Origin of the sequence: Pseudomonas sp. R-28-1W-6 (assembly GCF_009799925.1) — a bacterium.
GTDB lineage: Bacteria > Pseudomonadota > Gammaproteobacteria > Pseudomonadales > Pseudomonadaceae > Aquipseudomonas.
The window spans coordinates 336,905-450,626 of record NZ_WELK01000001.1; the positions used below are offsets into that span (position 1 = coordinate 336,905).

Annotated in this window: 103 protein-coding genes and 1 riboswitch (2 of these 104 cut by a window edge); of the genes, 65 read left to right on the forward strand and 38 right to left on the reverse strand. The window is 66.2% G+C overall.

Annotation, left to right across the window (positions count from 1 at the left end):
• Nucleotides 1-1,226, reverse strand: the 5' portion of a protein-coding gene (gene oadA, locus F3I62_RS01490) for a sodium-extruding oxaloacetate decarboxylase subunit alpha (RefSeq protein WP_160487922.1). It extends 583 nt beyond the left edge of the window; the window shows 1,226 of its 1,809 coding nt (coding positions 1-1,226); its start codon is at nt 1,224-1,226; its stop codon lies off the left edge, out of view.
• Nucleotides 1,227-1,237: 11 nt separating this feature from the next.
• Nucleotides 1,238-2,653, reverse strand: a complete 1,416-nt coding sequence (locus tag F3I62_RS01495; RefSeq protein ID WP_160487923.1) for an acetyl-CoA carboxylase biotin carboxylase subunit — start codon at nt 2,651-2,653, stop codon at nt 1,238-1,240.
• A gap of 188 nt (nt 2,654-2,841) precedes the next feature.
• Here F3I62_RS01495 and F3I62_RS01500 point away from each other — a divergent pair, with 188 nt between their 5' ends.
• From F3I62_RS01500 to F3I62_RS01570, 15 genes are all read left to right on the forward strand, one after another.
• Nucleotides 2,842-3,819 carry a LysR family transcriptional regulator gene (locus F3I62_RS01500; RefSeq protein WP_160487924.1) on the forward strand — a complete coding sequence of 326 codons (978 nt, stop codon included), beginning with the start codon at nt 2,842-2,844 and terminating at the stop codon, nt 3,817-3,819.
• Nucleotides 3,820-3,892: 73 nt separating this feature from the next.
• On the forward strand, nt 3,893-4,573 hold the full coding sequence (locus F3I62_RS01505) for a GntR family transcriptional regulator (protein ID WP_160487925.1): 681 nt from the start codon (nt 3,893-3,895) through the stop codon (nt 4,571-4,573).
• A gap of 129 nt (nt 4,574-4,702) precedes the next feature.
• Nucleotides 4,703-5,641, forward strand: coding sequence for a 4-hydroxyproline epimerase (locus F3I62_RS01510; RefSeq protein WP_160487926.1), 939 nt, complete (start codon nt 4,703-4,705; stop codon nt 5,639-5,641).
• Nucleotides 5,638-6,750, forward strand: coding sequence for an FAD-dependent oxidoreductase (locus F3I62_RS01515; RefSeq protein WP_160487927.1), 1,113 nt, complete (start codon nt 5,638-5,640; stop codon nt 6,748-6,750). Before F3I62_RS01510 ends, F3I62_RS01515 begins: the two co-directional genes overlap by 4 nt.
• A complete protein-coding gene (locus F3I62_RS01520) occupies nt 6,743-6,976 on the forward strand; it encodes a 2Fe-2S iron-sulfur cluster-binding protein (RefSeq protein WP_160487928.1) in 234 nt (77 codons plus the stop codon). The genes F3I62_RS01515 and F3I62_RS01520 overlap by 8 nt, the downstream gene beginning before the upstream one ends.
• Entirely contained in the window at nt 6,976-8,220 is a 1,245-nt protein-coding gene (locus F3I62_RS01525; protein WP_160487929.1) for an FAD/NAD(P)-binding oxidoreductase, read from the forward strand. The genes F3I62_RS01520 and F3I62_RS01525 overlap by 1 nt, the downstream gene beginning before the upstream one ends.
• Nucleotides 8,221-8,310: 90 nt before the next feature.
• Nucleotides 8,311-9,105 (forward strand): AraC family transcriptional regulator, encoded by a 795-nt coding sequence (locus tag F3I62_RS01530; RefSeq protein ID WP_178122482.1) that lies wholly within the window; start codon nt 8,311-8,313, stop codon nt 9,103-9,105.
• A 304-nt stretch (nt 9,106-9,409) separates the two neighbouring features.
• Nucleotides 9,410-10,174, forward strand: a complete 765-nt coding sequence (locus F3I62_RS01535; protein WP_372240074.1) for a transporter substrate-binding domain-containing protein — start codon at nt 9,410-9,412, stop codon at nt 10,172-10,174.
• A gap of 32 nt (nt 10,175-10,206) precedes the next feature.
• Nucleotides 10,207-11,949, forward strand: coding sequence for an aconitase X (locus tag F3I62_RS01540; RefSeq protein WP_160487931.1), 1,743 nt, complete (start codon nt 10,207-10,209; stop codon nt 11,947-11,949).
• Nucleotides 11,950-11,969: 20 nt separating this feature from the next.
• Nucleotides 11,970-12,635 carry an amino acid ABC transporter permease gene (locus tag F3I62_RS01545; RefSeq protein WP_160487932.1) on the forward strand — a complete coding sequence of 222 codons (666 nt, stop codon included), beginning with the start codon at nt 11,970-11,972 and terminating at the stop codon, nt 12,633-12,635.
• Between the two features lie 12 nt (nt 12,636-12,647).
• Nucleotides 12,648-13,298, forward strand: coding sequence for an amino acid ABC transporter permease (locus F3I62_RS01550; RefSeq protein WP_160487933.1), 651 nt, complete (start codon nt 12,648-12,650; stop codon nt 13,296-13,298).
• A complete protein-coding gene (locus tag F3I62_RS01555) occupies nt 13,291-14,013 on the forward strand; it encodes an amino acid ABC transporter ATP-binding protein (protein ID WP_160487934.1) in 723 nt (240 codons plus the stop codon). The genes F3I62_RS01550 and F3I62_RS01555 overlap by 8 nt, the downstream gene beginning before the upstream one ends.
• Nucleotides 14,014-14,065: 52 nt before the next feature.
• Nucleotides 14,066-15,103: a proline racemase family protein gene (locus F3I62_RS01560; RefSeq protein ID WP_160487935.1), complete on the forward strand. Its 1,038-nt coding sequence runs from the start codon at nt 14,066-14,068 to the stop codon at nt 15,101-15,103.
• Between the two features lie 140 nt (nt 15,104-15,243).
• Nucleotides 15,244-16,191 (forward strand): dihydrodipicolinate synthase family protein, encoded by a 948-nt coding sequence (locus F3I62_RS01565; RefSeq protein ID WP_160487936.1) that lies wholly within the window; start codon nt 15,244-15,246, stop codon nt 16,189-16,191.
• A 139-nt stretch (nt 16,192-16,330) separates the two neighbouring features.
• The gene (locus tag F3I62_RS01570; RefSeq protein WP_160487937.1) at nt 16,331-17,914 is read left to right on the forward strand and encodes an aldehyde dehydrogenase (NADP(+)); all 1,584 of its coding nucleotides are present in this window, start codon (nt 16,331-16,333) and stop codon (nt 17,912-17,914) included.
• 201 nt (nt 17,915-18,115) lie between these two features.
• Here the strand turns inward: F3I62_RS01570 and F3I62_RS01575 are convergent, their stop codons facing one another.
• From F3I62_RS01575 to hexR, 3 genes are all read right to left on the reverse strand, one after another.
• Entirely contained in the window at nt 18,116-19,123 is a 1,008-nt protein-coding gene (locus F3I62_RS01575) for an Ldh family oxidoreductase (protein ID WP_160487938.1), read from the reverse strand.
• Between the two features lie 116 nt (nt 19,124-19,239).
• Nucleotides 19,240-19,440 carry a PA3496 family putative envelope integrity protein gene (locus F3I62_RS01580; protein WP_160487939.1) on the reverse strand — a complete coding sequence of 67 codons (201 nt, stop codon included), beginning with the start codon at nt 19,438-19,440 and terminating at the stop codon, nt 19,240-19,242.
• 128 nt (nt 19,441-19,568) lie between these two features.
• On the reverse strand, nt 19,569-20,435 hold the full coding sequence (gene hexR, locus F3I62_RS01585; RefSeq protein WP_160077585.1) for a transcriptional regulator HexR: 867 nt from the start codon (nt 20,433-20,435) through the stop codon (nt 19,569-19,571).
• A gap of 110 nt (nt 20,436-20,545) precedes the next feature.
• Here hexR and zwf point away from each other — a divergent pair, with 110 nt between their 5' ends.
• From zwf to F3I62_RS01630, 9 genes are all read left to right on the forward strand, one after another.
• On the forward strand, nt 20,546-21,973 hold the full coding sequence (gene zwf, locus F3I62_RS01590; protein ID WP_218572713.1) for a glucose-6-phosphate dehydrogenase: 1,428 nt from the start codon (nt 20,546-20,548) through the stop codon (nt 21,971-21,973).
• 280 nt (nt 21,974-22,253) lie between these two features.
• Nucleotides 22,254-22,772 carry an Hcp family type VI secretion system effector gene (locus F3I62_RS01595; protein ID WP_160077581.1) on the forward strand — a complete coding sequence of 173 codons (519 nt, stop codon included), beginning with the start codon at nt 22,254-22,256 and terminating at the stop codon, nt 22,770-22,772.
• Between the two features lie 200 nt (nt 22,773-22,972).
• On the forward strand, nt 22,973-25,342 hold the full coding sequence (tssI, locus tag F3I62_RS01600; RefSeq protein ID WP_160487941.1) for a type VI secretion system tip protein TssI/VgrG: 2,370 nt from the start codon (nt 22,973-22,975) through the stop codon (nt 25,340-25,342).
• Between the two features lie 19 nt (nt 25,343-25,361).
• Nucleotides 25,362-27,581, forward strand: a complete 2,220-nt coding sequence (locus F3I62_RS01605) for a phospholipase D-like domain-containing protein (RefSeq protein ID WP_160487942.1) — start codon at nt 25,362-25,364, stop codon at nt 27,579-27,581.
• 52 nt (nt 27,582-27,633) lie between these two features.
• Nucleotides 27,634-28,464 carry a tetratricopeptide repeat protein gene (locus F3I62_RS01610; protein ID WP_160487943.1) on the forward strand — a complete coding sequence of 277 codons (831 nt, stop codon included), beginning with the start codon at nt 27,634-27,636 and terminating at the stop codon, nt 28,462-28,464.
• A 102-nt stretch (nt 28,465-28,566) separates the two neighbouring features.
• The gene (locus tag F3I62_RS01615; RefSeq protein ID WP_160487944.1) at nt 28,567-29,397 is read left to right on the forward strand and encodes a tetratricopeptide repeat protein; all 831 of its coding nucleotides are present in this window, start codon (nt 28,567-28,569) and stop codon (nt 29,395-29,397) included.
• A 31-nt stretch (nt 29,398-29,428) separates the two neighbouring features.
• Nucleotides 29,429-29,638 carry a hypothetical protein gene (locus F3I62_RS01620; protein WP_160487945.1) on the forward strand — a complete coding sequence of 70 codons (210 nt, stop codon included), beginning with the start codon at nt 29,429-29,431 and terminating at the stop codon, nt 29,636-29,638.
• A gap of 75 nt (nt 29,639-29,713) precedes the next feature.
• Nucleotides 29,714-31,042, forward strand: coding sequence for a tRNA 5-hydroxyuridine modification protein YegQ (gene yegQ, locus F3I62_RS01625; RefSeq protein ID WP_160487946.1), 1,329 nt, complete (start codon nt 29,714-29,716; stop codon nt 31,040-31,042).
• A 92-nt stretch (nt 31,043-31,134) separates the two neighbouring features.
• A riboswitch (glycine riboswitch) is annotated at nt 31,135-31,223 on the forward strand.
• A gap of 118 nt (nt 31,224-31,341) precedes the next feature.
• Nucleotides 31,342-31,962 carry a trimeric intracellular cation channel family protein gene (locus tag F3I62_RS01630; RefSeq protein ID WP_160487947.1) on the forward strand — a complete coding sequence of 207 codons (621 nt, stop codon included), beginning with the start codon at nt 31,342-31,344 and terminating at the stop codon, nt 31,960-31,962.
• 6 nt (nt 31,963-31,968) lie between these two features.
• Here F3I62_RS01630 and F3I62_RS01635 read toward each other — a convergent pair whose 3' ends face one another.
• Nucleotides 31,969-34,848, reverse strand: coding sequence for a bifunctional diguanylate cyclase/phosphodiesterase (locus F3I62_RS01635; protein WP_160487948.1), 2,880 nt, complete (start codon nt 34,846-34,848; stop codon nt 31,969-31,971).
• Nucleotides 34,849-35,033: 185 nt separating this feature from the next.
• On the opposite strand from F3I62_RS01635, the gene uvrD reads away from it, so the two are divergent.
• Nucleotides 35,034-37,244, forward strand: a complete 2,211-nt coding sequence (gene uvrD / locus F3I62_RS01640) for a DNA helicase II (RefSeq protein WP_160487949.1) — start codon at nt 35,034-35,036, stop codon at nt 37,242-37,244.
• 150 nt (nt 37,245-37,394) lie between these two features.
• A complete protein-coding gene (locus F3I62_RS01645) occupies nt 37,395-37,970 on the forward strand; it encodes a TetR/AcrR family transcriptional regulator (protein WP_160487950.1) in 576 nt (191 codons plus the stop codon).
• A gap of 110 nt (nt 37,971-38,080) precedes the next feature.
• Here F3I62_RS01645 and F3I62_RS01650 read toward each other — a convergent pair whose 3' ends face one another.
• Entirely contained in the window at nt 38,081-38,713 is a 633-nt protein-coding gene (locus F3I62_RS01650) for an FMN-binding negative transcriptional regulator (RefSeq protein ID WP_160487951.1), read from the reverse strand.
• 160 nt (nt 38,714-38,873) lie between these two features.
• Here F3I62_RS01650 and F3I62_RS01655 point away from each other — a divergent pair, with 160 nt between their 5' ends.
• From F3I62_RS01655 to F3I62_RS01670, 4 genes are all read left to right on the forward strand, one after another.
• Nucleotides 38,874-39,713 (forward strand): Tim44 domain-containing protein, encoded by an 840-nt coding sequence (locus F3I62_RS01655; RefSeq protein WP_160487952.1) that lies wholly within the window; start codon nt 38,874-38,876, stop codon nt 39,711-39,713.
• 129 nt (nt 39,714-39,842) lie between these two features.
• A complete protein-coding gene (locus F3I62_RS01660; RefSeq protein WP_160487953.1) occupies nt 39,843-40,211 on the forward strand; it encodes a VOC family protein in 369 nt (122 codons plus the stop codon).
• An 11-nt stretch (nt 40,212-40,222) separates the two neighbouring features.
• The gene (locus F3I62_RS01665; RefSeq protein WP_160487954.1) at nt 40,223-40,657 is read left to right on the forward strand and encodes a 3'-5' exoribonuclease; all 435 of its coding nucleotides are present in this window, start codon (nt 40,223-40,225) and stop codon (nt 40,655-40,657) included.
• Nucleotides 40,658-40,797: 140 nt separating this feature from the next.
• Nucleotides 40,798-42,801 (forward strand): PhoX family phosphatase, encoded by a 2,004-nt coding sequence (locus tag F3I62_RS01670; protein ID WP_160487955.1) that lies wholly within the window; start codon nt 40,798-40,800, stop codon nt 42,799-42,801.
• A gap of 248 nt (nt 42,802-43,049) precedes the next feature.
• Here the strand turns inward: F3I62_RS01670 and F3I62_RS01675 are convergent, their stop codons facing one another.
• Complete coding sequence (locus tag F3I62_RS01675) at nt 43,050-43,514, reverse strand: aminoacyl-tRNA deacylase (protein ID WP_160487956.1); 465 nt, start codon at nt 43,512-43,514, stop codon at nt 43,050-43,052.
• A 145-nt stretch (nt 43,515-43,659) separates the two neighbouring features.
• Between F3I62_RS01675 and F3I62_RS01680 the strand changes: the two genes are divergently transcribed.
• On the forward strand, nt 43,660-44,067 hold the full coding sequence (locus F3I62_RS01680; protein WP_160487957.1) for an SMI1/KNR4 family protein: 408 nt from the start codon (nt 43,660-43,662) through the stop codon (nt 44,065-44,067).
• 131 nt (nt 44,068-44,198) lie between these two features.
• Here the strand turns inward: F3I62_RS01680 and F3I62_RS01685 are convergent, their stop codons facing one another.
• The 4 genes from F3I62_RS01685 to F3I62_RS01700 all read right to left on the reverse strand — a co-directional run bounded on the left by F3I62_RS01685 (nt 44,199) and on the right by F3I62_RS01700 (nt 48,130).
• Nucleotides 44,199-44,891: a sensor histidine kinase KdpD gene (locus F3I62_RS01685; protein WP_160487958.1), complete on the reverse strand. Its 693-nt coding sequence runs from the start codon at nt 44,889-44,891 to the stop codon at nt 44,199-44,201.
• Nucleotides 44,888-46,492: a tetratricopeptide repeat-containing response regulator gene (locus F3I62_RS01690; RefSeq protein WP_160487959.1), complete on the reverse strand. Its 1,605-nt coding sequence runs from the start codon at nt 46,490-46,492 to the stop codon at nt 44,888-44,890. The genes F3I62_RS01685 and F3I62_RS01690 overlap by 4 nt, the downstream gene beginning before the upstream one ends.
• 57 nt (nt 46,493-46,549) lie before the next feature.
• Nucleotides 46,550-47,212: a GntR family transcriptional regulator gene (locus F3I62_RS01695; RefSeq protein ID WP_160487960.1), complete on the reverse strand. Its 663-nt coding sequence runs from the start codon at nt 47,210-47,212 to the stop codon at nt 46,550-46,552.
• 147 nt (nt 47,213-47,359) lie between these two features.
• Nucleotides 47,360-48,130 carry an SDR family NAD(P)-dependent oxidoreductase gene (locus F3I62_RS01700; protein WP_160487961.1) on the reverse strand — a complete coding sequence of 257 codons (771 nt, stop codon included), beginning with the start codon at nt 48,128-48,130 and terminating at the stop codon, nt 47,360-47,362.
• Nucleotides 48,131-48,252: 122 nt separating this feature from the next.
• Between F3I62_RS01700 and F3I62_RS01705 the strand changes: the two genes are divergently transcribed.
• From F3I62_RS01705 to F3I62_RS01720, 4 genes are all read left to right on the forward strand, one after another.
• On the forward strand, nt 48,253-49,644 hold the full coding sequence (locus F3I62_RS01705; RefSeq protein ID WP_160487962.1) for an aspartate aminotransferase family protein: 1,392 nt from the start codon (nt 48,253-48,255) through the stop codon (nt 49,642-49,644).
• A 157-nt stretch (nt 49,645-49,801) separates the two neighbouring features.
• The gene (locus tag F3I62_RS01710; protein ID WP_160487963.1) at nt 49,802-51,169 is read left to right on the forward strand and encodes a glutamine synthetase family protein; all 1,368 of its coding nucleotides are present in this window, start codon (nt 49,802-49,804) and stop codon (nt 51,167-51,169) included.
• Nucleotides 51,170-51,272: 103 nt separating this feature from the next.
• Complete coding sequence (locus F3I62_RS01715; RefSeq protein WP_160487964.1) at nt 51,273-52,031, forward strand: SDR family NAD(P)-dependent oxidoreductase; 759 nt, start codon at nt 51,273-51,275, stop codon at nt 52,029-52,031.
• Nucleotides 52,032-52,551: 520 nt separating this feature from the next.
• Complete coding sequence (locus F3I62_RS01720) at nt 52,552-53,028, forward strand: acyl-CoA thioesterase (protein WP_160487965.1); 477 nt, start codon at nt 52,552-52,554, stop codon at nt 53,026-53,028.
• Between the two features lie 54 nt (nt 53,029-53,082).
• Here F3I62_RS01720 and F3I62_RS01725 read toward each other — a convergent pair whose 3' ends face one another.
• On the reverse strand, nt 53,083-54,345 hold the full coding sequence (locus F3I62_RS01725) for a hypothetical protein (protein WP_160487966.1): 1,263 nt from the start codon (nt 54,343-54,345) through the stop codon (nt 53,083-53,085).
• A gap of 121 nt (nt 54,346-54,466) precedes the next feature.
• Between F3I62_RS01725 and F3I62_RS01730 the strand changes: the two genes are divergently transcribed.
• Nucleotides 54,467-54,874: a DUF3301 domain-containing protein gene (locus tag F3I62_RS01730; RefSeq protein ID WP_160487967.1), complete on the forward strand. Its 408-nt coding sequence runs from the start codon at nt 54,467-54,469 to the stop codon at nt 54,872-54,874.
• Nucleotides 54,875-54,881: 7 nt separating this feature from the next.
• Here the strand turns inward: F3I62_RS01730 and F3I62_RS01735 are convergent, their stop codons facing one another.
• From F3I62_RS01735 to F3I62_RS01745, 3 genes are read right to left on the reverse strand one after another with little or no spacing between them, the layout of a single operon-like run.
• Nucleotides 54,882-55,235: a hypothetical protein gene (locus F3I62_RS01735; RefSeq protein ID WP_160487968.1), complete on the reverse strand. Its 354-nt coding sequence runs from the start codon at nt 55,233-55,235 to the stop codon at nt 54,882-54,884.
• A gap of 1 nt (nt 55,236) precedes the next feature.
• Nucleotides 55,237-56,118, reverse strand: a complete 882-nt coding sequence (locus tag F3I62_RS01740; protein ID WP_160487969.1) for an alpha/beta fold hydrolase — start codon at nt 56,116-56,118, stop codon at nt 55,237-55,239.
• A gap of 54 nt (nt 56,119-56,172) precedes the next feature.
• On the reverse strand, nt 56,173-56,973 hold the full coding sequence (locus tag F3I62_RS01745; protein WP_160487970.1) for an alpha/beta fold hydrolase: 801 nt from the start codon (nt 56,971-56,973) through the stop codon (nt 56,173-56,175).
• Between the two features lie 173 nt (nt 56,974-57,146).
• Between F3I62_RS01745 and F3I62_RS01750 the strand changes: the two genes are divergently transcribed.
• A complete protein-coding gene (locus tag F3I62_RS01750; RefSeq protein ID WP_160487971.1) occupies nt 57,147-57,767 on the forward strand; it encodes a TetR/AcrR family transcriptional regulator in 621 nt (206 codons plus the stop codon).
• Here F3I62_RS01750 and F3I62_RS01755 read toward each other — a convergent pair.
• Both F3I62_RS01755 and F3I62_RS01760 read right to left on the reverse strand, forming a co-directional pair.
• Entirely contained in the window at nt 57,764-59,125 is a 1,362-nt protein-coding gene (locus F3I62_RS01755; RefSeq protein ID WP_160487972.1) for a DUF1329 domain-containing protein, read from the reverse strand. The genes F3I62_RS01750 and F3I62_RS01755 overlap by 4 nt on opposite strands.
• Nucleotides 59,126-59,142: 17 nt before the next feature.
• Complete coding sequence (locus F3I62_RS01760; RefSeq protein ID WP_160487973.1) at nt 59,143-60,906, reverse strand: DUF1302 domain-containing protein; 1,764 nt, start codon at nt 60,904-60,906, stop codon at nt 59,143-59,145.
• A 228-nt stretch (nt 60,907-61,134) separates the two neighbouring features.
• On the opposite strand from F3I62_RS01760, the gene F3I62_RS01765 reads away from it, so the two are divergent.
• Both F3I62_RS01765 and F3I62_RS01770 read left to right on the forward strand, forming a co-directional pair.
• Entirely contained in the window at nt 61,135-61,971 is an 837-nt protein-coding gene (locus F3I62_RS01765) for a plasmid partitioning protein (RefSeq protein WP_160487974.1), read from the forward strand.
• Between the two features lie 195 nt (nt 61,972-62,166).
• Complete coding sequence (locus tag F3I62_RS01770) at nt 62,167-63,018, forward strand: plasmid partitioning protein (RefSeq protein WP_178122483.1); 852 nt, start codon at nt 62,167-62,169, stop codon at nt 63,016-63,018.
• Between the two features lie 18 nt (nt 63,019-63,036).
• Here F3I62_RS01770 and F3I62_RS01775 read toward each other — a convergent pair whose 3' ends face one another.
• The gene (locus F3I62_RS01775; RefSeq protein ID WP_160487975.1) at nt 63,037-64,005 is read right to left on the reverse strand and encodes a GTP-binding protein; all 969 of its coding nucleotides are present in this window, start codon (nt 64,003-64,005) and stop codon (nt 63,037-63,039) included.
• Between the two features lie 73 nt (nt 64,006-64,078).
• Between F3I62_RS01775 and F3I62_RS01780 the strand changes: the two genes are divergently transcribed.
• Complete coding sequence (locus F3I62_RS01780) at nt 64,079-64,432, forward strand: NADH:ubiquinone oxidoreductase (protein WP_160487976.1); 354 nt, start codon at nt 64,079-64,081, stop codon at nt 64,430-64,432.
• A gap of 7 nt (nt 64,433-64,439) precedes the next feature.
• Here F3I62_RS01780 and zigA read toward each other — a convergent pair whose 3' ends face one another.
• Nucleotides 64,440-65,645 carry a zinc metallochaperone GTPase ZigA gene (zigA, locus tag F3I62_RS01785; protein ID WP_160487977.1) on the reverse strand — a complete coding sequence of 402 codons (1,206 nt, stop codon included), beginning with the start codon at nt 65,643-65,645 and terminating at the stop codon, nt 64,440-64,442.
• A 180-nt stretch (nt 65,646-65,825) separates the two neighbouring features.
• On the opposite strand from zigA, the gene folE2 reads away from it, so the two are divergent.
• Complete coding sequence (gene folE2, locus F3I62_RS01790; protein ID WP_160487978.1) at nt 65,826-66,716, forward strand: GTP cyclohydrolase FolE2; 891 nt, start codon at nt 65,826-65,828, stop codon at nt 66,714-66,716.
• A gap of 67 nt (nt 66,717-66,783) precedes the next feature.
• Nucleotides 66,784-67,017: a hypothetical protein gene (locus F3I62_RS01795; protein WP_160487979.1), complete on the forward strand. Its 234-nt coding sequence runs from the start codon at nt 66,784-66,786 to the stop codon at nt 67,015-67,017.
• A 26-nt stretch (nt 67,018-67,043) separates the two neighbouring features.
• Here F3I62_RS01795 and F3I62_RS01800 read toward each other — a convergent pair whose 3' ends face one another.
• From F3I62_RS01800 to cfaB, 3 genes are all read right to left on the reverse strand, one after another.
• On the reverse strand, nt 67,044-68,993 hold the full coding sequence (locus F3I62_RS01800) for a DUF2207 domain-containing protein (RefSeq protein WP_160487980.1): 1,950 nt from the start codon (nt 68,991-68,993) through the stop codon (nt 67,044-67,046).
• Between the two features lies 1 nt (nt 68,994).
• Nucleotides 68,995-69,561: a LemA family protein gene (locus F3I62_RS01805; protein ID WP_160487981.1), complete on the reverse strand. Its 567-nt coding sequence runs from the start codon at nt 69,559-69,561 to the stop codon at nt 68,995-68,997.
• Between the two features lie 114 nt (nt 69,562-69,675).
• Nucleotides 69,676-70,860 carry a C17 cyclopropane fatty acid synthase CfaB gene (gene cfaB, locus F3I62_RS01810; RefSeq protein ID WP_160487982.1) on the reverse strand — a complete coding sequence of 395 codons (1,185 nt, stop codon included), beginning with the start codon at nt 70,858-70,860 and terminating at the stop codon, nt 69,676-69,678.
• Nucleotides 70,861-71,413: 553 nt separating this feature from the next.
• Here cfaB and tssA point away from each other — a divergent pair.
• The 23 genes from tssA to F3I62_RS01925 are packed head-to-tail and all read left to right on the forward strand — an operon-like array spanning nt 71,414 to nt 100,022.
• A complete protein-coding gene (tssA, locus tag F3I62_RS01815; protein WP_160487983.1) occupies nt 71,414-72,979 on the forward strand; it encodes a type VI secretion system protein TssA in 1,566 nt (521 codons plus the stop codon).
• A gap of 44 nt (nt 72,980-73,023) precedes the next feature.
• Entirely contained in the window at nt 73,024-73,521 is a 498-nt protein-coding gene (gene tssB / locus F3I62_RS01820) for a type VI secretion system contractile sheath small subunit (protein WP_160487984.1), read from the forward strand.
• 23 nt (nt 73,522-73,544) lie between these two features.
• The gene (gene tssC / locus F3I62_RS01825; protein WP_160487985.1) at nt 73,545-75,020 is read left to right on the forward strand and encodes a type VI secretion system contractile sheath large subunit; all 1,476 of its coding nucleotides are present in this window, start codon (nt 73,545-73,547) and stop codon (nt 75,018-75,020) included.
• A gap of 6 nt (nt 75,021-75,026) precedes the next feature.
• Nucleotides 75,027-75,431, forward strand: coding sequence for a type VI secretion system baseplate subunit TssE (gene tssE, locus F3I62_RS01830; RefSeq protein WP_160487986.1), 405 nt, complete (start codon nt 75,027-75,029; stop codon nt 75,429-75,431).
• A 24-nt stretch (nt 75,432-75,455) separates the two neighbouring features.
• Entirely contained in the window at nt 75,456-75,974 is a 519-nt protein-coding gene (locus F3I62_RS01835) for a PAAR domain-containing protein (RefSeq protein ID WP_160487987.1), read from the forward strand.
• Nucleotides 75,967-76,884, forward strand: a complete 918-nt coding sequence (locus F3I62_RS01840) for a hypothetical protein (protein ID WP_160487988.1) — start codon at nt 75,967-75,969, stop codon at nt 76,882-76,884. The genes F3I62_RS01835 and F3I62_RS01840 overlap by 8 nt, the downstream gene beginning before the upstream one ends.
• Nucleotides 76,881-77,315, forward strand: a complete 435-nt coding sequence (locus tag F3I62_RS01845; RefSeq protein WP_160487989.1) for a hypothetical protein — start codon at nt 76,881-76,883, stop codon at nt 77,313-77,315. Before F3I62_RS01840 ends, F3I62_RS01845 begins: the two co-directional genes overlap by 4 nt.
• 31 nt (nt 77,316-77,346) lie before the next feature.
• On the forward strand, nt 77,347-79,137 hold the full coding sequence (gene tssF, locus F3I62_RS01850; RefSeq protein ID WP_160487990.1) for a type VI secretion system baseplate subunit TssF: 1,791 nt from the start codon (nt 77,347-77,349) through the stop codon (nt 79,135-79,137).
• Entirely contained in the window at nt 79,101-80,108 is a 1,008-nt protein-coding gene (gene tssG / locus F3I62_RS01855; RefSeq protein WP_160487991.1) for a type VI secretion system baseplate subunit TssG, read from the forward strand. The genes tssF and tssG overlap by 37 nt, the downstream gene beginning before the upstream one ends.
• A gap of 11 nt (nt 80,109-80,119) precedes the next feature.
• Nucleotides 80,120-82,729: a type VI secretion system ATPase TssH gene (tssH, locus tag F3I62_RS01860; RefSeq protein WP_160487992.1), complete on the forward strand. Its 2,610-nt coding sequence runs from the start codon at nt 80,120-80,122 to the stop codon at nt 82,727-82,729.
• 34 nt (nt 82,730-82,763) lie between these two features.
• Entirely contained in the window at nt 82,764-84,275 is a 1,512-nt protein-coding gene (locus tag F3I62_RS01865) for a sigma 54-interacting transcriptional regulator (protein WP_160488417.1), read from the forward strand.
• A gap of 52 nt (nt 84,276-84,327) precedes the next feature.
• On the forward strand, nt 84,328-84,465 hold the full coding sequence (locus F3I62_RS01870) for a type VI secretion protein (RefSeq protein WP_160487993.1): 138 nt from the start codon (nt 84,328-84,330) through the stop codon (nt 84,463-84,465).
• 18 nt (nt 84,466-84,483) lie between these two features.
• The gene (tagH, locus tag F3I62_RS01875) at nt 84,484-85,725 is read left to right on the forward strand and encodes a type VI secretion system-associated FHA domain protein TagH (protein ID WP_160487994.1); all 1,242 of its coding nucleotides are present in this window, start codon (nt 84,484-84,486) and stop codon (nt 85,723-85,725) included.
• A gap of 17 nt (nt 85,726-85,742) precedes the next feature.
• Nucleotides 85,743-86,222, forward strand: coding sequence for a type VI secretion system lipoprotein TssJ (gene tssJ, locus F3I62_RS01880; protein WP_160487995.1), 480 nt, complete (start codon nt 85,743-85,745; stop codon nt 86,220-86,222).
• A gap of 4 nt (nt 86,223-86,226) precedes the next feature.
• A complete protein-coding gene (tssK, locus tag F3I62_RS01885; RefSeq protein WP_160487996.1) occupies nt 86,227-87,558 on the forward strand; it encodes a type VI secretion system baseplate subunit TssK in 1,332 nt (443 codons plus the stop codon).
• A 2-nt stretch (nt 87,559-87,560) separates the two neighbouring features.
• Entirely contained in the window at nt 87,561-88,424 is an 864-nt protein-coding gene (gene icmH / locus F3I62_RS01890; protein ID WP_160487997.1) for a type IVB secretion system protein IcmH/DotU, read from the forward strand.
• Nucleotides 88,425-88,430: 6 nt separating this feature from the next.
• Nucleotides 88,431-91,952 carry a type VI secretion system membrane subunit TssM gene (gene tssM / locus F3I62_RS01895; protein WP_160487998.1) on the forward strand — a complete coding sequence of 1,174 codons (3,522 nt, stop codon included), beginning with the start codon at nt 88,431-88,433 and terminating at the stop codon, nt 91,950-91,952.
• A complete protein-coding gene (locus F3I62_RS01900; RefSeq protein ID WP_160487999.1) occupies nt 91,952-92,683 on the forward strand; it encodes a PP2C family serine/threonine-protein phosphatase in 732 nt (243 codons plus the stop codon). The genes tssM and F3I62_RS01900 overlap by 1 nt, the downstream gene beginning before the upstream one ends.
• An 8-nt stretch (nt 92,684-92,691) precedes the next feature.
• Complete coding sequence (locus F3I62_RS01905; RefSeq protein WP_160488418.1) at nt 92,692-93,660, forward strand: serine/threonine-protein kinase; 969 nt, start codon at nt 92,692-92,694, stop codon at nt 93,658-93,660.
• 14 nt (nt 93,661-93,674) lie between these two features.
• On the forward strand, nt 93,675-95,717 hold the full coding sequence (tssI, locus tag F3I62_RS01910; RefSeq protein WP_160488000.1) for a type VI secretion system tip protein TssI/VgrG: 2,043 nt from the start codon (nt 93,675-93,677) through the stop codon (nt 95,715-95,717).
• An 11-nt stretch (nt 95,718-95,728) separates the two neighbouring features.
• On the forward strand, nt 95,729-96,706 hold the full coding sequence (locus tag F3I62_RS01915; RefSeq protein ID WP_160488001.1) for a sel1 repeat family protein: 978 nt from the start codon (nt 95,729-95,731) through the stop codon (nt 96,704-96,706).
• A gap of 15 nt (nt 96,707-96,721) precedes the next feature.
• Nucleotides 96,722-99,643, forward strand: a complete 2,922-nt coding sequence (locus F3I62_RS01920) for a hypothetical protein (RefSeq protein ID WP_160488002.1) — start codon at nt 96,722-96,724, stop codon at nt 99,641-99,643.
• Between the two features lies 1 nt (nt 99,644).
• Entirely contained in the window at nt 99,645-100,022 is a 378-nt protein-coding gene (locus F3I62_RS01925; RefSeq protein WP_160488003.1) for a hypothetical protein, read from the forward strand.
• A 21-nt stretch (nt 100,023-100,043) separates the two neighbouring features.
• On the opposite strand, the gene glmS is transcribed toward F3I62_RS01925, so the two are convergent.
• The 15 genes from glmS to rsmG form a co-directional block, all read right to left on the reverse strand.
• Nucleotides 100,044-101,894 carry a glutamine--fructose-6-phosphate transaminase (isomerizing) gene (gene glmS, locus F3I62_RS01930; RefSeq protein WP_160488004.1) on the reverse strand — a complete coding sequence of 617 codons (1,851 nt, stop codon included), beginning with the start codon at nt 101,892-101,894 and terminating at the stop codon, nt 100,044-100,046.
• Between the two features lie 10 nt (nt 101,895-101,904).
• Nucleotides 101,905-102,678: a DeoR/GlpR family DNA-binding transcription regulator gene (locus F3I62_RS01935; RefSeq protein ID WP_160488005.1), complete on the reverse strand. Its 774-nt coding sequence runs from the start codon at nt 102,676-102,678 to the stop codon at nt 101,905-101,907.
• A 166-nt stretch (nt 102,679-102,844) separates the two neighbouring features.
• Nucleotides 102,845-104,203, reverse strand: a complete 1,359-nt coding sequence (glmU, locus tag F3I62_RS01940) for a bifunctional UDP-N-acetylglucosamine diphosphorylase/glucosamine-1-phosphate N-acetyltransferase GlmU (RefSeq protein ID WP_160488006.1) — start codon at nt 104,201-104,203, stop codon at nt 102,845-102,847.
• A gap of 131 nt (nt 104,204-104,334) precedes the next feature.
• Nucleotides 104,335-104,760: a F0F1 ATP synthase subunit epsilon gene (locus F3I62_RS01945; protein WP_160077439.1), complete on the reverse strand. Its 426-nt coding sequence runs from the start codon at nt 104,758-104,760 to the stop codon at nt 104,335-104,337.
• A 40-nt stretch (nt 104,761-104,800) separates the two neighbouring features.
• The gene (gene atpD / locus F3I62_RS01950) at nt 104,801-106,177 is read right to left on the reverse strand and encodes a F0F1 ATP synthase subunit beta (protein ID WP_160488007.1); all 1,377 of its coding nucleotides are present in this window, start codon (nt 106,175-106,177) and stop codon (nt 104,801-104,803) included.
• 31 nt (nt 106,178-106,208) lie between these two features.
• Entirely contained in the window at nt 106,209-107,069 is an 861-nt protein-coding gene (gene atpG, locus F3I62_RS01955; RefSeq protein ID WP_160077435.1) for a F0F1 ATP synthase subunit gamma, read from the reverse strand.
• A gap of 50 nt (nt 107,070-107,119) precedes the next feature.
• On the reverse strand, nt 107,120-108,664 hold the full coding sequence (gene atpA / locus F3I62_RS01960; RefSeq protein ID WP_160488008.1) for a F0F1 ATP synthase subunit alpha: 1,545 nt from the start codon (nt 108,662-108,664) through the stop codon (nt 107,120-107,122).
• Between the two features lie 21 nt (nt 108,665-108,685).
• Nucleotides 108,686-109,222 (reverse strand): F0F1 ATP synthase subunit delta, encoded by a 537-nt coding sequence (locus F3I62_RS01965; RefSeq protein ID WP_160488009.1) that lies wholly within the window; start codon nt 109,220-109,222, stop codon nt 108,686-108,688.
• Between the two features lie 12 nt (nt 109,223-109,234).
• Nucleotides 109,235-109,705 carry a F0F1 ATP synthase subunit B gene (locus tag F3I62_RS01970; RefSeq protein WP_160077429.1) on the reverse strand — a complete coding sequence of 157 codons (471 nt, stop codon included), beginning with the start codon at nt 109,703-109,705 and terminating at the stop codon, nt 109,235-109,237.
• Between the two features lie 54 nt (nt 109,706-109,759).
• The gene (gene atpE, locus F3I62_RS01975; protein WP_003097235.1) at nt 109,760-110,017 is read right to left on the reverse strand and encodes a F0F1 ATP synthase subunit C; all 258 of its coding nucleotides are present in this window, start codon (nt 110,015-110,017) and stop codon (nt 109,760-109,762) included.
• Between the two features lie 91 nt (nt 110,018-110,108).
• Nucleotides 110,109-110,978, reverse strand: a complete 870-nt coding sequence (gene atpB / locus F3I62_RS01980; protein WP_160077427.1) for a F0F1 ATP synthase subunit A — start codon at nt 110,976-110,978, stop codon at nt 110,109-110,111.
• A gap of 16 nt (nt 110,979-110,994) precedes the next feature.
• On the reverse strand, nt 110,995-111,402 hold the full coding sequence (locus tag F3I62_RS01985; RefSeq protein WP_160077425.1) for a F0F1 ATP synthase subunit I: 408 nt from the start codon (nt 111,400-111,402) through the stop codon (nt 110,995-110,997).
• A 158-nt stretch (nt 111,403-111,560) separates the two neighbouring features.
• Entirely contained in the window at nt 111,561-112,433 is an 873-nt protein-coding gene (locus F3I62_RS01990) for a ParB/RepB/Spo0J family partition protein (protein WP_160488010.1), read from the reverse strand.
• An 8-nt stretch (nt 112,434-112,441) separates the two neighbouring features.
• Nucleotides 112,442-113,230 carry a ParA family protein gene (locus F3I62_RS01995; protein WP_160488011.1) on the reverse strand — a complete coding sequence of 263 codons (789 nt, stop codon included), beginning with the start codon at nt 113,228-113,230 and terminating at the stop codon, nt 112,442-112,444.
• A 13-nt stretch (nt 113,231-113,243) separates the two neighbouring features.
• Nucleotides 113,244-113,722 carry the 3' portion of a 16S rRNA (guanine(527)-N(7))-methyltransferase RsmG gene (rsmG, locus tag F3I62_RS02000; protein WP_160488012.1) on the reverse strand. The gene runs 169 nt beyond the window's last position, so 479 of the gene's 648 nt are visible here — the last part of the coding sequence; its start codon lies beyond the right edge, outside the window — the gene reads right to left on this strand; the stop codon is at nt 113,244-113,246.

Genomic DNA, 113,722 nt, shown 5'->3' on the forward strand with positions numbered 1-113,722 from the left:
GCCAGCTCCGGCTTGATCAGGTCGGCCGGGCGCACGTCGATCACGTCCTCGCTGCCGATGGCCTGGAAGCGCAGGTGTTCGTTGATCTTGCCCGGCGCCTTGCCGTAGCGGCCCTGCAGGTACAGCTTCACTTCGTTGGTGATGGTCTTGTAGCGCTCGCCGGCCAGCACGTTGAACACCGCCTGGGTGCCGACGATCTGCGAGGTCGGGGTGACCAGCGGCGGGAAACCGAGGTCTTCGCGCACCCGTGGGATCTCGGCGAACACTTCGTTGATGCGGTGCAGCGCGCCCTGCTCCTTCAGCTGGTTGGCCAGGTTGGACATCATCCCGCCCGGCACCTGGTTGACCTGCACGCGGGTGTCCACGGCGGTGAACTCGCTCTCGAACTGGTGGTACTTCTTGCGCACGGCGTAGAAGTACAGGCCGATTTCCTGCAGCAGGGCCAGGTCCAGGCCGGTGTCGTACTCGCTGCCCTTGAGCGCGGCGACCATCGACTCGGTGCCCGGGTGGCTGGTGCCCCAGGCGAAGCTGGAGATGGCGGTGTCGATATGGTCGGCGCCGGCCTCGATCGCCTTGAGCTGGCACATGGCGCCCAGGCCGGCGGTATCGTGGCTGTGCACGAACACCGGCAGGTCGATCTCGGCCTTCAGCGCCTTGACCAGTTCGGCCGCGGCGTAGGGAGTCAGCAGCCCGGCCATGTCCTTGATCGCGATGGAGTCGATGCCCATGGCCTGCATGGCCTTGGCCTGCTCGACGTAGGCAGCCACGGTGTGCACCGGGCTGGTGGTGTAGCTCAGGGTGCCCTGGGCATGCTTGCCGGCGGCCTTCACCGCCTCGATGGCCACGCGCAGGTTACGCACGTCGTTCATCGCGTCGAAGATGCGGAACACGTCGATGCCGTTGACCGCCGCCTTGGCCACGAAGGCGCGCACCACGTCGTCGCTGTAGTGGCGGTAGCCGAGCAGGTTCTGCCCGCGCAGGAGCATCTGCAGGCGGGTGTTGGGCAGCGCGGCCTTGAGCTTGCGCAGGCGCTCCCAGGGGTCTTCCTTGAGGAAGCGCACGCAGGCGTCGAAGGTCGCGCCGCCCCAGACTTCCAGGGACCAGTAGCCGACCTGGTCGAGCTTGTCGCAGATCGGCAGCATGTCTTCGGTGCGCATCCGCGTGGCGATGATCGACTGGTGGGCGTCGCGCAGGATGGTGTCGGTAACGGTGATCTTTTTAGTCATGGCTCAATTCCTCACAGGCCGGCGTGGGCGGCGATGGCGGCAGCGATGGCCAGGGCCAGCTCGTCCGGTTTGCGCTTGATCGAATAGTTGGTCAGTTCCGGGTGGGCTTCGACGAAGCTGGTGTTGAACTGGCCGCTGCGAAACTCCGGGTTGCGCAGAATTTCCTGATAGTAGGCGGCGGTGGTCTTCACCCCCTGCAGGCGCATGTCGTCCAGGGCGCGCAGGCCGCGGTCCATCGCCTCTTCCCAGGTCAGTGCCCAGACGATCAGCTTCAGGCACATGGAATCGTAGTAGGGCGGAATGGTGTAGCCGGTGTAGATCGCCGTGTCGGTGCGCACACCGGGGCCGCCGGGGGCGTAGTAGCGGGTGATCTTGCCGAAGCTGGGCAGGAAATTGTTCTTCGGGTCCTCGGCGTTGATGCGGAACTGCAGGGCGAAGCCGCGGTACTGGATGTCTTCCTGCTTGACCGACAGTTCCAGGCCGGAGGCGATGCGGATCTGCTCGCGGACGATGTCGATGCCGGTGATTTCCTCGGTGATGGTGTGTTCCACCTGCACCCGGGTGTTCATCTCCATGAAGTACACCTCGCCCTCGGCGAGCAGGAACTCCACGGTGCCGGCGTTCTCGTAGCCCACCGCCTTGGCCGCGCGCACGGCCAGGTCGCCGATATAGGCGCGCTGCTCGGGGGTCAGCTGCGGGCTGGGGGCGATCTCGATGAGCTTCTGGTTACGGCGCTGGATCGAGCAGTCGCGCTCGTACAGGTGCACGGTGTTGCCGAAGCTGTCGGCGAGGATCTGTGCCTCGATGTGCTTGGGGTTGACGATGCACTTCTCGAGGAACACCTCGGCGCGGCCGAAGGCCTTGGTCGCCTCGGAGATCACCCGCGGGTAGGCCTGCTCCAGCTCGTCGCGGCTGTTGCAGCGGCGGATGCCGCGGCCGCCGCCGCCGTTGGTGGCCTTGAGCATCACCGGGTAGCCGATGCGGTCGCCTTCGCGCAGGGCCTCGGCAAGGTCGGCGACGTTGCCCTCGGTGCCCGGGGTGCAGGGCACGCCGGCGGCGATCATGCTGCGCCGCGCCTCGGTCTTGTCGCCCATGCGGCGAATGACCTCTGCGCTGGGGCCGATAAATTTGATCCCGCGCTCGGCGCAGATCTCGGCCAGCTCGGCATTCTCCGAGAGGAAGCCATAGCCGGGGTGCAGGGCGTCGCAGCCGGTTTCCACGGCCAGGTTCACCAGCTTGCGCGGGTTGAGGTAGCCGGCCAGCGGGTCGTCGCCGATGCTGTGGGCCTCGTCGGCGCGCTTGACGTGCAACGCCATGCGATCCGCCTCGGAGTAGACGGCCACCGAGCGGATGCCCATCTCGGCGCAAGCGCGCACGATACGGACGGCAATCTCGCCGCGGTTGGCGATGAGGATCTTCTTGATCACGAGCCTGGTTCCTCGATCACGTGAACAAACGGCCGCAGCAGGGCGGTCGACGGGTGACCGCAGGGCGTGTAGCGGTCTTGCATTTACCCTACGCCGCCGCGGTGATTAACCAAAATCAATATTTGTTGGGTTAGTCATTAGCAAAGACTTATAGTTGAGCACATCAACCCTTTCGGCGAGTCTTCATAATGCGTAAGTCATTGATGCGCATGACCTTTCGTCAGCTGCAGATTTTTCGCGCGGTGTGCGAAAGCCGCTCCTACAGCCGCGCCGCGGAAGAAATGGCCCTCACCCAGCCGGCCGTGAGCCTGCAGATTCGCCAGCTGGAAGAGCTGATCGACCAGCCGCTGTTCGACTACGTGGCCAAGAAGCTCTACCTGACCCCCGCCGCCGAGGCGCTGCTGAAGGCCAGCGAGGACATCTTCGGCCGCCTGGAGAGCCTCGACATGCAGCTCTCCGACCTGCAGGGCTCGCTGCAGGGCCAGCTCAGCCTGGCGGTGGAGTCCAGCGCCAAGTACCTGGTGCCGCACCTGTTCGCCGCCTTCCGCGCCCAGCACCCGGAAGTCAGCCTGCAACTGGTGGTGGTCAACCATGCCCTGGCGGTCAGGCGCCTGTCGGCGAGCCGCGACGACCTGCTGATCATGTCCCAGGTGCCCAGCGAGCTGGCGCTGGATTTCTTCCCGTTCTTCAACAATCCGATCGTCGCCGTGGCGCCGCCGACGCACCCGCTGTGCTCGCTGGAACGCCTGCGCCTGAGCGATCTTTGCGGCTTCCCGCTGCTGGTGCGCGAAGTCGGTTCGGGCACGCGCAAGGCCTGCGAGGAATACTGCCACCAGAAGCGCGCGCACTTCGCCCAGGTCATCGAGATCGGCTCCAGCGAATCCCAGGTCGAAGCGGTGATCGCCGGCCTCGGCCTGGCCCTGCTGCCGCGCCACGCGGTGCGCCTGGAGCTGGCCGCCGGGCTGCTGCGCGAGCTGCCGGTGGAGGAGCTGCCACTGCTGCGCAGCTGGTGCGTGGTGCACGGCCGCGGCAAGCGCCTGTCGCCGGTGGCCCAGGCCTTCCTCGACTTCATCCGCGCCGAGCGGCTGCAGATCAACCAACTGGCCGAACGCTTCAACCAGCCCGGCCCGGCGCCCGCCGGCCAGCGCAACGAAGACGAGCGGTAGCCGCCGCGCTAACCGAAGCCAAGAGAACTTCGTATATTATATTCGCAAGACCTCAGCCATCAGGTATCGCCCCGTGCCTCTACCCACCTTCAGTGCGCCCAATCTGGGTCTCGCACCATCGGCTTCGGAAACCATCGCCAAGCACCTGCGCGAGGCGATCATCTCGGGGCACTTCGCCGAGGACGAGCCGATTCGCCAGGATGACATCGCGCGGCTGTTCAACGTCAGCAAGATCCCCGTGCGCGAGGCGCTCAAGCGCCTGGAAGCCGAAGGTCTGGTGCTGTTCCAACGCAACAAGGGCGCGGTGGTCACGCGCATCTCGGAACCCGAGCTGGCGCAGATGTTCGAGGTGCGCGTGCTGCTCGAGGTGCAGGCCATCCGCCTGGCCGTGCCGAACATGACCGAGGCCACCTTCACCCAGGCGGAAAGCATCTGCCAGGCGTTCCTCGGCGAGCTGGACGTTGGCCGCTGGGCCGAACTGAACTGGCAACTGCATACCTGCCTGTACGAGCCGGCCCAGCGGCCGTTCCTGGTCAGCCTGATCCGCTCCATCCACGACAAGCTGGAGCGTTACCTGCGCATGCAGATGAGCCTGTCGGAAGGCAAGGAGCGCGCCGACCACGAGCACCGCGACATCATCGCGGCGTGCCGCGCCGGGGATGCCGACCTCGCCGCGCAACTGATCGAGGCGCACATCAACGGCGTCTGCCAGACCCTCTACGCCCAGCTGCCCGGGTACAAGCAGACCACCTGAACCGGGCGTTCGCGGCGGCACCCGCCACTGTGCCGATTTCGTCAGAGGGCCGGCCGAAATCCATCAAGCCGGGCGGGGCCGCGCAGGGTCACCCTTGCAGGCACCTTCCCTGCCCGTGGGGCCTGCCCAATGCAACGTATCCGCGTCCTCGACTCGCACACCGGCGGTGAACCGACCCGCCTGGTCCTCGACGGCTTCCCCGATCTGGGCCATGGCAGCATGGCCGAGCGCCGCCAGCTGCTGGCCGAGCGCTTCGACCAGTGGCGCACCGCCAGCGTGCTGGAACCACGCGGCAGCGATGTGCTGGTCGGCGCCCTGCTGTGCGAACCGGTCGCGCCGAGCGCCTGTGCCGGAGTGATCTTCTTCAACAACAGCGGCTACCTCGGCATGTGCGGCCACGGCACCATCGGCCTGGTGGCGTCCCTGGCCCACCTCGGGCGCATCGGCCCGGGCGTGCACCGGATCGAGACGCCGGTCGGCACGGTCGAGGCGACCCTGCACGAGGACCGTTCGGTCAGCGTGCGCAACGTCCCCGCCTATCGCCTGCACAAGGACCTGAGCCTGGAGGTGCCGGGCTATGGCCCGGTCCGCGGCGATGTCGCCTGGGGCGGCAACTGGTTCTTCCTGATCGCCGAACACGGCCTGCGGGTTGCCGGCGACAACCTCGACGCGCTCATGGCCTATAGCTGCGCGGTGCAGCAGGCCCTGGAACAACAGGGCATCCGCGGCGACGACGGCGGCCTGATCGACCATGTCGAGCTGTTCGCCAGCGATGAGCAGGCCGACAGCCGCAGCTACGTGCTGTGCCCGGGCAAGGCCTACGACCGCTCCCCCTGCGGCACCGGCACCAGCGCCAAGCTTGCCTGCCTGGCGGCCGACGGCAAGCTGCAGCCGGGGCAAGTCTGGCGCCAGGCCAGTGTGATCGGCAGCCAGTTCGAAGCCAGCTTCCAGTGGGCGGCCGATCCCGCGCAGATCATCCCGACCATTCGCGGCCGCGCCTACCTCAGCGCCGAAGCCGACCTGCTGATCGAGGAAGAGGATCCGTTCGCCTGGGGCATTCGCCTGTGAGCGATCCGCGCAGCGCCGACATCATCGTCATCGGTGCCGGCATCGTCGGTGCCGCCTGCGCCCATGAGCTGGCCCGCCGCGGCCTGCGCGTGCTGGTGCTGGACGCCGGCCTGCGCGCCGCCACGGCCGCCGGCATGGGCCACCTGATCGTGCTGGACGACAACCCGGCGGAACTGGCGCTCAGCCAGTACTCGGTGCAGCGCTGGCGCGACTGGGCCCGCGCGATGCCCGAGGACTGCGCCTACCGGCAGAACGGCACCCTGTGGCTGGCCGCCAATGCCGAGGAAATGGCCGTGGCCGAAGCCAAGTTCGGCGTCCTGCGCGAGCACGGCCTGGCCTGCGAGCTGCTCGGCGCCCGGGCCCTGGCCGACTGCGAACCCGAGCTGCGCGCCGGCCTGCATGGCGGCCTCAAGGTCACCGGCGACGGCATCCTGTATGCCCCCAACGCCGCCCGCTGGCTGCTGCAACAGGCCAATATCAGCCTGCGCCCGGCCCAGGTGGTGGAAGTCGCGGGCAACCGCGTGCGCCTGGCCGACGGCCAGTGGCTGGCTGCCGACGCCGTCATCCTGGCCAACGGCGTGCACGCCACCGGCCTGTGCCCGGAGCTGCCGATCGAGCCGAAGAAGGGCCACCTGCTGATCACCGACCGCTACCCCGGCCTGATCAGCCATACCCTGGTCGAGCTGGGCTACGTTACCAGCGCGCACAACAGCAGCGGCCCCTCGACCGCCGCCAATATCCAGCCGCGCCCGACCGGCCAGCTGTTCATCGGCGCCTCGCGGCAGTTCGGTACCAGCGACCCCGAGGTCGAGCCCTGGATGCTGGCCAAGATGCTGCAGCGCGCCGTCGACTACATGCCGGGCCTGGCCCGGCTCAACGGCATCCGCAGCTGGACTGGCTTCCGCGCGGCCAGCCCGGACGGCCTGCCCCTGCTCGGCGAACACCCGCACCAGCCCGGCCTGTGGCTGGCCGTCGGCCACGAAGGGCTCGGCGTCACCACCGCCCCCGGCAGCGCCGACCTGCTGGTCGCGCAGCTGTTCGGCGAACAGCCGCCGCTGCCCGTCGCCCCCTATCTGCCCCAGCGCTTTCTCGGAGACGCGCATGCCTGAACTCAGTCTCGACGGCCGCCCGCTGCGCGTGGCCGAAGGCACCACGGTAGCCGCCGCCCTGGCGCTCGGCGCCGACGGCTGCAGCCGCACCTCGGTCAGCGGCCAGCGCCGCGCGCCCTTCTGCGGCATGGGCATCTGCCAGGAATGCCGGGTGAGCATCGACGGCCAGCGCCGCCTGGCCTGCCAGACGCTGTGCCGCGACGGCATGCAGGTGGAGACGCACTGATGCATGTCGACCTGCTGATCATCGGCGCCGGACCCGCCGGCATGGCCGCGGCCCTGGCCGCCGCCCCCAGCGGCGCGCGCATCGCCGTACTCGACGACAACCCGGCCGCCGGCGGGCAAATCTGGCGCGACAGCCCGCAGGCGCAGCTGCCGCCGCTGGCCCGCCAGTACCGTCAGCGCCTGGCTGCCCAGGCCAATATCGAGCTGCTGCCGGGCTGCCGCGTGGTCGCCCTGGCCGGCCCCCAGGCGCTGCTGGTCGAAGACCCGGAGCAGGGCCGGGTCATCCACTACCAGAAACTGATCCTGTGCACCGGCGCCCGCGAGCTGCTGCTGCCCTTCCCCGGCTGGACCCTGCCCGGCGTCACCGGCGCCGGCGGCCTGCAGGCGCTGATCAAGGGCGGCCTGCCGGTGGCGGGGGAACGCATCGTCATCGCCGGCAGCGGCCCGCTGCTGCTGGCCAGCGCCGCCACCGCCAGGCACAACGGCGCCCGGGTGCTGCACATCGCCGAGCAAGCCAGCTGGTCCGCCGTGGCCGGCTTTGCCGCGCAACTGCCGCGCTGGCCGCACAAGTTGCTGCAGTCGTTCGGCCTGTTCCACCCCGGCTACCGGGCGGGCAGCCACGTGGTCGAGGCGCTCGGCGACGAGCGCCTGGAGGCGGTGCGCCTGAGCATCGGCGGGCGACTCCGGGAAGTCGCCTGCGAGCGCCTGGCCTGCGGCTTCGGCCTGGTTCCCAACCTGCAGCTGGGCCAGGCCCTGGGCTGCCGCATCGACGAGGGCGCCATCGCCGTCGACGCCTGGCAGTCCACCAGCCTGGCCGGGGTCTACGCCGCCGGCGAGAGCACCGGCTTCGGCGGCAGCGAGAAGGCCCTGGCCGAAGGCGCCATCGCCGGCCACGCGGCGGTAGGCGAACACCAGGCGGCGCAGCGCCTGTGGTCGCAGCGGGCGCGCTGGCACGGCTTCGCCCGCGCACTGCACGGCGCCTTCGCCCTCGGCGATGAGGTGAAACAGCTGGCCCGGCCGGACACCCTGGTCTGTCGCTGCGAGGATGTCAGCTACGCAAGCCTCAGCCAGCAGCAGGACTGGGGCCGCGCCAAGCTGAGCAGCCGCTGCGGCATGGGCGCCTGCCAGGGCCGGGTGTGCGGTGCGGCCACCCAGGTGCTGTTCGGCTGGCCGGCACCGGCGCCGCGCCCGCCCTTCAGCCCGGCGCGCATCGACACCCTGCTGCAGCTGCAGCAGCCCGACTGAAGCGCCGCCCGGCCCGCGCCGCGGGCCGGGCGTCTACCAATCCGGCGGACGGCACCTTATCCTCGGGGCACCTCTGGAGCCCTCTCGCGCATGTCCACGCCCGCCGCCCCATCGCCCCTCGCCGCCCTGCTGCCGCCCGCACCCGCCGACCTGCAAGGCCTGATCGCCAGCCTGCTGCCGGTGGCGCCGCTGTTCGACGCTCTGCCCGGGGTGGTGTTCTTCATCAAGGACGAGGCGGCGCGCTACGTCATGCTCAACCAGACCCTGGTGCAGCGCCTGGGCTACCGGAACAAGGCCGAGCTGCTCGGGCGGCGCGCCGAGGAAGTGTTCCCGGACCGTTTCGGCACCCTGTATACGGCCCAGGATCACCAGGTCCTGGCCTCCGGCACCCAGCTCGAGGACCAGCTGGAGCTGCACCTCTACCCCGGCCGCCAGGCCGGCTGGTGCCTGACCCACAAGCTGGCGCTGCGCGATGCCCAGGGCCGCATCATCGGCATGGCCGGGGTGTCCTGCGACCTGCCCAGCGCCCACTCCAACCACCCGGCCTACCGCAAGGTGGCGGCGGTCGATGCGCATATCCGCCAGCATTACGCCCAGCCCATCAGCCTCGGCGAGCTGACCGCGATCGCCGGCCTGTCGGTGGCCCAGCTGGAGCGGCACTGCAAGCGCATCTTCCAGCTCAGCCCGCGGCAGATGATCCACAAGGCCCGCCTGGGCGCGGCCACCCAGCTGCTGGGCCAGGACCTGCCGATCACCGAAATCGCCCTGCGCTGCGGCTACACCGACCACAGCGCCTTCAGCCGCCAGTTCAAGGCCCACACCGGCCTGTCACCCAGCCAGTACCGCGACTCGCTCGGCACGCACGCACAGCCCACTGCTCCATAACGAGACACGCCGCTCCTTTATGTAACACGGGGGCGTAACCGTACGGCACATTTCGTGACCATACGGTCTCAATCGCGCACTCCCGCCGCCATGAAAAACCCGCCAGACCCCGGTTTCAGGCCGCTGCAGCCCGACTATGCTCCATTGGGGAAGCTGGCATGCCCCCTGCATATTAAATATCGTATACGAAATCTTCGGAATTCGATCCGATCCAGCACCTGCCCAACCGAACGACAGAAGAGAGATATCCATGAAATCCAAGCTTCTTTCCGTAGCAGTCTGCACCCTTCTCGGCTCCACCCTGATGAGCAACGCCCACGCCGACAAACTCGATGACATCATCGGCTCCGGCAAGCTGCGCTGCGCCGTGACCCTGGACTTCCCGCCCATGGGCCTGCGCGATGAAAACAACGAGCCCGCCGGCTTCGACGTGGACTACTGCCACGACCTGGCCAAGGTCCTCGGGGTCGAAGCCGAGGTGGTCGAGACGCCCTTCCCCGACCGCATCCCGGCGCTGATCTCCGGGCGCGCCGACATCATCGTCGCCTCCACCTCCGACACCCTGGAGCGCGCCAAGACCGTCGGCATGACCGTCCCCTACTTCGCCTTCCAGATGGTCGTGCTGACCCGCGAGGACGCCGGCATCAACAGCTACGCCGACCTCAAGGGCAAGAATCTCGGCAACACCAGCGGCACCTATGAGGCCATCGCCCTGGAGAAAGACGTGAAGGCCTGGGGCGAAGGCAGCTTCCGCGCCTACCAGTCGCAGAACGACACCATCCTGGCCGTGGCCCAGGGCCACATCGAGGCCACCGTGGTGACCAACACCGTAGCCGCCGCCACCCTCAAGTCGGGCAAGTACAAGGGCCTGAAGGTCGCCGGCGATGCGCCCTACGTCGTCGACTACGTGTCCCTGGCCGCCAAGCGCAGCGAGTACGGCCTGCTCAACTACCTCAACCTGTTCGTCAACCAGCAGGTGCGCAGCGGCCGCTACCAGGAACTGTGGCTGAAGTGGGTGGGCAAGGACATCGCCCCGGCCAACCTGACCGTCCCCGGCGTGTACTACTGATCACGCCCCCGCCCAACCCTGGAGACATCTGCATGTCTGAAGTCCAGATCAGCGGCCGCAGCCTGGTGCACGGCAGGGGCCAGGGCCCCTGGCTCTGCGCCGATGTGGGCCTGAGCTTCTGGGGCGGGATCGACCCGCTCAGCGGCGAGGTGATCGATCGTCACCACCCGCTGAGCGGTCAATCGGTGGCCGGGCGCGTCCTGGCCATCCCCAGCGGACGCGGCTCCTGCACCGGCAGCAGCGTCATGCTGGAACTGATCCTCAATGGTCATGCCCCGGCAGCCCTGGTGCTGGCCGAGGCCGACGAGATCCTCAGCCTCGGCGTACTGGTCGCCGAGCTCATTTTCCAGCGTTCGCTGCCGGTGCTGTGCATCGGCCACGAGCGCTTCGCCGAACTGCCGCGCAGCGGCTTCGCCCGCCTCGACGGCGAGCACCTGCAGCTGTTCGCCCAGGCGCCGCAGACGGCCTGGCAGGCCGACGGCGCACGCGCCGTGGCGCCGGCCGCCAGGGTCAGACTCAGCGCCGTCGACCAGGCCCTGCTGGCCGGCGAACACGGCAAGGCCGCCCAGGTCGCCATGCAGCTGCTGCTGCGCATGGCCGAACTGCAGGGCGCCGACGCACTGATGGACATCAGCCAGGCGCACATCGACGGCTGCATCTACACCGGCGAGGCCTGCCTGCGCTTTGCCCGCCAGCTGCTCGACTGGGGCGCCCGCGTGCGGGTGCCGACCACCCTCAATGCCATCTCGGTCGACCAGCGCCGCTGGCGCGCCCTGGGCATCGACCCGGCCTTCGGCGAGCCGGCCAGTGCCCTGGGCGATACCTACATGGCCATGGGCGCGGCGCTCAGCTACACCTGCGCGCCCTACCTGCTGGACAGCGCCCCGCAGCGCGGCGAGCAGATCGCCTGGGCCGAATCCAATGCAGTGGTCTACGCCAACAGCGTGCTCGGCGCGCGGACCCTGAAATACCCGGACTTCCTCGATATCTGCATCGCCCTGACCGGCCGCGCGCCGCATATCGGCAGCCACCTCGACGCCGGCCGCCTGGCCACCCTGCGCATCGATGTGCCGGCCCTGGACGGCGCCGACGATGCCTTCTGGCCGCTGCTCGGCTACCACGTCGGCCTGCTCTGCAGCAGCTCCATCCCGGTGATCTGCGGCCTGGAGCAGAGCGGCGCCGGCAGCGACGAGCTGAAGGCCTTCGGCGCCGCCTTCGCCACGACCTCGGCGGCACCGATGTTCCATATCGCCGGCATCACCCCGGAAGCGGCCGATGCCGCCAGCGCCCTGGGTGGCAAGGCGCCGCTGCGCCACCTGCGGGTCAGCCAGGCCGACCTGCTGGGCAGCTGGCACGAGCTGAACAACGCCAGCGAGCCCGCGGTGGAGCTGGTCGCCCTGGGCAACCCGCACTTTTCCTTCAGCGAATGCGCGCGCCTGGCCGAGCTCTGCCGCGGCCGCCACAAGCACGCGCAGACCGCCGTGGTGCTGACCTGTGGCCGCAGCATCTATGCTCAGGCCGAAGCCGCCGGGCATGTCGCCAGCCTCGAGGCCTTCGGCGTGCAGCTGGTCACCGACACCTGCTGGTGCATGCTCGACGAGCCCGTCGTGCCACGCCAGGCCCGGCGCCTGATGACCAACTCGGGCAAGTACGCCCACTACGCCCCCGGCCTGGTCGGCCGTCAGGTGCACTTCGGCAGCCTTGCCGCGTGCGTCGACGCCGCCTGCACGGGCAGCAACCCCCTCCACGTTCCGGCCTGGCTCGGTCGCCACTGACTCAAGGGAGCCACAGCACGATGTTCGACTACACCTTTCACTGGCACACGGCGCTCAAGGCGCTACCGGACATGCTCAACGGCGCCTGGGTGACCCTGGAGACCGCCGCCCTGTCGATGATCTTCGGCGTCCTCATCGCCCTGCTGCTGACGGTCATGCGGCAGATGAAAAACCCGCTGCTGCGCCACTTCGCCAACACCTGGGTATCGATCGCGCGCAACACGCCGTCGCTGTTCCAGATCTACATCCTCTACTTCGGCCTCGGCACCTTCGGCCTGCATGTCAGTTCCTGGATCGCCCTGCTGGCGGGCATCACCTTCAACAATGCCGGCTACCTGGCGGAGAACTTCCGCGGCGGCCTCAAGGCGGTACCCGACACGCAGATGCGTGCCGCGCGCTCGCTGGGCATGAGCGCGTTTCAGGCCTACCGCATGATCATCGTGCCGCAGCTGCTGCGCATCGTCTTCCACCCCCTGTCCAACCAGATGGTCTGGGCGGTGCTGATGACCTCGCTGGGGGTGATCGTCGGCCTCAACAACGACCTCACCGGCGTGACCCAGGACTACAACGTGAAGACCTTCCGCACCTTCGAGTACTTCGCCATGGCGGCGGTGCTCTATTACCTCATCGCCAAGACCATCGTGCTGGCTGCACGCCTGATGGCCTGGCGCCTGTTCCGCTACTAAGGGAGGCCAGACATGTTGACCACCAGCCTCACCTCCAACGACCTGCTGTTCATGCTCAACGGTGCCTGGGTAACGCTGCAGCTGACCGCTGCCGCCATGCTCATCGGCACCCTGGCCGGCGTCGTCTTCGGCCTGGTGCGCGCCTCCGCGCCGCGCCTCAGCCTGCCGCTGGCCTGGCTGCTGGACGTGTTCCGCAGCGTGCCGCTGCTGATCCAGTTCGTCCTGTTCAACTCGATGAAGAGCATCGCCGGGCTCGACATCAGCGCCTTCACCGTCGGCTGCGTGGTGCTGGGCGTCTACTGCGCCGCCTTCTGCACCGAGATCGTGCGCAGCGGCATCCTGGCGGTGTCGCCCAACGTACGCCGCGCCGCCCGCTCGCTGGGCATGAACTACTGGCAGGACCTGCGCTACATCGTGCTGCCGCTCGCCACCCGCGTGGCCTTCCCCGGCTGGCTGAACCTGGTGCTGTCGGTGATGAAGGATACGGCGCTGGTCATGTGGATCGGCATCATCGAGCTGCTGCGTGCCTCGCAGACCGTGGTTACGCGCATTCAGGAGCCGCTGCTGGTGCTGTGCATCGCCGGCCTCATCTATTACGTCATGAGCCTGGTCGTGGCCCGCCTCGGCAGCCGGCTGGAAAAAAGGTGGCAGGAAAATGATTGAGATCGACAACGTCCATAAATCCTTCGGCAAGCTCGAAGTCATCAAGGGTGTCAGCCTGACCGTGAACAAGGGCGAGGTGGTGTCGATCATCGGCGGCTCCGGTTCCGGCAAGTCGACCCTGCTGATGTGCATCAACGGCCTGGAACCGATCCAGAAGGGCAGCATCCGCGTCGACGGCACCGAGGTGCACGCGCCGGGTACCGACCTGAACAAGCTGCGGCAGAAGATCGGCATCGTGTTCCAGCAGTGGAACGCCTTCCCCCACCTGACCGTGCTGGAGAACGTCATGCTGGCGCCGCGCAAGGTGCTCGGCAAAAGCAAGGAAGAGGCCGAGGCCCTGGCGGTCAAGCAGCTCACCCACGTCGGCCTGGGCGACAAGCTCAAGGTGTTCCCCAGCAAGCTCTCCGGCGGCCAGCAGCAGCGCATGGCGATCGCCCGCGCCCTGGCCATGAGCCCGGACTACATGCTGTTCGACGAGGCCACCAGCGCCCTCGACCCGCAGCTGGTGGGCGAGGTGCTGGACACCATGCGCCTGCTCGCCGAGGAAGGCATGACCATGATCCTGGTGACCCACGAGATCCGCTTCGCCCGTGACGTGTCCGACCGCGTGGCGTTCTTCCGCAACGGCCTGGTGCACGAAATTGGCTCGCCCGACCAGGTCATCGGCAACCCGCAGAAGCCGGAGACCGCGGACTTCCTCAAGTCGGTGCTCTGATAGCCCCTCGCCCTTCGCCAGAGGGGCGGGAAAAACCAAACAGGAGAGCGTGATGCGTTCGAGCAAGGTCATCCATGTGGTCAGCTGCCACGCCGAAGGCGAGGTCGGCGACGTCATCGTCGGCGGCGTCGCCCCGCCGCCGGGCGCCACCGTCTGGGAGCAGTCGCGCTGGATCGCCCGCGACCAGGTGCTGCGCAACTTCGTGCTGAACGAGCCGCGCGGCGGCGTGTTCCGCCACGTCAACCTGCTGGTGCCGGCCAAGGACCCGCGGGCGCAGATGGCCTGGATCATCATGGAACCGGCAGACACCCCGCCGATGTCCGGCTCCAACTCGCTGTGCGTGTCCACCGTGCTGCTCGACAGCGGCATCCTGCCGATGACCGAGCCGCAGACCCGCCTGGTGCTGGAGGCCCCCGGCGGGCTGATCGAGGCCGTGGCCGAGTGCCGGGACGGCAAGGTGCAGCGGGTCGAGGTGAAGAACGTGCCGTCCTTCGCCGACCGCCTGGACGCCATGATCGAGGTCGAGGGCCTCGGCAGCCTCAAGGTCGACACCGCCTACGGCGGCGACAGTTTCGTCATAGCCGATGCCCACAGCCTGGGCTTCGCCCTGAGCGCCGACGAGGCCGCCGACCTGGCCGCCACGGGCCTGAAGATCACCCGTGCGGCCAACGAGCAGCTGGGCTTCGTCCACCCGCTCAACCGCGACTGGGATCACATCTCCTTCTGCCAGATCGCCGCCCCGCTGGAACGCGTCGACGGCGTGCTGAGCGCCGCCAACGCGGTGGTGATCCGCCCCGGCAAGATCGACCGCTCGCCCTGCGGCACCGGCTGTTCGGCACGCATGGCGGTGATGCAGGCGCGCGGCCAGCTGCAGGTGGGCGAACGCTTCGTCGGGCGCTCGATCATCGGCTCCGAGTTCCACTGCCGCATCGACAGCCTGACCGAGGTTGCCGGGCGCCCGGCCATCGTCCCCTGCCTGTCCGGCCGGGCCTGGATCACCGGCACCCACCAGCACCTGCTCGACCCCGACGATCCCTGGCCGCAGGGCTACCGCCTCTCGGATACCTGGCCGGTCGAGCCGAAGCCGTAACAGCTGTTTTCACGATTTGCCAACCGCCGCCTCGCCGGCGCGATCAACCGGGCCTAGGCCCAACCCATGGAAACAAGGGGTTATAACGACCCTTTATTTTCGTATACGAAATACTTTGACTCTGCCCAGGAGGCAACAGCATGAACAGCAACATCTTCACCGGCACCATTCCCGCCCTGATGACCCCCTGCACCGCCGAGCGCAAGCCGGACTTCGACGCCCTGGTGCGCAAGGGCCGCGAGCTGATCCAGGCCGGCATGAGTGCCGTGGTCTACTGCGGCTCCATGGGCGACTGGCCGTTGCTCAGCGAGGCCGAACGCCAGGAAGGGGTGGCGCGCCTGGTCGCCGCCGGCGTCCCGACCATCGTCGGCACCGGCGCGGTGAATAGCCGCGAAGCCGTGTCCCACGCCGCCCACGCCGCCAAGGTCGGCGCCCATGGCCTGATGGTCATCCCGCGCGTGTTGTCCCGTGGCGCTTCGCCAGCCGCCCAGGAAGCGCACTTCGCCGCCATTCTCGAAGCGGCGCCGAAGCTGCCGGCGGTGATCTACAACAGCCCGTACTACGGCTTTGCCACCCGCGCCGAGCTGTTCTTCAAGCTGCGTCGCCAGTACCCCAACCTGATCGGTTTCAAGGAATTCGGCGGCGCCGCCGACATGCGCTACGCCGCCGAGCACATCACCTCGCAGGATGACCAGGTGATTCTCATGGCCGGCGTCGATACCCAGGTGATGCATGGCTTCGTCAATTGCGGTGCGACCGGCGCCATCACCGGCATCGGCAACGCCCTGCCGCGCGAAGTGCTGCAACTGGTCGAACTGAGCAAGCAGGCCGCCAAGGGCGACGCCGTCGCCCGCCGCCGCGCCCTGGAGCTGTCCGAGGCCCTCAACGTGCTGTCGTCCTTCGACGAAGGCTGCGACCTGGTCCTCTACTACAAGTACCTGATGGTGCTCAACGGCGACCAGGAATACAGCCTGCACTTCAACGCAACCGATGTGCTCAGCGACGCCCAACGCAACTACGCCGAGACCCAGTACAAGCTGTTCCGCCAGTGGTATGCCAACTGGTCGGCCGAACAGGACCTCGCCTGATCGCCGCACTTCGGCCGGATGCTCCAGCGCATCCGGCCGATCCGGCATGCCATAGCCAGGTTTATCGGCAGCTTGCCGAGTTCACCCGAACAGGCAGGGCCTTTCCCTACCTGCTCACAGGCCCCCACAGGAGCTGACAATGCCCGCCACCACCGGCCACAACTTCATCGCCGGCGGCCGCAGCGCCGCCGGCGACATCATCCTGCAGAGCCTCGACGCCACGACCGGCGAGGCCCTGCCCTACAGCTTCCACCAGGCCACCGAGGCCGAGGTGGACGCCGCCGCCCGCGCCGCCGCAGCGGCCTACCCGGCCTACCGCAGCCTGAGCGCGGTGCGCCGTGCCGAATTCCTCGAAGCCATCGCCACCGAGATCGATGCCCTGGGTGACGACTTCGTCGCCATCGTCTGCCGCGAAACCGCCCTGCCGGCTGCCCGCATCCAGGGTGAGCGCGGCCGCACCAGCGGGCAGATGCGCCTGTTCGCCCAGGTGCTGCGCCGCGGCGATTTCCATGGCGCGCGCATCGACCGCGCGCAGCCCGACCGCAGCCCGCTGCCGCGCCCGGACCTGCGCCAGTGCCAACTGGGCGTCGGCCCGGTAGCGGTGTTCGGCGCCAGCAACTTCCCCCTGGCGTTTTCCACGGCCGGCGGCGATACCGCCGCCGCGCTCGCCGCCGGCTGCCCGGTGGTGTTCAAGGCGCACAGCGGGCACATGGCCACCGCCGAACGGGTGGCGCAGGCCATCGTCAGGGCGGCGCAACAGACCGGCATGCCGGCCGGGGTGTTCAACATGGTCTACGGCGGCGGGGTCGGCGAATGGCTGGTCAAACACCCGGCGATCCAGGCCGTGGGGTTCACCGGCTCGCTCAAGGGCGGCCGCGCGCTGTGCGACATGGCCGCCGCGCGCCCGCAGCCGATCCCGGTGTTCGCCGAGATGAGCAGCATCAACCCGGTGCTGGTGCTGCCGGCGGCCCTGGCCGCGCGCGGCGAGCAGATCGCCCGCGAGCTGGCCGACTCGGTGGTGCAGGGCTGCGGCCAGTTCTGCACCAACCCGGGCCTGGTCATCGGCATCGCCTCGCCCGCGTTCAGCCTGTTCAGCGCCAACCTGATCGCCGAGATCGGTCGGCGCCCGGCGCAGACCATGCTCAACAGCGGCACCCTGCACAGCTACGCCAAGGGCGTGGCCGCGCTGCACGCCCACCCCGGCGTGCGCCACCTGGCCGGGCAGCCACAGGAAGGGCGCCAGGCCCTGCCGCAGCTGTTCCAGGCCGATGTACGGCTGCTGCTGGAGCACGACGAACTGCTCCAGGAAGAGGTATTCGGCCCGACCACGGTGCTGGTTGAAGTGGCCGACCAGGCCGAGCTATTGAAAGCCCTGGGCGCCCTGGGCGGTCAGCTGACCGCCAGCCTGATCGCCGAGGCCGCCGACCTGGAGCAGGCCGCCCCCCTGGTGGCGCTGCTCGAACACAAGGCCGGGCGCCTGCTGCTCAACGGCTACCCCACCGGGGTGGAGGTGTGCGACGCCATGGTCCACGGCGGCCCCTATCCGGCCACGTCGGATGCCCGCGGCACCTCGGTCGGCAGCCTCGCCATCGAACGCTTCCTGCGTCCGCTGTGCTACCAGAACTACCCGGACGCCCTGCTCCCGGACGCCCTGAAAAACGCCAACCCGCTGGGCATTGCCCGCCTGGTGGACGGTAAAAGCACGCGGGAGCCGCTGCTCTGATTCGTGTCGGCACGGATCGGTAGCTTCCGCACCCTTTGCCCCGGCCTTGCGCCGGGGTTTTTTATGCTGGTTGCCCGCCCGGTGTGGCAGGGGGCATGGGGGGGGGGGGGTTGGCGCTGAACGAAGCGAAGCCCAACGGCCCGGGTCCGGATCGTTGGGCTTCGTCGCGGTGCGCCTCAAACCAACCTGGCGGCGCCGCGGCTAAGCCAGCAACGCCAGCAGGTCCGCATGCAGCGCCTGCGGGATCTCCACCCCCTCAACCAGGCTGCGCGCCCGCGCCTCGTAGCGCCGCTGCGACGGCAGGCGCGCGCCCTGCCCCTGGATCGCCTCGAACAGCGCCTCGGCACGCAGCAGGTGCTGGCCGGCATCGCCGCCGAGGAAGCGCTGCGGATCGAAGGCGATGATCAGTTCGCCATGGAACGGCAGGCCCTTGCTGCCGGCATCGTAGGCCAGCGATTCGGCACTGGTCAGGTCGCCGATCAGCGGGCCGGCGATCAGCTCGACCATGGCCGACAAGGCCGAGCCCTTGTGCCCGCCGAAGGTCAGCATGGCACCGTGCTCCAGCACTTCGTTGGCATCGGTGCAGGGCCGCCCCTCGGCATCCACCCCCCAGCCCTCGGGCAGGGCCTGGCCGGCACGGCGATGCAGCTCGATGTCGCCGCGGGCGATGGCGCTGGTGGCGAAATCGAAGATAAACGGCTGGCCACCGGGACGCGGCCAGCCAAAGGCGATCGGGTTGGTGCCGAACAGCGGACGCTTGCCCCCGGCCGGCGCCACGTAGGCCTGGGTCGGGTTGCAGGCCAGGCCCACCAGGCCCTGCTCGGCCAGGCTTTCCAGCTCGACCCACAAGGCGGAGAAATGCACGCAGCGGTTGATCGCCAGGGCGGCGATGCCATTGGCCCGGGCCTTCTCGCACAGCACCGGCAGGCCGGCCAGGAAGGCCAATTGCGAGAAGCCGCCGTTGGCCTCGACGCGCACCACGGCGGGCGCCTGGTCGATGACCTGCGGCTCGGCATCGGCGACCACCTTGCCGGCCTTGAGCGTGGCCACGATACCCAGCAGGCGGTACAGGCCGTGGGAGGCGCAACCGTCACGCTGGCCGGCAACCACCGTGGCGCTGATGGCCTCGACAAACCCTTCGCTGAAGCCATGTTTACGCAGGATGGCCTGCGCCAGTTCGCGCGCTTGCGCCAATGTCAGTCGGATCATGCTCGGCTCCCGTGATATCCACCGACTACAGTGGCCTGCGGGAGCCCTCCAGGCTTGATCGCTTTGCCATGTGCCCATGCCGAATTCGGCACAACCCGAACCCGGCCGCGCAGCGCTCAGTGAAAATGGCGGGCGACCTGCGGCGTCATCAGGCCGCCCATGGCGCCCAGCTCGGGAAAGTCGCTGACTTCCCGGTTCAGCCGGCGCTGCTCGGAATAATCCTCGATGGCCCGGCGAAAGCGCATGCGGCGCAGGTCTTCCTGCTGGCGGCGGGTGCGGCTGGCGGACTGTTGCTGGTCAGCGTGATGACGGGACATGGCACGACTCCAGTGCGGATGCGGGGAGCATCAGCATGCAGCGCAGCCATGACGGTTTGCCGACAAGGCGGTGAAGATCGGGTGACGCCCGCCCCCAGGAGCCTGCCGGCTTGGGCTGGGCGCCCCGCTCAATCCTCGGCGGCGCGCACCGACTTGGGCGACAGACGCAGGCTGCGCAGGCTGCGCTTGACGCTCTTCAGGTGGTTGACCAGGTCCGGGCCGCGAGCCATGGCCACGCCCATGGCCAGCACGTCGATCACCACCAGGTGGGCGATGCGCGAGGTCAGCGGGGTGTAGATCTCGGTGTCTTCCTGCACGTCGATGGCCAGGTTGACCGTGGCCAGGTCGGCCAGCGGGGTCTGGCTGGGGCACAGGGTGATCAGCGTGGCGCCGGACTCGCGCACCAGGTTGGCGGTGATCAGCAGGTCCTTGGAGCGCCCGGACTGGGAGATGCAGATGGCCACGTCGGTGGGCTTCAGGGTCACCGCGCTCATCGCCTGCATGTGCGGGTCCGAGTAGGCGGCGGCCGTCAGCAGCAGGCGGAAGAACTTGTGCTGGGCATCGGCGGCCACCGCACCGGAGGCGCCGAAGCCGTAGAACTCGATGCGCTGGGCATGGGCGATGGCGTTGATGGCCTTCTGCAGGGCCTGGGTATCCAGGCGCTCGCGCACCTCCATCAGGGTGTGCAGGGTGGTGTCGAAGATCTTCAGGCTGAAGTCGGTGACCGAATCGTCTTCCTGGATCGCGAACTGGCCGAAGCTGGCCCCCGCCGCCAGGCTCTGCGCCAGGCGCAGCTTGAGGTCCTGGAAGCCGGTGCAGCCGATGGCGCGGCAGAAGCGCACGATGGTCGGCTCGCTGATGCCGACCTCGTGGGCCAGGTCGGCCATGGAGCTGTGCATCACCGCCGAAGGGTCCTGCAGGACGTAGTCGGCAACCTTGAGTTCGGACTTGCGAAGCAGATGGCGGGACTGGGCGATGTGTTGCAACAGATTCACGGGCGGGACTCGGGTTATGATCAGGCTGTAGTGATCTTGTAGTTATACTACATGAGCGACTGCCCCGCACAGGCAAACCCGGAGTCATCCTGTTGAACACCCCCTGCGACATGCTGGTTTTTGGCGGTACTGGCGACCTGGCCCTGCACAAGCTGCTGCCCGCCCTCTACCACCTGCACCGCGACGGCCGCCTGGCCGCCGACATGCGCATCCTCGCGGTGGCCCGCAACGTGCTGAGCCGCGGCGACTACCAGGCCCTGGCCGAGCGCCGCTGCCGCGCCCAGGTGGCGCGCAGCGACTTCGACAACGCCACCTGGGCCAGCTTCGCCGAACGCCTCGACTACCTGGCCATGGATGCCTCGCAGAGCGCCGAATTCGGCCGCCTGGGCAAGTTCCTCGGCGCCGGTACCTGCCAGCGCGGGCGCATCTACTACCTGGCCACCGCCCCCGACCTGTTCGAGTCGATCGCCGAGAACCTGGCCATCGCCCGCCTGGCCGGCGAGCACACGCGCATCGTCCTGGAAAAGCCCATCGGCCACTCGCTGGAATCGGCCCGCGAGATCAACGCGGCGATCGGCGCGGCGTTCAGCGAGGCCCAGGTGTTCCGCATCGACCACTACCTGGGCAAGGAAACGGTGCAGAACCTGATGGCCCTGCGCTTCGCCAACGCCCTGTTCGAGCCGATCTGGCGCGCCGGGCACATCGACCACGTGCAGATCAGCGTCAACGAGACCCTCGGCGTGGAGAACCGCGGCGCCTACTACGACCATGCCGGCGCCATGCGCGACATGCTGCAGAACCACCTGCTGCAGCTGCTCTGCCTGGTGGCCATGGAGGCGCCGGTGCGCTTCGACGCCGAGGCGGTGCGCAACGAGAAGGTGAAGATCCTCGAGGCGCTGAAACCGATCAGCGGCCTGGACGTGCAGGACAAGACCGTGCGCGGCCAGTACGCCGCCGGGAAGATCGGCGGGCAGGAAGTGCCGGCCTACTATTTCGAGAAACAGGTCGACAACGACAGCGATACCGAGACCTTCGTCGCCATCCAGGCCGAGATCGACAACTGGCGCTGGGCCGGCGTGCCGTTCTACCTGCGCACCGGCAAGCGCATGGCCCGCAAATGCTCGGAGATCGTCATCCAGTTCAAGCCGGTGCCGCACCGTCTGTTCGAAGCCAGCCAGGCCAACCGCCTGGTGATCCGCCTGCAGCCGGAGGAGCGCATCAGCCTGCAGCTGATGGGCAAGAGCCCGGGCAAGGGCATGCGCCTGACGCCCATGGAGCTGGACCTCAACCTGGCCCGGGTATTCCCGCAGAAACGCCGCTGGGACGCCTACGAGCGCCTGCTGCTGGACGTGATCGAGGGCGACTCGACGCTGTTCATGCGCCGGGACGAAGTGGAAGCCGCCTGGGCCTGGGTCGACCCGATCCTCGAAGGCTGGCTGGAGTACTACCAGAGCCCGCGCCCCTACCCGGCCGGCAGCGACGGCCCGGAACAGGCGCAGAGCCTGCTGGAACTGCAGGGCCGCTCCTGGCAGGACTGACTGCGCCAGTTGTTGCGCAGCCCGACCACCACCAGCGCCCACCGAACACCCCGCAGCCCCTGCCCGCCACGGCCCCTGCCCGCCTGCGCAGGTTTCTGCGCAGCCCTGCGCAAGGCCTTGCGCAGCTTTCTGTGCGCCAATTGGCAGGCGTGTTTTCCCTCCGCCATAGAGAAAACGCAACCATCTGTTTTTGAATGACTTTTTATTACTGGCACAGCTCTTGAACTGAACCTGGCTCCCGGACCAGACAAGGTCCATGACCCAGGCAAGGAGAGCACTCATGCCAACACCCGCGTATATGACCCTCGAAGGCACCAAACAAGGTCTGATCACCGCTGGCACCTTCACCGAGGATTCGGTCGGCAACATTTTCCAGGAAGGTCATGAAGACCAGGTGCTGGTACAGGCCTTCAACCACCAGGTGATCATCCCGCGTGACCCACAGTCCGGCCAACCGACCGGCCAGCGCGTGCACAAGCCGCTGATGATCACCAAGGTGTTCGACAAGTCCTCGCCGCTGATCTTCAACTCGCTGACCTCCGGCGAGCGCCTGAACAAGTGCCGCATCGAGTGGTACCGCACCTCCGCCACCGGCACCCAGGAGCACTACTACACCATCGAACTGGAAGACGCGGTGATCGTCGACGTGCAGTCGCGCATGCCCAACTGCCAGGACCCAGGCATGGCCCACTTCACCCACCTGGAAGACGTCTACTTCACCTACCGCAAGATCGTCTGGACCCACGAAGTCTCCGGCACTTCCGGCTCCGACGACTGGCGTTCGCCGATCTCCGCCTAAGGCAGTGCCCCGCTCGGGTGAAGCCCGAGTCCCCTCTCCCATTTATGGGAGAGGGCTGGGGAGAGGGGCATTTTGCCCCCCGCGTCACGGCACGCCCGTGGCGCATCCCGGACAATGCACAGGCCTGCAGGAACGCAGACCGCACTACCCGCATCGGCCAGGTCTCCTGGCCGATGCCATTTCGGCAGAAGGAACAACGGATGTTCGCCCCAGCCAACCAGACCCATTTCAGCCTGAGCATCGAAGGCGTCGCGCACGACCTGCAGGTGCTCGAATTCAAGGGCTTCGAGGCCCTCAGCCAGCCCTTCGTCTTCACCCTGGAACTGGTCAGCGAACAGCCCGACCTCGACCTCGAAGGCCTGCTGCATCAGCGCGCCTTTCTCGCCCTGTCCAGCCAGGGCAATGGCATCCACGCCTACATCCACCAGGCGGGCCGTGGCGAATCCGGCAAGCGCCTGACCCGCTACCAGCTGGTCCTGCGCCCGCAGCTGGCCTACCTGGCGCACCGCACGAACCAGCGCATCTTCCAGCAGCTCAGCGTGGCCGAGATCATCGCCAGCATTCTGCAGGAGCATGGCATCGTGCAGGGCGCCTACCAGTTCCAGCTCGGCGCCAGCTACCCCAAGCGCGACTACTGCGTGCAGTACGACGAGAGCGACCTGCACTTCGTCCAGCGCCTGTGCGAAGAGGAAGGCATCCACTACCACTTCCAGCACAGCCCAGACGGCCATGTACTGGTCTTCGCCGACGACCAGACCGCCTTCCCGCGCCTGGCCCCGGTGGCCTACCAGCAGGACTCCGGCCTGGTCGCCGACGTGCCGGTGATCAAGCGCTTCGGCCTGCGCCTGGCCACCCGCACCAGCCGCGTCACCCGCCGCGACTACGACTTCGAGAAGCCACGCCTGCAATTGGAGGCCGCGCATAAAGGCGAGGCCAAGCCGGACCTGGAAGACTACGACTACCCCGGCCGCTTCACCGACCGCAGCCGCGGCAAACACCTGTCCCAACGCGCCCTGGAACGCCACCGCAGCGACTACCAGCTGGCCGAAGGCAGCAGCGACCAGCCCCGGCTGCTCAGCGGCCACTTCCTCGAACTGACCGCCCATCCGCGCGCCGACTGGAACCAGCTGTGGCTGCTCAATGAAATCCACCACGAAGGCAAGCAGCCGCAGGTGCTGGAGGAATCCGTCACCGACTTTCTCGGCGAAGCCCGAGCCGCCCTCAGCCCGGCTGCCGACAGCTTCCAGCAGGGCTACCGCAACCGCTTCAGCGCCACCCCCTGGGACATCCCCTACCGCCCGCCGCTGAACCACCCCAAGCCACGCATCCTCGGCAGCCAGAGCGCCGTGGTCACCGGCCCCAAGGGCGAGGAAATCCACTGCGACCAGTACGGCCGGGTCAAGGTGCAGTTCCACTGGGACCGCGAGGGCCAGGCCGACGACAAGACCAGCTGCTGGCTGCGCGTCTCCAGCAGCTGGGCCGGCGACCGCTACGGCGGCATCGCCATCCCGCGGGTCGGCATGGAAGTGCTGGTCACCTTCCTCGAAGGCGACCCCGACCAGCCCCTGCTCACCGGCTGCCTGTACCACGCCGAGCACGTGGTGCCCTACGACCTGCCGGCACACAAGACCCGCACGGTGTTCAAGACCCTCAGCTCGCCCGGTGGCGGCGGCTACAACGAACTGCGCATCGAAGACCGCAAGGGCCAGGAACAGATCTACCTGCACGCGCAGAAGGACTGGGACGAAAACGTCGAAAACGACCAGAAGATCCGCATCGGCCACGAGCGCCACGACACGGTCGAAGCCAACAGCTACACCGAGCTGAAAGCCGAGGAACACCGCACCACCCACGCCGACCGCAAGGTGGAAATCCGCGCCAACGACCACCTCACCGTGGCCAACAACCAGCACGTGAAGATCGGCACCGGCCAGTTCGTCGAAGCCGGCACCGAAATCCACCTCAACGCTGGCCTGAAGATCGTCCTCGAAGCCGGCAGCGAACTGACCCTCAAGGCCGGCGGCAGCTTCGTCAAGCTGGATGCCGGCGGCATCACCCTCAGCGGCGCGACGGTGAAGATCAACTCCGGGGGTTCCCCGGGGGCGGGCAGCGGCAACACCAGCATGCTGCCGATGATTCCGCTGCCAGCGGCAGCCGACAAGGCCGGCCAGCTTCTCAAGCAGGCGCTCTCGCAACCCGCCCCGGACGTCATCCACAAACTGAGCCTGCTGATCAGCCCGCTGCCGGGACACCGGGGCTACAAGGACGAGCCCTATACCCTGTATGCCGATGGGCGACAGATCCAGGAAGGACTGACCGGCAAGGACGGCCTGCTGGTCTTCGACCACCTTCCCGGTACTCGCCAGTACTCGGTCGAACTGGTCAACGGCCATCGCTTTGACGTCGATGTCAGTGAAGAGCCGGAAGAGACCGCCGTACCGCTGGCAGAAAACCTGGCCCGCCGCGGCTACCGCGACTATCAGGCCCAAGTCGAACAACTGCAGCCGCTGCAATCGGCAGAAGACTATCGCCTCGCCTCCTGGAACCCCACGGGCGAAACCAAGGCGTGAGTGCACGCAAGGAAGCAACATGACCACGGACTACAGCTCTCAGGCCCTGAAGCTCAATATCAAGCAGTACAAAGACGGCAACACGACCATGGACTGGTTCGCGCGCAAGGCACTCTACCCGCCACGCGCCGGCATCGAGATCACGCCATTGATCAATGGCGAGGCCGCCTTCGGCGCGGTGCATGACGCCATCCAGTGCGCCCAGAAGAGTGTCGAGATCATTTGCTGGGGCTTCGACCCGGCCATGCGCTTCAGACCTGAAGGTGATCGCATCGGCGAACTGTTGGATCTGCGCGGACGCTTTGGCGTCAAAAGCCGGGTGCTGATCTGGAAGAACCCGCTGGCCAACATCATGGAAAACACCGTAATCGGTGATGGCCTGATGGGCTCGGGAGGTACTGCCGCCGGCTCTGGGGTTACAGCCGGAAGGCCGGCCAAGCAACCGGAGGAAATAACCCGACTGCAGATGCAGCGCCAGCACAACCAGGCCACCATCGAACGCCTCCAGGCAACGCTGGAGAGCTCTCGGCAACGCCGCCTACGGGGTGAGCTGCCCAGCTACGACTCCGCCATGGAGCGCGATACCCAGGGGCGCATTGCGCAGCTGGAAGGAGAAAACCGGGCCATCGACAAACGCATCGAAGAAGTTACCGATGCCACCACCGGCTATGGCGGCATGTCCGGCTCAGGCGGCCCCAAACTCGACCCGCAGGACCAGGAATTCACCCGCAACTGGTTCCGCCGCGTGCACAAAGGCTGGATGCAGAACGTCGAATTCCGCACCCGCGACTTCAGCTTCGTCAAAGGCCTGATGCCGATCTTCGGCGGCGACACCTTTCGCCTGGAGTCGGACCGCTTCAGCATCCTCACCCGCCTGCTGTCGGGTGAAGCCCCCGATCTCAACTACAAGCAGATCCTGGCCCTGACCTTCTTCGCCAGCCACCACCAGAAGATGGTGCTGGTGGACTACGAAGACCCGGCCACCGCTGTCGGTTTCGTCATGGGCCACAACATGCACCGCAACTACTGGGATACCAGTGCCCACCTGTTCGACGACCGTGCAGCTCGACGCACTCCCGGCTTCGGCCCCTGGCAGGACATTTCCACAAAAGTTCGCGGGCCGTTGCTGCATGATCTGAACGACAACTTCAGCAGTGCCTGGGACAGGGAAACCTTCTGGATCAAACGCTGGTTCACCGACGGCCTCAAGGAGCAGCGCAAGGCCATCCTCCCAGATGTGTTCACACCGCATGGTTCAAACATTGCGCAGGTCATCCGCACCCAGCCGCAAGAGAATGACGAGACTTCGATTCTCGAGGCCTATCACAAGGCCATCGGCAACGCGCGCAACTACATCTACATGGAAAACCAGTACTTCCGCTATCCAGAGTTCGCCCAGCAGTTGCGCACGCTGGCAGCCGCCTACAAGGAGCGCGGACGCAAGGATGACCTCTACCTGTTCGTGACCACCAACAACCCCAACGGCGGTTTCTACTCCAGCTCCACCTACAGCATGATGCAGGAACTCGGTCAGGAGCAGCTGATGCCCCAGGCCCAGCGCGACCTGGCCGAAAAACTGATACGCAAACGCCGGCGCCTGGCCGCCATCAAAGCCGACACCAGCGGCCGCTCCGATGAACAGGCGCGTATTCCTCAATTGGAGCGCGAGATCGCCGAGCTGGAAGCCCAGGGCATCACTCCCGAAGTGGAGGAGCGTCTGGGCGGATTGAAAGAAACCGACATCCCCGAACTGGCCAAACCGAAAGAGGGCGAAGACGAGGATGCCAAACCCTATGAGCTCGAGGAGCTTCCGGGTCTGAAAGTCGTCATCGGTACTCTTACCGCCTGCTCACCGGAGCCGGGAAGCCGATTGCCGCAAGGCCAGCAGGTACGCTTTCGCGATATCTATATCCACTCCAAGCTACTGGTGGTGGACGACGTATTCAGCCTGGTCAGCTCCGCCAATATCAATGCCCGCAGCATGCATACCGACTCGGAACTTGGCGTGTGCTCGCCTGATCCCAAGCTGGCCAGGCATTTTCGCGAAGAGCTTTGGAGGCTGCATGCGAAGAAAACGCCCGATGACCCTTCCGGTCACTGTGACGCCGCCACGAACTTCTCGATATGGACCGAAGTAATGAATGAGAACTGGAGAAATAAAAACCGACGCATACCTCTTATGGCTCATTTAACCCGCTTCTGGGATGTGGAGACGCCCTATGCGACTGCGGCTGACTAGAACGCTAACGACTTTTTTCTTCATCCTTGTTGCCATACATGGAGTACCGGCCATGGCCTATCCCACATTTACCTGTGCCTACGAAAAGGACCATAACCCCCCACTGGATGCCGAAGCCGACACCTGGTTTCAGGAAGCCAGGAGCCTTGAAAAAGAGCTGCGCGACTGGCCTCGCGTCGTCGAGCTCTATGAAAAGGCCATTGCCAAGGATCACTGGAAGGCCATGCACAACCTGGCTCGTCTATACCGCACCGGCTGGCCGGGCCGACCCGGGGTGAAGAAGGACACTCAAAAAATGCTCGACCTCTATGAGCGGATGGTTGAACTCAAAGTACCGCTCGGCTACTACAACTGGGCCGTCGCAGCCGAACGCGGTAAAGGCATGCTGCGCGACGAACGCATGGCCAGTTCCTATATGTTCCAGGCAGCGCAGCTGGGCAGTCCGCAGGCTCAGGTCGCACTAGGTAATTACTTCGCCTTTTCTCTGCCGCGGGAGAAACAGGACGATCCGATGGCTGAGCAGTATTTCCAATGTGCGGGCGCCCAAGACAATACGGCGGCACTCCTGGAGGCAGCTGCTTTCTACAACACGGCGAAAGCAAATTATCCACGCGCATTGTTCTACTACCAACGCGCTGCCTCTCTGGGAAGCCCCGAAGGATTCATGCGCCTAAACTGGGTGTTCGATCCAGAGTCTGAACCGGGCTTCACATTGGGCTACAAACCCGACAAGCAGCTCGCCGAGCTCTACAAGGCGCACATGTATCAAGTACGCGATAACCCGGAGCTGCGCTTCCCCAAGCTGGCCAAGGAGCACCCTCTGCCTCCTCATCCTGAGCAAGGTCTTGATGCCGAACATCCGGATCGCCGCTTCGCGCTTTGACCCGTTTCTGGGATGTTGGGACGCCCTATGCAACTGCCGCCGATTAAGGCCCTGATACGAGGCCTTTCCTTTCTTTTACTGTCTCTGGGTGGAGTGCCTGCCATGGCTTATCCGGCATTCACCTGTACCCACGAGAAAGACCATAACCCGCCGCTGGATGCAGAAGCCGATGCCTGGTTTCAGGAAGCCAGAAGCCTCGAAAAAGAGCTGCACGACTGGCCCCGCGTCGTCGAGCTCTATGACAAAGCCAGCGCCAAGAATCACTGGAAGGCCATGCACAACCTGGCGCGCCTCTACCGTACCGGCTGGCCAGGCCGCCCCGGGGTGGAGAAAGACACCCAGAAAATGCTCGACCTCTACGAACGCATGGTCGAACTCAAAGTGCCGCTGGGCTACTACAACTGGGCCGTCGCTGCCGAACGCGGTAAAGGCATGCTGCGCGACGAACGCATGGCCAGTTCCTATATGTTCCAGGCAGCGCAGTTGGGCAGTCCGCAGGCCCAAGCGGCACTTGGCAACTACTTCGCTTTTTCATTGCCTCGTGAAAAACAGGATTATCAGGTGGCTGAGACGTATTTCCGCTGTGCGGGAGCTCAAAACAACCCAGAAGCGTTGATCGAGACCGCCGCCTTCTACAAGATCGCTAGAGATAACAAACCACGCGCTTTGTTCTACTACCAGCGTGCAGCGTCATTCGGTGACACCTCCGCGATCAGCACATTGAGCAGCGCGTTCAACCCAGACAGTTCTCCGGGCTTCACCCTTGGCTACAAAGCCAACAATGAACTGCACGAGTTCTACGAAAGGCTCTATGCACAAGTACGCGACAACCCGGATCTGCGCTTCCCCGATCTGGCCAAGGAGCACCCTCTGCCTCCTCACCCTGAACAGGGCCTCGATGCCGAGCACCCGGATCGCCGCTTCGCACTTTGATCCCCCTCAAACCCTCCAAGGAATGGAACCCATGAAAAGCCCCCTTCTCATCGCAACACTGGTGGCATTGGCCCTCTCAGCCCTGTGCTTCCTGCTGGGCGGTGCCGGCGTAGCGGGCGCCGTTACCGGCGGCGGGCAGGTCGGTGGTGCTGTCGGCGGGCTGTTCTTCCTCGCCAAGGTGCTGCTGGGTTTGGCCCTGGTGCTCGGGGCGCTCTGGCTGGTGCGCTCGCCGTCACGCTGAAAACTGCCCTGGATCAAGATCCAGCCCAGCGGCGTCGGGCATCATCTGCGCCCCGTTTTCGACGCAAGCGCCGCCATGATCCCGCTCCACGCCCCCGAACTGCTCTGCCCCGCCGGCACCCTCAAGGCCATGCGCTATGCCTTCGCCTATGGCGCCGATGCGGTGTATGCCGGCCAGCCGCGCTACAGCCTGCGCGTGCGCAACAACGAGTTCGACCACGCCAACCTGGCCATCGGCATCAACGAGGCCCACGCCCAGGGCAAGCAGTTCTACGTGGTGGTCAATATCGCGCCGCACAACGCCAAGCTGAAGACCTTCCTCAAGGATCTCGAGCCGGTGGTGGCGATGGGGCCGGATGCGCTGATCATGTCCGATCCGGGGCTGATCATGCTGGCGCGCGAACATTTCCCGCAGATGCCGATCCACCTGTCGGTGCAGGCCAACGCGGTGAACTGGGCCAGTGTGGAGTTCTGGCGCCGCCAGGGGCTCTCGCGGGTGATCCTGTCGCGCGAGCTGTCGCTGGAGGAGATCGGCGAGATCCGCCAGCAGGTGCCCGGCATGGAGCTGGAAGTGTTCGTCCACGGCGCCCTGTGCATGGCCTATTCCGGGCGCTGCCTGCTGTCCGGCTACATCAACAGGCGCGACCCCAACCAGGGCAGTTGCACCAATGCCTGCCGCTGGCAGTACCAGGCCCACGAGGGCGAGCAGAACGAGCTGGGCGAGATCGTGCGCAGCTGCGGCGCCCAGGCGGCGCCGACCCTCGGTGCCGGGCCGAGTACCGAACAAGTGTTCCTGCTGGAAGACAGCAGCCGACCCGGCGAGCTGATGGAGGCCTTCGAGGACGAGCACGGCACCTACATCATGAACTCCAAGGACCTGCGCGCCGTGCAGCACGTCGAGCGCCTGGTGCAGCTGGGCGTGCATTCGCTGAAGATCGAGGGCCGCACCAAGAGCCACTACTACGTGGCGCGCACCGCCCAGGTGTATCGCCAGGCGATCGACGACGCCGTGGCCGGGCGGCCATTCGACCGCAGCCTGATGGACGACCTGGAGTCGCTGGCCAATCGCGGCTACACCGAGGGCTTCCTGCGCCGCCACGTGCATGACGAGTACCAGAACTACCAGCGCGGCAACTCGTTCTCCGAGCGCCAGCAGTTCGTCGGCGAGCTGACCGGCGAGCGCCGCGGCACGCTGGCCGAGGTCAAGGTGAAGAACCGCTTCGCCGTCGGCGACCGCCTGGAGCTGATGACCCCTCGGGGCAACTTCGGCTTCACCCTGGAGAGCCTGGAGAAAGCCAATGGCGAGGCGGTGGGCGTGGCGCCCGGCGACGGCCACATCCTCTACCTGCCGCTGCCGGCGCAGATCGACCCGCGCTATGCCCTGCTGATGCGCCATCTCGACTGAGCCGGGGCGGTTCGCGGCTGAAGCCGCTCCCGCGCGGACGGCATGGCTGGCCAAAGGTCTGAGGGGACAAGCGCCGGCGCAGCCCCTATAATCCGCGCCCCGCAGGAGAGTGGGGGCCCCGGGCCCTCCGCCGAAGGCGCAAACTCCCATAATCGCTCAGGCTCAGAACTGCGGATTCCATACCAGCCGACTGGAGAGCGGTTGCCCAGGCAACCCACCGAAGGGGCAAGCGGCCCGGCGCCGCACAAACTCTCAGGTACACAGGACAGGGGGAGAGGCGCCTGACGCAGGAATTCTGTGTGCTGACCTATGCCTATCTGATTGCCATTACCGCCGAAGCCATGTCCGGAGCGCTCGCCGCCGGGCGCCGCAACATGGACCTGTTCGGCGTCAGCCTGATCGCCTTCATCACCGCCCTGGGCGGCGGCACCGTGCGCGACATGCTGCTCGGCAACTTCCCGGTGAGCTGGACGCAACACCCCGCCTACATCTACCTGACCGTATGCGCCGGCCTGTCGACCATGCTGGTCGCGCGCTTCATGCATCACCTGCACCGGCTGTTCCTGCTGCTCGACGCCATGGGCCTGATCGCCTTCACGGTGATCGGCTGCAACGTCGCCCTGCGCCTGGGTTATTCGCTGCCGGTGGTGGTGATGGCCGGGATCATCACCGGCATCTTCGGCGGCATCCTGCGCGACATCCTGTGCAACCGCACGCCGATGGTGCTGCGCAAGGAGCTGTACGCCAGCGTCTCGCTGCTGGTCGCCCTGCTCTACCTGGGCCTGCGCCACCTCGGCGTGGCCGAGGACCTCAACCTGCTGGCATCCTTCGTCTTCGGCCTCAGCGTGCGCCTGGCGGCGATCCGCTGGTCCTGGTCGCTGCCGGTGTTCTCCTACAGCGAGGAGCGCTGGGACAACTGACCCGGTTCAGCAGATCGCCGCATGGGCGCGCAGCAGCTCGGCGAACTGCTCGGCCGGCAGCGGCGGGCTGATCAGGAAGCCCTGGATCTCGTCGCAGCGCTGGGCCTTGAGGAAATCCATCTGCGCCTGGGTTTCCACGCCCTCGGCGACCACCTTGAGCTCCAGGCCGTGGGCCATGGCGATGATCGCCCGGGTGATCGCCGCATCCTCGCCACCGATCGACAGGTCACGGACGAAGGTCTGGTCGATCTTCACGTAGTCCACCGGGAAGCGCTTGAGGTAGCTGAGCGAGGAATAGCCGGTGCCGAAGTCGTCGATCGCCAGCTTGACGCCGAAATCACGCAGCTGCTGGAAGGTGGTGATGACGTTCTCGACGTTGTCCAGCAGGTGGCTCTCGGTCAGCTCCAGCTCCAGCAGGCGCGGCGGCAGGCCGGTCTCGTCCAGCACCTGATGCACCAGGCCGACCAGGTTGCCCTGGCGCAGCTGATGCACCGACAGGTTGACCGACACGCGCAGGTCAGCCAGCCCCTGGCGCTGCCACTCACGGGCCTGCAGGCAGGCCTGGCGCAGGACGAACTCGCCGATCGGCGCGATCAACCCGGTCTCCTCGGCCAGCGGAATGAAGTCGCTCGGCGGCACCAGGCCCAGCTCCGGGTGGCGCCAGCGCACCAGCGCCTCGGCGGCATTCAGGCTGTCGTCGGCCAGGCACAGCTTGGGCTGGTAGAACACCTCCAGCTGGCCGTCGCTGATCGCCTTGCGCAGCTGGTTCTCCAGTTGCAGGCGCTCCAGGGTGCAGGCCTGCAGGTTGTCGGTGTAGAACTGGAAGGTGTTGCCGCCCAGGTGCTTGGCATGCTGCACGGCCATGTTGGCCTGGCTGATCAGCGCGGAGATTTCCCGCGCGTTGTCCGGCAGCAGGCTGATGCCGATGGAGGCGCTGAGCACCAGCTCGTGGCCGCCGACATCCATCGGCGTGCGCAACTTGCTGAGCAGGCGGCTGGCGGTGCGCGCCAGGGTCGACAGGCTGCCGAAATCGTCGAGCAGGATGGCGAATTCGTCGCCGGACAGCCGCGCGATGGTGTTGGCCTCCGACGCGGCCTGGGTCAGGCGCCGCGCCATCTGCCGCAGCAGCTGGTCGGCCACCTCATGGCCGAGGCTGTCGTTGAGCAGCTTGAAGCGGTCCAGGTCGATATGCAGCATGGCCAGGCTGCGCCCGCTCTGCCGCGCGCACTCGCCGGCCTCGTGCAGGCGCTCGCGAAACAGCGTGCGGTTGGCCAGGCCGGTCAGCTCGTCGTAATGCGACAGGTAGCGCAGGCGCTCCTCGGTCTGCCGGCGCGCCGACAGGTCGGAGAAGAAGCCGACGATATGGCTGACCTGGCCGCGCGCGTCGCGCACCACGTTGAGCTGCAGCCACTGCGGGTACAACTCGCCATTCTTGCGCGTCTCGATCAGCTCGCCGCGCCAGCAGCCGTGCAGCTCCAGCTCCTGGCGGATCAGCTGGTACTGGCGGCGCGCGTCGCGGCTGCTGATCAGGGTCGCCACGCTGCGCCCGAGCACCTCGTCCTTGCGGTAGCCGGTGACCTGGCTGAACGCCTGGTTGACCGACAGCAGCAGGTAGTCGGCATCGAGGATGACGATGCCCTCGCTGGTCGCCTCGAACACCGTGGCGGCCAGGCGCTGCTGCTCGTCGCGCTGGCGGCGCCCGGTTATGTCGCGGCGGGTGCCGAGCATGCGCAGCACCTGGCCCTGCGCGTCGCGCTCCACCGCCCGGCCGCGGTCCTCGACCCAGCGCCAGCGGCCGTCGGCGTGGCGCACGCGGTATTCCACGCAGTAACCGTCGGTGCGGCCCTTGAGGTGCTCGACCAGGGCGCGGCGCAGCAGCGGCAGGTCGTCCGGATGCAGGCGCGGCTTGAGGTGGCTGAGCACGCCCTTCACCTGCTCCTGGCTGATGCCGAAGATGCTTTCCAGGTGGCTGTGGTGCACCTGGTCGGTCTGCAGGTCCCAGTCCCACAGGCCCAGCTCGCTGGCCTCCAGGGCCAGGGCCAGGCGCGCCTCGCTCTTGCCCAGGGCATGGCTGGCATCGTCCAGCTCCAGGGTGCGCTGGGCCACGCGGATTTCCAGCTCGCCATGGGCCTGGCGCAGCTCGCGCTCGGCGCGGCGGCGCTGCTCCACTTCGCGGGCCAGCTCCTGGTTGAGCCCCTCGGCGCTTTCCCGCGCCTGTTCCAGGCCGCTGATCAGGGCCTGGTTCTGGAAGCGCTGCAGCAGGCTGCGCTGGACCAGGCGATTGACCTGCCAGGCCACCACGCACAGGCTCAGCAACAACAGCAGGCCCAGCGCGCCCCAGGCCTGCAGCCTCGGTTGCGCACTCAGCAGGGTGTAGGCGATGAACGGCAGCAGGCACGGCAGGGCGAAGACCAGGAAGGCCGATCGGCTGACGGCATAGGCGACGCTGGCGAACAGGATGGCCGCGGCGATCAGGCCGTAGACCAGCGCCTGCAGCAGGAAGCGGTCGCCCGGCACCAGCACCACCGCGGCAAACGCCAGGGTCAGGCCGGACAGCCCGGCACCGAGCAGGAACATCTGCCGCCACTGCGGGCTGGCCTGGCGCGCAGGCGCGGCGTTATTGAAGGAGGCCATCTGGATCAGGCGCAACACCGCCAGCAGCACCACCCAGACCAGCCAGCCGGCCAGCAGCAGGCTCTGCTCGCCGCCCCACAGCAGGCCGGCACAGACCAGCGCGTTGAGCAGCATGAACAGGGTGGGCACCTGGGAGCCCTGATAGAGCAGGCGCGTCTGTTCGGCCGCTATTTCACTGGCGAACTGCTGGCGAATGGCGCGCGCATCATCGAACGACAGGGATGCCGTCGATCCTGTTACGGGGGTGGTCATAGGCGATTTTCTTGTAATGGTTTGCCCGACTTTTCCCGAGCATACCCGAGCTAGAGCGTCTGCCAAAGCCTTTTGCGGGCTTGGCAGAAGCGCGCACCGACAAATGGCGCACAGCTGTTCACTGACTGATCGGTTCAATTCGGTCACGGTTTGCCGCCCCCTGCCCCGGCCCGTAGAATGCCGCGATGCACAATGATCCCGCCCGTCTCGACCCAGAACTTCTCCTCGCTTCCCTCAACGATGCGCAGTGCCAGGCCGTGGCCGCCCCGCTCGGCCGCCAGCTGGTGCTGGCCGGCGCCGGCTCCGGCAAGACCCGCGTGCTGGTGCACCGCATCGCCTGGCTGATCCAGATCGTGGGCGCCTCTCCCTACAGCATCCTGTCGGTGACCTTCACCAACAAGGCCGCGGCCGAGATGCGCCAGCGCATCGAGCAGATGCTCGGCCTCAACCCCAACGGCATGTGGGTCGGCACCTTCCACGGCCTGGCCCACCGCATCCTGCGCGCCCACTGGCAGGAAGCCGGGCTGGCAGAAAACTTCCAGATCCTCGACTCCGACGACCAGCAGCGCCTGGTCAAGCGGGTGATCCGCGAGCTGGGCCTGGATGAGCAGCGCTGGCCGGCCAAGCAGGCGCAGTGGTTCATCAACGGCCAGAAGGACGAAGGCCTGCGGCCGAAGAACATCCAGGCCGGCGGCGATCTGTTCCTCGCCACCATGCTGAAGATCTACGAGGCCTACGAAGCGGCCTGCGCGCGCACCGGGGTGATCGACTTCGCCGAGCTGCTGCTGCGCGCCCTCGACCTGTGGCGCGACAACCCGGGCCTGCTGGCGCACTACCAGCAGCGCTTCAAGCACATCCTGGTCGACGAGTTCCAGGACACCAACGCCGTGCAGTACGCCTGGCTGCGCTTCCTCGCCAAGGGCGGCGAGAGCCTGATGGTGGTGGGCGACGACGACCAGTCGATCTACGGCTGGCGCGGCGCCAAGATCGAGAACATCCAGCAGTACAGCAGCGACTTCCCCGACGCGCAGATGATCCGCCTGGAGCAGAACTACCGCTCCACCGCCGGCATCCTCAAGGCCGCCAACGCGCTGATCGCCAACAACAACGGCCGGCTGGGCAAGGAACTGTGGACCGACGGCGACGACGGCGAGCCGCTGTGCCTGTACGCCGCCTTCAACGAGCACGACGAAGCGCGCTACGTGGTCGAGAGCATCGAGCGGGCATTGAAGACCGGCCTCAGCCGCAGCGAAATCGCCATCCTGTACCGCTCCAACGCCCAGTCGCGGGTGCTGGAAGAGGCCCTGCTGCGGGAAAAAATCCCGTATCGCATCTATGGCGGCCAGCGCTTCTTCGAGCGCGCCGAGATCAAGAACGCGGTGGCCTACCTGCGCCTGCTCGACGGCCGGCACAACGATGCCGCCCTGGAGCGGGTGATCAACGTGCCGACCCGCGGCGTCGGCGAGAAGACCATCGAGGCGATCCGCGAACACGCGCGCCACAGCGAGCTGTCGATGTGGGCGGCGATGCAGCAGCTGATCGCCAACAAGGCCCTGCCCGGCCGCGCCGCCGGCGCCCTGGCCGCCTTCGTCGAGCTGATCGAAAACCTCGCCGCCAAGACCCTGGACATGCCGCTGCACCTGATGGCGCAGACGGTCATCGAGCAGAGCGGGCTGATCGCCTGGCACCAGGCCGAGAAAGGCGAGAAGGCCCAGGCGCGGGTGGAAAACCTCGAGGAACTGGTCAGCGCCGCGCGCAACTTCGAGAATAACGAGGAAGAGGAAATGAGTCCGCTGGCGGCCTTCCTCACCCACGCCTCCCTGGAAGCCGGCGACACCCAGGCCGACGAGCACGAAGAAAGCATCCAGCTGATGACCCTGCACAGCGCCAAGGGCCTGGAATTCCCCATGGTGTTCCTGGTCGGCATGGAAGAAGGCCTGTTCCCGCACAAGATGAGCCTGGAAGAACCCGGCCGCCTGGAGGAGGAACGCCGCCTGGCCTATGTCGGCGTGACCCGCGCCATGCAGCACCTGGTGCTGACCTACGCCGAGACCCGCCGCCTGTACGGCAGCGAGACCTACAACAAGGTGTCGCGCTTCGTCCGCGAGATTCCACCGGCGCTGATCCAGGAAGTGCGCCTGTCCAACAGCGTCAGCCGCCCTTACGGCAGCGGCAGTTCGAGTAGCGGCAGCACCAGCAGCATGAGCATGTTCGCCAACGCCGAAGTCCCGGATACCGGCTTTCGCCTCGGCCAGCACGTGCGCCACGCGCTGTTCGGCGACGGGGTGATCCTCAACTTCGAGGGCAGCGGCGCCCAGGCGCGGGTGCAGGTCAACTTCGAGGCCGAGGGCAGCAAGTGGCTGATGCTCGGCTACGCCAAGCTGGAGGCGCTGTAACAGCTCTGCCGTAGGGTGCGCCCTGCGCACCGCGAACCCCGCGCATCTCCCAGGTGCGCACGGCGCACCCTACAGAAGCACCGTTCCGCCGGTCAGCTTCCTGCGCCCGTTCCAGCGGCCTCGCCATACTGGTGAGCGGAGGTGCATCCCATGCCCCGCTCGAACCCGTCCGCCGCACAGATTCTCGACTGCGCCCTGCACCTGGCCGACCGCTGCGGCTGGGAGCGCCTGCACCTGCATGAGGTCGCCGCCGAGCTGGACAGCGACCTGGCCGCCATCGCCCGCCACTACCGACAGAAGGACGAGCTGGTCGAAGCCTGGTTCGACCGCGCCGACCAGGCCCTGCTGGCCCGCGCCAAAGCTGCCGACCTGCCCGGCCTGAGCGCGGAGAAGCGCCTGGAGGAACTGCTGGTGGCCTGGCTGGCCAGCCTCGCCACGCACCGTGGGGTGACCGGGCAGATGCTGCTGTACAAGCTGGAACCGGGGCACATCCACCTGCAGCTCGGCGGCCTGCTGCGCATCAGCCGTACCGTGCAGTGGTGGCGCGAGGCCGCACTGCGGGAGAACCTGCATCTCTCGCGCATCGCCGAGGAGAGCCTGCTGACCGCCGCCTACCTGCGCACCTTCGTGCACTGGCTGCGCCACTCCGCGGAGGGCGAGGCCGAATTGCGCGCCCTGCTGCGCCGCCAGTTGCGCCGTGGCCCGCTGCGCTGGCTGCTCAGGTAACCCCCCGGCTTTTGTGGGAGCGGCTTTAGCCGCGATGCTCTGCAGGAAAAAGGCATCGCGGCTAAAGCCGCTCCCACATGCGAGTCACCCCGTGCTTTGGCTCCGCCCGCTCAGGGCAGGCGCTCCATACAGCCGGCCAACCGCCGCTCGCTTTCCCGCGGCGACGCGGCCAACCCGTCGCGCACCCCGGCGAAATCGGCGGCGCTCTTGTTCTGGCTGAGCTTGAAGCTGCCCTCGATGCGGCTGATCGGCAGGGCGAAGCCGACGATGGCGCGCAGCATGCTGTCGATATACTCGCTCGGCGCATCGCTCACCGCCCACGGCCGTGCGCGGCGCTGTTCGTGCTTGTCGCTCAGCGCGCTGACCAGCGCCAGCAGGCGCTCGCGCTGGTCGAACACCTCGGCGCGGCCATGGGCGTGCACCGCCTGGTAGTTCCAGGTCGGCACCACCTTGCCGTGCTCGGCCTTGGCCGGGTAGAAGCTCGGGCTGACATAGGCCTCGGCACCCTGGAACACCACCAGCACCTCGGCGCCGTCGGCCAGGGCCCGCCACTGCGGGTTGGCCCGGGCGAAGTGGCCGTACAGGGTGCCGAACTCGCCCTCGCCCGGCGCCAGCAGCAGCGGCAGATGACTGGCCTGCAGGCCATGCTCACCCTGGCTGACCAGGGTGGCCACGCCACTGTGCTCGATCAAGCCGTGCAGTTCGGCCAGCTCGCTGACGGCAAACGCCTTGGGGATATACATGCAGACACCTCGCTAGAAACGCGCAAGGCACAGATGTACCGCAAGCCCGCCAGGGCGAACAGACACAGTTGTACATAAATCCGGAAACACACTGGGCTGGCCTTTGCCCGCCGGACTGGGCAGGATGGCGCGCGTACCACCACATTACCGGGATACCCTCATGCAGCGCTTTCTCAGCATCGCCCTGGCTCTGTGCCTGGGCCTGACTCTCAGCCTCGACGCCAGCGCCAAGCGCATGGGCGGCGGCAAGACCTTCGGCTCCGCGCCGACCCACCAGACCCGCCAGGCCGATGCGCCAACCGCCGCACCGACCACTGCCACCGGCACTGCCGCCACCGCCGGGCGTACCGCGCCGGCCGCCAGCGGCGCTTCGCGCTGGCTCGGCCCACTGGCCGGCATCGCCGCCGGCGGCCTGCTCGCCTCGATGTTCATGGGCGACGGCTTCGAAGGCATCCAGTTGCTCGACATCCTCCTGCTCGGCCTGGTCGCCTTCGTCATCTTCCGCCTGATCGCCTCGCGCCGTCAGGCCCAGGGCCAGCCGGCCATGCCCGGCGGCATGCAGCGGCAGATGCCGCAGCAAGCGATCTTCGGTGCTGGCGGCGCCGCCGCCCGTCCGGTGATCAAGGCCCCGGCCTGGTTCGACGAGCAGCGCTTCATCGCCGCCGGCCGCGAGCACTTCCTCGCCCTGCAGCAGCACTGGGACGCCGCCGAAATGGACAAGATCGGCGAGTTCGTCACCCCGCAGATGCTCAGCTTCCTCAAGGAAGAACGCGCCAGCCTGGGCGAGGGCTTCCAGTCCACCTACATCGACGACCTCGATGCGCAGCTCGACGGCATCGACGAGCTGGCCGACAAGACCGTCGCCACCCTGACCTTCCGCGGCGTGGCCAAGACCTCGCGCTTCGACCAGGGCGAAGCCTTCAGCGAAAGCTGGCGCATGGAGCGGGTCAACGGCGAGAACCAGCCCTGGCTGGTGGCCGGCATCCGCCAGAACGGCTGATCCACAAGCACTACCAGAAACCCGGGCGCGTCCCGGGTTTTTTATGCCCGCGCCCAGCCCAGCGCATTCCACCTTGAACTTGCCCCCGCTTGCGCTAGATTCTGCCCACCACCCCACGAGGACATCGTCATGATCGGATACTCAATGATCGGCACCGCCGACCTGGACAAAGCCAAGGCCTTCTACGGCGAGCTGCTCGCCGAACTGGGCGCCAAGCTGGTGATGGATGTCGGCCGCGCGGCGTTCTACGGCAAGGCCCCGGGCCAGCCGATGCTCGGCGTGTGCCGGCCCTACGACAAGCAGCCGGCCAGCGTCGGCAATGGCAGCATGATCGCCCTGGCCGCCGGCTCGCGGGACAACGTCGACAAGCTGTATGCCAAGGCCATCAGCCTCGGCGCCAGCGACGAGGGCGCCCCCGGCGAGCGCATGCCGGGCTTCTACGCCGGCTACTTCCGCGACCTGGACGGCCACAAGCTGGCCTTCGTCCACATGGGCTGAAGCCTGCGCGCATGCACACCCTGTACCTGGATACCGAGTTCACCAGCCTGAGCGCCGACTACCGGCTGATCAGCCTGGCCCTGGTCGACCCCACCGGCGCCGAGTTCTACGTGGAGCTCAGCGACGGCTGGGACGCCGCCGACTGCTCCGAATTCGTCCAGGACATCGTCCTGCCGCAGCTCGACCCGGCCCGCCACGGCCACAGCCGCAGCCAGGCCCGCGCCGCCCTGCAGCAATTCCTGCAGGGCTACAGCGCCGTGGAAATCGTCAGCGACGCCCTGGCCTGGGACTGGCCGCTGCTGCTCGAACTGCTCGGCCGCCCCGGCCTGCCCGCCCATGTCAGCTGCCGGGAAGACACCACGCTACTCAGCGATCTCGACGAGGCGGCGATCCCCCACCACGCCCTGCTCGATGCCCGTCTGATGAGCCGCGCGGCCAAACCCTAGGGGTTGGCCCAGCGCCACGCGCGACGGCAAACGTTAACGGCCGCACAAGCCATCGACTCGCCACACAAGCGTCACGCCTCCGTCTTCTTCCCTCGCTAGCGTCAGAGCTCCGTCGCCATCCTCCCAGAAGGAACCGAACCGTGAGCCTCGATCCCCACAACGCCGTGCTGTTTGGCAGCGGCGATGAACTCCCCAGCAACCATTCCCACAACCCGCACATGAGCGAGCTGATCGACCAGCGCCGGCGCCAGCTGCTGGCCGGCGGCGCGGCCCTCGGCGCGCTGGGTTTCCTCGGCGTCAGCCTGCCCCAGGCGGTGCAAGCCGCCGAGCAGAGCGCAGCCGCGCGGCCGCCGTTCGGCAAGCGCAACCGCCTGCCGTTCGACGCCGTGGTGGTCAGCCGCAGCGACGCCATCACGGTGCCCGCCGGTTACCGCGCCACCGCCTTCGTGCCCTGGGGCACGCCGATCTGCGGGCGCTACCCGGCCTTCCTCGAAGACGCCAGCAACAGCGCCCAGGACCAGGCCGAGCAGGTCGGCATGCACCACGACGGCATGCACTTCTTCCCCCTCGACGCGCAGCGCAGCCTGATCGGCGGGCGCCAGTCCAACCACGGCCTGCTGGTGTTCAACAACGAATACATCGACGCCCCGCTGCTGCACCCCAACGGCCCGACCACGGTGGACGGCAAGCGCAGCTCGGCCGAGGAAGTGCGCAAGGAAATCAACGCCCACGGCGTGACCATCATCGAGATCCGCCGCGACGTGCGCGGCGACTGGCAGGTGGTGCCCGGCCGCTACAACCGCCGCGTCACCGCCGCCACGCCGATGCAGATGGCCGGCCCGGCGCGCGGCCACGCCCTGCTCAGGACCCTGCACAGTCCGGACGGCAGCGCCAGCCGCGGCACCCAGAACAACTGCGCCAACGGCTACACGCCCTGGGGCACCTACCTGACCTGCGAGGAAAACTGGGCCGGCTACTTCGCCAGCCGCGACGCCGACCTGCCGCGCGAACTGAAGCGCTACGGCCTGCGCAGCAGCAGCCGCTTCGGCTGGGAAACCCTGCCCGGCGACGAGTTCCAGCGCTTCGACGCCACCCGCAAGGCCGCCACGGCGGAAGGCGACTACCGCAACGAACCCAACCACTTCGGCTGGATCGTCGAGATCGACCCCTTCGACCCCGACTCCACCCCGGTCAAGCACAGCGCCCTCGGCCGCTTCGCCCACGAAGGCCTGATCTTCGCCCCGGTGCAGGCCGGCAAGCCGCTGGTGTGCTACTCCGGCGACGACTCGCAGAACGAATACATCTACAAGTACGTCAGCCGTGCCAAGTACCGGCCGCTGCTGCGCCAGCCGGTCCGCCTGCTGGACGAGGGCACCCTCTACGTGGCCCGCTTCAACGCCGACGGCAGCGGCGACTGGCTGGCCCTGGATATCAATGACGCCGCCTTCCAGGCCGCCTGCAGCGCCGCCGGGGTCAGCTTCGCCGACCAAGGCGAGGTGCTGATCAACACCCGTCTGGCCGCCGACATCGCCGGCGCCACCAAGATGGACCGCCCGGAATGGGGTGCGGTCAACCCGGACAACGGCGAGGTGTACTTCACCCTGACCAACAACAGCTCGCGCACCGTGGCGGATGCCGCCAACCCGCGCGCGGCCAACCCCTACGGGCACATCATCCGCTGGCGCGAAGACCGTCGCGACCATGCCGGCCAGCGCTTCGCCTGGGACCTGTTCCTGCTCGCCGGGCCGCAGGCCGACAGCCGCGGCCCCAGCGGCGCGGCGCTGGACGAGAGCAACATCCTGGCCAGCCCGGACGGCCTGTGGTTCGACCCGGACGGCCGCCTGTGGATCCAGACCGACATGAGCGGCAGCCAGCTGGCCAGCGGCCCGTTCGGCCACAACCAGATGCTGGTGGCGGACCCGCGCAGCGGCGAGATCAAGCGCTTCCTCACCGGCCCGATCGGCGCCGAAGTCACCGGCATCAGCGCCACGCCGGACTTCCGCACCCTGTTCGTGAATATCCAGCACCCAGGCGAAGGCTCCAGCGCCGGCAACCTGCTCAGCACCTGGCCGGACGGCCCCGGCCGGCGCCCACGCTCGGCCACCGTGGTGATCACCCGCGAGGACGGCAAGCGCCTGCTCTAAGCACCGGGGGCACATGCTTTGCCCGCCCCTCACGGCCCTGGCGTAGGGTGCGCCCTGCGCACCAGAGAGCCGTGCGGGGCCGCTGGTGCGCGCGGCGCACCCTACGGGAGAGCCCCCGCGCAGGCTGCGCCTTGGCGCTCAGTGCGGGCGCCCGACCCGGCGCAGCCGCCGCCGCGCCAGCGAACGGCGGAACCAGAAGCATGGCTGCATCCGCGGCGGCAGCGACTGCCCGCCGCGGCCCTTGCGGCTCAGTGACACAGCTCGCAGACCTCGGCATGCGGCACCAGCTTGAGGAACTGCTCCATCTCCAGGTGCACCAGGTTCTCGTGGTCGCCGGCCTCCAGGTAGATGTCCTGCTGCCGGGTCAGCAGCGGGTCGATCAGCATCTGCATGCCATAGGGCTCTCCCAGCGCCGGCACCGCACCCACCTCGCAGTCGCTGAACAGGCCGGCGACGGTCGCCTCGTTGCTCAGTTGCCAGTCCGTCTTGCCCTGGCGCACCCGGCCCAGATTCAGATGACGGCTGGCCGGCACCACCGCCATCAGGAACCGCCCGTGGCGATCGTCGAGGATCACCGACTTGGCCACCCGCTCGGCCGGCACATAGGCCACCCGCGCCGACTCCAGGCTGGTGGCCGAATGCGGATGGGCCACCAGTTCGAATTTGCAGCGCGCACTGGCCAGGCTGCGCTGTACGGTTGTCGCCATGCTCATGTCGCACCTCCCGGTCCCGACCCTTGCCGGGGCACTCAGGTAAACACTCCACCTGCTGTATAAATTTTAGCCAATATGCGGGGGCTTTTTCCTCCCGCCACGCACTACTGTATAAAGCGCATCCCATTGCACGAGGACCGTCCCCATGGAAGAAGTCATCGAACAGCTGCGCGAACTCAACGAGCCGGTGCCGGTACCCCTGGAGCTGCCGGAAGAGGAAACCCTGGTGGAAATCCAGGAGCAGATCCTCATCCACCTGCCCTTCGAGCTGCGCGAGTTCCTGCTCAAGGTCAGCGACGTGGTCTACGGCCGCCTGGAGCCGGTCACCGCCGCCGACCCGCACTCGCACACCTACCTGCCGGAAGTCGCCTCGGTGGCCTGGGACCTCGGCCTGCCGCGCGACCTGGTGCCGCTGTGCCAGGACGGCCGCGACTACTACGCGGTGGACGTGGAAGGCACTGTCTGGCTGTGGGACGGCGACGAAGGCGAACTGACCGACGAGAGCTGGGACTCGGTATGGCACTGGGTTCGCGACGTCTGGCTGGAAAGCTGAAACCTCAGGACGGCTGAGTTGTACTTCACCCGCCCCGACGCAGAGCCGTGTAGGGTGCGCCGCGCGCACCACAAACCACGCACAGGCCTCTGGTGCGCACGGCGCACCCTACGCAGCCATTCGCGGCAGGATCAGGGCAGGTAGATGCGGAACTCGCCGCCGCCCAGCGGGCCGCCGTTGCTGATGGCGATATGCCCGCACACGCCGTTGCGTTCGTGCAGGGCAGCGATGCGTCCGGCGAAGTACAGGCCCAGACCGGTGCTGCCGGTGCTGTGGTTGAGGCTCAGCACGTAGTCGGACTGTTCGGCGAGCATGGCCGGCGGGTAGCCCTGGCCGTCGTCGCAGATCGACAGCACCAGCATCCCCGGCTCCTGCCAGGCGCGCACCAGCAGGGCGCTGCGCGCATAGCGGATGGAGTTGGTGATGATGTTGGCCACCACCGAGCCGAGCAGCTCCTGGTCGAAGAAGCCCAGCAGGTCGAACTCCGCGACCTCGCAACGGGCCTGGATATGGCGGCTCTGCAGCACCTCGTGGTGGCGCGCCAGCTGCGCCTCGATGAAGTCCTCCAGCTCATGGTAGGCCGGGCGCAGCGGCAGCTGGTTGACCCCCAGTTTGTACAGGCCGAGCAACTGCACCAGCATGCCGTTGAGGCGGGCGAATTCGTACTCGATCACCCCTTGCGCGCTGCTGTGGGCCAGCTCCGCCGGCAGCTGTGCCTGCAACTGGCCGTGGGCCTGGACGAGCATGGCCAGGGAGTTCTTCATGTCGTGCACGGTGGAGGCGATCACCGTGGAAAAATCCAGGCCTTGCTGGGCGTCGCTCATTTTTCGAAGGCCCGCCGGCGCAGTTGCTGGTAGCGCTCGTAGCGCGGGTCACCGGGCGGAATCATGCTCACCGCATCCAGGCAGCGGCGGCACTCGTCGAGCAGGGCCGCCTCGGGCTTCTCGCCGGCCAGGCGCAGCAGCGACTGGGCGACGTTGAGGGCGATGCTGATGTTCTTCGGCTGCAGCGCCAGGCCGCGGCGAAACAGTTCCAGGGCATCGCCGAAGCGGCTCAGCTGATAGGCACGCACGCCCTGGCGGTTGAAGTCCACGGCTTCCTGGCTACCAGCGAGGATCTGCGGGTCGTCGGTCTGCCTGGCGACCTTCTGCATCACCGCCGGGTCGTCACCGTAGATTTCCACGCAGCTCTTCAGCAGGCCGTCGCTGGCCGCCGCCTGGCCCAGCTCGCGCAACTGGCCGGCGACCTGCAAGGCCGCATCGGCGGAGAAGAACTGCGGCAGCTCGGCCATGCGCGCCACGGCCTCCTCGGCCAGTTTGGCGGCGCGCGCCGGATCGCCGGACCTGGCCAGGCTGCTGGCCTGCATCAGGCTGGCGCGCACCTGCAGGGCCGGGTCCTCACCGTAGTATTTGTCCAGCTCGCCCATGGCCTGGCCGATCTCGGCCTGCACGCGCTTGTCCAGGCCCGCATCGCCGGCCTCGGCCAGCAGCGCCTGGGCCAGGCCCAGGTAGCTTTCCGGACTCTTGAAGCGCGAGTTACGGCCCTGCTCCATGGCCTGCCGATAGGCCTTGGTGGCGCTGCCGAAGTCCTGGTTGTCCTGCGCCAGCTGGCCCAGCTGCATCTGCCGGCGGATGGCCAGCGGCGACAGCTTCACCGCCTCCTCGAGCACCGCCTGGGCGCGCTGGCTCTCGCCCTGGGCCGCCAGCACCGCGGCCAGGCCGTCGTACAGCCCCGGCTGCATCGGGCAGGCCGGCAGCGCCCGCTCGTAGACTTCGCGGGCGCGGCCCAGCTCGCCGCGCGCCTGCAGCAGGCGGCCGAGGGCCAGGTAGGCCCAGGGCATGGCACGGTCGGCCAGCACGGTGTTGAGCAGCTTCTCCAGCTCGGCGTTGCGCCCCAGCTCGCGCAGGGCGCCGGCCTGGTAGCGCTGGCACAGCGGCACGAAGCGCCGGTCCTGGCGGCTGAGGGCGTCGCAGGCGGCCAGCACGGCGGCCGGCTCGCCCTTGTCCAGCGCCTGCAGGATCGGCTTGAGCGCGGCCTTGCGCTCCACCAGCTTGTCCAGGCGCTGAACCAGGCTGGCGCGGTTGAACGGCTTGGTCAGGTAGGCGTCCGGCTCGTGCTCCAGGGCGCTGAGGACCATGGCCTGGCTGCTCTCGGCGGTGACCATGACGAAGATGCACTGATGGCTGATCAGCTTGCCGACCAGCAGCTCCTCGAGCACCTGCTGGCCATTCTTGCCGGCGCCCAGGTTGTAGTCGTGCAGGATGATGTCGTAGCGCTTCTGCCGGCACAGGGCCAGGGCCTCTTCGCCGCGGTCGGCGGTGTCCACGTCGCGGGCGCCGAGGTCGCGCAGCATGGCCTTGACCGAACTGCGGAAATCGGAAAAGTCGTCGACGATCAGAAAGCGCGTGGTGCTGTAATCCGCCATCGGCTGGATCCTTGTACGGCCGCAAAAGTCACTGCAGTGTAAGGCATGAACCGCCCCTCAACGCGCCGTCCCCTCGCCCTGCTCCAGCTCCAGCAGGTTGAGGAGGAAGCGCGCGAAGTAGATCAGGTCCTGTTCCATGGCCTGGCGCGCGGCCTTGGCGTCGCCGGCCTCGATGGCGGCGAAGGCCTCCTCGTGGAAGTCGTTGAGGCGCAGCGACAGGTCGGCGCCGGTGAACAGGCGGTTGAAGAACGGGCCGATCTGCAGCCACAGCGACTCGATCGAGCGCAGCAGCACCGGATTGCCGCAGGCGCCGTACAGGCACAGGTGGAACTGGCTGTTGGCATCCAGGTAGGCCTGCACCTGGCGCTGCTCGATGGCCTGGTCCATGCGCGCCACGCAGTCGCGCAGCTCGGCCAGGTCGGCCGGGGTCAGGCGCGGCGCAGCCAGCTCCACGGCCAGGCCTTCCAGGCCCAGGCGCACCTGGAAGATGTCCTGGTAGCGCTGGCGGGTCATCGGCGGCACCCGCACCGAGCGCTGGGGCTCGCCTTCCAGCGCGCCCTCGGCGACCAGGCGCTGCAGGGCGGCGCGCACCGGCATCGGGCTGGTGCCCCACTCGGCGGCCAGGTCGCGGATCTTCAGCCGCTCGCCGGGCTGGAAGCGCCCGGCCAGCAGGCCTTCACGAATGCGATGGTAGAGCTGGTCCTGCAGATTGTCGGCCATGGTCCGTCACCCACGGGCCGGTGGCGCGGGCAGTTGGGCGAGGGTCAGCGAGCAGTTGCGCATGGTGATGTCCTTGTTGGGTTTGGGCGTAGGGTGCGCCGTGCACACCGTGACTCGATTCGGGCTGGCTGGTGCGCGCGGCGCACCCTACGGGGCCTTGTTCTCGATCAGGCAGTTGCCGCCATCGACGACTAGCACTTCGCCGGTGATATAGCTGGCCTCGCGCGATGCCAGGAAGGCCACCGCCGCCGCCACTTCCTCCGGGCGCCCGGCGCGGCCGATCGGGGTATAGGTGCCGGCATGCCGCTCCTCCTCGGTGCTTGAGCCGGTGGCGATCCAGCCCGGCGCCACGCTGTTGACCGTGATGCCCTGCTTGCCGACCTCCAGAGCCAGGCTCATGTTCATCCCCAGCATTGCCGCCTTGGCCGCGCTGTAGGCCGACTCGCCGGGGTTGCTGCCGCGGGTGCCGGTGGTCGAGCTGATGTGCACGATGCGCCCGTAGCCACGGGCCTTCATCCCCGGCAACACGCTGCGGGTGAGCAGGAAGGCGCTGGTCAGGTTGCGTGCGATGGACAGGTTCCAGGTCGCCAGCTCCATGTCCGCCACGTCGGCGAACGGCTCCGGGCTGCCGACCATGGCCATCCCGGCATTGTTCACCAGAATGTCGATATGGCCGAACTGACCATGGGCCCACTCGGCCAGCGCCTTGACCTGCGCTTCGTCGGTGAGGTCGGCGGCCATGGCGCGAGCGTCTATACCTTCAGCCTGCAGCTCGGCGGCGCGCTGCTGGATGCGCGCGCTGCTGGCGGTGAGCAGCACCCGCACGCCCTGCTGGCCCAGACGGCGGGCGATGGCCATGCCGATGCCGCTGTCGCTGCCGGCCCCGCTGACCAGGGCCACTTGCTGTGTATTGTCCATTTCCAGCTCCACCTGTGATCACAAATTTTGCCAAATCTAGCGCAATACCGCTTATAAGACACCTATTGACTTATTTGTGATCACAAACAACCATGTGCAGAAATTCGAACGAGGTGTTCAACATGACTGCCAGTGGCATCAGCCCAGCCGCCGTAGCAACTTTCGCCAGCCGCGAGCGCCAGCGCTTCATCGAGCGCAACCCCAAGTCCGTGGCCCTGGCCGAACGCGCGCGCCACTCCCTGTACGGCGGCGTGCCGATGCACTGGATGGCCGACTGGTCGACCCCGGTGCCGCTGTTCGTCGAGCGGGCCAAGGGCGCGCGCTTCTATGACGTCGACGGCCACGAGTACATCGACTTCTGCCTGGGCGACACCGGCACCATGTTCGGCCACTCGCCGGACCCGATCGCCAAGGCCATCGCCGAGCAGGGCAACAACGGCCTGACCACCATGCTGCCGGGCGAGGACGCGGTGGTCTGCGGCGAGCTGCTGGCCGCGCGCTTCGGCCTGCCGTTCTGGCAGGTCACCGCCACCGCCACCGACTCCAACCGCTACGTGCTGCGCTGGGCCCGCGCCATCACCCAGCGCAAGACCCTGCTGGTGTTCGACGGCTGCTACCACGGCACCGTGGATGACGTGATGGTGCGCTGCATCGACGGCGAGACCGTGCCGCGCTCCGGCCTGGTCGGCCAGGCCTACGACCTGACCCAGTACAGCCGCTCGATCCCGTTCAACGATGTCGCCGCCCTGGAAGCCGCGCTGGCTAAAGGCGATGTCTGCGCCCTGCTGTGCGAGCCGGCGATGACCAATATCGGCATGGTCCTGCCCGAGCCGGGCTTCATGCAGCAGTGCCGCGAGCTGACCCGTAAATACGGCGCGCTGCTGATCATCGACGAGACCCACACCATCTCCACCGACATGGGTGGCTGCACCAAGCTGTGGAACCTCGACCCGGACTTCTTCGTGGTCGGCAAGCCGATCGCCGGCGGCGTGCCGTGCGGCATCTTCGGCTGCAGTGCGGCGATGGCCGAGGCCATGACCGCCGCGCGCAAACGCGCCAGCGAGGGCAGCCACGGCCACGGTCACAGTGGCATGGGCACCACATTGTCGGCCAACGCCCTGGCCATGCACTGCATGCGCGCCAACTTGGAACAGGTGATGACCCAGGCGGCCTATGACCACATGCTGCCGCTGGCCAAGCGCCTGGCCGATGGTTTCCGCAGCCTGATTGGCAAGCACGACCTGAAGTGGTCGGTGACCGAGCTGGGTGCGCGCAGCGAGTTCCAGTTCTGCCCGGTCTCGCCCAAGACCGGCGCCGAGGCCGAGGCGGCGTTCCACGACGAACTGCAGATGGCCCTGCACCTGTACCTGATCAACCGCGGCATCCTGATCACCCCGTTCCACAACATGACCCTGTGCTGCCCGAGCACCACGGCGCAGGATGTGGACAAACTGATCGGCATGCTGGATACGGCCCTGACCGAGCTGCTGGCCATCCCCGGCGCCCGCGAGTAAGGCCCGCTATTTCGTAGGGTGGATCGGAGCGCGTAGCTGACGCTCTGTTCATCCACCAACAGGCCACACCGGCAACCGACCCACCCCTGGTGGATGGATAAAACGCCATCCACCCTACGCCCCGGTGCACAACGTGCACCCCAGGTGAGAGACGACCATGCAATTCGCCAATCCCCAGGAAGCCCGCGACTTCCTCGCCCAGCATCCCGAAGTACGCAGCATCGAGCTGATGCTGATCGACGCCAACGGCATCCCGCGCGGCAAGCTGCTGCACCGCGACGAGCTGCTGGCCATCTATGAGAACGGCCGGCCGCTGCCCAGCTCGATCCTGGCGCTGACCATCCAGGGCGAGGACGTGGAAGAAAGCGGCCTGGTCTGGGAAGTCGCCGACGCCGACTGCTGGACCTACCCGCTGCCCGGCAGCCTGACCCTGCAACCCTGGCGCGCGGTGCCCACCGGCCAGCTGCAGGTGAGCATGCACCCGACCCAGGGCCTGCCGGCTGCCCCGGCCGATCCCCGCCACGTACTGGTACGCGCCATCGACCGGCTCAAGGCCGACGGCTACCACCCGGTGATGGCGGTGGAGCTGGAGTTCTACCTACTGGACAAGACCCGCGACGCCAACGGCCGCCCGCAACCGGCGCTGCAGGCCAACGGCGTGCGCCCGCAGGCACCTCAGGTGTATGGCGTGTACGAGCTGGAGCAGCTGCAGCCGTTCCTCGACGACCTCTACGCCGCCTGCGAAGTGCAGGGCCTGCCGGTGCGCACGGCGATCTCCGAATACGCCCCGGGCCAGGTCGAGCTGACCCTGGAGCACCGCTTCGACGCGCTACAGGCGATCGACGAAGGCGTGCGCTACAAGCGCCTGGTCAAGGGCGTGGCCAACAAGCACGGGCTGCAGGCCTGTTTCATGGCCAAGCCGTTCGGCGACCTGGCCGGCAGCGGCCTGCATATGCACGTGAGTTTGGCGGATAAAGACGGCAACAACCTGATGGCCAGCGAAGACCCGCATGGCACGCCGCTGCTCAAGCACGCCATCGGCGGGATGATGGCCACGCTGAACGATGCCCTGGCGATCTTCTGCCCCAACGCCAACTCGTTCCGCCGCTTCCAGGCCAACAGCTATGCGCCGCTGGCCAAGAGCTGGGGGGTGAACAACCGCACCGTATCGTTCCGCGTGCCGGGCGGCCCGGCCAACAGCCGGCATGTCGAGCACCGCATCTGCGGCGCCGACGCCAACCCCTACCTGGCGGCGGCGGCGATCCTCTCCGGTATCCACCACGGCATCCAGCAGCAGATCGACCCGGGCGAGGCCATCGTCGGCAACGGCTACGAGCAGGCCCGCGAGACCCTGCCCACCGACTGGCTGACCGCCCTGCGCGCCCTGGAAAACTCCAGCTGGGCCAAGGAGGCGCTGGGCGAGGAGTTCCTCAAGGTGTTCCTGGCGATCAAATGGAACGAGTTCCGCCAGTTCATGGGCGAAGTCGGCGAGCAGGACTGGCGCTGGTACCTGACCCACGCCTGACCCCTAGGGTGCGCCGCGCGCACCGGGCTGCCTACGCGGGGCTTGTGGTGTGCGCGGCGCCCTCTACGCCAAGCACGATTCTTTTTGCATACGGAGCCTCGCCATGCCGCAACCCGTCGTACTGATCACCGGCGCCGCCGGTGGCCTCGGCCGCGCCCTGGCGCAGCGTTTCCACCAGGGCAACTGGCGGGTGGTGGTCACCGACCAGAACGCCGCCGGCCTGGCCCAGCTCGGCCACGAGATGCCCCTGGCCGGTTCGATTGCGGCCGACCTGCGCAGCGCCGCCGCCTGCCGCGATGTGATCGAACGCACCCTCGGTCGCGTCGGCCGCCTGGACGCCCTGGTGAATGCCGCCGGGGTGTGGCGCGAAGGGCCGGTGGAGGCATTCAGCGAAGAGGATTTCGACCTGCTCATGGCGGTCAACCTCAAGGCCCCCTTCTTCCTCTGTTCGGCGGCCATTCCCCATCTCAAGGAAAGCCGCGGCGCCATCGTCAATATCTCCAGCGATGCCGGGCGCCAGGGCAACCAGAATGCCGCGGCCTACTGCGCCAGCAAGGGCGGCCTGACCCTGCTGGGCAAGACCCTGGCGCTGGACCTGGCGCCCTTCGGCGTGCGCTGCAACACGGTGTCGCCGGGCGATATCGACACGCCGATGCTGGCCTTCCAGGCCGAGCACTACGGCAACGGCGACCCGCTGGGCTACTACCGCAGCCTGCTGGCCAAGTACCCCCAGGGCGACAAGGCCCGCTTCGTCCAGCCCAGCGAGGTGGCCGAGCTGGTGTACTTCCTCTGCCAGCCCGCGGCGGCCGCCATCACCGGCGCCGACCTGGCCATCGACCTGGGTCTGTCGGCCGGCAAGTAAACGCCAGTCATGGCAGCCGCTTGTGTCGGAGCGGATCTATCCGCGATCGGGTCCGGCGCTGCGGTGGCTTCATCGCGGATAAATCCGCTCCCACGCCAAAGCACTCGAGCAGGGTTCGAGCTGCGCCGCACTGGCGGTCTTGCCGTAGCACCCAGCGCCGCCGATGCCGGCAGCACAGGCCTCCAGCGCGCCCATCTCGGCACCTGTCCCTAGCAGCGCCAGCGCACACTCCGGCGCCAGTTCGCGCGGGGCCCAGGCCTGCGCCGTCGTGGTGCGCCGGGCCCCCAAAGGCAGCACAAGCAACGAGCCATATCGCAAGGTGGTTAAACCTCCTGGCGGCTGGCAAGCACGCGGCTTAGCGCGCCGCGGACGGATCGGGGATACTGGGCGGCTTCCGCGGCCGCAAACTTGCATGGCCCGGCGCGCTGGCACCGCGAAGATCACCCGCAGCACCTATAACAATAAGCAGACCCGCAGGACTGCACAGGCCAGCACTTCCTTACTTGCCTATGAGAAACGCATGGAACTTGGAACCAACAAACTGTCGATGACCGTCCTGATGACCCCGGACATGGCCAACTTTTCCGGCAAGGTGCATGGCGGCACCCTGCTCAAGTACCTCGATCAGGTCGCCTACGCCTGCGCCAGCCGCTATGCCGGCAGCTACGTGGTGACCCTGTCGGTGGACCAGGTGATCTTCCGCGAGCCGATCAACGTCGGCGAGCTGGTGACCTTCCTCGCCTCGGTCAACTACACCGGGCGCACCTCGATGGAGATCGGCATCAAGGTGATCACCGAGAACATCCGCGAGCGCTCGGTGCGCCACACCAACAGCTGCTTCTTCACCATGATCGCGGTGGACGACAACGGCCAGTCCCAGCCCGTGCCGGCCCTGCAGCCGACCACGGCCGACGAGCAGCGGCGCTTCTCCCAGGCGCAGCAGCGCCGGGCCATCCGCGAGGAGCTGGAGCAGCGCTACCTGGCCCTCAACGCCTGAGTCGCACTGGAGCGGCCCGGCGCGCCTGCGGCAACCGCCGCGGGCGCGCATCCCTCAGAGCTGCACGCAGCGGCCGAAGTCCTTCTGCGGCAACGGCCCCTCGAAACACAGGCGCCCCTGCTTGTCGAGAAACGGCCGTTGCGCCGCCTCGTAGGGGTTGCCGGCATCCGCCAGGGTGGCCAGCTGCTCGGCGCCGACCAGGCCCGGCGCGAGCTGGACGCTCAGGTTCGCCAGCTTGATCTTGCTGTCCAGGTCCATCACCCGCCCGACGAAGTCGACGAAATCCGGATTGGCGATGCTCAGCAGGATATTGCCGATGCGGTTGCGCAAGCCGGTATAGGGCACCTGCGGCCCGCTGCCCAGCTTGAGCAGCTGGGCGAAGCCCGCCGGGGTCACCTCGGAGCCCTGGCCGATCGCCTGATACAGGCCGAGGCTGGCGTTGATGGTCATCTGCGGCTTGTACTCGAACAGCAGCGACGCCTCTTCGAGCAGCGCCGGAATATCCTCCTCGCGCAGGTTCTCCAGCATCACCTTGCCCAGCAGGAACTCGCGCTGCATGGCGGCCAGCAGCGAGCGCTCGGCCTGGCTCAGTGGCGCAACCGGCGCCGGCCGCGGCAACCAGCCCTGGCGATACAGGCGCACCTGCCACTCCAGGTTGCGGTTGAGCATGGACACCAGGCCCATCTTCAGCACCAGCTGATCGGCCCGGGCCAACTGCCGGCGCAGCCCGGCCTGGTCTTCCGCGAGCAGCGCCAGGGCCGCCGGGCCATTGCCGGACAACGCCTGCTGCAGCGCCTGCAGGCTCAGCAGCTGCTGGCCGCGCATGAGGTACGGCAGCAGCGGCATGGGTTCGGCCATCCCCGGCGCACTCAGGGTGTGGTAGTCGCTCAGGCGCAGGAAGTGGCGATAGCGCCCGAGCAGCGCCGCATGCTCGGCCAGCAGCGCCGGCAGCTCCTGCTGGCGTTGCAGCAGGCTGGCGAAGCAGGCGCCGGCTTCGATGGAGCAGAACGCCGCCCCGCTCGGCAGCGCCAGCCGGGCCTGGGGCGCCGGCGTGAAGCCCTGCGCCGGGCCATGCTCCGCCAGCCAGCTTTGATAGGCGCGCAGGCGGCTCTCGCCCAGCGCGGCCGGCGAGTGCCGCGGCGGCGCATCCAGCCCGGCGAGGAACAGGTAGGCGGCGCTCTGCGCCGGCCTGGCCTGGACCTGCTGCACCCAGGCCTGCACCTCGGCGCTGGGCGGCTCGTCGCGCAGCCAGAAGAACGCGCCGCTGGCGATGGCCAGCGCCAACAGGATTAGGCACAGCAGCTTGATCACGCGCATCCGGGCACCCGCCAATGGTCTCGTCGGCCGACGCTAACCAAGAAGCCGGGCCGTCGCAAGGGCGGGGGCTGAGTTCTGCGGGCCGGTCGGTTAAGCTGCCGGGGTTGCCCGTGGAGTTGTCATGCTGAGCCTGGCCGATCTGACCCTGCTGCTGTTGTGCGCCGCCGTCGCCGCCTGGTTCTGGCGTGGCCACGGCATTCGCGAGCGCGCCCTGGAACTGGTCAAGCGCCACTGCGCCAAGCTGGATATCGAACTGCTCGATGGCAACGTCGCCCTGCGCCGCCTGGCGCTGCAGCGCGACGCCCGCGGTAACCGGCGCCTGGCCCGGCTCTACGATTTCGAGTTCACCGTCACCGGCGAACAGCGCCTGAGCGGCAGCATCAGCATGTTCGGCCAGCAGCTCGGCCGCATCGAGCTGGACGCCTACCCGATCAGCACCCCCCAGGAGGAACCGGTGGCCACCCAGCACGAGGCCAAGGTGATCCAGCTGCAGGACTGGAAGCGCCGCCACGACCGGATGGACCACTGACGGGCCATCACGCCTGCCGGAGCCGCCGGCTGATCAGCCGCCACTGCTCGATGCAGGCATAGGTCATCGGCCGGCGCAGCAGCCGGCATTTGCCGCGGTGCCAGCGCCCGCGCTGCTGGTTGCGCCGACACTCCTCACCCAGCCACTGCGGGTCGAAAGCGTCCCACACCCCGGCCACGCTCCAGGCATTGAGCCAGACCACCGGCGCCACCTCGTAGTAGAAGATCCGCTCCAGCTCGGCAACCGCCAGGCCGCTGTCACGCAGGGTGCGCACGATGGCGTCGAGCGTGGCGGCATCGGTGTCGCTATCCAGCCACAGCTCGGCCAGCGCCAGCCAGACCGCCTCGCGTGCGGCGCTCATCTCAGCCGCGCTGCAGGAGGAAGTCGCTGACCCGTTCGGCACTCGGCGCCGGCTGCTCCTGCATGAAGCAGTGCCCGCCCTCGACCTGCCGCTCGATCACTGCCGGATTGCTCGCCGCCAGGCGCCGCGCCGATTTGCCGACGAAGGGGTAGGTCTTGCCGCCGTGTAGCAGCAGGGTCGGCGTCTGCACCTTGGCCAGCGCCGGCCACAGGCGCTTGGGGAAGGAACTGAAGATATCCACCTCGCGGCTGGGCCGGCATTTCAGCTCGACGCCGCCCTCTGCCACGTCCTTCAGCGCGTGGTCGACATAGGCCTGCAGGGCTGCGTCGGTCCAGCCGCGGAAGATGCCGCGGCCCTGCAGCAGGGCGAAGGCCGTGGCGCGATCCGGCCAGTGCCTGCGGCGCGCCGCCGACTTCTTCGCCATGGTGTTGCGCCGGTGCAGGCCGAGCAGTTCGGAGAGGCTCATGACCCCGATCATCGGCGGGCTGAACAGCACCGGATCGAGCAGCACCGCGCGCTGGAACAGCTGCGGGTGGTGCGCCAGGATCAGACTGGTGAGGACCCCGCCGAAGCTGTGGCCGAGGGCGAAGCGCGGCACCGCGCCGAAGATCCCGCGGCCGGCCTCGAAGGCCTCCACGGCCAGCTCGGCGCTGCGGTTCCAGCCGTGGAAGCGGCCGCCGTGCTCGGTTTCGCCATGGCCCTGGACATCGCACAGCCACAGGTCGAACTGCTCGGCCAGCAACGCCAGCATGGGCTCGTAGGTACGCCCGCAGAAACCGTTGCCGTGGAGGAAATGCAGCAAGGGCTTGCCGGAGGGCGGCGTGTGCCAGCCGGTCAGGGTGAAGCCGGCGGAACTCGGGTGGGACCAGGGGAGCAGTTGCATGGGGAACGCCGCAGAGTAGGTCTGCGGCTAGTGTACCCAGCAGGCTTGAGCGCGTCAGGCGGGCAAAGCCGCCGAATGCTCGGCGATAAACCCATCCAATAACCGGTTCAGCGCCTCGGGCTGGTCCAGCGGCGTGGCATGCCCGGAGTCGGCGATCACCTCCAGGCGGGCGTTGCGCAGCAGGGCGACGTAGGCCTGCTTGTAGGCCAGCGGCGTGTAGTCGCGGTCGCCACTCACCACCAGCAGGGGCGTGTCCACCGCCTGCACCGCCGGCAGGCTCGACCAGCCGGGGATCGCGCGCATGGCGTGCAGGTAGGAGGTCTGCTCGTTGCCGGCGATGCGCCGGCTCACCAGCTCGCGCAGGGCCTGCTGCTCGGGCTTGGGGAACAGCTTGGCGGCCAGCAGGCGCGCCAGCCCCGCCAGGCCGAACAGGCGCACCAGGCCCAGGCGCAGCCAGATCTGGCAGCGGGTGCGCCAGGAGTCGACGATGAAGCTCGGCGCGCTGTTGATCACCACCGCCGCGCGCACCAGCTGCGGCTGGTCGGCGAGCAGCTGGAAGGTCAGCATGCCGCCCATGGAGATGCCGACCAGGATGCACGGTCGGATGCCCATGGCCTCGATGAAGGCCGCCACATCCCCGGCCAGTTCGGCCATGCGCACCGGCGCGCGCAGCGGCTCGCTCTGGCCGTGGCCGCGCACGTCCATCGCGTAGACCCGGCAATAGCGCGCCAGGTGCTCGATCTGCGGTTGCCAGTCGAGCAGGGACGAACCCAGGCCGTGCAGCAACAGAACCGGCGTGCCCCGGCCCTGGCAGATGTAGGCAAAGCGCCCGCCGGGCAAGTTTATATAGTCCATAGAGGCTTCCATTGATTAATCGAAGACAATAAAAGTGCATTACCCGGGAAACTCCGGATAAATAGAAAGTTGCTCTTCGCGATAATTAATTAAACTTTTCTAGTGCTTTGTGGCTATTTGCCTTGCTCCGGTAAAGGCCCTAGAATCGGGCGGCGCCGGTTCGAGAATTGATCATGTACAGCATTGCCAGTCCCACCCAGGCCCGCAGCAAGAAAGCCCTGGAACGCTTCCTCAATGTCGCCGCCGAACTGCTGGCGAACAATCAGTTCGAGGAAACCGGCATCTCGCAGATCGCCCAGCTGGCCGAATCCTCGGTCGGCACCTTCTACCGCCTGCTCGGCGACAAGGACATGCTGCTGTACGCCGTGCATGACCGCTTCGTCGAGCAGAGCCGGCTGGCCATCGACAGCCTGGTGGCCGAGCTGGGCAGCCAGGATCGGCCCCTGGAGGCGCAGATCGAAGGCCTGATCCAGGGCATGATCCGCCTGTTCGATGGCAGCGAAGGCCTGCTGCGCGCCCTGATCCGGCGCAGCTCGGCCGACCTGCAGTTCCGCCAGCGCTTCCACCAGCTCAACGCCTACATCGGCCAGACCTTCTGCCGCATCGTCCTGGCCCGCCCGGGCGACCTCGGCCACCCACATCCCGAACAGGCCGCCGACCTGGCCGCGCACATGCTGCTGGCCGGCATGAACTACTTCACCATGGTCGGCAGTCTCGGCGTGACCCCCCGGGAAGTTGTTCCCGGGGAACTTTCGCGACTGATCTGCAATTACCTGGAAGTTGCCCGGCATTAACGGCGACTGTCGCGGCGTAGTTGTGCCGGGGTGAAGTCCGAGGGCTTCAGAGCAATATCGAACTGATCCGCCGGTTCTTCATTGGACAATATGCCGATGACATAACGCCCGCCGATCAGGTCATATACCGCATCGCCCTTGGTCCAGATCAGCGGCTGGTCATACATGTTGATGGTGTAGGACTCGCCCAGGCGCCAGAGGTTGTCGCGGTTGTCGTAGTGGTCGACCAGCAGGATCTGGTAGCTGTCCTCGTCGAAATAGATGTCGCGCTGCTTGTACTGGTGGCGCTCGCCGGCCTTGAGGGTGGCGCGCACATGCCAGACGCGGTGCAGCTCGTAGCGCAGCAGATCGGGGTTGACGTGGCCGGCCTTGACGATGTCGCGGTACTTGTTGGTCTTGGCGGCGAAACGGTAGTTGTTGTAGGGCACGTACATCTCCTTTTTGCCCAGCAGCTGCCAGTCGTAGCGATCCGGGGCGCCGGAGAACATGTCGAAGTTGTCGGTGGTGCGCATGCCCTCGGAAGCGGTGCCGGGCGAGTCGTAGGCGACGTTCGGGGTGCGCCGCACGCGGCGCTGGCCGGCGGCGTAGAGCCAGGCCAGGCGCGGTTCCTTGACCTGGTCGACGGTCTCGTGGACCAGCAGCTCGGTACCCGCCAGGCGCGCTGGCGCCAGCACCGACTGGCGGAAGTAGAACAGCACGTTGCCGTTTTCCTTGCTGGCGTCGCCGGCATCCTGGTTGAACAGGAACAGGTCCTCGATCTGGGTCATGAAGTAGTCGCCGCTGGCATGCGGCACCGCCTGGGCGTAGTAGCGCTTGACGCTGTCGCCGCGGTAGCGCACCAGATGGTTCCACAGCACTTCCAGGGCCGACTGCGGAATCGGGAAGGGTGTGGCCACCTTGAAGTCGGCGATGCCGTTGCCCTGCTCGATCAGCTTGGCGCTGCCGGCATTGGCCTTGATCGCCGCATACACCTTGTCCGGGTAGGAGGCCGAGCGGCGGGTCGGGTAGACCTGCAGCTTCCAGCTGTCCGGGTAGCGCGCCAGCATCGCCAGCTGCCCTGGGCTGAGCTGCGTACGGTACTGCGCGGCGTTGGCGTGGCTGATGCTGAACAGCGGCTGGTCGGCGGCGAAGGGGTCCTTGTAGCCGGCCACCGGGTCGTAGGCGTCGCTGCGCCGGGCCAGGCCGCCGTCCCAGGCCGGGATGGTGCCGGCGGCATTGCCGGCCTTCTCGGCACCCAGCGGCGTGAGGTCGCGACCCAGGCGCGCGGCCTGTTCGGCGCTGACTTGCGCCTGCACCAGGGGAGCGGCCAGGAGCAGGGCGGCCAGCAAACCGCTGTGGAGAAATCCTATCTTGTACATGTCGGTTCGTCCCTTGGTCAGAAGCTGTATTTGACGTTGAGGCTGAGGAAATCGCGGTCGCTGCGCTTGTTCGACAGACCGCCGCCGCTGTAGTCGACGTACTTGGCGCCGACGGTGAAGGACTCCTGGTAGATCGCGTCGAGGCCCAGCGAGTAGCTCTGCGCCTCTTCGTCCAGGCCGTTGGTCAGCTGCGGCGCCACACCGTTGATGCTGTACTGGTAGCTGACGTTGGGTACCAGGTTCACCAGGTTGAACACGTTGGGGTAGTTCAGCTGCAGGCTGACCTGGGCACCGTAGGCGCTGCTGGTGGCTTCGTAGTAGTCGACATCCGACTCCAGGCCCTGCACACGGCTGGCCACCAGTTCGGAGAACAGGGTCGCCGAGTCGGAGCCGAGCATGCCGTTGAAGTTGTAAATACCGACCAGCGAGGCCTGGACCATGTCCTTCTCGCGGTAGCCGTCCAGCTGGCTGCCGACCGGCAGGCCGGCCAGGCTGCCGAGCAGGGCATCCGGCAGGTACTCGTTGAGGCCGAGGGCGATCGGCGTATCCGGGCGGTAGCTCAGTTCGCCGGCCAGCGATAGGCCGTTGAAGATGCTGTCGCCACCGATCGAGGTGTTGAAGCTGATGCCGTACAGGTCGCGCTTCTCCAGGTACTCGGCGTAGTAGCGCGAGCTGCTGGCATCGGGCAGCGCGCCGACCACCGGGATGGCCACCGGCTGGCCGACGGTCAGGCCGAGCATCGGCACCTGCATGTTGTAGCGCAGGTAGTAGAAGCCCAGCTCGGTCTCGTTCAGCTCCGGCACGAACCAGCGCAGGGCGACGCCGTACTGCGGCGAGTCATCGCCGTCGATGTCCTGGCCGCGCGGGATGAAGGTGCTGGGCAGGTAGCCGCGCAGCAGGTTGTTGACGAAGCCCGGCGGCAGGCTGTCGGCGTAGGCCTGGGCCGCCGCCGGGTTGTCGAAGGCCAGGGGCTCGCCGGCCAGGTCGGTCGCGGCTTCCTGCAGGGGCGAGGCCGACAGGTAGTCGCAGCCTTCGCCGAGCACATCGAGGGTCGAGTAGTAGGTGCCGCAGGGGTCGATCTTCGAGGCTTCCCAGGCCCAGCCCGGCTGCCAGTAGCCTTCCACGGTGAGGTTGTCGCGCAGCTCGTAGGAGCCGTAGACCATGAAGGTCGGCATGTAGGCCTCCTTCACTTCCGAGCCGGGCGCGCGCAGGGCGTTGATGTCCACCGGGTTGGTGGCGCCAATGCCGTTCTGGTAGAACAGGCCCTCGCCCCAGTTGATCACCTGGCGGCCGAGCCGCGCGTTCAGGGCGCGCTCGTTGGGCGTCCAGCTGCCATAGACGAAGGCGTCCAGCAGGTCGGCGCTGGAACCGGCCTCATCCAGGCCGTCGTTGCTGATTTCGCGGTGGCGACGCGAGTCGTCTTCCAGCTCGAAATCGTAGAAGGCCCGGCCGCGAACGAAGATGCCGTACTGGTCCTGATAGCGCAGATCCAGCTCGGACACCGCCTTGACCACCTCGGAAAACAGCTCGCCCTTGCGGAAGTTGAGGTTGCCGTCGTCCGAGTTGATCAGCCCGGCATTGCTGCCTCTGCCGCCATTGGCGCGGGCGATCAGTTTGCCGTCCTGCCCCTCCATGCGGTAACTGACGCCATAGGAGAGGGTGGTATCCAGTGAGGTGGTCCAGTCCCCCGAGCGCACCTGAAACGCCTGCGCCACCCCCACGGGCAGGCTGCCGAGCAGGGCCAGACCGGCAAGCGCCAAACCTTTTCCTTGGTAAGTCACGATGACCTCCAGCTGTTGTTTTTATCGGAATCGGAACATCGGTTCCGAATAAATCTAGTCGCATGCCTTCCTGCTGGCAAGCCCGAGCCGTTATTTTTTTGCCGCCGGCCCTGTCACTTAGCCGCGCCGGCCATCGCATGGCGTAAATATGGCGCCGTTATGCCGAGAGTTTTCCCCTGAGCCGGCCTTTACTGCCCTGTGTCAGCCACAGAAAGCAGGAGCCGTAGCATGCCGACTGTTTCCCTCCCCCGCGCCATCCTCGCCGCCAGCCTGACCCTGGGCAGCACCGCCGCCTGGGCCGAATCGCGCTGCAGCGAAAGCACCAGCAGCCAGCCGGCCACCCTCAGCTGCAGCTACAAGACCCTGGCGATCGATTCCGGCAGCGCCGGCAAGCGCAAGGTGGTCTACCAGGTCCCGCTCGGCAAGGCTCCGGCGGGGGGCTGGCCGGTGGCGCTGCTGTACCACGGCGCCCTGGTCACGGTGTACAACTTCAGCTACCACAGCGACATGCCCTTCGGCGGCTATTACCAGGGCAAGCTGATCCAGGGCCTGCTGGACGGCGGCTACGCGGTCGTCGCGCCCAACGCCCTGACCGCCAAGGAGGCCTGGCAGACCAATGCCCCCGAGTACGCCAACGATTACCAGCAGAGCAACGACTACCTGTTCCTCAACAACCTGTTCGGCGCCATTGCCAGCGGCAAGTTCGGCCCGCTGAACCGCAAGCGCCAGTACGCCACCGGCATCTCCAGCGGCGGCTACAACACCAGCCGCATGGCGGTATCCTTCCCCGGCAGGTTCAAGGCCCTGGCCATCCAGTCGGCGTCCTATGCCACCTGCGTCGGTGGCGACTGCGCGGTGCCGGCCCTGCCGGCGGATCACCCGCCCACCCTGTTCATCCACGGCCAGCTCGACTGGATCGTGCCCTGGACCAGCATGCAGCCGTACCACGAGCGCCTGCTCTACCAGGGGCTGGAAACCAGCCTGCACAGCGAACCCGACGGTGGCCATGCCTGGTTCGCCAGCAGCCCCGGCCTGGTGCTGGACTGGTTCAACCGGCACCCCTGAACCGTTCGTCGCCCGCCCTCCTGCGACAGGCGCCTGCATTGCCCGAGCCAGCGCTCTAGCGCGCCACTGCGTCCATGAAACCCGGCAGGCGCCTGGCCAAGCCCCCGGCAGGCGTGGCCTGGAGCGACTTGACGGAATCGGAATTCCGGTTTCTATTGAAAAGGCAGTCCACAACAACAACGGAGAACCACTGCCATGCCCACTGCCCGTTTTCGCCGCCTGACCCCACTGCTCGCCCTGTTCTTGGCCGCCCTGCTGCACGACACCGCCGCGGCCGATTCACGCTGCAGCGAACACAAACAGAGCCTGCTGCTGCCGGCCAAGGTCAGCTGCAGTTACCAGTCCACCTGGATCGACTCGGGCCTGGTCGGCCAGCGCCAGGTGATCTACCAGACGCCCCTCGGCACCCCGCCGGCCGGCGGCTGGCCCACGGTGCTGATCTACCAGGGCTCGTTCTTCCCGCTGGACAACTTCACCTACTACAGCAACCAGCCGTTCGGCGGTTTCTACGAAGGCAAGCTGGTGCAGACCCTGCTGGACAACGGCTACGCGGTGGTCGCACCCAGCGCCCCGGCCGATCTGTTCTGGCAAACCAACATCCCCGGCCTGGCCCAGGCCTACGAGACGAGCACCGACTACGACTTCCTTAGCAACGTGTTCGCCGCCATCGCCAGCGGCCATTTCGGCCCGCTGAACAGCCAGCGCCAGTACGCCACCGGGATCTCCAGCGGCGGCTACAACACCAGCCGCATGGCGGTGTCCTTCCCCGGCCGGTTCAAGGCCCTGGCGATCCAGTCCGGTTCCTATGCCACCTGCAGCGGCCCGCTGTGCGTGGTGCCCGACCAGCTGCCGGCCGACCATCCGCCGACCTACTTCCTGCATGGCTTCGCCGACCTCACCGTGCCGTGGTGGAGCATGGACCTGTACTACGACCGCCTGCTCTACCAGGGCATCGAAACCGCGCGTTACACCGAGTCCCTCGGCGGCCACGAATGGTTCGCCGCCTCGCCCGGCAAGATCCTCGCCTGGTTCAACGGCCACCCCTGACGGCCGGCGCGGCGCCGCCTAGTCCCCGAGCAGGCAGGCCTGCAGGCCGCGCTGCAGCTCGGCCGCGTCCTGCGCCTCGGGGAAGATCAGCTCCAGCCGCGAATCCTTGCGCCACTCGCTGCTCTGCCAGTGCGGCGCCTGGCCGCCCAGGGCATTGGCCGACAGCCAGCCGGCGTTGGTCTGCAGCACCAGCTTGGCCCGGCGCCAGGCCAGACCGGCCAACCACTGCTGGACCCGCAGCAGTTCGAAGCGCTGGCTGGGATGCCAGCGCCAGCCGATGCTCCAGCCCTCGGCCTGCTGCCGGGTCTGGCAGATCGGCGTGCGCGCATCGGTCCACACCGCCAACGGCGGCGGAGCGCCCTGGGGCAGATCCGCCGCCGCGCCCGCTTGCCCGGCACGGCTTGCCTGCCCCGGCAGGTCGGCAAAGGCCAGGCGTCCCTGGCTGGTCCACAGCAGCGGCAGGGGCGGCAGGCGCGCCGCCAGCTGGGCGCGGGTGGCCTCGTCCAGCCGCTCGGCCTTGTTCAGCAGCAGCAGGCCCATGGCGCCCAGGGCATCCGCCTGCACCGCCGGCAGCGCCTCGCCGGCGGCCAGGGCGGCGGCATCCAGCACCATCACCGCCGGCTGTACGGCCAGCACGCCCTGCCAGGGCGCCTCGCCCAGTTGCTGCAGCAGCTGCAGCGGATGGCCCAGCCCGGACGGCTCGATCAGCAGCCGGTCGGGCTGCGCCTTGCGCAATAACCGCCCGAGGCCGACCTGGAACGGCGCGCCGTTGACGCAGCATACGCAGCCACCGGCCACCTCGGCCAGGCTGATGCCGTCGGCGTCGGTGGCCAGCAGCGCGGCATCCAGGCCGATCTGGCCGAACTCGTTGATCAGCACCGCCCAGCGCTCGTGCGCCGGCTTGCCCGCCAGCAGGTGGCGGATCAGGCTGGTTTTGCCGGCGCCCAGTGGGCCGGCGATCACATGACAGGGGATATTCGTCAGCATGGCCCTATGGTGCGGTTTTGCCGGCTGGCGGAAAAGGCTAAAGTCGGCACTTTGCTTTTCAAGGATAAGCGGGATGCGTTCGATTGCCGTCGTACTGTTGCTCGGGCTGGCCGGCCAGGCCTGGGGCGAGGCCTGCGTGGTGCACAGCCAGGGCAGCCAGGTGGAGGTGAAAGTCTGCCAGCAGAACCGCAGCATCCCGGCCAACCTGTTCCGCAACGGCTTCTGCGCCCCGCAACTGCAGGGGCAGAAGGTCGAGGTCAGCTTCGTCGAACAGTGCCCCGCCGGGGCGTTCGGCGAATGCCGCAATGCCCGGGTCAGCGGCACGCCCTACCAGCAGGACATCCACTACTACGGCGTCGCGAGCGACGCGCGCTACCTCAAGCCGGCCTGCGAACAGCAGAGCAAGGGCGTGTGGATGGCCCGCTAGGCCGGCATCAGGCCGCCTCCTCCAGCCACGGCCCGAACGGATCGGCCAGCTGCACCCAGCCAGCCGGGCCGGCAGCCATTTCCCCGTCGTCCAGCAGGCAGGCGTCCAGCTCGCGGCTCAGACGCGCGAAATCGATGTGCTGGCCGATGAACACCAGCTCCTGACGGCAGTCGCCGACGTCCTCGTGCCAGTGCTTGCGTACCGCCTGTAGGCCGTCCTCATCCTGTGGCCACTGCGCCTGTGGCACGAAGCGCCACCAGCGCCCGGCATGGCCATGGCGCATCAGGCCGCCAGCCTGGGACCAGCTGCCGGCCTCCTGCGGCTTGCTGGCCAGCCAGAAATAGCCCTTGGAGCGCAGCAGGCGACCGTTGCTCCACTCGCCGCGGAGGAAGTCGAAGAAGCGCTGCGGATGGAACGGCCGGCGCGCCCGGTAGGCGCATGAGGCGATGCCGTACTCCTGGCTTTCCGGCACGTGCTCGCCACGCGTTTCCCTGAGCCAGCCGGGTGCGGCGGCGGCGCGCGCGAAGTCGAAACGGCCGGTATTGAGGATGCGCGGCAGATCGACCGCGCCCATGCTCATCGGCACGATCTCGGCGTGGGTGTTCAGGCCGCGCAGGATCGCCGCGAGTTCTTCGCACTCGACCGAGCCGATCAGGTCGATCTTGCTGATCAGAATCACATCGGCGAACTCCACCTGCTCGATCAGCAGGTCGGTGATCACGCGCTCGTCCTCCTCGCCGAGGCTTTCCCCCTGGCTGGCCAGGCTCTCGGCCGCGTGGAAGTCGCGCAGGAAGTTCACCCCGTCGACCACCGTGACCAGGGTGTCCAGCCGCGCCAGATCGGCCAGGCTCTGCCCCTGCTCGTCGCGGAAGGTGAAGGTCTCGGCCACCGGCAGCGGCTCGGCGATGCCGGTGGACTCGATCAGCAGGTAGTCGAAGCGACCGTCACGGGCCAGGCGGCTGACTTCCTCGAGCAGGTCTTCGCGCAGGGTGCAGCAGATGCAGCCATTGCTCATTTCCACCAGCTTCTCTTCGCCACGCCTGAGGCTGACATCGCGCTGCACCTCGCTGCCGTCGATGTTGATCTCGCTCATGTCGTTGACGATCACCGCCACCCGCAGGCCGGCGCGGTTCTTCAGCACGTGGTTGAGCAGGGTGCTCTTGCCGGCGCCGAGAAAGCCGGACAGCACGGTAACGGGGAGACGCTTATCCATCGGGTTTACCTCATCGATCACGGAGCCTTTCCTGGCGCTCACTGGACTCGCCGCACGGGGGCGCAGAGCGGGCCAGCCGGGCACTTTCATCCGGCACGGCCGCGGCTGATCCAGGCCAGGTTTTTGGATTTACTTGTTATAACATAACATTAAATGCCAACCACAACCGACGGATCGCCGATGAACACCCTCACCCTGCCGGATGTCGCCCTGCACAACGGCGCCTTGCAACAGACGCTGGACTGGGTCGGCATGCAGCGGATCGCCCTGCCCCTGCGCCTGGCCGGCCAGCCGCTGGCGGGGCGGGCCAGCGCCGCCGTGAGCCTGGACGACCCCGGCGCGCGCGGCATCCATATGTCGCGCCTGTACCTGGCGCTGGAGCCACTGGAAGGCTGCGAGCTGGATAGCACGGTCCTGCGCCGGGTGCTCGAGCGCTTCCTCGCCAGCCATCAGGGCCTGGCGCGGCAGGCGTACCTGGACCTGAGTGGCGAGCTGTTGCTCAAACGCCCGGCCCTGGTCAGCCCGCTGGCCGGCTGGAAGGGCTACCCCGTCGCGCTGCGCAGCCGCCTGGACGCGCAGGGAGGGTTTCACGTGGAACTGCAGCTGGAGATCGGCTATTCCTCGACCTGCCCGTGCTCGGCGGCCCTCGCCCGGCAACTCATCCAGCGGCAATTCAGCGAATATTTTGCAGGCAAAAGCATCGATCATGCAGGCATCGTCGAATGGCTGGGCGACACCCGGGGCATTCTCGCCACCCCGCACAGCCAACGCAGCAGCGCCACCCTGCAGGTGCGTTTGTCCACCCATGCACGCGAGCTGCCGGTGCTGGCGCTGATCGAGCACGCCGAACAGGCGCTGGGCACCGTCCTGCAAACCGCAGTCAAGCGCGCCGACGAACAGGCCTTCGCCCTGGCCAATGGGCAGAACCTGATGTTCTGCGAAGACGCCGCCCGCCGTCTACATGCCGTATTGCGCGCACACCCCGGCATCACGGCCTTCCACTTGCAGGTGGTGCATGCGGAAAGCCTGCACGCCCATGACGCCGTGGCGTGCAGCAGCTGGCAGTGGTGACGGCGCTGACGGCGCGCGGCGGGCCTGCTACCGTGCAGCACCCCCGACACGCCACTGGAGCCCCACCATGAACAGCCTGGCCCTGCTGATCCTCGCCCTGATGCTGCTGGCCGTGCTCGGCTGGGCGCTCTGGAGCTGGCGCAGTGCGGCGCAGCTGCAGCAGCTGACCCAGCGCGCGCAGCAGCAGGGCGAGCTGATCGAGGCGATGAACGAAGTGCTGGACAACCCCAAGCTCAGCGAAGACGAGCAACTGGCACACAGCCTGCGCCTGGTGGAGAAGCTGAAAGCCACCAGGCGCTGAGTGCGCCCGGCGTCCCGCATGCCGCCTTACCAGCCGCCTCCGCCACCCCCACCGCCACCGCCGCCCGAGGAGCCGCCACCGGACGAGCCGCCGGAAGAGCTGCCGGACGATGACGGGCTGGGCGGTGGCGTCGAGGCGCTGGAAGTGGCGCTACTCAGCCCGCCGACCAGGGCCCCGGTCAGCGCGCTGGGGGTGGCGAAGCTGCTGCGGCTGCGATACCAGTCCGGGCGGTACTCACGCAGCTGCGGGTCGATCAGCCCGGCATCCAGGGCCGCGGTGAAGCGCGCGGTCCAGGCCGCCTCGACCTGCAGGGCCATGGCGTAGGGCAGGTGCTGCTCATACAGGGCGATGCTCATCGCCGGCGCCGTGCCGGCACGTGCCAAGGTCTCGCTTTCGGCCAGGCGCAGGTAGTCGCGATAGCCCTCGAGCGCGTCCAGCAGGCGGCGCCCTTCCGCGGATGGTGCCTCCAGCCAGCCGCGGAACAGGATCACCTGCAGCCAGAACAGCGCCAGCATCCCCATCACCAGCGGCGCCACGTTGCTCAACAGCACGCCCAGGCCGATCAGCCCGGGGATGATGAACACCGCCCCGGCAATGGTCAGGCCGACGCCGCCATGATCCTGGCCACCTGCGCGCCAGGACTTGATACCGAAGATCAGCAGGAAGGTGCCGGCCAGGCCGAAACCGAGGGTGAAGACCAGGCCGAAAATGACCAGGCCGACCTGCTCCTCGCCATCGACGCTGGCGAACACGCTGACCAGGCTGCCGAGCAGCGCCCAGACCAGACCCAGCCACCAGTGGCCACGGTTGAGACTGAACCACTGCTTGCCGCGCTCGCTCAGCGCCGCGCCGTGGGCCTCCAGCGCCGCGGCCAGGCGCGGCACGTAGCTGCTGCCCACGCGCAGCGCCTTGGACACCTTGCCGTTGGGGAACAGCGCCTCGAGCAGGGCCCGCTCGTGGCTCTGCAGGTCATCGCGCGGCGCCTCCACGGGGCTGAGGACGAAGGCCTCGCCGCGCGGGCTGTCGGCCAGGCTCAGCTGCTTGCGGATCGCCAGGTCGGTGAAACTCACGCTCAGCGCCTCGGCGGGGCTGTAGCCGTTGCGCAAGCCGCGCTTCCACAGGTAGCCGACCGCGGCCGGGGCCAGGCCCGCGGGGGCGGAAAACAGCGGGATGATCACGCCCTTGCGCGGGTCGCGGCCGAGGTCGTGCCAGCTCCACAGGTAGAAGGCGAACAGGCCGAGCAGCATCAGCAGGCCGACGCACAGGCCGGGGTTGTCCTCGATCAGCCGGCCGATCTGCTGCAGGCGCGTGGGACGCGCCACCAGGCCGGCCTGCCAGTCCACGGCGATGGTGAAGCCTTCGCCGGGCTGCAGGATGCGCGTGGTCAGCAACATCAGCTGCTGGCCCTCGCGGCTGGCCACGCGGTAATCCGTGCCGTTGTCACCGACAACGCCGGTATAGCCGGCGACATTGCCGATGCGCGCCCCCGCAGGCAACTGCACCAGGGCGCTGGCGACCTTGATCGGGAAGCTCCAGTCATTGCCGGTGACGTTCCAGTACAGCTCGTCCTCGCCGTCGCGCTGCAGCAGCTGGGCATCGATCAGGTAATGCAGCTGGTAGGTGTAGCGCCCGGGCTCCAGCTCATGCTCGGCCGAGCCCAGGTAATAGCGGATGCCGGCCCCCAGCGCCTCGCTGTGGAACGGCTCGGCCTCGCCGTCGCGGGTGACCTCCAGCATCTGCACCGGGGTACGCCGCTCGAGGCCGTTGCCCAGGCTGTAGCGGGTCGGGATATCGCGGTAGATGCCGCGGCGGATCTGCTCGCCCTCGGCCTGCACGGTGATGCGTTCCAGCACCTGCAGCATGCCGTCGGCGCGCACCTTGAGGCTGACCGCGTAGCTCTCGATGACTTCCTCTGCCCAGCCCGCCGCGGGCAGCAGGCAGCACAGCAACAACAGGGACTTGAGCCATCCTGGCATCTCACAACTCCAGCTTCGGGGACTGCCCCTCGCGGGCATCGTCCAGGGTGAAATAGGCGGCACAGGTGAAACCGCAGCTACGCGCCACCAGGTTGCTCGGCACCGACTCGACCAGCACATTGAGTTCGCGCACCGCCCCGTTGTAGTAACGGCGGGCCATCTGGATCTGCTCTTCGAGTTCACTGAGGCTGCGCTGCAGTTCGAGGAAGCCGCTGTCGGCCTTCAGCTCGGGGTAGTTCTCGACCAGCGCGAAGACCCGCTGCAGCGCCGTCGACAGCTGGCTCTCGGCCAGGCCGCGGGCCGCTGCGGCATCGCCTTCATGGGCCTGCGCGGCGCCGCGCTGGAGCACCAGCGCCTCGAGCGTGTCGCGCTCGTGCGCCATGTACGCCTTGAGGCAGCTGACCAGGCTGGGGATCAGGCTGGAGCGACGCTTGAGCTGCACGTCGATGCCGCTCCAGGCCTCGGCCACCCGCGCCCGGTTGAACACCAGGCGGTTGTAGCAATAGATGATCGCAACCAGCAGCAGCCCCAGCGCGGCCACTGCGCCCCATGACCCGATTCCTTGCATGCCCCTGCTCCTGCGCCGGCCGACCGCTCCAAAGTGCTGCAGTCTACCTGCCGCGACGGCTATGCGCCGTCGACTACAACACAGGCCTTCGGCAGCCGGCGAAGCCAACGCGGTTCAGCGGTAGAGATCGGCGCGGCTCCAGGGCAACTCGTGGCTGCCGTCGGCGTGCGGGCGGCTCGCCAGCACCTGGTGCAGGTTGACCCAGCCCCGGCGGAAACCGTGGGCGCAGCCGGCCAGGTACAGGCGCCAGATGCGCAGGGCCTTCTCCGGCACCAGGGCGGCCGCCTGCGGCAGGTGCGCCTCCAGGTTGTCGCTCCACAGCTGGAGGGTACGCGCGTAGTGCAGGCGCAGGCTTTCCACGTCGACCACCTCCAGCCCGGCCTCGCTGAGGTCGGCGCTCAGGCGCGCCAGGTGCGGCAACTCGCCGTAAGGGAACACGTAGCGCCCGATGAAATCGCCGGCACCGCGGCCGACCTGACGGCCATCGACATGCCGCGCGGTAATCCCGTGGTTCAGCACCAGGCCGCCGGGGCGCACCGTGCCGAACAGCTGACGGCAGTACAACGGCAGGTTGGCATGGCCGACATGCTCGAACATGCCGACGCTGACCACCTTGTCGAAGCGGCCGTCCTGCGCCAGGTCGCGGTAGTCGAGCAGCTCCAGCTGCACCTGCTGGTGCAGGCCGGCCTCCGCCACCCGCCGCTGCGCCAGCTGCAGTTGCTCGCGGCTGAGGGTGATGCCGTGCACCTCGACGCCGTACTCGCGGGCGGCGAACATGGCCAGGCCGCCCCAGCCGCAGCCGACATCCAGCAGGCGCTCGCCCGGCTGCAGGCGCAGCTTGCGGCACAGGTGCTGCAGCTTGGCGGTCTGCGCCGTTTCCAGGTCTTCCGTGCCGGTGGGGAAATAGGCGCAGGAATAGATCATCCGGCTGTCCAGCCAGAGGGCGTAGAAGTCGTTGGACAGGTCGTAGTGGTAGCTGATGGCCGCAGCATCGACGGCCTTGTCATGGGCGAGGAAATCCACCGCACCGGGATTATCGTCGCCAAGCAGGGCCTCACTGAGCCGGTCCGTCAGCTGCACCACCTGCATGATCGGCCCATCGAGCTCCAGCCGCCCCTCGACAAAGGCGCTGCCCAGCGCATCCAGGCTCGGCCGCTTGAGCTCGAGCAGCAGGCTCGGATCCTTGACGGTCAGGGTCACCTGCGGCATGGCGCCAAGATCCAGCTGCTCGCCGTTCCACAAGCGCAGGCGCAGCGGCAACTGTAGATCTCGCAGCTGGGTGGCTAATCCGGCAAGCATGCTCGGTCTCCTCGTGCTTCGGCCCTACAAACGATAGACCAGTACGCTGGCCCTTTGCCGCCTTGGCCGGCGTGCCGTCAGGGGCTTCACCGACCAACGGTCGGTCCGCGCGCGCCCGCGTCATGCGCCCGGATGCCGACACGGGCAATACGCCAATGGGAAAAAGTTGTCCGCGATCACACTAAGTTGCCCGCCTGCGCCGCTAACTGTGATGCACGCCCGATTAACCGGTAAGTATTTACTTACAGCGTCGTCGGCATATTTCCAATCGCTATTAATACTTCAAGACAACTTGTCCGACACGTCAGCATTTACCCGACCAGCACTTCTGCCGACAGTTTCCTGCAATCATCTTGGTTGCAATGCAGGTCACACTTTCCGCGCTTGCCCACCCCCACCCTCAGGTCTAGGATGCCCACCCCATAGGGATTGTGCGCAACTTGTTGCACACGAATATGCGCAAGAAGTTGCGCACCAGGGCCGCCAACCGGCATTTATCAAGTGTGTTTGATGAGTGCCAGAAAGTTGCCCTGGCTAATTTAAAGGTCACGGAATGACTGCCTCCAGCTCGCTCGCCGAAGATTATTTGAACCTGGCCAACTGCCCAATTAAAGAAGGGGACTTCGCCGGTGCGGATATTCGTTATTCGAGCGAGTACGAAGTGCTGGAAAGCGAGCTGGAAAAGGCCGCGGCCATGCACCAGACCGATGCCATCGACTGGCAGAAAGTCCGCGAGCAGAGCGAGGCGCTGCTGCGTGAGCAGTCCAAGGATCTGCGCGTCGCCAGCTGGCTGACCTGGAGCCTGTACCAACGCGAGAACCTCAGTGGCCTGCAGGCCGGCCTGGGCCTACTGCACCAGCTCTGCAGCCAGCACTGGGACGAACTGCACCCGCGCAAGGAACGCACCCGCGCCGCCGCCTTCGCCTGGCTGACCCCACGCCTGGAAAAGGCCCTCGGCGAAGACATCCCGGTGGCCACGCAACTGCCGCTGTTCCGCACCCTCGCCGAGCTGCTGCGCAAGCTGGAAGGCTGCCTCTCCGCGCACCTGGGCGAAGACGCCCCGCTGCTGCTGCCGCTGTGCCGGCGTATCGACGAACAGATCAACCGCGCCACTCAGGGCCAGGCCGAGCCCGGCGTGGTCGGCGCCGCCCTGGCCCAGGTCAAGCAGGCCGCCAGCCAGGTATTCAGCGCCAGCACGCCGATCGACAACGAGCGCGACGCGCACAAATCCCTGCGTGCCCTGCAGGACGGCGCCCGGCCATTGTGCGGCTGGTGGCTGAAGCAGAAGGCCAGCGACATTCGCGCCCTGCGCCTGGCCCGCACCCTGCTGTGGCTGCCGATCGACAGCCTGCCGGAGCGCAATGCCGAGCAGGTCACCGCCCTGCGCGGCCTGCCGGCAGACAAGCTGGCCAGCTACCGCGAACGCTTCGCCGCCGGCCAGTACGCCGACCTGCTGCTGGAGCTGGAAACCAGCATCGCCCGCGCGCCGTTCTGGCTCGACGGCCAGCGCCTGGCCTGGGAGTGCCTGCAGGAGCTGGGCGCCGAGCCGGCCATGGCCGAGGTGGAAATCCAGCTGGCGCTGTTCCTGCAGCGCGTGCCCGCCCTGGAAGAGCTGTGCTTCCACGATGGCCTGCCGTTCGCCGACGCCGAAACCCGCGCCTGGATCGGCGCCCAGGTGCTGCCGCATCTGCAGACGGCCAGTACCGAACCCGCCCCCACCTTGACTAGCGACGGTGGCAGCCTGCCGGCCTGGGAAGTCGCCCTGCAGGCGGTGCTGCCGCAGCTGCGCAAGGACGGCCTGAAAGCCGCCGTGCAACAACTCAAGCAGGGCATGGCCCACGCCCAGGGCGGCCGCGCCCGCTTCTTCTGGCAGCTCGCCCTGGCGCGCCTGTGCAGCGCGGCGAAGAAACACGAACTGGCCAAGACCCAACTCGAATCCCTCGACCAGACGCTGCAGGCCTCCGGCCTCGGCGAATGGGAACCCGATCTCGCCCTGGAAGTGCTGCGCCTGCTGCACAGCTGCTACGAGCTGCTGCCGCAGAGCCAGGTGATCCGCGAACGCAAGGAAGAGATCCACCGCAGGCTGTGCCACCTCGACCTCGAAGTGGTGCTGGATTGAGGCCGCAAGGCCCGTACATACCGAAAACGTAAAGGAGAACAGCCATGGCCAAAGAAGGCTCGGTAGCCCCCAAGGAACGCATCAACGTCACCTTCAAGCCCGCCACCGGCGGCGCCCAGGAAGAGATCGAACTGCCGCTCAAGCTGATGGTCCTGGGTGATTTCACCCAGCGCGCCGACGAGCGCAAGATCGAAGACCGCAAGCCGATCAGCATCGACAAGAACAACTTCGACGAAGTGCTCGGCAAGCAGGAACTCAACCTGACCTTCAGCGTGGCCAACCGCCTGCAGGATGAGCAGGGCGCCGACGAGTTGCCCGTGCAGCTGCGCATCAACTCGATGAAAGACTTCAACCCCGCCGCCGTGGTCGACCAGGTTCCCGAGCTGAAGAAGCTGATGGAACTGCGTGACGCCCTGGTCGCCCTGAAAGGCCCGCTGGGCAACGCCCCGGCCTTCCGCAAGGCGATCGAAAGCGTGCTCGCCGACGACGACTCGCGTGACCGCGTGCTGAGCGAGCTGGGCCTGACCCAGCAAGACGCCTGAACCCTCGACAAGGAAGCCCGAGCATGAGCACCAGTGCAGTAGTGGAAACCACCCGGAATGTCGCCGAAGCCGGCATTCTCGACCGCATCATCGCGGAAACCCGGCTGACCCCGGACGACGAGGCCTATGACATCGCCAAGCGTGGCGTGTCCGCCTTCATCGAAGAGCTGCTGAAGCCGCACAACCAGAACGAGCCGGTGAAGAAGGCCATGGTCGACCGCATGATCGCGGAGATCGACGCCAAACTCAGCCGGCAGATGGACGAGATCCTCCACCACGCCGACTTCCAGGCACTGGAATCCTCCTGGCGTGGCCTCAAGCTGCTGGTCGATCGCACCAATTTCCACGAAAACACCAAGCTGGAAATCCTCAACGCCTCCAAGCAGGACCTGCTGGACGACTTCGAGGACAGCCCGGAAATCACCCAGTCCGGCCTGTACAAGCACATCTACACCGCCGAGTACGGCCAGTTCGGCGGCCAGCCGGTCGGCGCCATCGTCGCCAACTACTTCTTCGACCCCAGCTCGCCGGACATCAAGTGCATGCAGCACGTCGCCTCGGTAGCCTGCATGGCCCACGCACCGTTTATCGCCGCCGCCGGCCCGAAATTCTTCGGCCTGGAGAGCTTCACCGGCCTGCCCAACCTGAAGGACCTCAAGGATCACTTCGAGGGCCCGCAGTTCGCCAAGTGGCAGAGCTTCCGCGAGCGCGAAGACGCGCGCTACGTCGGCCTGACCCTGCCGCGCTTCCTGCTGCGCAACCCCTACGATCCGGAAGAGAACCCGGTGAAGAGCTTCGTCTACAAGGAGAGCGTGTCCGCCAGCCACGAGCACTACCTGTGGGGCAACACCGCCTACACCTTCGCCTCCAAGCTGACCGACAGCTTCGCCAAGTTCCGCTGGTGCCCGAACATCATCGGCCCGCAGAGCGGCGGCGCGGTGGAAGACCTGCCGCTGCACCACTTCGAGAGCATGGGCGAGATCGAGACCAAGATCCCCACCGAAGTGCTGGTCTCCGACCGTCGCGAATATGAACTCGCGGAAGAAGGTTTTATCGCCCTGACCATGCGCAAGGGCAGCGACAACGCCGCGTTCTTCTCCGCCAACTCGACGCAGAAGCCGAAGTTCTTCGGCATCAGCGAGGAAGGCAAGACCGCCGAGCTGAACTACAAACTCGGCACCCAGCTGCCCTACCTGTTCATCGTCAACCGCCTGGCGCACTACCTGAAAGTGCTGCAGCGCGAGCAGATCGGCGCCTGGAAAGAGCGCACCGACCTCGAGCTGGAACTGAACAAGTGGATCCGCCAGTTCGTTGCCGACCAGGAGAACCCCAGCTCGGAAGTCCGTAGCCGCCGCCCGCTGCGCGCCGCGCAAGTGATCGTCAGCGACGTCGATGGTGAGCCGGGCTGGTACCGCGTCAGCCTCAACGTGCGTCCGCACTTCAAGTACATGGGTGCCGATTTCACCCTGTCCTTGGTCGGCAAGCTGGACAAGGAGTAACAGCCAGTGAGTTACGGCAGCCTGTTCGAGCGCCTGGGTGGCGATGCCGGCAAACGCGCCGGCTGGAGCCATGAGGTGTCCGCCATGGCCTCGGTGGCTGCCCACCTGGCGAAGATGCTAAGCACCCGGGCGGGCAGCGTGCAAACGCTGCCCGACTACGGGTTGCCCGATCTCAACGATATGCGCCTGTCGCTGCACGATGCCCTGCAGCAGGCGCGTATCGCCATCGAACGCTTCATCGAAGCGTACGAACCGCGTTTGACCCAGGTGCGCGTGGTGTCACTGCCCCGCGACCACGATCCGCTGAGCCTGGCCTTCGCCATCGAAGGCCAGCTGGAGATCGACGGCATCAAGCGCCCCGTGAGTTTTGCCGCGCAGCTGGATGGCAGCGGGCAAGTGAAGGTCAGGTAAGGGCCTGTTCAAAGGAGAGCATGGATGTCCGGTAAACCCGCCGCCCGCCTGGGCGACCCCACTGCCTGCCCGGTTCCGGGCCACGGCACCAATCCCATCGCCGCCGGCTCGCCCAACGTGCTGTTCGACGGCCTGCCCGCCGCGCGCCAGGGCGATGCCTCGGCCTGCGGCGGCGCCCTGTCCGGCAATGTGATCCCCACCGTGCTGATCAATGGCAAACCGGCGACCACCATCGGCACCCTGGGTAGCCACGGCAATGTGGTGGTGGCGGGGTCGGGGACGGTGTTGATCGGCACGACGCACTCGCCTGCTCCATTTATCGAACCTCTTGGTTTGCCCGGCTTCTTCGATGAGTTCTTTGTCATCCAGGACGATAACGGGGGCCCCATCGCCAACTACGGCTACCGCATCGTGACTGCCGCTGGCGAAGTACATGAGGGCATCACGGACAGTGAGGGCAGAACCACAGTCATCAATACTGGCAAACAGTCTCAGGGCTTGACCCTTTCACTGCTGCAACCAAAGGGTGTCGCTCATGCCTGATGCCGCCCTGAAACATGCCAACTCCACCCCTTCCAGCCAGCGTACCGGACAAGTCGTCAACCTGAAGCTGGTCAAGCTTGCGTGTTACGAGCTGAACATTCGCTCGTTCCACCCAGCCAAGACTTTCGGCTGGAGCGGCTTCAATTACGAAGGAGATGCTCGCGGGTTCTCTCTGGGGGCCAGTGGCAAATCAGGCAGTGCTGGAGCGCAAGTCACCTCACGCGTCTGGCATCGCTTTGCCATCGATACCAACGCAGGTGAAGTGCTGAATGTGGAAACCGAGTCGAATGACTCGGGGAAACAGGGTGAAGCCCACACCCGCTACGACGGGGAGCTACAACCAAAAGGTGGTAGCTGGCCTCTGGTGAAAAAAGAAAGCGGCCCGGTGACGACCCTCTTTGTTGATGGCGGTTATGCCGGTGAGAACCATGCTTTCCCACTTTCGGCGACGGCAAAAAAAGCCACGGGAATGACCTTTGTTCCTAGCCTCGATGTCAGCTACAAGATTGTCATTACCGTGGATCGTGTTGCCAAGCATGTCGATATTGTCAGTTATATCAGCGGTGATGGTTTCCCTAATTGCGAAGCCTTTATTGTCGACAGCAAAGGTACTGCCGTCTTCCTTGGCATTCATGTGCGCAAGGGGGCCGCATCCTTTTCACTGTGGGGAGACAAGAAATACCCCATGATTTCCTCCGCTATTCGCCTAGGCATAGATGAAGATGGGAACTTCAATGGCCTGATAGCCAATGAGCTGAAGCGCAGGAAACAAAACAAGGAAAATTTAGAGTTTCATCCTCTTGCCGAGTGGAACAATTTTTTCACCCATCTTGACCCCAGTACAGAGCGCTGGATGTGGATGTGGGAAGAGCCCATGCCTGAACAGTCGAATGGTAATGCACGCAAATGAACCGTCTACGTTTCTTCCACGCAGCAATATGGACTCCCTTCGCTTTGCTTTCCTTCGCGCTGCTGGGCGGGTGGATCATAGAAGATCGGCAAGACATGCCTTTCGAACAACTATTCCTAATTTATGGCCTTAGCTTTGGCACATTGGCTTATCCGCTTTTTGCACTCTGGGCCTGCCGCAAAATAACCAATAAAAGTGAACAGGAAATTATCCGGCTAATCTGGCTGGCCCCACTTATTTTCATTCCATTCTATGGCATCCCCTGGATTATTTACGGGTTGGTCAATCTCGTCATGGGTAACACCTCCGGAGTTGGCATGTTGTTTCTCTGGATCAGCTTCGCGCCTTACATTTTGGTTGTCGGATATTCCACTTCAACAATAACGTTTTTCATTAATAAGTTTATTAACTCGCAAACAACCAAGCTATAGAACTGCTTTTCCGCAAGGATGCGACACTGAGATGTCTTTCAACCACCACTACCAGAGCGAACTCACTGCCCTGCGCCAGCTGGGCAAGCGCTTTGCCGAGCGCAGTCCGGCGCTAGCGCCGTTTCTCGGTCAGGCCGGGCGCGACCCGGATGTCGAGCGCCTGCTGGAGGGTTTCGCCTTCCTCAGCGGGCGCCTGCGGCAGAAGCTCGACGACGAGCTGCCGGAGCTGACCCATTCGCTGATGCACCTGCTGTGGCCCAACTACATGCGCCCGCTGCCGGCCTTCAGCATGTTGCAGTTCGACCCGCTCAAGCGCCCCGGCCCTGCCATCGCCGTGCCGCGGCATACGCCGGTGGAAGCCAAGGCCATCGAGGGCGTGACCTGTCGCTTTCGCACCGCCTTCGCCTGCGAGGTGCTGCCGCTGGCGCTGAATGGCCTGGACTACTCGGTGAAGGGCGACGGTGCGCTGCTCAGCCTGCGCCTGGGCATGAGCGCCGACGGCCATCTCGGCGAAGTCGAACTGAGCAAACTGCGCCTGCACCTGGCCGGCGAGCGCTATATCAGCCAGCTGCTCTACCTCGGCCTGCTGCGTCACCTCGGCGGCATCCAGCTGGTGCTGCTGGATGGCGACGGCAAGCCGCTCAAGGATGCCTACGACCAGCCGCTGCCCGGCTTCGCCCTGGGTGCCGACAAGGTCGAGGCGGTCGGTTTCGCCGAAGACGAAGCGCTGGTGCCCTACCCGCTGAACACCTTCCGCGGCTACCGCCACCTGCAGGAATACTTCGCCTTCCAGGACAAGTTCCTGTTCGTCGAACTCAAGGGCCTCGAGCTGCTCAAGCGTCAGCCGGCCGAGCTGCTGGAGCGGGCGCGCGGCCTGGAGCTGCGCTTTGATATCCAGAAGACCGGCCTGCAGCGCATCCGCCCGACCCTGGACAACGTGCGCCTGTACTGCACGCCGGTGGTCAACCTGTTCGCCCACGACGCCATCCCGATCCGCCTGGACGGCAAGCAGGATCAGTACCTGCTGCTGCCGGCCGAATTCGAGACGCGCCACTGCGCGGTGTTCTCGGTGGACCGGGTGACCGGCTGGAAGCCCGGCGGCATGGGCTACGAGGAATACGTGCCGTTCGAATCCTTCGAGCACGACGCCAGCTTCGACGTGCCCAAGGCCCGCCCGCACTACAGCGTGCGCCAGCAGCCGTCGCTGCTCGGCGACGGCCTGGAGACCTGGCTCAGCTTCGGCATGCGCAACCTCGACCAGCACGAGACGCTGTCCATCGAGCTGACCTGCACCAACCAGAACCTGCCGCGCCAGCTGGGCCTGGGCGATATCTGCCTGCCCAGCGAAGACACCCCGGAGTTCCTCACCTTCCGCAACATCAGCGCGGTGACGCCCAGCTACGCACCGCCGCTGCACCGCGACTACCTGTGGAAGCTGATCAGCAACATGTCGCTGAACTACCTGTCGCTGGCCAACGTCGAGGCGCTCAAGGTGATCCTCGAGACCTACGACCTGCCGCGCTACTACGACCAGCACGCGGAAAAGGTCAGCAAGCGCCTGCTCGGCGGCCTGCAGTCGATCAGCCACCAGCACGTCGACCGCCTGCACCGGGGCCTGCCGGTGCGCGGTGTGCGTACTGAACTGAAGATGAACCCGGACGGTTACCTGGGCGAAGGGGACCTGTTCCTGTTCGCCTCGGTGCTCAATGAATTCTTCGCCCTCTATGCCAGCCTCAACTCGTACCACGAGCTGCGCGTACACAGCACACAAGGAGAGGTGTACCGATGGACGCCGCGCATGGGGCAGCAGCCCCTGCTCTGAACCGGCTCAGCCGGGGCATCCGCGAGTACAGCCTGTTCCAGGGTGTGCTGCTGGTGCTGGACCGCTTGCGCACTGCCCATCCCGAACTGGATGAGGAGCAGCTGTACGAGCGCCTGGAATTCCAGGCCAACCCGAGCCTGGGCTTCCCCGGCAGCGATATCGATCGCGTGCAGTTCTTCGAGGAACACGGCGAGCTGCGCGCGCAGCTGCGCATCAACCTGGTCAGCCTGTTCGGCGCCGGTTCGCCGCTGCCAGCCTTCTATGGCGAACAGGCGCTGGGCGACAACCCGGACGGCAACCCGACCCGCGAATTCCTCGACCTGTTCAACAACCGCCTGCAGCGCCTGCTCCTGCCGATCTGGCAGAAGTACCGCTACTACGCGCGCTTCCAGCGCGGCGCCAGCGATCAGTTCTCCAACCAGCTGTTCGCCCTGATCGGCCTCGGCGGCGAGCAGATCCGCGCCGCCGAGGAACTCAACTGGAAGCGCCTGCTGCCCTACCTCGGCCTGCTCAGCCTGCGCGCCCACTCGGCGGCACTGGTCGAGTCGGTGCTGCGTTACTACTTCAAGCACACCGACCTGCGCATCGAGCAGTGCGTCGAGCGCCAGGTACAGATCATCGCCGAGCAGCGCAACCGCCTCGGCCTGGCCAACAGCCAGCTGGGCGAAAGCCTGGTGCTCGGCGAGCGGGTACGCGACCGCGGCGGCAAGTTCCGCATCCATATCCGCCAGCTCAGCTGGGCGCGCTTCCACGAATTCCTGCCGATCGGCACGGGCTACCAGCCGCTCTGCGCGCTGGTGCGCTTCACCCTGCGCGACCCGCTCGACTACGACATCCGCCTGGCCCTGCGCCACGAGGAAATCCGCGAGCTGCGCATCGGCGCCGACAACCCCTGCCACCTCGGCTGGACCAGCTGGCTGGGCCACGAACAGGCCGATGGTGTGGTCACCATCGGCAGCATGACTCACTAAGGACAGAGAGAATGATCAACGTCGACCTACAACAGTTGGTCCAGGCACTGGACGCCGACACCCGCCGCGACCTCGAAGGCGCCGCCGAGCGCTGCCTGCAGCGCGGTGGCAACAAGATCCTGGTGGAAGACCTGCTGCTCGGCCTGCTCGAACGCCCGCAAGGCTTACTGGCCCGTGCCCTGCAGGATGCCGAAGTGGATGCCGGCGCCCTCGCCAGCGCCCTGCAACCGCGCGGCGAATACAGCGCCTCGCGCAACCCGGTGTTCGCCGCCGAACTGGTGCAGTGGCTGCAGGACGCCCTGCTGGTAGCCAACCTGGAGCTCGGCCAGAGCCAGGTGGAGCAGGCCGCGCTGATCCTCGCCCTGCTGCGCAACCCCATGCGCTATGCCGGCAGCCACTACCAGCCATTGCTGGCCAAGGTCAGTGCCGAGCGCCTGCGCGATTTCGCCCTGAGCCAGCAGCCGCAGGCCACTGCCGGCAAAGCCGCGGCGCCGGGTGAATCCAACCTGCAACGCTTCACCCACAACTTCACCCAGCAGGCCCGCGAGGGCAAGCTCGACCCGGTGCTCTGCCGCGACGGGGCGATCCGCCAGATGATCGACATCCTCGCCCGTCGGCGGAAGAACAACCCGATCGTGGTCGGCGAGGCCGGCGTCGGCAAGACCGCCATCGTCGAGGGCCTGGCCCTGCGCATCGCCAGCGGCGAAGTGCCGGAAGTGCTCAAGGGCGTCGAGCTGCTGTGCCTGGACATGGGCCTGCTGCAGGCCGGCGCCAGCGTCAAAGGCGAGTTCGAGCGGCGCCTGCAGGGGGTGATCGACGAAGTGAAGGGCGCGGCCAAGCCGATCATCCTGTTCATCGACGAGGCGCATACCTTGATCGGCGCCGGCGGCCAGGCCGGTGGCTCGGACGCCGCCAACCTGCTCAAGCCAGCACTGGCGCGTGGCGAGCTGCGCACCATCGCCGCCACCACCTGGAGCGAATACAAGAAGTACTTCGAGAAGGACCCGGCCCTGGCCCGGCGTTTCCAGCCGGTACAGCTGCACGAGCCGACGGTTCAGGAAGCCGTGACCATCCTGCGTGGCCTGGCCCCGGTGTACGAGAAGAGCCACGGCATCTACCTGCGCGACGACGCCGTGGTGGCCGCCGCCGAACTGTCGGCGCGCTACCTGGCCGGGCGCCAGCTGCCGGACAAGGCCGTCGACGTGCTCGATACCGCCTGCGCGCGGGTACGCATCAGTCTGGCCGCCGCCCCGGAAGCGCTGGAGCGCCTGCGCGGCGAAATCGCCGAAGGCCAGCGCCAGCGCGAAGCGCTGCGCCGCGACCTGGATGCCGGCCTGCAGGTCGACGGCGAAGCCCTGCAGCAGCTGGAAAACCGCCTGCTCGATGCGGCCGGCGAACTGCAGCAATTAAGTGCGCGTTGGGACGAGCAGCGCCAGCTCGCCGAACGCCTGCTGCAACTGCGCCAGCAGTGCGCCGCGGCGCGCCTCGATCAACCTGCCGAAGCGACCGAAGCCAACGTCGAACCCCTGCCGAATCTGGCCGAACTGGAAGTCGAGCTGCGCAAGGTGCAGGTCGAACTGGCCACGGCCCAGGCCGCCGAGCGCCTGGTCAGCCATGAAGTCTGCCCGCGCCTGGTGGCCGAGGTGATCAGCCACTGGACCGGCGTGCCGCTGAGCCAGCTGGCCCGCGAACACAACGCCAAGGTGGCCGGCTTCGCCCATGACCTGCGCCAGCGCGTGCGCGGCCAGGAGCAGGCGGTAGCGGCGCTGGACCGCGCCATGCGCGCCAGCGCCGCCGGGCTGAACAAGGACGATGCGCCGGTCGGCGTGTTCCTCCTGGTCGGCCCCAGCGGCATCGGCAAAACCGAGACCGCCCTGGCCCTGGCCGACCTGCTGTACGGCGGCGAGCGCTTCCTCACCACCATCAACATGGCCGAGTTCCAGGAGAAGCACACGGTGTCGCGGCTGATAGGCGCGCCGCCCGGCTACGTCGGCTACGGCGAGGGCGGCATGCTCACCGAGGCGGTGCGGCAGAAGCCCTACTCGGTGATCCTCCTCGACGAGGTGGAGAAGGCCGACCCGGAGGTGATGAACGTTTTCTACCAGATCTTCGACAAGGGCGTGGCCAACGACGGCGAAGGGCGCGAGATCAACTTCCGCAACTGCCTGATCCTGATGACCAGCAACCTGGCCAGCGAGCAGATCGCCCAGCTCTGCAGCGACCAGCAGCGCCCGGCCGCCGAGCAACTGGAGCAGGCCATCCGCCCGGCACTGAGCCGTCACTTCAAGCCGGCGCTGCTGGCGCGCATGCGCGTGGTGCCCTACTACCCGGTGGCCGGCAGCGTGCTCGAGGAACTGGTCGCGCTCAAGCTGGCCCGCCTCGGCGAGCGCCTGGCGCGCCGCCAACTCGGTTTCAGCCACCACCCGGCGCTGCTCGAACACCTGGCCCGGCGCTGCCAGCACAGCGACAGCGGCGCGCGGCTGATCGACCAGTTGCTGGAGCAACAGCTGTTGCCGCAGATCGCCGACCGCCTGCTGGATGCCATGGCCGCCGGCGAAAGCCTGCAGCAGGTGCACGCCACCCTCGACGGTGAAGGAGCGCTGGTCTGTGAATTCGCCTGAACGCCTGCCGCCGCAGCTGCCTGAGCCACCCCAGTTGCTGCAGCGCATCGCCCAGCCGCTGCCCTATGCCGAGGCCCTGCTCGAGCAGTTCGGCCAGCTGTCGCGCCTGGCCAAGGCCGACGAGCTGCCGGCCGGCCTGGTGCAGGCCGCCGCGCAACTCGCCGGTTGCGAACTGAGCCAGCTGTACCTGCTCGACAGCACCCACACCCGCCTGACCCTGGCCGGCGAATGGCTGGATGGCCAGGCGCACCCCGAGCACAGCGCCAGCCTGCCCAGCGACTACGACGGCGAGCAGCTGCTGCAGTACTGCCTGTGCCAGAACCGCCACCTGAGCCTGGCCAACCTCGACCACAACCTGCACGAGACCAGCTTCCTGCCGGCCCGCGACCAAGCCTGGCGCAGCCTGCTGTGCCTGCCGCTGCAGGACGAGCAGGGCCGCGTCGGCGGCCTGTTGCTGCTAGCCAGCCACAGTGCCCGCGAGCTGGAAGGTTTCGCCGGCTCGCTGGCCAGCCTCGGCACCTTCGCCCTGACCCAGCACCAGCTGCTGCAACGCCTGCGCGCGCCGGTCACCCCCATCAGCACGGCACCGACCAGCCTGCCAAGCAGCGGCTACGGCCTGATCGGCAGCAGCGCGGCGATGCGCGCGGTCTACCAGCTGCTCGGCAAGGTGCTGCACAACCCGGTCAGCGTGCTGCTCACCGGCGAGACCGGCACCGGCAAGGAACTGGTCGCCCGCGCCATCCACGACTGTGGTTTCCGCCGCAGCCAGGCGTTCATCGTGCAGAACTGCGCCTCGCTGCCGGAGAACCTGCTGGAGAGCGAGCTGTTCGGCTACCGCAAGGGCGCCTTCACCGGCGCCGAGCGCGACCGCAAGGGCCTGTTCGACGCAGCCGATGGCGGCACCCTGTTTCTCGACGAGATCGGCGACATGCCGCTGGCCCTGCAGGCCAAGCTGCTGCGCGTGCTGCAGGAAGGCGAAGTGCGCCCGCTGGGCAGCACGGACACGCACAAGGTCGATGTGCGCATCGTCGCCGCCACCCACCGCGACCTGCGCGCGCTGGTCGAGGACGGACGCTTTCGCGAAGACCTGTTCTATCGCCTGTCGCACTTCCCCATCGCCCTGCCGCCGCTGCGCGAGCGCGACGAAGACATCCTCCAGCTGGCCCGCCACTTCGCCGCCAAGGCCAGCGCCTTCCTGCAGCGCGACCCGTGCCGCTGGGCCGAAACCACCCTCACCCACCTGGCCGGCTACGCCTTCCCCGGCAATGTGCGCGAGCTCAAGGGCTTGGTCGAACGCGCCGTGCTGCTCTGTGAAGGCGGCGAACTGCTGCCCGAGCACTTCAGCCTGCGCCAGGACGCCAGCCAGGCCGGCGACGGCTGCATGAACCTGCGCGAACGTCTGGAGCGGGTCGAACGCAACCTGCTGCTCGACTGCCTGCGCAAGAACCGCGGCAACCAGAGCCAGGCCGCCCGTGAACTGGGCCTGCCGCGACGCACCCTGCTGTACCGCATGGACCGGCTGAAGATCAGCCCGGCCGATGTCTGAGCCGCTGCCCATGCCTACCCATTTCCCCCTCACCGCCTGTGGAGAACCCGAGATGTCCCACCGCCTGCTGACCACCACCCTGCTCGCCGCCCTGCTCTGCCTGAGCGGCTGTGCCGGCAACTACAAATCCAGCGATGACGACTACCGCCCGCTGGGCGACCCGCACGCCGAGCAGCGCGACAACCGATAAGCCGAGGAGCACCGCACCATGGAACTGGTATTCGACGTCGTCAGCGCCCAGCAATTTGCACCGGGCATGCTGACCAGCAAGAGCTTCAAGAAGGCCGGTGGGGTAATTGGCCGCAGCGAGGAGTGCGACTGGTCGATCCCCGACAGCAAACGCATCATCTCCAGCCGGCATGCCCAGGTCAGCTACAGCGATGGTCACTTCTACCTGACCGACACCAGCAGCAACGGCATCCAGCTCAAGGACAGCGGCGCCAGCCTGCGCCGTGGCGAGCCGCTGCGCATCGGCCACGGTGACGTGTTCTGCCTGGGCGAGGTGGAAATCCGCGCCCGCGTGCTGCAGGACCCGGCGCAGTTCGAGGAGCAGATCGGCCAGCGCCAGGCGGCCGGCAGCATCATCCCGGATGACGCCTTCCTCGACCTCGACCCGATCGCCGCCCTCGAACAGCGCCCGCGCGGCTACAGCAGCCTGGATGAATTCGCCGGCCTGGTGCAGGAGCCGGAGGAACAGTTCGAGCGCAGCCAGTACGCGCGCATCGACATGGAAAGCCTGCTGCTGCCGGAGCTGGTGGAAGCGGCGGTGGAAACACCGGTAGCGGCCGAGCCGATTGCCGTGCGCGTCAGCGAGCCGAGCGCGCAGCCGCGCCCGAGGGTTGCCAGCGAGCCACAGAGTGCGGCGTTCTGGCAGCGTTTCGGCGAGGCCCTCGGCGTGCCACTCGACGACCTCGACGCGGCCGGCCGCGAAGCCCTGGCGCTGAATGCTGCCCGCCTGCTCAAGCAGAGCATCGGCGGCCTGCAGCAGAGCCTGCGCACCCGGGGTGAGCTGAAGAACGAACTGCGCCTGGCCCTGACCACCGTGCAGAGCGCCGGCAACAACCCGCTCAAGCACAGCGCCGATGCCGGCGAGGCGCTGCAGGCCCTGTTGCGCAGCCACAAGCCCAGCCAGCTGAGCGCCGAACAGGCCGTCGGCCGCGCCTACCGCGACCTGCAGGCGCACCAGGTGGCGCTGTTCGCCGCCAGCCGCGCGGCGGTCAAGGGCCTGTTCGACCAGTTCGCCCCTGAGCAGCTGTGCCTGCGCTTCGAGCAGGAGCGCAAGCCGCTGCTGGCCACCGCCGGCAGCCGCTGGCGCGCCTACCAGCGCCAGTACCGCCTGCTCGAGCAGGACGACGACTGGAGCCAGCGCCTGTTCGCCCGCGACTTCGCCAAAACCTACGAAGAGCAGGTGCGCCTGATCGCCACGCTCAACACCGACTTCCAAGAATGAAAGCAAGGATGAATGCCATGCGCCGTCTTATCAGCCTCAGCCTGTTGTCTCTGTTCGTCGCCCTGGGCGGCTGCGCCAGCCTGTCGCCCTTCTCGGACAAGACCAAGCTCGACCTGACCCTGGCCGCCAGCGAGGACCTCAACCCGGACCTGGCCGGCCGCCCCTCGCCGATCGTGGTGCGCCTGCTGGAGCTGAAGAACCCCTCGTCGTTCAACAACGCCGACTTCTTCTCCCTCTACCAGCGCCCCAAGGAATCGCTGATGCCCGACCTGGTCAGCTTCGAGGAGCTGGAAGTGCGTCCCGGCGAGACCCGCGAACTGAAACTCGCGGTGCAGCCGGGCAGCCGCTACGTCGGCGTGGTGGCCGCCTACCGCGACCTGCCGGAAGCCAGCTGGCGCTTCGTCGTGGCCCTGCAGGAAGGCGAGATCAACCAGGCCGGCGTGCGCCTGGACCAGCGCGGCCTGCAGGCGCTGAGCGACGCCCAGGAAGAGGACTGAGCACATGGAAATGCTCAAGGTAGTCTGGCAAGAAGGGATGCTCCTGCGCCCGCAGCACTTCCAGCAAAGCGACCGTTACTACGAACACCAGCTCAAGGCCCGTACCCGCCTGCTGGAGGTCTATCCCTGGGGCTTCTTCAGCCTGGAGATCGACCGCCAGTTCCTCGGCATGGGCAAGCTGGTGCTGAGCCAGGCCGGCGGCGTGCTGCCGGACGGCAGCCTGTTCGAGATCGACGCCGCGCGCGAGCCGCTGGCCATCGACGTGCCGCCGAACACCTCGGCCACCCCGGTGTACCTGGCCCTGCCGCTGGTCACCGGCAACCACATCGAGAGCCGCCGCGCCGAGCAGCAGGACGTGCTCGCGCGCTACCGCGCCCAGGAGCTGGAAGTCACCGACTCGAATGCCGGCGACAGCGCCGCCAGCCAGGTCAGCTGCGGCCGTCCGGACTTCCGCCTGCTGCTCGGTGAGCAGCAGACCGACCAGGCCTTCGTCAAACTCAAGGTCGCGGAAATCCTCGACACCAGCCCGGACGGGGTGGTCGTGCTCGACCCGGACTTCAGCCCGACCTTCCTCCATGTGCAGGCGTCGAACACCCTGCTGGCCTACCTCAAGGAAGTCATCAGCATGCTCGGCCACCGCGGCGACATCCTCGCCGAGCGGGTGCGCGCGGCCGGCAAGCTGGGCAATACCGAAGTCGGCGACTTCCTCATGCTGCAGCTGGTCAACCGCTACGAGCCGCAGCTGCGCCACTACCTGTCGCTGGAGCAGCTGCACCCGGAGCGCATCTACCGCGAGCTGGTCGGCCTGCTCGGCGAGCTGGCCACCTTCGCCAGCGACCACAAGCGCCCGCGCCTGGACAGCCGCTACCTGCACAACGACCAGGGCGGCAGCTTCCGCAAGCTGATGGACGCGCTGCGCCAGGTGCTGTCGATGGTGCTGGAACAGCACGCCATCGAACTGCCGCTGCAGCAACGCCAGTACGGCATCCAGGTCTCGCCGCTGCAGGACCACAAGCTGCTGACCAGCGCCGAGTTCATCCTCGCCGCCAGCGCCCAGTGCGACTCCGAGGAGCTGCGCAAGCGCCTGCCGGCGCACCTGAAGATCGGCGCGGTGGAGCGCATCCGCCAGCTGGTCAACCTGCACCTGCCGGGGATCAGGGTGAAGCCGCTGCCGGTGGCGCCGCGGCAGATCCCCTTCCACTCGGACAAGACCTACTTCGCCCTGGAGCTCGGCTCGGAAGAGCTGGCGCAGCTGGAAAGCTCGGGCGGGTTTGCCTTCCACGTGTCCGGGGACTTCTCCGGGCTTGAGCTGAAATTCTGGGCGATCAGGAGCTGAACATGATCAAGGAAGCACAGGACAAGACCGTCGTCCTCAACCGCCAGACTGCCGGCGCGGCGCGCAGCCCGCTGACCGACTTCGCCGCGCCGCCCATGGAGCAGCTCGAGGAACGCATGGTCTATGCCGCGCGCATGCGCCCGGCGGAAGTCTTCAACATCAGCTTCAACCCGCTGGTGGCCGCCAGCGCGCTGCTGCTCTCGGAAGTGGTGCGGCTGAAGAACAGCGCCAGCGCGGAGAACTTCCAGGCGCTCAACGAGCGCCTCAGCGTGGCGATCAAGCTGTTCGAGCACCGCGCCCTGCAGGAAGGCGCCGAGGGCGGCCAGGTGATGGCCGCCCGTTACGTGCTGTGCACGGTGGTCGACGAGGCGGTGGTGACCACGCCCTGGGGCAACGAGAGCGCCTGGTCGCAGATGAGCCTGCTGTCGAGCTTTCACAACGAAACCTTCGGCGGCGAGAAGTTCTTCCAGCTGCTCGAGCACCTGTCGCGCAACCCGGTCAAGCACCTGGCCATGCTCGAGCTGATGTACATCTGCCTGTCGCTCGGCTTCGAGGGCAAGTACCGCGTGCTACCGCGCGGCATGCTCGAACTGGAGGCGATCCGCGACAGCCTGTACCGGCAGATCCGCCAGCTGCGCGGGGACATTCCGCGCGAGCTGTCGCCGCACTGGCAGGGCCTCAAGGACGGCCGCCGGCGCCTGGTGCGCATCGTTCCGGGCTGGCTGGTGGCGGTGGCCACGGTCGCCGGCCTGGCTCTGCTCTACGCCGCTTTCAGCTGGGTGCTGCACGAGCAGCGCAGCACGGTACTGCAGCCCTATCAGGCGGTCGAGGTCGTTCCGGCCGCCGCACAATCCACTCAGGGATAAGTTGAGATGAAGGATTTTCTCAAGAAAACCGCCACCTTCCTGCGCCAGACCTGGGTCTGGAGCCTGTGCCTGGTGCTGTTCCTGGCCCTGCTGGTGTGGTTCGTCGGGCCGCTGCTGGCGGTGGCCGATCACAAGTTCTGGGCACCAGCCTCCAGCCGTCTGCTCAGCATCAGTCTGCTGTTCCTCGCCTGGGGCCTGTTCATCGTATTCATCAGCTGGCGCGCCAATCAGCGCAAGAAGGCCGAGGCGGATGATGTCGACGCCCAGGAGCGCCTGCGCCGCGACGGCCTTATCAGCGAGGAGCAAGTCGAACTGCGCGGCCGTTTCAAGCAGGCCCTGCGCACCCTGAAGAGTTCCAGCCTGTACCGCGGGCGCAGCGACAAATGGCGCAACGAGCTGCCCTGGTACCTGCTGATCGGCCCGCAGGGCAGCGGCAAGACCAGCCTGCTGGACTTCTCCGGCCTGGACTTCCCGCTCAGCAAGGGCGACGCCCAGCGCCTGACCAAGGACGTCGGCGGCACCCGCTACTGCAACTGGCACTTCGCCGACCACGCCGTGCTGCTGGATACCGCCGGGCGCTACCTCAACCAGCCCGACGTGGCGGTCGACAGCCGCGCCTGGCATACCCTGCTCAACCTGCTGCGCAAACGCCGCGCGCGACCGCTCAACGGCGTGCTGGTCAGCATCCCGGTGGACAGCCTGCTGTACCACAACGAACTGGAACTGGAGAACCTGGCCCGTCAGGTGCGCCAGCGCCTGCACGAGATTCACGCCGAACTGCGCGTGGAAGTGCCGGTGTATCTGGTGCTGAGCAAGGCCGACAAGATCCTCGGTTTCGACGAGTTCTTCGACCAGCTGAGCCGCGAGGAAAGCGACCAGGTGCTCGGCGCCAGCCTGCGCAAGGAGCAGAACGCCACCGACGCCGGGGTGATCCGCCAGGAGTTCGAGGAACTGCTGCGCCGCCTCAACAGCCAGGTGATCCTGCGCATGCACCAGGAGCGCGACACCCAGCGCCGCGGCCGTATCCTCGACTTCCCGCACCAGCTCGGCCAGCTCGGCGAGCGCCTGTGCCTGTTCGTCGAACTGGCCTTCAGCGGCAACCGCTATCAGCGCTCCAGCCACCTGCGCGGCTTCTACCTGACCAGCGCGCCGCAGCTCAGCGATGCGCTCGACCCGAGTACCACCAGTATTGGCCGCAACCTCGGCCTGGCCGGCAGCACCCTGCCGACCTACCGCAGCGGCCGCGCGCGCTTTATCAACCAATTACTGAGTAGAGTGATCTTCCCCGAGGCCGACCTGGCCGGGCTGGACGACAAAGAGGTACGCCGCATCGACTGGCGCCAGCGCGCCCTCTATGCCGGTGCCGCCGCCTGCCTGGTGCTGTTCGGCCTGCTCTGGGGCAACAGCTACTCGGCCAACCACGGCCGTCTGGAACAGCTGCGCGAACTGGCCCAGCAACTGGGCCGCGCCGGCGAGAGCCTCAACCCCAAGGACGAGGCCGAGCAGGTATTGCCGCTGCTCGACAGCAGCTATGCGGCGACCCAGGTGTTCCCCGCGCCGAATGACGCCGCCCTGCTCGAACGCGGTGGCCTGTACCAGGGCGCGAAGGTCGAGCCGAGCGTGCATCAGGCCTATCGCCGCCAACTGGAAAGCGAGCTGCTGCCGCGCGTCGCCCGTCAGCTGGAAGGACAGATCCGCGCCAACCGCGACGACCGCGAGCTGCTGCTCGGCAGCCTGCGCGCCTACCTGATGCTCAACCTGGAACAGCGCCGCGAAGCCGAGTACCTGCAGGACTGGCTGGCCACCGACTGGTCGCTGCGCTATGCCGGCGCCGAGCCGACGCAGCAGGGCCTCAATGGCCACTTCCAGCGCCTGCTGGCCGAACCATTCGCCGCCTACCCGCTGAACGATGCGCTGGTGGCCGAGGCGCGGCAGATCCTGCGTAACGAGTCGCTGGCCAACGTGGTCTACCGCATGCTCCGCGACCAGGCCCGCAGCCTGCCGGAATACCGCTTGAGCCAGCAGCTGGGCAGCCAGGCCACGTTGTTCCTCGGCAGCGACTACAGCATTCCCGGGCTGTACACGCAGAAGGGCTACCAGCAGTACTTCGTCGCCCAGGGCCTCGGCCTGGTGCGCGACATCCTGCGCGATAACTGGGTGCTCGGCGAAGGCAACCAGCTCAGCGACAACGACCTCAGCCGCCTGCTGGTGGAACTGGAGCAGCTGTACTTCCGCGACTACGCCAACTACTGGGGCGAGGCCATCGCCCAGCTCAGCCTGGAGCCGATCGGCAACACGGCCCAGGGCATCCTCCAGCTGTCCGCGCTGACTGCGGCCAACTCGCCGCTGCTGCAGGTGCTGGTGGAAGTGCGCGAGAACACCCGCTTCGACCTGCCGGCAGCCGCCGACCAGGTCGACCAGCTGGCCGCCCAGGCCAAGCTGGGCAAGAAGGCCAAACTGGCCGCCGCCGCGGCCGAACAGGGCATCGGCGCCATCGCCAAGAGCCTGCCGGACACCGCCCGCCGCGCCCTGCAACGGCGCTTCGAGCCGCTGCACCGGCTGCTCGACGACCACAGCGGCGCCGGCCCGGAACTGGCCGCCACCCTGCAGGCGCTGGATGCCCTGCAACTGCAGTTCAGCGGTCTGGCCCACGCCAGTGCGCCGGAACAGGCGGCCTTCGAGATGGCCAAGGCACGCATGGCCGGCCGCCCGGATGCGATCAACCAGGTGCGCAGCAGCGCCGCACGCCTGCCGCAACCGGTGGGCAACTGGCTGAGCCTGATCGCCGACGACAGCTGGCAGCTGGTGCTGAACGACGCCTATGGCTATCTGAACAAGCGCTACCGCAGCGAGCTGTACGCCTTCTACAAGGAGTCGCTGCTCAAGCGCTATCCGTTCAGCGCCAAGAGCGACAGCGACGTGGCGATCGCCGACTTCCGCGAGTTCTTCAAGGCCGACGGCGTGGCCGACGGCTTCGTCGATCGCTACCTCAAGGCCTTCGTCAGCGACAGCGAAGGCAAGTACCAGCTGCGCCGCCTGGACGGCCAGGGCCTGCCGCTGTCACCGGCTTTTCTCGCACAGATCAACCAGACCCAGGTGATCCGCCGCAGCTTCTTCGCCGAAAACCCGAGCGAGCCGCTGGTGCTGTTCAAGCTGGAACCCTTCGCCCTCGACTACAGCCTCAACCGCGCCGACTTCCAGTACGGCGGCAAGCAGATGGAATACCGCCACGGGCCGATCATCGCCACCGCGTTCCGCTGGCCGGCCGAGGGCGACAGCGAGCGCAGCAGCCTGGTGCTGGAAGAACAGGGCGGGCGCCGTGTCGGCATCGAGAAGAGCAGCGGGCCCTGGGCGCTGTTCCGCCTGCTCGACCTGATGCAGGTCGAGCAGCACAGCGGCCGCGACGTGCTGATCCTCAAGGCCAACCTGCAGGGCCTGCAGGCCAAGTACCTGCTGCACAGCCAGCGCTCGCCGAATCCGTTCGACGCCAGCCTGCTGCGCGACTTCAAGCTGCCGGCGACCCTTTGATGGAAGTCGCCAACCTGCTCTGGCACAGCGCCGCGCGCACCGACACCGGCAAGGTGCGCGCGCGCAACGAGGATGCCTTTCTCGACCAGCCGCAGCGTGGCCTGTGGGTGGTCGCCGATGGCATGGGCGGCCACCAGAACGGCGACCTGGCCAGCCGCCTGATCGTCGAGAGCCTGGGCGAGCTGGACCCCTCCGGCAGCTTCGAGCAACGCCTGGAACGCCTGCGTGATTGCCTGCACCGGCTCAATCGGCACCTCAGCCTGGGCCTCACGGTGACCAGCGACAACCCCGACATGCTGGTCGGCAGCACCGTGGTCGCCCTGCTCGCCGCCGGCAGCCGGATGGCCTGCGTGTGGGCCGGCGACAGCCGCTGCTACCTGCTGCGCGGGCGCCAGCTGTACCAGTTGAGCCGCGACCATTCGCTGCTGCAGCAACTGGTCGACGAGCGCGGCATGAGCGTCGAGGAAGCCGCACGCCAGCCGGCAGCGCATGCCCTGACCCGCGCCATCGGCGCAGCCGAGGAACTGCAACTGGACATCCTCGAACTGGAAAGCCTGCCCGGCGACGTGTTCCTGCTGTGCAGCGACGGCCTGTATCAGGACCTCGACCACGACCAGCTCGGCGCCGCGCTGATCCGCCCCAGCGCCAGCCTGGCCCTGCAACGCCTGTTCGAACTGGCGCTGGACGGCCCGGCCCGCGACAACCTCAGCGCCGTGGTGATCAACCGATGAGCAGCGCGATGAACAGCCAGGCCGCGGCCACCGCCGCCAGCGCCGACCTGACTCTGATGGCCGGCAGCACGGCCAAGACGCCGCGACCACTGCCCAAGGACCTGCCGCCGGTGCTCTGCGGCCGCTACCGCATCGAACGCCTGCTCGGCGTCGGCGGCATGGGCGCGGTGTACCGCGCCCGCGACCTGCTGCGCGAACAGTTCGGCGACCCGCAACCCTATGTGGCGCTGAAGACCCTCAGCGAGGACTTCGCCGAATACCCGGACGCCAGCGCCCTGCTCTACAGCGAGTTCGCCCTCAGCGCGCGCCTGAGCCAGCGCAACCTGGTGCGCCTGTACAGCTTCGAGATCGACCCGCCCAGCCAGCGCGCCTTCATCACCATGGAGCTGCTCAAGGGCTGCACCCTCGACAGCCTGCTGCAGCAATACCCCAGCGGCCTGCCTTGGGCCGAGGCGCAGACGATCAGCCTGAGCCTGCTCGAAGCCCTGCACTACGCCCATGGCCAGGGCGTGCTGCACGGCGACCTCAAGCCGAGCAACCTGATGCTCGGCGACAGCGAGCTGCGCCTGTTCGACTTCGGCCTCGGCCAGGCCATGGACGGCTTCCTCACCGGCCTGCCGCGCCTCTCGCGCAGCCGCTTCGCCGCCTGGACGCCGCGCTATGCCGCCCCGGAACTGCTCGACGGCGCACCCCTGAGCGCCGCCGCCGACGTCTATGCGGTGGCCTGCGTGATCTACGAACTGTGCAGCGGCCAGCATCCTTTCCGCCGGCAAAGTGCTAAACAGGCCAAGGCAATGGAACTGCCGCTGCATGCCCCCGCCGATATGCCCCGTGCCCTGTGGCCGGCCCTGCGCGCCGCGCTGGAATTTGACCCGGCCCGGCGCAGCAGTCTGCCCCGATTGCTGCGCGCCTTCCGCGAACAGCAGCGCCCGGCCTCCCGGCTGCCGCGCTGGCTGCGCCGCCGGCAAGCCACCTGATCAAGGACGACCCAATGTTCAACCCCGCCAACCAGACCCACTTCAGCCTGACCCTCGACGGCCAGCGCCACGACCTGCAGGTGCTCGAATTCCACGGCCGCGAAGCGCTCAACCAGCCCTACCGCTTCGAGGTGGATCTGGTCAGCGAGCGCCCCGACCTCGACCTGCAGAGCCTGCTCGGCCAGCCCGCGTTCCTCGCCTTCAGCCCGCACGGCCACGGCATCCATGGCCTGGTGCACGACGCCGCCCAGGGCGAGTCAGGCAAGCGCCTGACCCGCTACCGCCTGGTGCTGCAGCCCAAGCTGGCCTGGCTGGCGCAACGTACTAACCAGCGCATCTACCAGCAGCTGACGGTGCCGCAGATCATCGCGCAGGTATTGGAGGAGCACGGCATCCTCGCCGGCGCCTACCGCTTCCAGCTTGGCCCGACGGTGTATCCGCCGCGTGAGTACTGCGTGCAGTACGACGAGAGCGACCTGCGCTTCATCCAGCGCCTGTGCGAGGAAGAAGGCCTGCACTACCACTTCGAGCACAGTGGCCAAGGCCATGTGCTGGTCTTCGGCGACGACCAGACCAGCTTCCCGCGCCTGGGACAGCCCACCGCCTACGTGCAGGACAGCGGTATGGTCGCCGACGAGCCGGTGATCAAGCGCTTCGCCCTGCGCCTGGCCACCCGCAGCAACCGCGTGACCCGCCGCGACTACGACTTCGAACAGCCGCGCCTGCTGCTGGAAGCCGCCGCCAAGAGCGGATTCCAGCCCGACCTGGAAGACTACGACTACCCCGGCCGCTACACCGACCGCAGCCGCGGCAAGCACCTGGCCCAGCGCGCCCTGGAACGCCACCGCGCCGACTACCAGCTGGCCGAAGGCCGCAGCGACCAGCCCAGGCTGCTCAGCGGCCACCTGCTGGAAATCTCCAACCACCCGCGCCGCGAATGGAACGACCTGTGGCTGCTGCACGAGGTGATCCACCAAGGCAAACAACCGCAGGTGCTGGAAGAGTCGATCAGCAACTTCCCCGGCGGGCAGCGGGAACAGGGTGACTCCGACTTCCACCAGGGCTACCGCAACCACTTCAGCGCCAGCCCCTGGAACATCCTCTACCGCCCGCCCCTGCAACACCCGAAACCGCGCGTACTGGGCAGCCAGACTGCGGTGGTCACCGGGCCCAAGGGCGAGGAGATCCACTGCGATCCATACGGCCGGATCAAGGTGCAGTTCCACTGGGACCGCGAGGGCCAGGGCGACGAAACCAGCAGTTGCTGGCTGCGCGTGGCCAGCAGCTGGGCCGGCGACCGCTACGGCGGCATCGCCATCCCGCGCATCGGCATGGAAGTGCTGGTCACCTTCCTCGAGGGCGACCCCGACCAGCCGCTGGTCACCGGCTGCCTGTACCACAAGGAACACGTCGTCCCCTACGACCTGCCGGCGAACAAGACCCGCAGCGTGTTCAAGACCCTCAGCTCACCCGGCGGTGGCGGCTACAACGAGCTGCGCATCGAGGACCGCAAGGGCCAAGAACAGATCTACATCCACGCCCAGAAGGACTGGGACGAGAACATCGAGCACGACCAGAAGATCCGTATCGGCCACGAACGCCACGACACCGTCGAGGCCAACAGCTACACCGAGCTGAAAGCCGAGGAACATCACACCACCCACCTGGATCGCAAGGTGGAGGTGCGCGCCGACGACCACCTGACCGTGGCGCAGAACCAGCACATCAAACTCGGCACCGCCCAACTGACCCAGGCCGGCCGCGAGATCCACCTCAAGGCCGGGCAGAAGATGGTCATCGAAGCCGGTCTGGAAATCACCCTCAAGGCCGGCGGCAGTTTCATCAAACTCGACCCGGGCGGCATCACCCTGGTCGGCCCCATGGTCAAGATCAATGCCGGCGGTTCACCGGTCAATGGCTCGGGCATCGCGATCAAACTACCACGCCAGCCGGGGATGGCGGATGCGGACAAGGCAGGCAAAACCATGGGAAATGCGTTGACCAACGCGCCGCTGAAGCATCCCGAGCCACCTCAGTTCTTCTTGTTCTCCGAATGATGGGATCACTCATGAACAAACCACTCCGCCCCCTGAATCCGGACATCAGACAGCTGCTGCTGGGGCTCTGTCTAGGCGGAACCCTGCTGCAGGCTCAGGCGGCAAGCTGTCCGGCCGACACCTTCGAAGAGTTCGTTCAGGCGTACTCCAGCCAGCCGGAAACACGCCAGGCGCACACGCAGCTGCCGCTGAAGCTGCGCACGGCAGTCCTGCAACAGTCCGAGGTGCGCATAGAGGAGAGCATCAGCAAAGCACCTTGGACGATGCTGGACAAAGCCCTAACCCTAGAGTCGGCCACCCTGCAGGCCAAGCGTCCCGACACCGCAGTAATCAGTGACCCCGACGGCAAGGTGTTGCGGATTCTTGGTTTCAGCCAACAGCCCTGCTGGACTCTCATCCGCCTGGAAGACTGGTCGCTGGGCACGATGGACGACAAGGCGGACAAGACGCCTGGAGCCTCGGCCTACCAGCGCGGGGAACGTTACAAGGAGTTGGCCATGCAGGAACGCTCCAATTCTCAGGTCCAACTCTACGAAGCCGCGCTGGCCAGCTACCTGGCAGGCACGCGGGAAGGTTCGGCCAAAGCCGCCTATCTCGCCGCCGGAATCAGCCTCTCGGGACAGGCACCAAAACTTTCCACGCCGCACATGCAGAACCTGCTGGAAACCGCGGCCAAGACCATACCTGAAGCAGGAATCACGCTTGCCTACTTCTATTGCGATGAGGGCGAGTCCGGCAGCGACCTTCCCTGCGCCAAACCCGACAAGGCGTTGCAGGCGCTGAAGGATATTGCCCGCCTGGATCTCAAAATCGCGCTCGTAGAACTGGGCAACGCCTACGCCACCGGCGAGATCGTGGCGCAAGATTCTTCGCATGCCCTCGCCTGCTACCTGGAGGCGCAGACCCTGGGTGCGACCGGCCTGGACAGTGCCATCGCAAACCTGAAGGCCAAGGGCGGTGCCGCCCAACGCTCTGACCACTGTTTTTAATGCAGGATGCCCATCATGAGTACCGGACTACTCGAACAACGCGTCAACTATCCCAACACCCAGTATGAATATGGTTATGGCGGCGGTGGTGGCTCAGACGCCGATGGTAACAACCTAAAGGAAATCGACTGCTCGCACCTGCTCCACCTCATGCTCAAGGATGCCAGCTATATCATCCCTTATCGCACGACATCTCAACTTAGAACGGACACTACGCATTACGACACGGTTGCACTGGCGGATGTACAGCCCGGAGATATCGCGCTATGGACCGGTAGCACCCTGAACCATACGGGAGTGATCGAGACAATCGGTGTAAATCGAGATCGCGGAGAGTTCTTCGGATCACAGAACAACACTGGGCCGAAATCCGCCAGGTTCGGTGTAGGCGCCCCCTTTTGGCCGATGCCGACCCTGTACCTGCGACCCAAACCCGAGTTCCGCACTGGTGACCAGACCACTCCCTCAGCTCCTGCGCCAGCACCGGCGGCTGAATCACCTAAGGCACAAGTCAAACCGACGCTCAACTTCGAATATCCGATCCGTAACGCCAGTGGTCAGCAATACAGCGAAGCGGAAGAACTATTCGCCCTTCTGGAAAAAGAGTCATCCGGGCGCTACCTGCTGGGAAATCATGGTTTCTGGCATGGCGGTATACATTTCAGCGAAGCCAGCGCCCCCCAGTGTGTCCGACAGCACCCTGTGCGTTGCATCGCCGATGGCGAGGTCGTGGCCTATCGCCTAAACAATGACTATCTGGAATCTACGTATACAGGCAGTGCGCAGTGCACCAACCTACGTTATTCCAGCTCGTTCTGCCTGATCCGACACGAGTACTACTCTCCACCGAACCCGGCGAAAGACGCCAACAAAGACAAACAAAACAGCCTGGTTTTCTACAGCCTCTACATGCACCTGCTGCCCTATTCGCGCTATGCGCCGGAAGAGGAGAAAGGACCGCAACGGGTCAAAGTCATCAACGGCGGCTGGCCAGCGCGCAACCTGCCAATGGGCGAACCCGGCAGTGAGGTGCTGGGTGAAATTTCCAATGGCACCGAATTCGTGATTCTCGAAGAGCGTGACGGTACCGATAACAGCTATCGATTCTCTCGAGGCCGTATAGCGAAGGGAAAGGTCGGGGAGAAAAAGGAAGGTGACGAAGTTTGGTTCGCGTCCCAGCAGAACGGTCAGCCGATCCAGAATAATGCCGGCAAGCAGCGCTTACAGAATGTTCCGGCTATCGAACGGATACGCCCGGGCTATTGGCAGGGCAAAGTTCGTGCGACTGTCAGTACCTTGAACGGAATCAAGGTACGCAGCGCTCCTTCCGGCGAAAAGGGCGGCCCACAGCTGGCACCGAATCAGGTCCTGTGCCCGGGTAGCGTTGTCGAGTTCGATAGCGACAAGGTGCGTTGGCTTCAGCTGGAGGATGACAAGAACTACCCGATGGCCGAGTGCATTTTCGTTCCAGGCCAGGGTGGACTGAAGGGTGGGGGTACTCTGCCAGCGACTTTCTGGCTATGCGTGGATGACACGGGCAAAGGCAAGATGGTCAATCACGACAGCATTATTCCCAGCAGCTTCGACTCCGTAGTCACTCTAAAGACAGCCATCAAGGCCGGAGATCCGATCGGCTACATGGGCCTATACGAAACACCAACTGCTACGGGTGGCCGTGCCGGCAAGCACCAAGTGCATATCGAGGTGTTCAGCGGGGATGCACAGTTGCAGGCCTTCCTCGAAAACCAAGCCAAACTGGAACAAGGCCGCAAACATCTGCGCCTACCCGCCGGTACCGAACTGTTCGACCGCTCGATCCTGGACGCCAACTCGAGCCCTTTTTCCGCCAACAGCTACCAGCTAAAGCGCGAACATGTCGTGCCGGTAGACAAGAGCCCGAGCATCAAGGACAGCAAAGGCCAGGAGTGGTACCAGGTCACCGTGTTGGAAAACCGGCAAAGCATCGCTGGCCTGGTGAAAAAGCCAACCGACTCCTCCTCGGATCTGGAAATCATCTATCAGTACGATCTCAAGAAACATGGCTTTCGCATCGTCGAAGAACAAAACGAGAACGCTGACGGTTTCCTCGATAAGGACAACATGCCAGCGTTCTTCAAGGAGCTGTACAACGAGATCGACAGCCTCGGCGATGCGAACGGAGAGGTAAGCCCACAGGAGCTGAAGACTGCCCTGCATGACCCTGACCTGCGCGAGCGCTGGTCGAAATTGATCGCGTTACACCCCACCGAATGGCAGGCCAAGTCCAGTGATACAAAATGGCAGCGTCTAAATGCCCTGCTCAAGGACAACCAGGAACTGCTCAAGCACGAACAGAGGCGTATCGACGACCTGGTCTTCTGGGACGAGGTAAAAACGGCCGAGCTAAAAACAGCAATTCACCACTTACATCCCATTGCCTTCATCCACCAATTGAAGAAGTACACTCCCGTCAGTGGCGTCGACTACACCGTTGAAGATGGCAAGTCTGCACTGCGGATCATCTACGACAAGTACGGTAAGGACATGGCGGTAATCATCGAACGCATGTACCGCGATGAAACGCGCCACTTCCAGTCAATGCAGTACCGCCGCTGCGGTACCGGAGGCATGGAAGCCTTCGGCGAACCACCTTACTACGGCTGGGACGCCAGCTTCTTCGAAGCCAACCAAGACTTCACCCCGATTGGTATATGGGAGGCCTTCGAAAATCAGGGGATGAGCGGACAGGGCGGCAATCAGCAGGTGACTGATCACAAGAAGCGTTTCGTCGTACTGCCGTCGGTACTTGCCGGAATGGAATACAAAGCGAACTACATCAACAAGCACGGTGGCAACTGGGCGCGCTGGCACTCAACCGACACCAACGTACAGACCGTCTACCGAACACACATTGAGGCGATTCGCGCCCGATTCGTCAACGAGTTCGAAGGAAACTAACGTGATCACACGCTACACCCTCGTTCCACTCACCCTGTTCACCTTACTGTTCGGGGCGGCACAGGCTGACGTCAGCACACTCAAGAATGACCGCAGCCAGTGCTACGGCTATCTAACCGAACTGGTGCGCAGCAGCAATTTCCCCTTCACCTACGTGACAAAGGATAAGGCGAATCTACTAATCGACGACGATCAGGGCGAGACGGTCTCTGCCCAGGTAGTGTTCGATACAGACGGTTCCGGCACGATGGGCTGGGTGCAGTACGACATCCAGACCCATCAGTTGCTCAACACATCCGCAGAGCTGGAAACACCGGAACCGCTGAATTTCGACAAGAAGTACGCAGGTCAGTACGAGCGCTGCATCCGCGAGAACTGACCTGCTTCTGTCGTTTTGCCCTTATTCCACTGTTACCGACTTCGCCAAATTACGCGGCTGATCCACATCCGTGCCCTTGAACACCGCCACGTAATACGACAGCAGCTGCAGCGGCAGGGTGTAGAGGATCGGCGCCAGGGCGTCGTGGATGTGCGGCATGTTGACCACGTGGGTGCCTTCGCCGTTGCTCAGGCCGGCTTGCTGGTCGGCAAAGACGATCAGTTGGCCGCCGCGGGCCGCGACTTCCTGCAGGTTGGATTTGAGCTTTTCCAGCAGCTCGTTGTTCGGCGCCACGGTGACCACCGGCATGTCGCTGTCGACCAGGGCCAGCGGGCCGTGTTTGAGTTCGCCGGCCGGGTAGGCTTCGGCGTGAATGTAGGAGATTTCCTTGAGCTTGAGCGCGCCCTCCATGGCCACCGGGTACTGCGCTCCGCGGCCGAGGAACAGGGTGTGGTGCTTCTCGGCGAACAGTTCGGCGATCTTCTCCACGGTCTTGTCCATGGCCAGGGCTTCGCCCAGGCGGGTCGGCAGGCGCCGTAGTTCTTCCACCAGTTCGGCTGCCACGCCGGCTTCGAGGGTGCCGCGTACCTGGCCGAGGGCCAGGGTCAGCAGCATCAGGCCGACCAGCTGGGTGGTGAAGGCCTTGGTCGAGGCCACGCCGATTTCCGGGCCGGCCTGGGTCAGCAGGGTCAGATCGGACTCGCGCACCAGGGAGCTGATGCCGACGTTGCAGATGGCCAGGCTGGCCAGGTAGCCGCCGTTGTCCACAGAGCGCTCCTTGGCGTTGCGCAGGGCTGCCAGGGTGTCGGCGGTTTCGCCGGACTGGGAGATGCTGACGAACAGGGTGTCCGGCTGCACCACCACCTTGCGGTAGCGGAACTCGCTGGCCACTTCGACCTGGCAGGGGATGCCGGCCAGGCCTTCGAGCCAGTAACGGGCAACCATGCCGGCGTGGTAGCTGGTCCCGCAGGCGACGATCTGTACGTTGCGCACCTTGGCGAACAGCTCGGCGGCCTGCGGGCCGAAGGCCTGGACCAGTACATGGTCAGTGCCCAGGCGGCCTTCCAGGGTGCGTTGCACGACCTTGGGCTGCTCGTGGATTTCCTTGAGCATGAAATGGCGGTATTCGCCCTTGTCGGCGGCCTCGGCGCCTTCGTGGTATTGCACCTGCTCGCGCTGTACCGAGCGGCCGCTGGCGTCCCAAATCTGCACGCTGTCGCGGCGGATCTCGGCGATGTCGCCTTCTTCCAGGTACATGAAACGGTCAGTCACTTGCCTCAAGGCCAGCTGGTCGGAGGCGAGGAAGTTCTCGCCCAGGCCGAGGCCGATCACCAGCGGGCTGCCGCTGCGGGTGGCGAGGATGCGATCGGGCTGCTGGGCGCTGATCACCGCCAGGCCGTAAGCGCCGTGCAGCTCGGGAATCGCGGCCTTGAGCGCGGCGGTCAGGTCGCCGTGTTCGGCGAGCTTGTGCTGCAGCAGGTGGACGATGGTTTCGGTATCGGTATCCGAGCTGAAGACGTAACCCAGGCCTTGCAGGCGGGCGCGCAGTTCTTCGTGGTTCTCGATGATGCCGTTGTGCACCACAGCCAGATCATTGCCAGAGAAGTGCGGGTGGGCGTTGCGCTCGCTGGGCGCGCCATGGGTGGCCCAGCGGGTGTGGGCGATGCCCAGATGGCCGTTGAGCGGCTCGCCGGCCAGGGCCTGGCCCAATTCGGCGACCTTGCCGACCCGGCGGCAACGCTGCAACTGGCCGCTCTGGGTGAAGACCGCCACGCCGGCGCTGTCGTAACCGCGGTACTCCAGGCGCTTGAGGCCTTCGACCAGGATCGGGGTAATATTGCGTTCGGCGACGGCGCCAACGATGCCACACATGGCTGTTCTCCTAGGGTTGCACGGCGGCGAGGATCAGGGTGATGCCGCGCGCCTTTATCTGTTCGGCAGCCTGGGCATCCAGGCGGTCGTCGGTGATCAGGGTATGGACGCTGCTCCAGGGCAGCTCCAGGTTGGGAATCTTGCGGCCGATCTTGTCGCTCTCGACCATGACGATGACTTCGCGCGCCACCTCGGCCATGACCCTTGAGAGGCCCAGCAGCTCGTTGAAGGTGGTGGTGCCACGCTGCAGGTCGATGCCGTCGGCGCCGATGAACAGCTGGTCGAAATCATAGGAGCGCAGCACCTGTTCGGCGACCTGGCCCTGGAAGGACTCCGAGTGCGGATCCCAGGTGCCACCGGTCATCAGCAGCACCGGCTCGTGCTCGATGTCGCGCAGGGCGTTGGCCACGTTCAGCGAGTTGGTCATCACCACCAGGCCGGGTTTGTAGCCGAGCTGGGGGATCATCGCCGCCGTGGTGGTGCCGCTGTCGATGATGATCCGCGCATGTTCGCGAATGCGTTCGACGCCGGCACGGGCAATGGCCTGCTTGTGGCTGGATACCGGCTGCGCCGGCTCGCCGATCAGCTCCTGCGGCATGGATACCGCGCCGCCGTAGCAGCGCAGCAGCAGGCCGTTTTTCTCCAGGGCGGCGAGGTCCTTGCGGATGGTCACTTCGGAGGTGGCGAAGGCGCTGGCCAGCTGGTCGACACTGACCTCGCCCTGCTCGTTGAGCAGGGCGAGGATGGTGTGGCGGCGCTGTGGCGTATTGCGCTTGGAGATCATTAAGTTTCGATTCGAAAGATAAGTGTGCGAATCAAAACCTAACGAAAGCTCAGGGTCAAGCCTGAAACGGACAAAAGGCGGCCTGGGCCGCCTTTTTCTAATCAGAGCTGGTGATGCCCATTGGGCTTCTTCGCTTCGCGAATCAACCTACGCGGGCCGACCCAACCTACTTCTTGGTCGGACGCTTCCAGCCTTCGATATTGCGCTGCTTGGCCCGGCCCACGGCCAGGGTCTTGGCCGGTACGTCCTGGGTCACGGTCGAGCCGGCACCGGTGGTGGCGCCATCGCCCAGGGTCAGCGGTGCCACCAGGGAGCTGTTGGAGCCGATAAATACGTCCTCGCCCAGCACGGTGCGGAACTTGTTGGCGCCATCGTAGTTGCAGGTGATGGTGCCGGCGCCGATGTTGGTGCGCGCGCCGATCTCGGCATCGCCCAGGTAGCTCAGGTGGCCGGCCTTGGCGCCCGCTCCCAGCACCGCATTCTTCAGCTCGACGAAGTTGCCGACATGGGCCTTGGCGCCCAGCCTGGCCCCCGGGCGCAGGCGGGCGAACGGGCCGCAGTCGGCGCCCTCGCCCAGCTCGGCACCTTCCAGGTGGCTGTTGGCCTTGACGATGGCGCCGCGACGCAGGGTGCTGTTGTTGATCACGCAGTTGGGGCCGATCTGTACGCCGTCCTCGATCACCACCCGGCCTTCGAGGATCACGTTCACATCGATCAGCACGTCGCGGCCGACCGTCACTTCGCCACGCAGGTCGAAGCGGTCCGGGTCGAGCAGGGTCACGCCCTGGGCCATCAGGCGCCGGGCGGCGCGCTGCTGGTAATGGCGCTCCAGCTGGGACAGCTGCAGGCGGTCATTGGCGCCCTGCACTTCCATGGCATCCTGCGGCTGCTCGGTGGCCACCACCAGGCCGTCGGCCACCGCCATGGCGATCACGTCGGTGAGGTAGTACTCGCCCTGGGCGTTGTGGTTGGACAGGCGGCCCAGCCAGTCGGCCAGGCGCTTGCCGGGTACGGCGAGGATGCCGGTGTTACCTTCCTTGATCGCCCGCTGCTCGGCGCTGGCGTCCTTCTGCTCGACGATGGCCTGCACCACGCCGGCGGCGTTGCGCAGGATACGGCCGTAGCCGGTCGGGTCGTCCAGCCGCACGGTCAGCAGCGCCAGTTGCTCGGGGCCGACCTGCTGCAGCAGACGCTGCAGGGTTTCCGCTTCGATCAGCGGCACATCGCCGTAGAGGATCAGCACCCGCTCGGCATCGATGAACGGCAGGGCCTGGGCCACGGCATGGCCGGTACCCAGCTGCTCGGCCTGCAAGACGAAATTCAGGTCGGGGGCCGCCAGTCGCTCCTGCACCACCTCGGCGCCATGGCCGATCACCACATGGATGCGCTGCGGCTGCAACTGCCGGGCGCAATCGATGACATGGCCGAGCATGGACTTGCCGGCCACCGGGTGCAGTACCTTCGGCAACGCCGAACGCATGCGGGTGCCCTGGCCGGCGGCGAGGATGACGATTTCAAGCGACATGGGGTGCGATCCTGAACTGATGCGGTCAGTCGACGGCGCTGCGTGAGCGGGACTGGCCGCGAATAAACGGCGGAAAAGAAAAAGGGTAGCCAAGGCTACCCTTTATCCCAACGCTGTTGAAGCCGGTGGCCTTAGCCGCCGAACTTCTTGCGCAGTTGTTGCACGGTACGCAGCTGGGCTGCGACCTCGGCCAGATGGGCCGATGCGGAACCGTAGTCGAACTCCGCGCCATGCTGGTGCAGGGCCTTTTCGGCGGCCTTGAGGGCCTCCTGGGCTGCTGCTTCGTCGATGTCGCTAGCACGAGTGACGGTGTCGGCCAGGACCTTCACCATGTTCGGCTGCACTTCGAGGAAACCACCGGAGATGTAGTACACCTCCTGCTCACCGCCCTGTTTTACCAGACGGATCGGACCCGGCTTGAGGTCGGTGATCAGCGGGGCGTGGCCCGGAGCGATACCGAGATCGCCCAGGTTGCCGTGCGCGATAACCATCTCGACCAGACCGGAAAAGATCTCCGCTTCGGCACTGACGATATCGCAATGGACAGTAATGGCCATACGCTTGCCTCAGGTGAGCGCCCGTTGCCGGGCGCACGGATTACAGTTTCTTGGCTTTCTCGATGGCTTCTTCGATGCTGCCAACCATGTAGAACGCCTGCTCCGGCAGGTGATCGTAGTCACCTTTCAGAATACCGCTGAAACCAGCGATGGTGTCCTTCAGGGAAACGTACTTGCCTGGCGAACCGGTGAAGACTTCGGCCACGAAGAACGGCTGGGACAGGAAGCGCTGGATCTTACGAGCGCGGGATACCAGCTGCTTGTCGGCTTCGGACAGTTCGTCCATGCCGAGGATCGCGATGATGTCCTTCAGTTCCTTGTAACGCTGCAGCACGTACTGCACGCCACGCGCGGTCTCGTAGTGCTCCACACCAACCACCAGCGGATCGAGCTGACGGGAAGTGGAGTCCAGCGGGTCCACGGCCGGGTAGATACCCAGGGAGGCGATGTCACGGGACAGTACGACGGTGGCGTCCAGGTGGGCGAAGGTGGTCGCCGGGGACGGGTCAGTCAGGTCGTCCGCAGGTACGTATACGGCTTGTACCGAGGTGATCGAACCGTTCTTGGTGGAGGTGATGCGCTCTTGCAGAACGCCCATTTCCTCGGCCAGGGTCGGCTGGTAACCCACCGCGGAAGGCATACGGCCCAGCAGTGCGGATACTTCGGTACCGGCCAGGGTGTAACGGTAGATGTTGTCGACGAACAACAGTACGTCACGACCTTCGTCACGGAACTTCTCGGCCATGGTCAGGCCGGTCAGGGCTACGCGCAGACGGTTGCCTGGCGGCTCGTTCATCTGACCGTAAACCAGGGCTACCTTGTCGAGAACGTTGGAGTCCTTCATCTCGTGGTAGAAGTCGTTACCCTCACGAGTACGCTCACCCACACCGGCGAACACGGAGTAACCGCTGTGTTCCATGGCGATGTTACGGATCAGTTCCATCATGTTCACGGTCTTGCCGACACCGGCACCACCGAACAGACCGACCTTACCACCCTTGGCGAACGGGCAAACCAGGTCGATAACCTTGATCCCGGTTTCCAGCAGCTCGTTGCCGCCGGCCTGGTCCGCGTAGGACGGCGCAGCGCGGTGGATTTCCCACTGCTCTTCTTCGCCGATCGGGCCAGCTTCGTCGATCGGGTTGCCCAGCACGTCCATGATCCGGCCCAGGGTCGCTTTACCGACCGGTACGGAGATGGCCTTGTTGGTACGGGAGACGTCCAGGCCGCGTTTCAGGCCTTCGGTCGAACCCATGGCAATGGAACGAACCACGCCGTCGCCCAGCTGCTGCTGAACTTCCAGAGTGGTTTCGGCGCCGACAACTTTCAGCGCCTCGTAGACTGCCGGCACCTGATCACGCGGGAATTCCACGTCGATGACGGCGCCGATGATTTGAACGATACGTCCGCTACTCATCTTTGGTTCCTCTGAATATTTGAACCGTTCTTTAAACCGCGGCAGCGCCGCCGACGATTTCCGAAATTTCCTGGGTGATCGCTGCCTGACGCGCCTTGTTGTAAATCAGCTGCAGGTCTTTGATCAGTTCGCCAGCGTTGTCGGTGGCGTTCTTCATCGCGATCATCCGCGCCGCTTGTTCAGCCGCGTTGTTCTCGACCACCGCCTGGTATACCTGCGACTCCACGTAGCGCACCATCAGGCCGTCGAGCAGCTGTTTGGCGTCGGGTTCGTAGAGGTAGTCCCAGTGGTGCTTGAGCTCAGCATCCGGAGTCGCCACCAGGGGAACCAGTTGCTCCACTGTCGGCTTTTGCGTCATGGTATTGATGAACTTGTTCGAGACCACGGACAGACGATCGATGCGACCTTCGAGGTAGGCATCGAGCATGACCTTGACGCTGCCGATCAGATCGTTGATCGACGGTTCCTCGCCCAGGTGGCTGATCGCAGCAACAACATTGCCACCAAAGTTGCGGAAGAACGCCGCACCCTTGCTGCCAATCACGCAGAGATCAACCTCTACGCCTTGCTCGCGATTGCTCGCCATGTCCTTGACCAGAGCCTTGAACAGGTTGGTATTCAGACCACCACACAGACCACGGTCCGAACTCACCACCACATAACCGACGCGCTTGACTTCGCGCTCGATCATGAACGGATGACGGTATTCCGGGTTGGCGTTGGCCAGATGACCAATCACCTGGCGGATACGCTCCGCGTAGGGACGGCTCGACGCCATGCGCATTTGTGCCCTGCGCATTTTGCTGACCGCCACCTTTTCCATGGCGCTGGTGATCTTCTGCGTGCTTTTGATGCTCGCAATCTTGCTGCGAATCTCTTTTGCGCCTGCCATGTAACACCTATCAGGTTAGCAAGCGGGGATCTTGCGATCCCCACTGCGGCTTACCAGGTTTGAGTGGCCTTGAACTTCTCGATACCGGCTTTCAGCTGGCCATCGATGTCGTCATTGAAGTCGCCCTTCTCGTTGATCTTCGCCATCAGTGCGGCGTTCTCACGGTTGAAGTAGGCGATCAGGGCCTGCTCGAAGCTGATGATCTTGGCGACTTCGATGTCAGCCAGGAAGCCACGCTCGGCGGCGTACAGCGACAGAGCCATCTCGGCGATGGACATCGGCGCGTATTGCTTCTGCTTCATCAGCTCGGTTACACGCTGACCATGGTCAAGCTGCTTGCGAGTGGCTTCGTCCAGGTCAGAAGCGAACTGGGCGAAGGCCGCCAGTTCACGGTACTGAGCCAGAGCGGTACGGATACCACCGGAGAGCTTCTTGATGATCTTGGTCTGAGCCGCACCACCCACACGGGATACCGAGATACCGGCGTTGACCGCCGGACGCAGACCCGAGTTGAACATGGCCGATTCCAGGAAGATCTGACCGTCGGTGATCGAGATCACGTTGGTCGGAACGAACGCGGAAACGTCGCCAGCCTGGGTTTCGATGATCGGCAGAGCGGTCAGGGAACCGGTCTTGCCAGTCACGGCGCCATTGGTGAACTTCTCGACGTACTCTTCGGAAACGCGGGAAGCGCGCTCCAGCAGACGGCTGTGGAGATAGAACACGTCGCCCGGGTAGGCTTCGCGGCCTGGCGGACGGCGCAGCAGCAGGGAGATCTGGCGGTAGGCCACGGCCTGCTTGGACAGGTCGTCGTACACGATCAGGGCGTCTTCACCGCGGTCGCGGAAGTATTCGCCCATGGTGCAACCGGCGTACGGTGCGATGAACTGCAGGGCAGCCGATTCGGAAGCGGACGCAGCCACCACGATGGTGTTGGCCAGGGCGCCGTTCTCTTCCAGCTTGCGCACGATGTTGGCGATGGTCGATTGCTTCTGACCGATAGCCACGTAGACGCAACGGATGCCGCTGTCTTTCTGGTTGATGATGGCGTCGATGGCCAGAGCGGTTTTACCGATCTGACGGTCACCGATGATCAGCTCGCGCTGGCCACGGCCAACCGGGATCATGGCATCGACCGACTTGTAACCGGTCTGCACCGGCTGGTCGACCGACTTACGCCAGATCACGCCCGGCGCAACCTTTTCAACCGCGTCGCTGGCGACGTTGTTCAGCGGGCCTTTGCCGTCGATCGGGTTACCCAGTGCGTCGACTACGCGACCCAGCAGTTCCGGACCAACCGGAACTTCCAGGATGCGGCCGGTGCACTTGGCGCTCATGCCTTCGGCCAGCGACTGGTAGGCACCCAGAACCACGGCGCCGACGGAGTCGCGCTCAAGGTTCATGGCCATGCCGTAGACGCCGCCCGGGAACTCGATCATTTCGCCGTACATGACGTCGGCGAGACCGTAGATCCGCACGATACCGTCAGACACGCTGACGATGGTGCCTTCGTTACGAGCCTGGGAAGAGACGTCGAGTTTCTCGATACGTCCCTTGATGATTTCACTAATTTCGGAAGGATTGAGTTGCTGCATTGCTCTGCTGCCCCTTCAAACTCAAGATTTCAACGCTTCGGCCAGTTTCGCGATTTTGCCGCGAACCGAGCCATCGATAACCAGGTCGCCCGCGCGGATCACGACGCCACCGATGAGGGTGGAGTCTTCCGTCGCGTGCAGACGCACTTCCCGGCTGAGCCGTGCGCTGAGAACCTTGGCGAGTTTGTCTTGCTGTTCTGTGCTCAATGCAAAGGCACTGGTCACTTCCACGTCCACCGACTTTTCCTGCTCGGCCTTGTACAGCTCGAACAGTGCGGCGATTTCCGGCAACAGGTCGAGACGACCGTGTTCGGAGACGATGGAAATGAAGTTGCGTGCCTGGGCATCGAACTTGTCACCACACACTTCATTAAAAGTGGTGGCCTTTTCTGTACTCGTCAGACGCGGGGCCTTGAGCACGCGTTGCAGGGTGTCGTCTTGCGACACCACTGCAGCCAGGCCGAGCATGGCTGACCAGGAGGCCAGTTGCTGGTGGGCCTGGGCGTGCTCGAAAGCAGCCTTGGCGTAAGGTCGGGCCAGCGTGGTCAGTTCTGCCATGATCGCCCTCGCTTAGATTTCGGCTGCCAGTTTGTTAACCAGCTCCGCATGCGCGTTTTGATCGATGGTGGCTCCCAGGATCTTCTCGGCACCGCCGACAGCCAGGGCACCCAGTTGGGCACGCAGGGCGTCTTTGACGCTGTTCAGTTCCTGTTCGATCTCGGCCTGAGCCTGAGCCTTCACACGGTCAGCTTCGACACGGGCCTGATCACGGGCTTCGTCGACGATCTGAGTACCGCGTTTCTTGGCCTGCTCGATGATTTCAGCAGCCTGGGTTTTGGCTTCGCGCAGTTGCTGGGCCACTTTCTCGTGGGCCAGCTCCAGATCACGAGCCGCACGGTTGGCGGCGTCCAGACCATCGGCGATCTTCTTCTGGCGTTCGCGCAAAGCCGTAATGACCGGAGGCCATACGAACTTCATGCAGAACAGCACGAAAATGAAGAACGCAACGGCCTGTCCAATCAGGGTTGCATTAATGTTCACGCCAACACCTCGCTCGTTCGTTGTTCGTCAAACCAATCACTCGGGAACGAGTGATTAGCCGGCGATTTGACCAACGAAGGGGTTCGCGAAGGTGAAGAACAGAGCGATACCCACGCCGATCATGGTCACGGCGTCCAGCAGACCGGCGACGATGAACATTTTGACCTGCAGCATCGGAACCATTTCCGGCTGACGCGCAGCGCCTTCCAGGAATTTGCCGCCCAGCAGGCCGAAGCCAATGGCAGTACCCAGGGCGCCCAGGCCGATCAGCAGGGCAACAGCAATCGCGGTGAGACCAACTACAGTTTCCATCTTTCCTCCCGACTTTTTATGTCGTATTGGTTAGGGGTTTTCAAAGTGAAGCGGTAAAGCGTTTTTCGTTACCCAAAGAGGCAAGCGCCTCTTAGTGGTTGTCTTCGTGTGCCATCGACAGGTAGACGATGGTCAGCATCATGAAGATGAAGGCCTGCAGGGTGATGATCAGGATGTGGAACACCGCCCACGCCCAGTTCAGCGCAACACCCAGGGTGCTGAGCAGGAACATGCCACTGCCGAACATCACGGCAATCAGGATGAAGATCAGTTCGCCGGCATACATGTTGCCGAACAGACGCAGAGCCAGGGAAATCGGCTTGGCGATCAGGGTGACGAACTCGAGCAGGAAGTTCACCGGGATCAGCAGGATCTGTACGGCGATGTTCTTGCTACCGAAAGGATGCAGGGTCAGTTCGCCGAGGAAGCCGCCGATGCCCTTGACCTTGATGCTGTAGAACACGATCAGGGCGAACACCGACAGGGCCATGCCCAGGGTGGCGTTCGGGTCGGTGGTCGGGACCACGCGGAAGAACAGGTGATCGTTACCGGTGATGGTCGCGGCCAGCATCGGCAGGAAGTCGACCGGCACCAGGTCCATCAGGTTCATCAGGAAGATCCAGACGAAGATGGTCAGGGCCAGCGGCGCGATCAGCGGATTGCGGCCGTGGAAGGTGTCCTTGACGCTGCCGTCGACGAACTCGATCAGCACTTCGACGAAGTTCTGCAGGCCGCCCGGTTGGCCGCTGGTGGCGCGCTTGGCGGCCATGCGGAACAGCAGGACGAAGATCAAGCCGAGGAACACGGACCAACCCAGGGTATCCACGTGGAATGCCCAAAAGCCCATTTCCTTTGCTTCTTGTGCGGTGTGGGCCAAGCCCCAATCACCATTCGGCAGTTTCCCGAAAGTCAGGTTCTGCAGGTGGTGCTGGATGTAGCCCGAAGCGGTTTGCTCTGCCATGTTTGCCTCAAACGCTCTAAGGTCTCGAAAGTCTTGTTCTCATCAGCAAGGGTGCGAACCAGTTGACTACCTGAGTCAGCAGGAAGACACCGAACAGCGCCAGTGCTTCCAGAGGTTTCACTCCTGCAAACGCCAGCGTGAACAACGCTGCCGTCAGAATCAGCTTGCCCGCTTCGCCGGCATAGAAAGACCGGACGATGCTCTGGGCGGCCCGCGCCCCGCTGAAGCGGAACGCCTTGTGGGCGAAATACAGGTTGGGCAGCCAGGCGATCAGCCCCCCACAGAGTCCCGAATAACCGCTTACCGGGCCACGCCAGCCATACAGGGTAGCAGCAGCCAGCAGCAACACGGCCAATTGGGCCAGCAGCACCGGGAAAACCGGCAAACGATGGAAGGGCAGGCGGTTTGGCGTGCGGGCATCCATCACTACTGTTCCTCTGGCGTCGGCCGCCTTAAATCAAGCACTTGGCATATTTTGTGCCGACAAAATGCGCGCAGAGTATAGGGGCGCTTCCCACCCCGTTCAACTGGCCGGTAGTGAATTCCGACCATGCGCTACAGCGGCAACAATGAGCAATTGTGTCAGCGGATATGCGCCAGCACACCCTGCAACTCGTCCAGCGAGCTGTAGCGGATGACCAGCTGGCCCTTGCCCTTCTGACCATGCTTGATCTGCACCGGAGCCCCTAGCTTCTCGGCCAGGCGCTGTTCCAGGCGGTTGATGTCCGGGTCGGACTTGACCACCGCGGCGGGCTTTTCCTTGGTGTTCAGCCACTGGCGGACCAGGGCCTCGGTCTGGCGTACGGTGAGGCCGCGTGCGACAACGTGTCGCGCACCCTCGACCTGCTGTTCCAGGGGCAAACCGAGCAGGGCACGGGCATGACCCATTTCCAGGTCGCCATGGGACAGCAGGGTCTTGATCTCTTCCGGCAGGGCGATCAGGCGCAGCAGGTTGGTGATGGTCGCACGCGACTTGCCCACCGCATCGGCGACCTGCTGCTGGGTCAGCTCGAATTCCTGCTGCAGGCGCTGCAGGGCCACGGCTTCCTCAATCGGGTTGAGGTCTTCGCGCTGGATGTTCTCGATCAGCGCCATGGCGATGGCGGCCTCATCCGGCACTTCGCGGACCATGGCCGGGATCTTCTCCAGCCCGGCCTGCTGGCTGGCACGCCAACGCCGCTCGCCGGCGATGATCTCGAAACGTCCGCCGCCGATGGGGCGCACCACGATCGGCTGCATCACGCCCTGGACCTTGATCGAATTGGCCAGTTCCTCGAGCGCGCCCGGGTCCATGTCGCGGCGCGGCTGGTACTTGCCGCGCTGGATCAGGTCCAGCGGCAGGTGCTGCAGCTCGCGGCTATCGGCTTGTACCGCCTGTTCTTCCAGGGCGGCGGCAGAGGTGCCGCCGAGCAGGGCGTCGAGCCCGCGGCCGAGTCCACGTTTCTTGATGGCCATGGGATTCCTTATGCAGTAGCGGTTTTGGCGTTGCTGCGCTGGCGGCGCACCAGTTCGCCAGCCAGCGCCAGGTAGGCGATGGCGCCACGGGATTGCTTGTCGTAGACCAGCGCCGGCATGCCGAAGCTGGGCGCCTCGGCCAGGCGCACATTGCGTGGGATGACCACGTCGTAAAGCTTGTCGCCGAAGTGTTGCTTGAGCTGCGCGCTGACATCGTTGGTCAGGCTGATGCGCGGATCGTACATGGTGCGCAGCAGGCCTTCGATCTTCAGGCTGGGGTTGAGCAGCTCGGCGATGCGCTGGATGCTGTTGACCAGGTCGCTCAGGCCTTCCAGGGCGTAGTACTCGCACTGCATGGGGATGATCACCCCGTCGGCGGCGACCAGGGCGTTGACCGTGAGCATGGACAGCGCCGGCGGGCAATCGATGAGTATGTAATCGTAGTTCTCGCGGATCGGCGCCAGCGCATAGCGCAGGCGGCTTTCCTTCATCTTCATTTCCAGCAGGCCGACTTCGGCGGCGGTGAGGTCGCGGTTGGCCGGCAGCAGCTGGTAGCCGCCATGCTCGGAGAACTGCATGGCCTCGCCGACCGTGCTCTCGCCGATCAGCACGTCGTAGATCGAGTGTTCCAGGGTCTGCTTGTCGACGCCACTGCCCATGGTGGCGTTGCCCTGCGGGTCGAGGTCGATCAGCAGCACGCGGCGCTTGGTAGCGACCAGGGATGCCGCCAGATTGATGCAGGTGGTGGTCTTGCCGACCCCGCCTTTCTGGTTGGCGATCGCGAATACTTTAGCCATGCTGCCGTTCCCCCTAGACCAAGCGACGCAGTATCAACAGATGGCGCTGGCCTTGGCAACCGGGAACCTTGAGCACGTGCGTGCTTTGCAGGCGAAAGTCCGCCGGCAGGGCCTGCAGCTCGTCGTCCGGGTGCACGCCTTTCATCGCCAGCCAGTGGGTATCGCCGTTGCCGAGGTGGCGGGTCCAGTCGGAAAAGTCCTGCAGCGAGCTGAACGCCCGCGAGCAGATGCCGCTGAACGGCTGCTCGGGACGGAACTCTTCGACCCGGCTGTGGATAACTTCCAGGTTGGCCAGCTTCAGCTCCAGCTTCACCTGGGTGAGGAAGCGGGTCTTCTTGCCGTTGGAATCAAGCAGGGTGAAGCGCCGCTCGGGGAACAGGATGGCCAGGGGAATCCCCGGCATGCCACCGCCGCTGCCGACGTCCAGCCAGTTATCGCCATGCTCGGCGACGAAGGGCACCACGCTGAGGCTGTCGAGCAGATGGCGCGAGA

Bases quoted from the DNA above. Each gene is read 5' to 3' on its own strand.
- F3I62_RS01665 (WP_160487954.1), top strand. From the start codon at position 40,223: ATGCACACCCTGTACCTGGATACCGAGTTCACCAGCCTGAGCGCCGAC.
- tssI (WP_160488000.1), top strand. From the start codon at position 93,675: ATGTTCAACCCCGCCAACCAGACCCACTTCAGCCTGACCCTCGACGGC.
- tssA (WP_160487983.1), top strand. From the start codon at position 71,414: ATGACTGCCTCCAGCTCGCTCGCCGAAGATTATTTGAACCTGGCCAAC.
- F3I62_RS01615 (WP_160487944.1), top strand. From the start codon at position 28,567: ATGGCTTATCCGGCATTCACCTGTACCCACGAGAAAGACCATAACCCG.
- F3I62_RS01610 (WP_160487943.1), top strand. From the start codon at position 27,634: ATGGCCTATCCCACATTTACCTGTGCCTACGAAAAGGACCATAACCCC.
- F3I62_RS01965 (WP_160488009.1), bottom strand. From the start codon at position 109,222: ATGGCAGAACTGACCACGCTGGCCCGACCTTACGCCAAGGCTGCTTTC.
- F3I62_RS01635 (WP_160487948.1), bottom strand. From the start codon at position 34,848: ATGACCACCCCCGTAACAGGATCGACGGCATCCCTGTCGTTCGATGAT.
- F3I62_RS01500 (WP_160487924.1), top strand. From the start codon at position 2,842: ATGCGTAAGTCATTGATGCGCATGACCTTTCGTCAGCTGCAGATTTTT.
- tssI (WP_160487941.1), top strand. From the start codon at position 22,973: ATGTTCGCCCCAGCCAACCAGACCCATTTCAGCCTGAGCATCGAAGGC.
- F3I62_RS01735 (WP_160487968.1), bottom strand. From the start codon at position 55,235: ATGAGCGCCGCACGCGAGGCGGTCTGGCTGGCGCTGGCCGAGCTGTGG.
- F3I62_RS01935 (WP_160488005.1), bottom strand. From the start codon at position 102,678: ATGATCTCCAAGCGCAATACGCCACAGCGCCGCCACACCATCCTCGCC.
- F3I62_RS01995 (WP_160488011.1), bottom strand. From the start codon at position 113,230: ATGGCTAAAGTATTCGCGATCGCCAACCAGAAAGGCGGGGTCGGCAAG.
- F3I62_RS01510 (WP_160487926.1), top strand. From the start codon at position 4,703: ATGCAACGTATCCGCGTCCTCGACTCGCACACCGGCGGTGAACCGACC.
- F3I62_RS01805 (WP_160487981.1), bottom strand. From the start codon at position 69,561: ATGCAAGGAATCGGGTCATGGGGCGCAGTGGCCGCGCTGGGGCTGCTG.
- glmS (WP_160488004.1), bottom strand. From the start codon at position 101,894: ATGTGTGGCATCGTTGGCGCCGTCGCCGAACGCAATATTACCCCGATC.
- F3I62_RS01560 (WP_160487935.1), top strand. From the start codon at position 14,066: ATGCGTTCGAGCAAGGTCATCCATGTGGTCAGCTGCCACGCCGAAGGC.
- F3I62_RS01680 (WP_160487957.1), top strand. From the start codon at position 43,660: ATGGAAGAAGTCATCGAACAGCTGCGCGAACTCAACGAGCCGGTGCCG.
- F3I62_RS01645 (WP_160487950.1), top strand. From the start codon at position 37,395: ATGCCCCGCTCGAACCCGTCCGCCGCACAGATTCTCGACTGCGCCCTG.
- F3I62_RS01520 (WP_160487928.1), top strand. From the start codon at position 6,743: ATGCCTGAACTCAGTCTCGACGGCCGCCCGCTGCGCGTGGCCGAAGGC.
- F3I62_RS01750 (WP_160487971.1), top strand. From the start codon at position 57,147: ATGTACAGCATTGCCAGTCCCACCCAGGCCCGCAGCAAGAAAGCCCTG.
- F3I62_RS01655 (WP_160487952.1), top strand. From the start codon at position 38,874: ATGCAGCGCTTTCTCAGCATCGCCCTGGCTCTGTGCCTGGGCCTGACT.
- F3I62_RS01575 (WP_160487938.1), bottom strand. From the start codon at position 19,123: ATGATCCGACTGACATTGGCGCAAGCGCGCGAACTGGCGCAGGCCATC.
- glmU (WP_160488006.1), bottom strand. From the start codon at position 104,203: ATGTCGCTTGAAATCGTCATCCTCGCCGCCGGCCAGGGCACCCGCATG.
- F3I62_RS01570 (WP_160487937.1), top strand. From the start codon at position 16,331: ATGCCCGCCACCACCGGCCACAACTTCATCGCCGGCGGCCGCAGCGCC.
- atpB (WP_160077427.1), bottom strand. From the start codon at position 110,978: ATGGCAGAGCAAACCGCTTCGGGCTACATCCAGCACCACCTGCAGAAC.
- F3I62_RS01540 (WP_160487931.1), top strand. From the start codon at position 10,207: ATGTCTGAAGTCCAGATCAGCGGCCGCAGCCTGGTGCACGGCAGGGGC.
- F3I62_RS01715 (WP_160487964.1), top strand. From the start codon at position 51,273: ATGCCGCAACCCGTCGTACTGATCACCGGCGCCGCCGGTGGCCTCGGC.
- tssC (WP_160487985.1), top strand. From the start codon at position 73,545: ATGAGCACCAGTGCAGTAGTGGAAACCACCCGGAATGTCGCCGAAGCC.
- atpA (WP_160488008.1), bottom strand. From the start codon at position 108,664: ATGCAGCAACTCAATCCTTCCGAAATTAGTGAAATCATCAAGGGACGT.
- F3I62_RS01945 (WP_160077439.1), bottom strand. From the start codon at position 104,760: ATGGCCATTACTGTCCATTGCGATATCGTCAGTGCCGAAGCGGAGATC.
- tssJ (WP_160487995.1), top strand. From the start codon at position 85,743: ATGCGCCGTCTTATCAGCCTCAGCCTGTTGTCTCTGTTCGTCGCCCTG.
- tssH (WP_160487992.1), top strand. From the start codon at position 80,120: ATGATCAACGTCGACCTACAACAGTTGGTCCAGGCACTGGACGCCGAC.
- F3I62_RS01690 (WP_160487959.1), bottom strand. From the start codon at position 46,492: ATGGCGGATTACAGCACCACGCGCTTTCTGATCGTCGACGACTTTTCC.
- F3I62_RS01685 (WP_160487958.1), bottom strand. From the start codon at position 44,891: ATGAGCGACGCCCAGCAAGGCCTGGATTTTTCCACGGTGATCGCCTCC.
- F3I62_RS01745 (WP_160487970.1), bottom strand. From the start codon at position 56,973: ATGGACTATATAAACTTGCCCGGCGGGCGCTTTGCCTACATCTGCCAG.
- F3I62_RS01730 (WP_160487967.1), top strand. From the start codon at position 54,467: ATGCTGAGCCTGGCCGATCTGACCCTGCTGCTGTTGTGCGCCGCCGTC.
- tssB (WP_160487984.1), top strand. From the start codon at position 73,024: ATGGCCAAAGAAGGCTCGGTAGCCCCCAAGGAACGCATCAACGTCACC.
- F3I62_RS01650 (WP_160487951.1), bottom strand. From the start codon at position 38,713: ATGTATATCCCCAAGGCGTTTGCCGTCAGCGAGCTGGCCGAACTGCAC.
- atpD (WP_160488007.1), bottom strand. From the start codon at position 106,177: ATGAGTAGCGGACGTATCGTTCAAATCATCGGCGCCGTCATCGACGTG.
- F3I62_RS01920 (WP_160488002.1), top strand. From the start codon at position 96,722: ATGAGTACCGGACTACTCGAACAACGCGTCAACTATCCCAACACCCAG.
- F3I62_RS01550 (WP_160487933.1), top strand. From the start codon at position 12,648: ATGTTGACCACCAGCCTCACCTCCAACGACCTGCTGTTCATGCTCAAC.
- uvrD (WP_160487949.1), top strand. From the start codon at position 35,034: ATGCACAATGATCCCGCCCGTCTCGACCCAGAACTTCTCCTCGCTTCC.
- F3I62_RS01755 (WP_160487972.1), bottom strand. From the start codon at position 59,125: ATGTACAAGATAGGATTTCTCCACAGCGGTTTGCTGGCCGCCCTGCTC.
- F3I62_RS01595 (WP_160077581.1), top strand. From the start codon at position 22,254: ATGCCAACACCCGCGTATATGACCCTCGAAGGCACCAAACAAGGTCTG.
- F3I62_RS01700 (WP_160487961.1), bottom strand. From the start codon at position 48,130: ATGGACAATACACAGCAAGTGGCCCTGGTCAGCGGGGCCGGCAGCGAC.
- F3I62_RS01915 (WP_160488001.1), top strand. From the start codon at position 95,729: ATGAACAAACCACTCCGCCCCCTGAATCCGGACATCAGACAGCTGCTG.
- zigA (WP_160487977.1), bottom strand. From the start codon at position 65,645: ATGGATAAGCGTCTCCCCGTTACCGTGCTGTCCGGCTTTCTCGGCGCC.
- F3I62_RS01710 (WP_160487963.1), top strand. From the start codon at position 49,802: ATGCAATTCGCCAATCCCCAGGAAGCCCGCGACTTCCTCGCCCAGCAT.
- F3I62_RS01905 (WP_160488418.1), top strand. From the start codon at position 92,692: ATGAACAGCCAGGCCGCGGCCACCGCCGCCAGCGCCGACCTGACTCTG.
- F3I62_RS01985 (WP_160077425.1), bottom strand. From the start codon at position 111,402: ATGGATGCCCGCACGCCAAACCGCCTGCCCTTCCATCGTTTGCCGGTT.
- F3I62_RS01605 (WP_160487942.1), top strand. From the start codon at position 25,362: ATGACCACGGACTACAGCTCTCAGGCCCTGAAGCTCAATATCAAGCAG.
- F3I62_RS01770 (WP_178122483.1), top strand. From the start codon at position 62,167: ATGCCCACTGCCCGTTTTCGCCGCCTGACCCCACTGCTCGCCCTGTTC.
- zwf (WP_218572713.1), top strand. From the start codon at position 20,546: ATGCTGGTTTTTGGCGGTACTGGCGACCTGGCCCTGCACAAGCTGCTG.
- F3I62_RS01565 (WP_160487936.1), top strand. From the start codon at position 15,244: ATGAACAGCAACATCTTCACCGGCACCATTCCCGCCCTGATGACCCCC.
- tssG (WP_160487991.1), top strand. From the start codon at position 79,101: ATGGACGCCGCGCATGGGGCAGCAGCCCCTGCTCTGAACCGGCTCAGC.
- icmH (WP_160487997.1), top strand. From the start codon at position 87,561: ATGATCAAGGAAGCACAGGACAAGACCGTCGTCCTCAACCGCCAGACT.
- F3I62_RS01765 (WP_160487974.1), top strand. From the start codon at position 61,135: ATGCCGACTGTTTCCCTCCCCCGCGCCATCCTCGCCGCCAGCCTGACC.
- yegQ (WP_160487946.1), top strand. From the start codon at position 29,714: ATGATCCCGCTCCACGCCCCCGAACTGCTCTGCCCCGCCGGCACCCTC.
- F3I62_RS01695 (WP_160487960.1), bottom strand. From the start codon at position 47,212: ATGGCCGACAATCTGCAGGACCAGCTCTACCATCGCATTCGTGAAGGC.
- F3I62_RS01720 (WP_160487965.1), top strand. From the start codon at position 52,552: ATGGAACTTGGAACCAACAAACTGTCGATGACCGTCCTGATGACCCCG.
- tssM (WP_160487998.1), top strand. From the start codon at position 88,431: ATGAAGGATTTTCTCAAGAAAACCGCCACCTTCCTGCGCCAGACCTGG.
- F3I62_RS01525 (WP_160487929.1), top strand. From the start codon at position 6,976: ATGCATGTCGACCTGCTGATCATCGGCGCCGGACCCGCCGGCATGGCC.
- tssF (WP_160487990.1), top strand. From the start codon at position 77,347: ATGTCTTTCAACCACCACTACCAGAGCGAACTCACTGCCCTGCGCCAG.
- F3I62_RS01620 (WP_160487945.1), top strand. From the start codon at position 29,429: ATGAAAAGCCCCCTTCTCATCGCAACACTGGTGGCATTGGCCCTCTCA.
- cfaB (WP_160487982.1), bottom strand. From the start codon at position 70,860: ATGCTTGCCGGATTAGCCACCCAGCTGCGAGATCTACAGTTGCCGCTG.
- F3I62_RS01535 (WP_372240074.1), top strand. From the start codon at position 9,410: ATGAGCAACGCCCACGCCGACAAACTCGATGACATCATCGGCTCCGGC.
- F3I62_RS01675 (WP_160487956.1), bottom strand. From the start codon at position 43,514: ATGAGCATGGCGACAACCGTACAGCGCAGCCTGGCCAGTGCGCGCTGC.
- F3I62_RS01660 (WP_160487953.1), top strand. From the start codon at position 39,843: ATGATCGGATACTCAATGATCGGCACCGCCGACCTGGACAAAGCCAAG.
- F3I62_RS01545 (WP_160487932.1), top strand. From the start codon at position 11,970: ATGTTCGACTACACCTTTCACTGGCACACGGCGCTCAAGGCGCTACCG.
- F3I62_RS01990 (WP_160488010.1), bottom strand. From the start codon at position 112,433: ATGGCCATCAAGAAACGTGGACTCGGCCGCGGGCTCGACGCCCTGCTC.
- tssK (WP_160487996.1), top strand. From the start codon at position 86,227: ATGGAAATGCTCAAGGTAGTCTGGCAAGAAGGGATGCTCCTGCGCCCG.
- F3I62_RS01870 (WP_160487993.1), top strand. From the start codon at position 84,328: ATGTCCCACCGCCTGCTGACCACCACCCTGCTCGCCGCCCTGCTCTGC.
- F3I62_RS01775 (WP_160487975.1), bottom strand. From the start codon at position 64,005: ATGCTGACGAATATCCCCTGTCATGTGATCGCCGGCCCACTGGGCGCC.
- F3I62_RS01580 (WP_160487939.1), bottom strand. From the start codon at position 19,440: ATGTCCCGTCATCACGCTGACCAGCAACAGTCCGCCAGCCGCACCCGC.
- F3I62_RS01845 (WP_160487989.1), top strand. From the start codon at position 76,881: ATGAACCGTCTACGTTTCTTCCACGCAGCAATATGGACTCCCTTCGCT.
- F3I62_RS01835 (WP_160487987.1), top strand. From the start codon at position 75,456: ATGTCCGGTAAACCCGCCGCCCGCCTGGGCGACCCCACTGCCTGCCCG.
- F3I62_RS01840 (WP_160487988.1), top strand. From the start codon at position 75,967: ATGCCTGATGCCGCCCTGAAACATGCCAACTCCACCCCTTCCAGCCAG.
- atpG (WP_160077435.1), bottom strand. From the start codon at position 107,069: ATGGCAGGCGCAAAAGAGATTCGCAGCAAGATTGCGAGCATCAAAAGC.
- F3I62_RS01800 (WP_160487980.1), bottom strand. From the start codon at position 68,993: ATGCCAGGATGGCTCAAGTCCCTGTTGTTGCTGTGCTGCCTGCTGCCC.
- F3I62_RS01740 (WP_160487969.1), bottom strand. From the start codon at position 56,118: ATGCAACTGCTCCCCTGGTCCCACCCGAGTTCCGCCGGCTTCACCCTG.
- F3I62_RS01795 (WP_160487979.1), top strand. From the start codon at position 66,784: ATGAACAGCCTGGCCCTGCTGATCCTCGCCCTGATGCTGCTGGCCGTG.
- F3I62_RS01705 (WP_160487962.1), top strand. From the start codon at position 48,253: ATGACTGCCAGTGGCATCAGCCCAGCCGCCGTAGCAACTTTCGCCAGC.
- folE2 (WP_160487978.1), top strand. From the start codon at position 65,826: ATGAACACCCTCACCCTGCCGGATGTCGCCCTGCACAACGGCGCCTTG.
- F3I62_RS01530 (WP_178122482.1), top strand. From the start codon at position 8,311: ATGTCCACGCCCGCCGCCCCATCGCCCCTCGCCGCCCTGCTGCCGCCC.
- F3I62_RS01725 (WP_160487966.1), bottom strand. From the start codon at position 54,345: ATGCGCGTGATCAAGCTGCTGTGCCTAATCCTGTTGGCGCTGGCCATC.
- tagH (WP_160487994.1), top strand. From the start codon at position 84,484: ATGGAACTGGTATTCGACGTCGTCAGCGCCCAGCAATTTGCACCGGGC.
- F3I62_RS01780 (WP_160487976.1), top strand. From the start codon at position 64,079: ATGCGTTCGATTGCCGTCGTACTGTTGCTCGGGCTGGCCGGCCAGGCC.
- F3I62_RS01900 (WP_160487999.1), top strand. From the start codon at position 91,952: ATGGAAGTCGCCAACCTGCTCTGGCACAGCGCCGCGCGCACCGACACC.
- F3I62_RS01555 (WP_160487934.1), top strand. From the start codon at position 13,291: ATGATTGAGATCGACAACGTCCATAAATCCTTCGGCAAGCTCGAAGTC.
- atpE (WP_003097235.1), bottom strand. From the start codon at position 110,017: ATGGAAACTGTAGTTGGTCTCACCGCGATTGCTGTTGCCCTGCTGATC.